The sequence below is a fragment of the Enterococcus sp. DIV0682 genome, assembly GCF_051712685.1.
GTDB lineage: Bacteria > Bacillota > Bacilli > Lactobacillales > Enterococcaceae > Enterococcus > Enterococcus faecalis.
Genome location: NZ_JBIOPK010000001.1, coordinates 1720942 through 1836284 on the forward strand (window position 1 = coordinate 1720942; position 115343 = coordinate 1836284).

Consider the following 115343-nt stretch of genomic DNA (forward strand, 5'->3'; position numbering starts at 1 on the left):
CTGGTACTGTATCAGTGCTTTCTGTCGTCGTTTCAGTAGATTGAGCAACGCCAGTCGTGCTGGTCGTCGTCTGTGTTTCAGCGTTCTTTGCTGCTTCTTTTTCAGCTTCTTGGGCTGCCTTTTGTTGGTCTTTCAAAACGCCAGCCATCGGTAATCGATTTAATTCTGGTATTAATTGTGTTTTTAAATCCATAGATTTTTCGACAACCGTCCGTGTCTTTTCTTTGCCATTTTCAAAGAAAACAAGCGTAATCTCATCGCCGCTAACATTGTATTGCTCTTGTGCTTTGCCAGCATTATAAATTAACGGATAGATATACAGCGAACGATGAAATTCATTCATTTTATCTGAATTAAACAGCTTCACCATTTGATCGTATTGCTTGCCAGATGGTTTAGCAAACATGACTGACATGGCTCCTGTTTCTTGGATTTTCTTATCTGCTGTTTTGTAATCTAAGACACTGACTTTCTCTGATTTGATGGGTCCTGCGACTAACGATTCAACTTGAGCAGCTCGAATATTTTTCTGCATCGTTGGAATAAAAATGATTGAGCCAATTATTAATACTAATGCTACAATAGCGGTAATCATTAACAGTTTTCTTTGTCTTAATTCATAAAATGCCTCTTTTAGTTCTTCCATAAAATTATTCAACTTCTAATCGCTCCTCGCTTTTAGTTCTTATCTATTATACTAATCATTTTCTTTCTTGCCTACCCTTGCGCTTTAATTACTAAAAAAACCAGCAAACTTCCCCAGCTTTCTAAGGAAAACCCAACTCCTTTTTAACAAGCTTCTTTCTTAAATTCAAAAACTCCGCTATAATAAAGCTATTAGTCGGAAAGAAACGAGGGATTTATTATGTCATTTGATGGCGTATTTACTCATAGCATGGTTCATGAGTTGACAGAAACACTCGTAAGTGGCCGGATTTCAAAAATCCATCAACCTTATGAAAACGAAGTCGTTTTAGTCATTCGTGCGAAAGGTAAAAACCATAAATTATTATTATCAGCACATCCTAGTTATGCGCGCATACAACTATCTACAATTACCTATAGCAATCCAGAAACACCTCCTAATTTTGTGATGATGTTACGAAAATTTCTGGACGGTGCCATTTTAGAAACGATTCAACAAATAGAAAATGATCGCGTGATTCACTTCACCTTTTCAAAAAGAGATGAACTAGGTGACTTACAAAATATTGTTTTGATTGTTGAATTAATGGGACGTCACAGTACAATCGTTTTAGTTAACCAATCTTCTGGAAAAATCTTAGATGCGATAAAACACATTGGAATGAGCCAAAATAGTTATCGTTCGTTGCTTCCTGGAGCAACTTATATTGAACCGCCAAAACCAATGGGACTTAATCCGCTCACGGCCTCAAAAGAAGAAGTCTTTGCGCTTCTTTCTACAGCTCCTGAATTAAACGGACGCTATTTACAACAACATTTCCAAGGTCTAGGCAAAGATACAGCAGACGAATTAAGTGCCCGTTTACTTGCACAACCAAATGAAAAAATGGCCATCTGGACGGAATTTTGGTCCTCAGTCACTGAAGCTGTTGTACCGACATTAACCGTCACTGAAAAAAAAGAATATTTTACGCCCATTCCTTATCAATCATTAGTTGGTGAACAAACAACGTATCCGACACTCAGTGAATTACTAGATGCCTTTTATTCTGGTAAAGCAGAGAAAGACCGTGTCAAACAACAAGGCGGCGAACTAATTCGCAAAATTGAAAATGAACTAAAAAGAAATCAAAAGAAACTTAAAAAATTACAACAAACCTTAGCCGATACAGAAAACGCTGAAAATTACCGTCGCGACGGAGAACTATTAACAACCTTCATGGCACAAGTCCCAAAAGGAGCCACCGAGGTGGAATTACCAAATTATTATGAAGAAAATGCACCGTTGCGTATCTCGCTAAATCCTGCACTTTCACCTAATCAAAATGCACAAAAATATTTTCAAAAATATCAAAAATTGAAAAATGCTGTCCGAGTTGTTAAGACACAAATTCAGCAAACGCAACAAGAAATTTCTTATTTAGAGTCAGTTGTGGCACAACTTGAAATTGCGACACCAATGGACATTGAAGTGATTCGTGAAGAACTGATTGAGCAAGGCTATTTAAAACGTAAAAAAAATAAAAAACAAAAACAGCCGAAAAAAAGCCAACCCGATCTTTTTTATGCCACAGATAGCACACCTATTCTCGTTGGAAAAAACAATTTGCAAAATGATCAATTGACTTTACGAACCGCTAAAAAAACTGATTATTGGCTCCATGCCAAAGATATTCCTGGATCTCATGTAATTATTCGTGACGCACATCCTAGCGAAGAAACCCTTACTGAAGCCGCACTTCTAGCAGCTTATTTTTCAAAATATCGACTTTCTTCACAAGTGCCTGTTGACTATGTCCAAGTAAAACATGTGCATAAACCCAATGGAGCAAAACCAGGTTATGTGATTTATGAAAACCAACGAACGTTATATGTGACGCCAACAGAAGAATCAATCAAAAAAATCCAGCAAAATAAGGCTTCTGCTTCCTAATTATATTAAACTAAAAAACAACGTACTGCTGATTGATCGTGCGTTGTTTTTTTTGCATTGGCAAAAACATTTATCAAGTGATAAATAACACAAGTAAGCTCAATTAGTTTACAAACTAGCTATTTCTCTCTATACTGACTGTTGGAGGTGAAATTCATGGTCTTTTTACACATTATTTTTGGGATGTTTGCCTTTATTGGCGCTTTAGGTTTAGGTGTCGCCTTCCGCGATAGCTTTACAGAACTTTCAACACCAAAGAAAGCAGCGATTATTTTATCTTACGTAGGTGCGATTGGTTCAACAGTCCTAGGGTTCACATCAGCAACAAAAAATCCATTTGTTTTAGCTGCAACAGTTGTCTTAGTTGTCGCCTTTTCTATTGCTCTTTTCAAAAAAAGCAGTAAAGAAACAAGCAAATAACAAAACCTTTGAAGAGCGGCATAGCGACAAGCTACCCTCTTCCTTTTACATACTATTTAAAGGAGTGAGGCAAATGTCTCTGACTATTTCTGAAGAAGTAAAACAACGTTTAGCCCCTTTCTTAACTGAAACGAACACCTTCTTGTTGGTAGCAAATGACGGCTCTAATCCTTATTCTTCCGCAGAAGGTTGTTGTATGATTGGCGATCGTTTCATTATCGTTCCTGTTGATCAAGCAGAAGCGCCTTATACCGAAACAATTGCTAATGATTCTTTTCACGTCTATACTTCAACGTATGACCAAATGTTTTTAACAGGGCATTTACAGCTAGTGATTCATCCGAATGCGGGAACCATTACTTTAAAAAATGAAAGTGGCATATTAGATAGTAATGTGGACATTTATCAACACTAAAAAAGCAAACAAAACGTTTACGCGTTTTGTTTGCTTTTTTAGTGTTGAAAGGCTTGAAAGGTAGTAATGATTACGTACATCATGCCCGATGCAATAATCGGACCAGCTGCAATTCCTTTTAAAAAAACGACGCCAAGAATCGTTCCAAAAACTAAGGCCACCGTAATCTCAGGCGATTGATTAATTAAACCTACTCCTTTTGAGGATAAAACAGCCACCAGAATTCCACAAAGTATCCCCAGCCATCCCATCGGTGTTTTGAATGATTGAATTAAATCCTTTAAGCCAATTTGTCCTGTAGCAATCGGGACTAAAATGGTAATTGAAATAATTGTGACGCCTAAATTAATGCCTTTATCTGACAACCACGACATGATTTTCGCACTATTTGGTAAAGCTTTTAAAGCAAGCACAACAACTGACGCAATTAATAAACTTTGATTTTTTGCAACAAACGCAATCAAGGCAATCAGTAGTAAAAAAAGCCAACTTTCCACTGGTTGTCCTCCTTTCTGATTTGGTTCTTTCGTTAACCAAACTTTCTTGTCTTTCCTATTTTAGCAAAGAACCTCTTTAATTACCATTCAGCTTCAGTAATTATTGTCTTTTTCACCCGAATCTTGCTTAGAAAAAACGAGTTAAAAATTAATTTTTTCTCATAACAAGCCTTTTTCTCTTTGAAAAATTATTTTATGAAGTATACTAATATTAACTATAAAGTAGTTTACTTGCATTTATACTGGATATTCGATATCCTATTTAAGGCTCTTCAATTGAGCGAGCATCACAAAAGACATTTTAGTAGCAATTCTTGGGGAAGTAGTGCTACTAAGATGTCTTTCCTTTTTTTATTTTTACTAACAATATACGTTTCTTATATTAAAATTCACAACTCTTTATAAATAAAAGCGCCTGTCCCACAGTTGTCTGGACTGTGGGGCAGGCGCTTTTCAAGTCATTTAAACACGCTTTAGTTTTCTTTCAAACGATAAACACTTGGACTTGGGTTAAGAAAACCTGCTTCTAAAATTTCGATGTTAGTTAATGCTTGCTCTTTAGTTACTAGTTGAGGTGCACCATTTTTCAACGTTTCATAGACGGCATCATAATAACGACCGTAATCACCTACAGGCGTTTTAATTTGTTTTTTAATCCAGTCGCCATTGCCATTACGGTAGGTCACTTCTCCATAATACATTGGTGAATCTTCTCCAAAGCCTGGTGCATCTGGCATGATTCCGGCTTTTAAATCATTTTCTTGTTGATCTTCGCCATATTTGATGAACGAGCCATTGCTGCCATGAACAATAAAACGTGGATACGGACTAGCGACAGAATGATTCGTTTTAACTTTTACTTTTAATTTTGAACCATAATGTAAATCAACGTCAAAATAATTATCAACTGCCTCGCTCACTTCATTATTACGAATATCATAAGTGACTTGATCTGGACGCCCGAAAAGAGCAATCATGCGATCCATTAAATGAATGCCTAGTCCGTAAAACGAACCATTTTCTTTAGGTCCTTGTTCCGTGATACTTCCTGGTCGATAATAATCAATATGTGTTTCCACTTCATTGATTTCTCCTAAAAAGCCTTGCTCCACTACTTGCTTCATCGCTAGGTAATCGCCGTCGAAACGTCGATTTTGATAAGGCATCACTACTACCCCTTTTTCTTGCCCTAAAGCAAATAATTCCTCTGCATGTTCTAACGTATCACAAAATGGTTTTTCCACAATCACTGATTTACCAGCTAAAATGGCTTGTTTGGCTAAATCATAATGTGTATGCGCAGGCGTACAGATTGTGATCAATTCAATTTCTGGATCCGTCAATAATTCATTAAGGTCAGTGGTAAAATTTACGCCTTTTTCTTTAAAGGGCGCTGCTGCTTTTTCATTAACATGTAAATCGAAAATTGTTTTCACTTCTAGTGTTTCTCGAATCATTACGTAAGGTAAATGGTAACGATTGGCACTTTTACCAAATCCAATAAACCCCATTTTTACTGTCATATTTTCCACACTCTTTTCTTATAATTAGATAAGTCCATTTGTTTCAATGACTTTTTGATACCAATAATAACTGTCTTTCGGGATTCTTTCTAAGGAACCTTTTTGTGTTTCATCTTGATCCACATAGACAAAACCATAACGCTTTTGATAGCCGTTAAGCCACGACAGTAAATCGGTGTAACTCCATGTACAATAACCAATAACTGAAACGCCATCCGTAATCGCCTCTTGAATCGCTTGGATATGGCTTCGCAAATAATCAATGCGATACGTATCGTGAATTTGTTTATCTTCTGTTAAGGTATCATATTCGCCTAACCCATTTTCAGTAATTAAAATAGGCACTTGATAGCGACTAGCTAATCGTCGTAAGGCAATTCTCAAACCTTGCGGGTCAATGGCCCAATCCCAGTTCGTCCGTTCAACATATGGATTATTTACTTTTTTAAATAAACCCGGTACCCCAGATTCCGTTTCAGAACCCTTTTCACCCGTTGTATTCATCTTCCCTATTCCGACGCCATCTAATGGATTAGCAGCAACCGTATCCGTCCGATAATAATTAATACCTAGAAAATCAGGTTTGGCTGAACGTAGTAACGCTAAATCGCCCTCTTTTATCGTTGGGGCCACACCTTGCTCCTTTAAGTAATTTAATGCGGCAATTGGGTATTCTCCCCAAAGATAGACATCCAACCAAAAATGCGACAACAAATCTTCTGCATTTTCTGCCGCCAAAACATTGGCAGGATGCGCATCAACGGCATAAACAGGCGTATAAGCAAAGCTAGGGCCAATTTTGCCAGGCATTTCTAATTCATGAAACGCATTAATCACTGCTGCATTGGCTAAATTAGCAATATGATTGGCCTCATACATCCGTTTATTATCTGTTACGCCGGGAGGATGCACGGCTAATTGATAACCTAACGAAGTAAACACATTTTGTTCATTTAAACTAATCCAATAGCGAACTTTGCCACGGAAAGCGTCAAATAAAATCTTCGCATAGGCCACAAAATCATCAATAATTTTTCTTGATTCCCAGCCACCATATTCTTTTTGCAAAACAGCTGGCAAATCCCAATGATACAAAGTTACCATTGGTTCAATTCCTGCCGCTAATAACTCATCAATTAAATCTGAATAAAATTTCAGTCCCGCTTGATTTACTTGACCACGTCCTTCAGGTAAAATTCGTGTCCATGCAATCGAGAAACGATATGCTTTTAAACCTTGTTGTTTCATTAAAGCCACATCTTCTTTGAAACGATGATAATGATCGACGGCTAAATCACCAGTTGTCTCTTTGAACGTTTTTCCTGGTAGCCGAACAAATTCATCCCAAACAGAGGCGCCTTTGCCGTCTTCATTCCAAGCACCTTCTACTTGATAAGCTGCCGAAGCAGAGCCCCATAAAAAATCTTGCGGAAATGCTTTTAGTTGGTGATGTTCCATTGTCATACCTCCCTCTTTTCTGTGCTGCCCTTTTATTGTAAAAGGTTTTCACAAAAAGTACCAATCAGATCAATAAGTTCTTCTGTTTACTTTTAAAACTATATAGTTTTAAAAAGAATAAGTCAACTACTTTTATTTAAGTACTTGATTATTAAGTGGTTACGTTAAAAATAAATATATAGTTTTAACATGTTAAATTCATGGTATAATGAGAGAAATACTGGTGATAAAGGAGGACTCTGATGCGGACAAATACACGTTATAAAGAAATTTATGCAGCTATAAAACAGGATATTGAAGCAGGTGTTTATCCCATTAATCAAAAGTTACCCCAAGGTCGTCTTCTTGCAGAAAAATATCAGGTCAGCGAACTAACCATTACAAAAGCCTTACATTTGCTTGTGCAAGAAGGTTATGTTGTCAGACGACGTGGCTCGGGCAGCTTTGTTCAAGACTTTCAAAATCGAACCATTACTAAATTTTCTCCGTTAACCGGCACTTACTCAACCTACGATGGAAAAGTTGAATCCGTGGTTTTAGGCTTTGCAACAGAAGTACCTGAGCCTTGGGTGACTGAAAAATTAAGTATTACAGAAGAAGAGTTAGTCTACAAAATTATTCGTTTACGGATTATCGAAGATGTGCCCTCAATTATTGAATACACTTGGATGCCCGTTGCTTTAATTCCGAACTTGACAATGAAAGAATTGAAAGTCTCCATTTATCAATATATTTCGGAACAATTGCATCAAAAAATTCAAAGTGCGCGGGTCAGCATTTCTGGGATCCGTCCTTCTGCGTTGGAAAAAAAATATTTAAACTTAACCGATAATGATTTCCTGATGCGTGCAGAACAAATTGCTTACCTAGGCAATGGACATATTTTTGAATACTCAATTGCGAATCATATTCCTAGTGAATTCACTTTTGAAACTGTCTTAATTGCAGAAAAATAGAAAACTTTTATGTTGCCATTTCTCATTTCTAACAAAACGATCTCTTTACTTTGAGCCAATACTTTTTGTTAGAAATGTTTTTCTGTTAGTTAAAAATATTTTTCAAATTATATTTCCAAACATGAATTTTGATAAAAGTATTGCTATTTACTAGAACTACGATTAAAATATTGCTTGTAGCACTCTTTTTTATATAGATACAAGCAATTTGTTTTTTACATAGTCAATCAACCAAAGTGAGGACTTTATATGAGGAAACCCTACATTTTAATGAGCTTACTCGTTCTAAGTACCTTATTAAGTGCTTGTTCAACTGTAAGTGGCAGCCCAGCAAGTCAAAGTGCGCCCGCACCTGATGAAGTGTTGGCGACAAGTATTGGGACGTATGAAAATCGAACATTGTTGGTTCCAGATGGTCGTTTAGCCTTAACTGCCTTGCATAAAGGAAAAGATTATCAAGGCAAACCAATGTTTTATGTCCTGTTTGAATTAACCAATACAACCGAAAAAACACAAAATATTCAGCTAATGATTCAAAGTTTTATGGAAGTTAGTCAAACTGTCCACGGAAAAGCCCAAAATTTACAATATGCAGTCTTAACAGATTCACCTTTCCAAGACAAATTAGATCGTTTAGCAGATGAAATCAATCCTGGTGAAACAATCCAAGGTGCTTACCCGTATGAATTTATTAATGAGAACAAGCCGGTCCATTTTAAATTTAGAGATCGCCTTCTCAGTCTGGATGAACCCATTGCATCAGAAGAAATTACCATTACAGAAAAAAGTTTGGTCCGCTAGCTTAGCTAGCATTGGACCAAACTTTTTATTTATTATTCAGACGGAAAAGATTCTCCTTCTATAAAACGTGTGTAAATGTGTTCGCTCTCAGCAGCTTCTCCCCGCATTAAATGAATAATTTTCTCTGCAGCCACCATGCCCCATCGATGTTTAGAATAGGCAATTGTTGCTAATCGCGGTTGCACAAACGCACCTAGTTCAGAATTATCAAAACCAATAATCCGAATGTCTTTCCCCATTTGGTAATTTGTTTCTGCAACATATTTATAGACACCGATCGCCATTTCATCATTAAAAGCAAAAACATCGACTGGTTCTGTCTGTGGTTGACTCAAAATTTTTTTAGCAGCCGCATAGCCAGAAGGTTCGGTAAAATCGCCTTGGATAATTTCATAAGGTATCCCAAAACGAGTTAATTCTCGTGTACTAACAGCCAATCTTTCTTGGCTATCATAACCTTTTTCTGGTCCAGAAAGCAGAAGAACTTTTTTTGAACCCACATTGACAAATTGCTCAATTGCCTGCGTGGCACCGCCACGATTATCCAAGAGAACTTGCCGAATATTCCTATGCTCAGTGGTTCGATCAAGGACAACGATTGAATGGCCTCGTTCAGCAAACTTTTCAATTTCTTTTGTTGGAAATGTCCAATCTAAAATAATTGCCCCATCCACCATTTTTTCAGGAATGAAAAGATGTGACTTTTTACCGCTGCAGACAATCATCTCATAATCAAACAGTGCTAAGCCTTTCTTAATTCCCTCCAACAATTCACCATAAAAACTACCGCCATAATCGGCCAAATAGACACCAATAATATTGGTTTGACGACGTTTTAATGTGCGAGCGGCCATGTTAGGAACATAGTTTAGCTCTTCAGCAATTGCTTGGATGCGCGTTCGTGTTTCTTCAGTTACCTTTGAACTCCCATTCAATGCGTAAGAAACGGTCGAGATTGATACGCCTGCTTTTTTTGCAATATCTTTAATTCCTACCATGGACTACTCTCCTTTCTAATGGTAAATTTCAATAACACTTGCTTCATTTAATAATGAAAGCACCTCGTCTTTTTGAACTTCCATTCCCCCTTCTCGATAAGGGTTTTCTTCAAACTTAAACGGAACCTCTTGACCATCAATAACTATTTTCGCTGACTGATTTGGATAAAATTTATATGTGACAGGTTTATCAAACAATTGGTAAGTTAGTGCTAAACCAGACAATTTTTCTGGTAACACGGGATCGAAAACCACACTTTGGGCCTTTTGCCGAATCCCTAAAACAGCTGTAATTAATTGATTTAAATAAATTCCCGGCCCGCTTGAATAAATTCGCCAGCCACCTTTTACCCCAATACTTCCATCTTTTAGTTTACCAAAATTTTCTTGTGATTCATACCTTGTTTTAAAATCGCCATCGGAACTACTAAAATAGGCATTGGCTTGGCGTAACTCTGCATTGTGAACCACTTCTTTTAATTGAACTGGATTGATTTGCATTAATGCTTGCCAGGTTTTGTCTCGCTGACCAATTTTCGCCATCGCTTCTGTATAGCGAATGTGCGCATGAACATACTGTAAACCAATTTCGCGACCAAAATTAGCCGCCTGTTCTGCTCGTTTAAAATTAGTGCTCACACCGCCTCGATAGTTCGCTGGTTTGTTCATTAAACGCACGCCATCAGGAAACGTTAATTCTTTTTCAATAATTTCTAAATGATGACTTACTTGTTCCGGTGTTAATAATTCAGCTAACATACTACGAGTCATTGGCAATAATCGATATTGAATCCCTGTTTTTTGGTCATTTGGGTGAATCATTTGTTCAAAAGTTTCTGGCGTTTCCATATAAATAAACCCTGGAATCGTTTCATCCGCCAACATATATTTTTGAAAATCGTTCTTTATTCCTGCGACTAAAATTGTTAAGTACTGACTATAAGTAGCATCGATTTCCGTAATTAAAGCCGCAAATTTTTTCAACACTTGATACGTTAAGGCAACGGTCCAACTACTAGCCATTTGCTCTTTAAGACGATTATCATAAGGTTGTAACGTGTCATCCCAATCGCCGTCACCGTAACAGGATAGAAAAGTTTCTGGTAAAAAATGTTGTTCAATATAATTTATTTCTTTTTTCAAATGTTCAAATAAAGATGCTGTTTCTTTTGTTTTGTGATTATCTTTGCGACTTGTATAAGGGATTTCCGTAGCTAAGATTGAATAATCTGCGGTTTGTTCCAAATAATCAGTCACTACTTTCAATGGCCAGACGATAATATCGCCATGGCTTTCACTGGCTTTTTGTTCTTCGTATCGGTCAAACATAAACCATTGCGGCCAGTTGCCATCGTCCTCAAATTGATTTTCAAATAGATGCTGAATAATGGAGGCCACGATCTTAGGCTGTTGCGTCGCAAAGAAAAATTCTGTCGGTCCTTGCGACACATCTCGTGTGCCCCAAGCTGCTCCACCATACTGTTCTAAGCCATGTGGCGACAAATAATGAACGAGCATATTATGAGTATACCAACGAGTTAATTGATTCATTTGCTGCACACTTGAGTCTGTGTGTGTTAACTCAAAATGATGTAACAAGCCATTAATGAATGCTAAATATTGACTTTCTGCTTTTTCAAAATCTAATGGTGTATTGACTAATGCTTGGTCCTCTATACTGCCCGTAATAAGTAGTGAAAATTTTTGGGTCTTTTCGATTGCCAAGACTAATAAGTCTGCTTCAGCTCCACCAAATAATGTGCTATCGGTTACTTGAAATGATTTATCAACTGTCAATGCATAGGTTAGTTCTGGGTAATAATTTTCTGTAGCAGAATGATTTCCCGTCACTCGAAGTGTTTTGCCAGTTTGTTCTAATTGATAGGTTGGGACTTCTTCAGGTCCTAATAACAAATGGTTAGAAACAGCCCACATATATGCATCCTTTTGACTGGTCACTTCCAATTGAATCACTCTTGAATCAGGCGAAGTGAAGGTGCGTACTCGAATTGTATCCTTTGGCAACTTATAATACCACGTAGCAGAGTTCAACCCCATTTCAAAAGCAGAAGGCATTGTTAGTAAGCGCCATAAGCCATTCTCTAAAATGTAGATTCGTTGACCAGAGCGTTTCATAACGTTTAAAGCGTTTCGGCTATTACTCATTAATTTGTTCATGGTCGTATTTCCTAAAACTACTTGTGAATTGAAAATGCCATACATATACACTGTCGTACTAAGCAAAGGTTCGTCAACCGTTAAGCCTTTACCACTTAATAAAATGTGGCCATGCGCTCTTTCCATGGCAATTTCTTTTTCTTGAAGAACAACGTGATGGTAATTTTCCGTGAAAAAGGAATACGTCTGACCTGCTACTTTTTCAATTTGTGTCTGAATGGGATAAAGTGCAGCCAACTCTTCTTCTGTTAATGGATTTCCTGTGATAGGTTCTCCTAAAAGTTTCGGAGGAAAGTCCTGTGTTTCTTCTAATGAATCGAATGTCACAGTTTCATAAATAGCTTGTAAGTCTTCTTTCGATAAAAAAGGTTCAGCTAATGCTTGCGGATGTGTTTCTGTTACCGCACCATAAAAAACAAATTCCTTACTTTCATTCGTTAATTGGACGGCTTCCGTTTGTAAAGCGGTGTAAGCAAATTCATATTGATAGACTTCATTTGCTAAATATCTTTTTCCCAATGCTTCTGGTGTGTTTGTTTGTTTAAATGAACGTCCGAAAAATTGATAGCCGTCCGTTGAGTAGCCTGCTAATTTTTGAAAACTCCCTTGAATAAGGGCTGGAAACTTCTCATTTTGCGGTTGATTTTGTCTTGATAAAACAACAAGCTCTTCGCCCTCTTGCCAAATGTGATGATCAAGATACTGCGACACATACGCTTCATTTGACTGAACAGCTCCTTTTGTCGCTAAGCCAATATCTTGACCATAAACAATATCTACTAAACCAGTTCCAGTGACATTAACCCGCCAGAACCATTGATTGCTTGGTCCCAAACGAAAGTCAACTTGGTAACGAACCGCTTCAAATTCGCCCCGCCACGTCAATTGGTTATCTGAAAGATAAAAATCACTTTGACTGTTGGAACCAATCATTGGTCGATAATTAATTGTGTCCCCTGTAATTATCCGCAAATAGAGTTGGTTCATACTGCCGTCTAAAGGATTACCTTCTAATTGATTAATCATCATGCCACAGCTACTCAATTCTTTTAAATCACCTGTCTCTAGAAATGTAGCGACTGTGTCTGCTTGCTTAAGCTTCTTTATCTGCATAACTTATCCTTCCCATCTTATTCATTTAACGTGACTGTTGCGGTTTGTACATCGCGACTATTTCCACCAATCATTACGATAAATTCACCTGCATCACTGGTTACCTGATTGTCTGAATGAACATAGCGCACCATATCCTCTGAAAGAAGAAACTGAACTTCTTTTTCTTCCTTTGGTTCCAGCCAAACTTTTTGGAAATCTTTTAACTCTTTAATTGGGCGAACCACTTGTCCCACCAAATCACGTACATAAAATTGCACGGTTTCCTCTCCAGCGATTGGACTGTCATTTCTTACTAAAACAGAGACCGTGACTGGTTCTTCTTTGGTAAATGTTAATGCACTTAGTTGAATTGGTTGATAAGAGAAATGACTATAACTTAAGCCAAATCCAAAGGGATATTTAGCGTAATTAGAGACATCTAAATATTTAGAAACATATTTTTCTTCTGGTGCTGACTCATAAGGGCGCCCAGTATTGTCGACATTGTAAAAAATTGGCACTTGACCAACCGTTTCTGGAAACGACATACTTAAACGACCACTTGGATTGTACTGTCCCCACAAAATTTCTGCTAGCGCATTGCCCCCTTCTGTTCCAGGTTGCCAAGCTTGCACAATTCCTTTTGCAACATCTATCCCTTGTAAATCTAAGGGCCGGCCACTGTAGACCGTGACAACAACATTGGGATTTTTCTCAATAATTTGTGCCACTACTGCTAATTGTTTTTCGGGTAGACGAATATCACTGCGACTGGCAGCTTCCCCACTCATCCAATCTGTTTCGCCTAGTGCCACTACTACTTTATCTGCTTGACTAGCTAACGTTAGAGCCTCTTCAATGGCCGCCGCGGTCGGTTCAAAGTAATCAAAGGGTTCTTGGGCAACTAGAAGATTTGTGGTTAATTTTTTGGCCCCAGCCATGAGGGAAATGGCTTCTTCTTTCTTTCCTTGCCATGACCAAGCCCCTAAAATATCTTGTGATTGGGCCCCTGGGCCGACAAGAGCGATTTTTTCTTGCGGTGTAAAAGGCAAAATATTTTCATTTTTTAAAAGAACCATTGATTTTTGAGCAATCTTTTTAGCTATTTCTCGATGTTCTTTGCTTAAAATCACTTCTGCTTCCGCTTGTTCATCCGCACCACGATAGGGATTTTCAAATAGGCCTAGCTCATTTTTTAGTTTTAAAATTCGCATAACTGCTTCATCAATAAGTGTTTCAGCAATCCGGCCTTCTTCAAGTAATTCTTTTAAATAATCTGGATAACACGTGGTCATCATTTCAATATCTACACCAGCTTTGATAGCCAATTCTGCTGCCTGTTTTTCATCTTTGGCAACGCCATGAGGAATTAATTCTTTAATCGCTCCCCAGTCTGAAATCACAACTCCTTCAAAGCCAAATTCATTTCGTAATACGTCTCTAAACAGCCATTGGTTGCCTGTAGCAGGAATCCCATCCACTGTATTGAAGGACGTCATGACAAGTTTTGCACCCGCATCTAATCCAGCTTTATAGCCAGGTAAATACATTTCTCTTAGCTGCCGTTCAGACATATCTACCGTATTATAATCCCGACCAGCTAAGGCACCACCATATGCCGCAAAGTGCTTCACGCACGCGGCTACTCGCCAATTGTCCTCTTTTAAATTTTCTCCTTGGTAACCTCTAACCATTGCAGCAGCTAAGCGGCTGTTGAGTAATGGATCTTCACCTGTTGACTCCATGACACGTCCCCAACGTGGATCGCGCACTAAATCAACCATTGGCGAAAAGGTTACATGTAATCCTGAAACAGCAGCTTCTTTTGCTGAAATCTCCGCCATTTTTTCAACCGCTGCTTCATCCCAAGTGCTTCCTAAAGCCAAAGGAATCGGAAAGATGGTTCTGAAACCATGAATAATATCCGCCATTAAAAGTGTTGGAATATTTAATCGATGATTTTGCATATATTCTTTTTGAACACGTTTTGCTTCATTTGCACCGGAAACACCCAATGTTGTCCCCGCCGTATCAATCGTTTCTTGACTTAGTCCTAGCTCTGACATAGGGCCGGTCTTTTCTTCTGCTTTATCTGAATAAAACGCTGCTGCTAATTGTAATAATTGATTAATTTTCTCATCAATTGTCATTTCTTCGACTAATTGAATCAGTTGATTTTCTTTCATACTCTCACCTTTCTTCAATACATACTTCTGCTTCTAAAGGAAAATGGTCGGAGGGAAAACGTCCATCGATACTATCTGTTAAACTTGCGGTTTGCTGTACTTGCCAACCTTTTACATAAATATAATCAATTTCTTCTAATTCCGCCCAAGGTTTTGTGTAAGTAAAATTTTGAAATGTTCCTCTTGGGCCATAATGAGTAGCTAAATTTTTGCTATCTTGAAATTTTTTTTGAACAAGTTGATGCACCGCTTCCCCCGACTCTGCATTAAAATCGCCCATTAATAAAGTTGGATACTGTGCAATTTTGTCATGTAACTCCTCTAAGATAACGGTCATTCCTGCTAAACGAGCATGATCTGAAATATGATCCAAATGAATATTGATGACTAAAAAAGGCGTATTTTGAGTCGTTTCCTTAAATAGTCCCCACAAAGCAATTCTTGGACAGCCAGCTTCAGGATGGATACTTGGCTGCTGAGGTGTTTCAGATAACCAAAAATACCCTGTATCAATAGCCTGAACTTTTTGTTCGTTATAGAGAATCGCTAGTCCTTCTCCTTGACCATCCCCTTCTCTTTCCGCAGAAAGACAGGTGAATGTTGTATACGCCTTTAAATCCCTGACTTGATTCGGTCGTACTTCTTGAATACAACAAAGGCTCCAATCATGAAAATTGATTAACTGACAAACAGCCTCTTTACGAAAAGACCATTGCCAATCTTGGTCATACTCTGTATCTACCCGGACATTATACGTAGCTATTTTCATTTTTAACCTCCTGCAATAGTTGTTGAATTTGACGCATCTCACGACGGATCTGGGTTGTTTCACCGCCACCATGGCCTTTTTTCCAATACACTCTGACTGCTTTTCTTGCCTTTATCTGATGATAAGAAGGGAAAAAATCTTTCATTGGACATATCGGATCGTGACTCCCAACAGAAGCAAAGACTGGATTTTTAATTTGCGAAACAAAGTGGCGACTATCAAAATAAGGAAGAACCGCGGCAATTTTTTCATGCGCTTGAGGATGCTCTTGTAAGTACTGATGAATAATTTGATACGAACCCGTTCCTTCTGCTACTCGATTTTCTAAACAAGAATGACTTGGAACATCTGCAAAAGTAGCTAAAATCGGGAAGTCGACTAAACTATTCACCATTAACACTACGCCACCCCCTTGGGAACCACCACGAAGAATGATTTGGTCCTGATTAATTTCAGTAAAGGTCCGCACCACTTCTACGCTACGTAAATGGTCGGCAAACAAGCGGCGTTGGTACCAATCTTCTTTGTCTAGAAATCCTCGTCCCATTGGTGCTTCATGCCAAATTGTTTGATATGGCACGCGATCTTTGGTTAATCCCCCTTGACCTCGATTATCAATGACAAAACAAGCACAACCAATTTGTGTCCAATGAGCAAATTGCCAAGGTTCTTGAATATGATTCATATAGCCTAAACAGTCAATCACTATTGGCTGTTTCCCCGCCGTTTTAGGAAGTAACAAATAGCCAAAGATGCGCTCACCTAGGAAACTTAAAAAGTCGACCTGTTCCACTTGAACATTTTCCAATGGATAGTCAATGACCCGCCGATGGATATCTAGCGGTATTTTTTGAAGTTCTTCCTTGGTCTTTTGCCAAAACTCAAAATACTCATTCATGTTCCACACCTAACACTTTCTGAAAAAACGCAACTTGAAGAAAAGCCGTTGTCCCGAATCCTAACGCAATATATAAAAACAAATTAAGCTTATAGAAAAAAACAAACGTTAAAAGAGGTAAAATAAACAAAATAATCGCATTGGCACTATTACTTAAGACCACATAAACCGTCTCACTTAGTGTCTTTTTAACGGACCAATTAAAAACGGAAAAGAGAAAAAGAAAACTCGTCAAAAATAATGCAACAAAACTTAATAGAAAAATAGCTAAGAAACCTAAACTAGTGGCTATTTTAAATAAACTTGTTACGACAATACCGCCCAGTAAAAAAGCAACGAACAAGACACCTGTTAAAATAAAACCTCGCATGATGTTATTTTTTAATGCTGTCCAAAACGTTCGCAAAACAGGAATATCTTTTTCACGATACAAACGATAGATCGTTCGATACAACGCAATTAAGCCGACACCGCTAAAGATGCCTGTTATACAGGTAATTAAAAAGAGAAAATTAATAATGATCAAGTTGGCAATAAAAGAAAAAATCCGATAATACCAACCTTCATATGCAAATAGCTTATTCATATTAAAAGAGAAAAGCGGATTTCTCGTTGCTTTATCCGCTTTTCTCTCCTCCTCTCTTACTTAAGTTTGTCTCTGTTTTCCGCCATTTTCTCAGATTTTATTTTTTCAATTGCATCCCATTTATTTGATTTTAAGAATGCTTTGTAGTCTTCTAAAGATTTGTCAAAGGCTTTATCATCTTTCGCACGAATCATTGAAATAACGGTTGTATTTAGTTTGGTTTCAATCGCTTCATTCGCCCGAGCTTCCGGCGTTCCTGCATCTGGATTAATATTTTCAATTACGAAATGTGGGACTAATTTTCCTTTGCCCCATTCTTGCATTTGCGTTAAAGCACTTTCCATTGGCACTTTTAGTTTATTAACACGGTCATTGTTAAAGTATAGGAAACGACTAATGCCATATTTTTTGTTGTAGGCATCATTGTCTGTTTGTTCTAATTTTTTCACTTCTGGTAAATAATCAATTTTTCCTTGATCATTGTACGCATAAGTAACTCCTTCAACGCCATATTTTGTTAAAATTTGTCCCGGTTCATCAATTAAATATGTGAACAGTTGAGTGACTTTCGCTGGATCTTTCGCATCTTTCGTAATGTAATTACTTAACCAACCTGAAATGCCGGTTTGATTTAATGTTGGTTTTCGGCCAGAAGTGCTACTTGGTCCATCAATGGCTATATAACGTGTGCCAGATTTTTTCATAAATTCTGTGAAGTTCCCACCTTGACCACTGGTTCCAGCAACGAGCATGGTTGCATAATTTCCTTGTTTCACTTTTTCATCAAACGTCGCTCCATCATCTGTGAAGCTATCATCACTAATATTTCCTGCTCGGTAAACATCATTAAATGTTTTTAACCATTCTAAGTATTCTTTATCTAAATTTCGATCATAGTATTTACCATTTTTATCCTCTAAAGGAACACCTAAGAAGTCTTGTAATTTGTCTAAAAATGGTCCTGCACCATCGCCCACTGTGGTGAAGCCCATTGGGGTCATCTCAGGATATTTTTCTTTAATCTGTTGCATGACTTTTTCAAAATTTTCTGGTGTTGAAACGTCTGGCTTGCCTAATGCATTATAGACATCTTCACGAATAACAAAATTATCATTTACTGGGATATTTCCACTTTCATAATCCGCTTTTGTATTAGAGTAATTAGGGTAACCATATGTTTTTCCATCCTCTAAGGCATACCATTTAAACGTATCTTGGTTAACAACTTTCATTAAATAGGGGTCATATTTTTTAGCTAAATCGTTTAAAGAATAGGCCCAAGAATCTGCTTTCAATGCTGCTTGTCCAGTTTTTTCAGTTAATGTCACAATATCAGGCATATCTCCACTTGAAATCATGGCATTTAATTTTGAATCATCGCCGGAAATAAATTCAATATCCACATTTAAATCTTTTTTAATCTGCGCAGTGGTCACATCTTTTCCAAAAGGCAATGCCGTCCAATCTGAGTTAATATACCATTTAATCTTGGTCGGTTCTTTCTTCTTATCTAACTTCCAAGCAGGCGTCTTTTCATCTAATTCATACCGATCCTTAATTGAGACATCTGAGCTAGCTTTCTTTTCCCCTCCGCTACAGGCCGCTAAACTAACGACCGCCGTTGCCACCAATAAACCGCCTAAAACTTTTTTCATATTGTTCCCTACTTTCTTTATTCTTTTACTGCACCGGCCATCATACCGCCGATAAAGTGTTTTTGTAGTAATGGATAAATGATTAAAATTGGTATCGTTGTAATGACAATTGTTGCCAGCTGAACACCACGTGTCGTTGCCTGCACCACCATATCTGTACTGCCGCTCTCTGTCATGGTACTCAAGTTTGATTGAACAATAATTTCATAAATTTTCATCTGCAATGGATACAAATATTCTTTGGTAATGTATAATTTCGTGGTCATAAAGTCATTCCATTGACCAACCCCATTAAATAAAATAATGGTGGCTAATGCCGGTTTTGTTAAAGGTAAAAAGATTTTATAAAAAATTTGAAACTCACTGGCGCCGTCTATTTTGGCGGATTCTTCTAAAGATGGTGGAATTTCTCGGAAAAAGTTCATTAAGATAACTACATCATAATAGCTAAATAAAGCTGGAATGATATATACCCAGAAGGTATCTAAGAGTCCTAATGACTTAATCAAAAGATACGTGGGAATCATGCCCCCACCAAAGTACATTGTAATGACACCCATCGTTGTATAAATATTACGCCCGACTAGTCTAGATTTACTAAGTCCATAGGCGACAATCGCACAGAACAGTGTATGCGTCGACGCACCAATAACTGTTTTTAAAACAGAAATCAAAAACGCTCGCGGAATGCTACTATCCGAAAAAACTTTCCGATAATTTTCTAGCGTAAATCCTTTCGGCCATAAAACCAAGCCTTTACCGGCTAAACCCGAACTTGACGAAACTGAGGAAACTAAAATATTCCAAATTGGCACGATAATTAATAAAGAAAACAACACAAGAATTAACGTATTGAAAAAGTAAAACCATTTGTTTTCTTTTGATTTTCTTTTAATCACAGCTGTTGCCTCCTTTATAAAATAACCGACCGACCATTGTTCATTTTTCTAGTAATGCGATCTGTAATGACTAATAAAACAACTGAAATAACGGAAATCCCTAAACCAACTGCCGTCGCATAAGAAAAGTCCCCTTGCGTTAGCCCCATACGATAAACAAATGAATTAATTACTTCTGATTTGTTTTGGTTTTGAGCATTCATTAAAACCAACGTTTGATCTAAGTTCGATCCCAATAAACCACTAACATTTAGAATTAAGTTCAACGAAATAATCGGCGCTAATAAGGGCAAAGTAATCGTTCGGATTTGTGTTAATTTGGAAGCACCATCAATTCTCGCCGCTTCATAAAACGTTGGATCAATGCGAGACATGCCAGCAAGATAGAGAATCGTGCCCCAACCTACTTCTTTCCACAAATCAGAAAGAACAGCAATCCACCAATACTTATCAGGATCTAACAAATGATTGACGCCCTGATTCATTAAGCCTAACGACATCATGACTTGGTTGATAAAGCCATTTGTTGAAAGCCACGAAATCAACATCCCGCCTAAAACGATCCAAGAAAAAAAGTGCGGAATATAAGAAATTGTCTGAATCACTTTTTTTAAATGTCCATCTCTCATTTCAAAAATCATTACCGCTAAGATAATCGGAATAGCGAATCCTAAAAAAAGTTTCATTAAACTAATCGCTAAGGTATTACGAACTGCTTCCCAAAAAAAACTATCTTCCATAATGATTCGAAAATTTTCAAGTCCAACCCATGGTGCAGAAGAAACCGTATCAACAATCGTATAATTTTTAAAAGCAATGATAATTCCATAAATTGGAATGTAGTTAAAGACAATCATGAATGCTACACCCGGAAGTACCATCCAATGCAATTGCCGCTGATCATAAAACTTTTTTAGTTTTTTCATAAGCAGGGTTCCTTTCTTTTTAGTGAAACGTTTCTACAAACAGATTATACATTCACTTCAAACGGTTGTAAACCCTTACATTATGGTTTTATTTAAAAATAACAGCATTAAAAAGCGCTATAGACCATTTACAAAGAAATTATTTCCCCTACTCCTTTTTCCATAAAAATACTCTTTTCTAGATATTTTAAAGCATTTCATAGAAACGTTTCACCAAAATATGAACATCTTTTTCTTAAAAATAATTCTGTTAAATAACAGAAAAAAGTCTGGTCGGATTGACCAGACTTTTTAAATATAGATAGTAAAATGTGTAATTTCAGGGATCACCCCAAAACGGGCATGAATGGCGGTCGTTCCTAGGCCTGTATTAACATATAGTTGCGTTTCTTGGTCCAACTGATACAATCCTCTGGTATACTTTTCTGCTAAAACATTTGTGATTGGATAAAAAGGAATCCAAATTTGTCCGCCATGGCTATGTCCTGCTAAAACTAACTGTGTACCCGTACCAACAAATGCATCCGCGACATCTGGTTCATGGGTCATTAATAACGCATAGTCATACGTTTCTCGATAGGATAATGTTTCTGAAACGGAAGGATTTCCTAATAACGAGTCATCTAAACCACCAATAAAAAGACGGCGTCCATCTGCTAAGGTTACTGTTTCTCCTTGGTTTTTCATAACGGTAAAGCCACTGGCCTCCATGACTTCATCATACACCGCAGAAGCACCGCCACCGTAATCATGATTTCCCCAAACTGCATATTTTCCAATTGTCGCTTGCAACTGTTTTAATTTTTCAATCATCGGTTCTTTTTGTTGCGGATTTTTGGCATAATTGTCAAATAAATCACCTGTAAAAACGATAATATCTGGTTTTTCACGATTGACTTTTTTTATGACTTTATCTAACCGCTTCGTCTCATAAAATTCTGAAACTTGTATATCCGAAAGTTGCACAACATTTAATGGTTCTCGTTGATTTTTCTTTCCCAAAGTCACCTGATTAACGTGAACTAAATTCGGCTCAATCTTCCACGCATAGATTGGGAGTGCGATAATTAAGAAAAAAAATAAGAGCATTATACTTAAACCAATTTTTTTAACCACATCACTCGCTCCTTTCTTTTCTTTGATTTCCGAAGACTTAGTATAGAGAAAAATCTTCTTAACCACAATCTAAAACAAAGGAAATTAAGGCTTTGTTAAACAACCTAAAGAATTTCCACAATCTCTTATCCTTTTCTTAGCTTTTTTATAAAAAAAGCTAGATAATTTCATCTGTCGATGAAATTATCTAGCTAGAACATTCTTCTCTTAATGATGATGTTTTCGAAACGTTTGATAACCAATTAAGCAAAATAAAATCCCCAATAAAATCATTCCAGTTACTGAAAATAAGCCTGCTAACATCTTTCGCATCCTCTCTGTCGCTAAACTTCCTTATTTATAGTCACTATTTCTTGTTGTAAAATTGGTTGAAATAGACGACGTTCTGCTAATTTTCTTGCTAAAATTGCTTCACTTTTTTTCGTAAAGATACCTAAGTTATGGCGCTTGCCTTTCAAAGAGATATAAGCCAGCCATTTCCCAGAAGCGGTCTGGCTCACCCCTTTGTGTCCACTGCTATTATTTTTGGGGCGTTTACTTTGTAACTTCCCTGGAATTACGCCAGCAACTCTTTGTCGGTAATCCTTCTTTTTACGATGACCGCAACTTTTGGTATGGCCATTCAACAAATTTTCACAGCGAACCCAGCAAGATTGTCCGCACGAACACAGACAATACGCTTTCATTGTCTGTTGAATACTTTCGATCCGTACCACGACTAATTCATGATAGTTTTTTTTCAACATTGTTTGATAGCGATGGTGCGCACATTTCGTTCGATACCCACGAATTAGTTGTCTTCTTGAAGCTTCTGCATAGCTCCCACAAGAACAGCGACAGGCCCAAACAATCAGCCCTTCTTTTCTTTTTGCCGTTGGTGCTACTACTGTCAACTCACCAAACTTTTGACCAGTTAAGTCTTTATAGTTAACTGCTTGTCTCAATTGACTATCCTTCGTATTCTTGTTCTCGCCACATCTCGATTGGGTCTCTCTCATAGTGCTCATTTTTCTGAGTCTCTCCCTTTCTTAGTTCTCTGACTACCTCAGCAAATACTTGCCAATCTTTTGTTTCCGGCAAATGACGCCATGTCAATTGACGACACCGTACTTTCGAACTATAAAAATCGGACAAATACAAATCGGTTTCTAAGGTTAATTTGTGATCAATCATAACATCCATATAATTGAAAGAAGCAATAATTTTTGCAATAAAGCGGTTATAATCCTCCCCACCAGAAAAATCAACAAATACATGAATCGTTTTTTCAATTGCGCAAAAAGAACGATCATTTAACAAACAAAACATAAAATCATAGTATAGATGCACGCGTTCATACATTAAAAATCGTTTTTGATGCAGCGACTCTGTCTTTTGTATAAAACCATCTAAGGCGCGATGAATTTGAGGAAACCGCTCTTCAAAGAAACTGCTCTGCTTGGCGGGAATAAATGCAGCCACTGAAAAGTATAGGCGGTCCCAGCGATAACAAATCAACTTTAATTTTTCTTTTGTTTCCACCGTAATTCGCTTTTCAAAGAAAGGAATAACACTATTCATATGATCAATAAATTCGTCTAACATGGTTAACTTATCTGGAAAAACAATCGGACTATCAATGTATTCATTTAAACTTAAAAAAAGAAAAATATATGAAGTCTCTTTGCCAAAATCCTCTTTAAAAAGAGGGGTTTCGCTTGTATAAATTTTTTCAAACGCATGCTGTAAACAGCTAGGCACATGAACTTCCGTAAAAGAGTCCACTACATGATCAGAAAATACACGAAAACGTTGGATCGTTAAAAGAATAAATAGTTGTGCGCTTTGATTAAGACTAAACGTTCTTTGATACATCAATTGTAGATCGTTTATAAATCGTTTAATGCCAGGACTATTTTCCAGCAAAATGTTAGGCAGCCTTTCTTGATTACTTCCATAAAAATAATACAAGCATTGAAAACAAAAACTTCGGATATTTTTCTCTTCTCCAACCAAGCCTGTTGACTTTAATTTAATACGCCAATTAGCTAAAATCAGATTTAGTTTATACGAGAAGGCATAAATTTTGCTTTTGCTCATAAAATGAATTTGAGAAAATTCTTGAATCGTATGCTTTTGATAGAGGCCCACATCAAGAAGCAACTTGGCCATTAGTGATTGATCAAAATAATATTTTCTTAAGGCTTGATAATCAATTTGCGATAATTTTTGCGCACTAATCAGTCCTTTAGCTGGAAAAAGAATTTGACTCCTTGAAGAAATCTGTGTACATTCATAATTTATTTGACGGCACAACGATTCTAACTTTTGAGTGGATAAATCAAAATATCCATAAAATTCTTCTTTTAATAATGGACCTTCACTATTCATAAAAGTTTGATAAATAAGTAATTTATCTCGGAATTCTTGGTCTAATAATTCATCTAACAAAGTAGTCACATTTTCAACTCCAAACTATCACGCCTTAAGTATCTATTTTTTTAACAAGACGTGAGTGTCAATCTTGCTTATTTTTTCCACAAATTTAAAAATGATTCTTTCGATATTTAGGAATCTTCATAGAAAAGTATTATTTTAACCAAAAAAAGCCCCCTTGCGTCACCAAGGAGGCTTTTTTTGTTATTTTTTTACTTTAAATTTAAAGAAAAGCTGATTTGTTTGACTAATTTTCTGTTTCTTTTCTAGCCTATTCGTCAAAAATGATTGAAACTTTTGGTTCGTCTTCTATACTATCTTCCTATAAAGTTCTTACTCTTTTAAGTATCAGCTTCTGTCAATAAAAGTCCTCATTTGGCATTGCTAATCTGAATACAGTATGACTACTTGTTGCCGCTATTTTTTGCTGTTATTTTACTCTTTAATTGAAGCGCTAGAAACGCTGTCAACTGTTGGCTTTTCGGTCGCTGACTCTTCTTCATGGACTGATGCACTTGATACACTATCTGCCGTTTCTGGCGCTTCTTTTTTGGAGGCACCACTGACGGCATCGACGTTTTTTCCACCGACTAATTCTTGCCCAGTTTGTTTTAAATACCAATCAACAATTGGTTTAAAGTCTAAAATATACTCATTAATTCCCGCGTAATTTCCATTATCATCATACATCGCTTGATAGTTATGCACTACATAGGTATCTGGTCCGTGCATTGGAACATGAACGCGAATAGCATCTGTTTTTCCTGACCGTAATTGTTGAATCACCCATTCTACATTTTTCAATGCTTTTGGTGGATGGCAATTCGCTAATGGATTACCAACTTGTCCTGGTTGCCGTTTAGCAAACATTTCTTCAGCAGCCATTTTTTTATTGTAATATAAAAATTGATTATTACTGTCTGCGTAAGTCAATTCCATTGGCATTGATTTTAAGAAATAATTTAGCTGATCTACGGTTAAAATGCCTCGATCTAATTTTACGTATGTGTCGCCTTCCACAGCCTGAACCGCTTCTGCTGCTTGTTCTACCCAATCATCTGCTGCCATATCAACCCCTTCGATCGTTGTTTCAATGGTTCCTTTTGCATGTAAATCTTCAGGTAAGTCTTTTGGCTTAGCCCCTTCTAATTTTGAAATCACATCAATGAATTCCACGAATTTTTGTAATGTGCTTTCTAAAAATTGACGTGTTCCCTCCGCAATTAAGTTGCCGTTTTCATCAAATGCTTCTTTCGCTTTTCCTAATAAAAACTCGTTTCCAGGCATCACGATTGCATTGACACCAGGTGCATCAAGAATTTGACGGAGATGTAATTGCGCACGCGAGGTTCCTTGATCATAATAAGAGCAACCAACAATCATTACTGGTTTATTTTCCAGCGGATGAATTTTGAAAGATAACCATTCTAACACACTTTTCAAACCGGCAGGAATGGTATGGTTATGTTCGGGCGTCGCAATAATTACGCCGTCTGCTTGTAAAATTTTGCGATTCATATTCTGAATCAAAACACTGTTCGTTTGATCCTTACTTTGATTAAACATTGGAATATCTTTAATTTCTAAAATTTCCAAGTCGAACATTTTATAAAACTCTTTGCCAATATATTGCAGTAGTAACCGATTATAAGAAGAATCAGCGTTTGATCCGACGATCCCAATTAATTTCATTTTATTCACTCCATTTCGTTAAATCGTTTCCCATGAGAAATTTTCTGCTTCTTTTTTATTTTGCGCATGCGCATGTTTCAGCTGTTCTGTAATTTCAATAAATACACAAAAATCTGCAAACAAACCAGCTAGTTTATCTATTTGTTCTGAATCTTTTAACGCATTGTTTTCATCAAAAGCTTGTAAGGAATGCGCTAATAGAAATTCAGAGCTTGGCATAATTCGTGCTTTCAATTCAGGAGCATCTAAAATTTGACGCAGATGCGCTTGTGCTCTAGAGGAACCTAACGTGCCATAGGATGCACCAGTAATCATAACTGGTTTATCAACAAACGGAAAAATCCCGTAAGATAACCAACTTAGGGCATTCATCAAAGAAGCCGGCACCGCATGGTCATATTCAGGCGTACTGATAATGACGCCATCTGCTGCTTCAATTTTTTCAGCAACCGTTTTAACTATTTCTGGCAAAACTTTGTCTTCTGGCTTGTTAAACATAGGAAAGTCAACAATTTCAACTAGTTCAATGTCAGCCTCCTGCGCAAAATAGTGTTGCATAAATTGCAAAAGTTGACGATTGGTTGATTGCTCTGAGTTCGTTCCTACTAAGCCGATAATTTTTTTCATAATGAGCTGTCCTTTCTTTTTCGGTTCTATGAATGGATAATGTGAAGAGTATCTGCTAACCCACTGCTATATAAAATTTGCTGGTCTTGTGTAATGATGACTCCTTCAATCCCATCTAGTTGATTGAGGATTTCAAGCGCTTCTGGAATTGGATAACCAAATAAACGCGTTGTCCAAATCTCACCATCCACTGAAGCATCCGAGATAATTGTGATGCTGGCCATTTCAGTTTCCAATGGGTAACCGGTTGTCGGATCCAACAGATGGTGATAGACTCGCCCAGCTTCGGTTAAACTTCTTTCATAAATGCCCGACGTCACAACCGATTGATTAGCCACTTCGACAAGTAAGCTGATTGTTTCTCTGGATTCTTGCGGATTGCGAATACCAATTCGCCATTTTTTGTTTTGATGCGTAGAGGGCCCCAACGTCACAATATTGCCGCCCAGATTAATCAAAGCAGACGTAACATGGACTTCTTTCAAATAGGCAATTAGTAAATCAGCGATATAGCCTTTTGCTAAAGCCCCCAGATCTAATTTCATTCCTTCTTCTTCCAAAAAAACCGTTTGTTTTAAGGGATTTAAGTGAATCTTTTCTGGATTAATTTTTTTCAAACAGGCTTTAATTTCCTCTTCTGACGGGACACGGGCATCTTTAAAACCGATTCGCCATGTTTGAACTAACAGGCCAATGGTAACATTCAAATGACTAGCTGGATCACAACTATGTTTTTTCCCTAATGCAATTAATTGATACAACTCTGGATGAACGCTGACTGGTTTTTGCCCAGCTTGTTGATTGACAGCCATCAGTTCCGAAGTTGAATCATTTGCACCAAAACGTTGTTCATAAGTGATCAATCGTTGATGCACTTCTTCTAGAATTTTTTCAGGTTCTTCATGGTCTACAAATACATCTATTACTGTGCCCATCAAATAAATAGTTTGACTTTGTTGCACCTCAAGACTTCCTCCCCACGAAAGATTGTGTTTTATTTCACATTTATTCACAAATGAATCATACGCCTTTATTTGATGCCAGTCAAGTCGTTTATATATTTTTTTATATAAAATAACGACCTTAAAATTTTCATTTAAGGTCGTAACGTGTCTTTAACTCTTTTAAAAAACGCTTTTTTTATTATATTTTTAAAATAAATATATAATTTTCTATATAAACTAATTCTCCTTAGATAAAATTGTTTCTTTCAATGTTTGAATTGCTTCCAACAAGATGCGATTTTTATTGATTTTTGCATATGCGCGGGCATCTTGTAGTAGTTCTAAAATTTGCTCTTGCGGCTTTTCTTCAGCTAAGGCATTTTTCGCAAGTTGGAAAGCTGCTCTTGCCAAGTAATACGTGACGTGATTATCAGAACAGATGGAAATCGCATACTCTAACAAAGCATCACTTGTTTCTAAATCGCCTTTTTCTGCATAAAAAACACCACAGTGAAAGACAACATTTAATACTCGCCAAGTATCTTCCATTGATTGAATAGTATAAAGATATATTTCCTTGAAGACCTTATTGAAATAAAATTCTGCTTTCTCAATTTCGCCTTCTTTGGCATAGGCCATGCCAATTCCAGTAAAAGCTAACAAACGGTAAATATCGCTCGTGTATTTTTGCTCTTCAAACAGAAGTTTTTCAAAGGTAAATAAGCAATCCATCAACGAAGCATTTTGAAAAATCATGACAAAGCCTTGTAAATAATAATATTCTAATAACAGTTGGGAATCTTTGATTTCATCAAAAGGAATATTTTTTAAAATTGTTTGCAATTGGTCATGTTCGCTGGTAATCAAGAAGAATTCTGCTTCTTCCATTTTTTCAAGAATTTCAGGTTGTTTAATCCCTACGCGCGGGAAGAGTTCCCCCAAAGGTAGCTCTAAACGATTACATAGTTGGATCAATATTTTTAAAGTTGGGACTTGACCATTCTTTTCAAAGCGACTAACCGTAACTTGCGTACAAATCCCTTTAGCCAATTCACTTTGCGACAAACCACGTGCTTTGCGTTTTTCTATAAACCGTTGTATATTCATTGCTTTTCCTCTCATTCTCATCTTCTCAAACTTACTATAATACAACTTACCTTAAAAATATATATAGAAAAAGAAAAATGTTTATAACAAAAAAGAACACAGACAACTCTTTCATTAAAAGTTTGTCTGCGCTCTATAGAACCTGAATCACTAAACGTCAATCCAGCGTTATTTAATCAATCCGATACGTCCTACTTGCTTTGTTTAGAGAGCAGCTCTTTTTTTAGCTTCTTTCACAAACGTATTCATGGCCTGATATAATTTTTCCTTGATTTCTTTGAGATTAGCTTGTTGTAATTCTTTATTGGCAACTAACTGTTGACCGTTCACCCAAACGGCTTCAACATTGCTAGCATTTGCTGAATAAACCAACGCTGAATAGGCATCAAAAATCGGAAACATATTAACTGATTGCGTTTCAATTAATGTTATATCCGCTTTTTTGCCCACTTCCAATGAGCCGACTTGCTCCGCCAAGCCTAACGTTTTAGCGCCCCCCATCGTTGCCAGATAAACAATTTCTTTCGCAGGAAACAAGGAGCGATCTTGGTGTGCTGTCTTATGAAAATTCGCAACCATACGCATTTGGGTGAATAAATCTAATGTATTCCCACTACTAGGTCCATCCGTGCCTAAACCGACAATAATCCCTTGATCAAGCATTTGCTTAATCGGCGCTACGCCTTTGGCTGATTTAGTATTCGCACCGATACAATGAGCGACACGCGCTTTTCCATTAGTAGCAGCTAAACTCGCAAGATCTTCATCTGTTGCCAAAATACAATGAGCTAAAATAAACGGCTCGCTCAAATAACCCAGTTCTTCTAAGAAAGCAATTGGTGTTTTTTGATAGGCTTTTTCAAACTCAGCCATTTCATAAGTCATTTCAGCAACGTGCATGGTCACAGGAACTTGGTATTGCCGACTAAGTTCAATAATTTTTGCCAACACTTCTGGTGAATTGGTATTCGGTGCATGTGGCGCAAGTATAGGCGTAATCAACGGATGGCCTTGCCACTTGCGAATAAAGGTTTCCGCGTAAAAAAGACCGCCTGAAGGTTCCGGACTATCACAAGTGGGCATGTCAATAATCGTTTCTCCGAGCAAAGCGCGAACACTCATTTTTTCGCAACTTTTAGCAATTTCATCTTCAAAATAATACATATCACAAAAGCTCGTAATACCACTCAGTAACATTTCAGCAATTGCATAATCACTACTGCATCCTACTAATTCTTTTGTCATGAATTGTTCTAATGGAAAAAGAAAACGCCGGAGTCGATCTGGCACATCGTCCCCTAACGAACGAAATGGAATCATGCCTACATGGGTATGGGTGTTAATCATCCCAGGCATTAAAATTCCATTTTGACCATCGATTACTTGATTTGCAGCCATTCGCTTTTCATCAAGTGTGGTCATTGGTGCTAATTCCACAATTGTGTCTTCTTCAATCACTAAATAGCCGGCTTTGATTTCTGAAAATTGCTCATCCATTGTTAGTATATGCACATTTTTAATAAGTGTTTTCATGCAAAAGAACTCCATCCTCTGGAAAAACTAATGGATAGAAACGTTGTGACTTCGTATCCATCATCCCAAAATCTGTCACTTTAATGGCTGGCGAGACAGGCAATGATAGTGTGGAAAAGGACATGATTTCATTCATATTTTGATAGCCTAAAGCTTGCATAGCTTGTCGAACTTTTTGTAAAGAAGCGCCTAATTGTTCAATCGGTGCTTGCGATAAAATCCCACCAATTGGTAAAGGACAAGTTGCCATCACTTGCTGATCCGAAGCAACCAAATAGCCGCCTTGCATCGCTAATAATTCATTCTGCGCTAACAGAATATCCTCAATCGTATTACCCATCACCATTAAATTATGATGATCATGGGCCCAGGTTGTCGCAATGGCTCCTTTCTCGGAAAGGGGTTGATCCATTAAAGAAAAAGAAATATTACCATTTTTTCCGTAACGTTCCATCACAATTAATAAGGCACAGTTGGCTTTTTGCCATTGCAACAACCCATTTTCAACAGGAATTTCTTTTGTAATTCGCTCTGTAAATGTGCCAATCTCTTGTTTTTGAATCACATTACAACGAACTGTTTCTTTTGTTGTAGCCACCTTTAAAAGTAAATCTTCTTCTGTTAACTTTTTACATTGGATGGTTTGTTGGTAAGCGGCTGGAAACTCTTCGATTTTTTCTGGATAATGGAAGGGCTCGCCTTTTTCAAAAACGACCTTTCCAGATTTATAAACCGTAGTAATATCAAAACTTTCTAAGTCATTTAATAACAAAAAGTCAGCTTTTTTACCAGGTGCAATTTCGCCGCGATCATGGAGACCCATTCGTTTGGCCGGCGTATAAGTTGCCATATAAATGGCTTTTTCGATAGGCAATCCTGCATGAACGGCTTTTTTGACATTTTCATTTAGATGACCTTTTAGCAAATCATCGGCCATCACGTCATCCGTGATAATACTTGCATAATTGTAGAAGTCATTGTCTACTATCACCTGAATGTTTTCAGGAGTGATTGATTTATTTTGAAATTGAATAAAGACGCCCGCTTCAATTTTTTCTTTTAACGTTTTAGGAAATTGATGGGTATGATCTGAAGTGATACCACTATATAGAAAATCTGCTAACTCTTGATCTTCGATTTTAGGACAGTGGCCTTCTAAAGGCATGGTTGGTCGTTGTTTTTGACACAAATCGATAATTTGACGAATTAAAGAATCTGGCTCATAGGAAATCCCTTTAAAATTCATGGCTTCCCCTAAACAAATCACTTTTGGCTCTTTGAGTAATTCTGCTACTTCTGCTAAGCCGATAATCCCACCAGTTGTTTCTAATTCGGGAGTGGTCGAAGGAACCGAAGAAGGAATTGCGTGAAAGATATCTAGTTCTGTTTCAGCGGCCATAAAAGCTTTTAAGCCTTCTAAGCCAAATACATTAGCCATTTCATGGGCATCGGCAATCACCGTTGTCACACCGTAACGCACTACTGCTTTGGAAAAAATAGTAGGTGTCGTCATGGAACTTTCAATATGCATGTGTGCATCAATTAAGCCGGGAATCATCCATTGATTCTCGGCATTAATTGTTTTTTGGGGCTGCAAATTGACGTTCTCTTCTTCATAAATGTAATAAAATTTATCATTTTTAATCGCAACATTTCGTTGAACGAATGTTTGAGTGACTGTTTGATACAGCCACACATTTTTTAGTAATACATCGACGTTCATTTTGTCCCTCTTTTCTAAAACTATTGATTCATCGTCCGGTTCCATTGATCAATCCAATCCGCTAGTTGACTATTAATAAAATTAAAATCGACTGTTTTGGCACGTTCGGCAATGGCACCATATGTTTTATTTTTCGCTTCTTTTTCGCTTAGCGTTACTTGTTGATTTGTAGGTCCTTCATTTAATGAAATCGCTTTGGCCTTTTGTGATTCTTCACTAATCCGTGCGTTAACAAATTTAAAGGCGGTTTCTTTGTTTTGTGCTTTTTTAGGAATATTGACTGTATTATAGTTGGCATACGTGCCGCTTTCTGGGACGACATACGTCACGTTTTCTGCTGCGCCTTGAATAATATCAACCGCAAAATCAGCAACCACAGCTGCTTCAATTTCACCAGATTGGAACATATTAGCTAAGTCTGACGATTTTGAATACGTTTTAACAACGTTTGGTTTTAATTCTTTCATCGCTTCAAAAGCGGCCTTCCCGTTATCTTTTGTAATATCTTGACCAGCATGTTCACTGGCAACGTATAACATTAAAGGACCTGCCGTCGTGGCAACGTCTGGAACAGAAATTTTACCTTTCAAATCAGCTGACCATAAGTCATCCCAGTTCTTAATTTCTTTGCCTAATTTTTCTTTGTTGTAAACAATCCCGATACTGTTTACAGCGATTGGTACGCCAGCACCACTTTCAAAAACCTCTTTTGCTCCCGGCGTTAACTGACTTAAATTAGGTACTTCTTTTTCTGTAATTTTTTCAAATAACCCTTCTTTTCCACCTTGTGCTGCATTTGCTTGTGCTAATTCAATGACATCAATTCCCGCATTGGGATTATTTTTTAATTTCGTAAAGCGGTCTGCACTATTGCCTACTTCTAAGGTAACTTTCGCTTCATTCTCTTTTTCAAATGGAGCGATGATGTCTTTTTTGACAATATCTTCACTTAATCCGAAAGTTGAAACGACTAAAGCATTACTTCCACCTTTGCTCTCGCTTTTCGTAGTTGCTTCGCTGTTTCCACAAGCAGTCATTAATAACGTTGCAGCGACTAATGTCCCTAAAATTACGCGTTTTTTCATTTTTAAATCTTCCTCCAAAATGGTTTTTATTTTTCTAAAATAACTAATTTCTCAGCTGGAAAAGCCAAGTGAATGGTTTCATTTGTTTCATATAACTGTTCACTTGTTCCATTAACCAGCAATGTACCTAACGCTGTTTCCACTTCATATTGATAGCTTTTCCCTAAAAATGTTCGGACAGCGACAGTACCTGCGACAGTATTAGTAGCAGCTTCTGAAACAATCTCAATGTCCTCTGGACGAATCGTTGCCACCGTCGTTGTAACATTTGGTTCAGGATTAGTCGTTTTCATTATTTGATTTGTTTGTGTCCGATAATGACCAGCTTCCATTTTTTCGACAGAGAAAAAGTTTTCAAAACCGATAAATTCAGCGACAAACTTAGTACGAGGCAAACGATAAATCGTTTCTGGTGAATCATATTGTTCAATCACGCCATTATTCATAATGGCCACTTTATCTGAAATAGAAAAACATTCTTCTTGGTCATGTGTGACAAAAACTGTCGTAATGCCTAATTGTTGTTGAATCCGTTTGATTTCAATCCGCATTGCCACTCGCAATTTTGCATCTAAATTACTCAACGGTTCATCTAGTAGTAATAGTTTAGGTTCAATAATCAGAGCACGTGCTAGCGCAACCCGCTGTCTTTGACCACCAGATAATTGTTTTGGATAACGGTCGCCCAAGCTTTCTAAACCACATACTTTTAGCATTTCCGCGACTTTTTGGTCCATGGTTTGTTTGCTTTCTTTGCGTAATTTCAACCCAAAAGCGACATTTTCTGCAATCGTTAAATGGGGAAATAACGCATAGCTTTGAAAAACCATCCCGAAGTTTCTTTTATGGACAGGAACCTTTGTTAGTTCTTCTTGGTCAACGAAAAACTGTCCGTCGTTTGGCTTAATTAATCCAGCAATCACTCTTAGCGTAGTCGTTTTACCACAACCACTCGGTCCTAATAAAGAAACTAATTCTCCTTTTTCCATTGAAATATTTAAATCTTTTAAAATATCTTGTTTTCCGTCATAGCTGACGCGAATATCTTTTAAATCCACAAAAGTCAAAATTTTCTCCTCTTTCTATCTCGTGCTTCTTCCATGTTTTAGGCAATGGAAGCTAGTCCCAACGTTTTTTCAATTAAAAACATTAAGCCCATTGTTAGTAGCATCAACAATACAGAAATTGCTGAAACAGTTGGATCATAATTGTATTCCATATAACTTAATAAAGAAGTAGGCAGCATCGTCACACCGGGACCTGATAAAAACATCGATACAGGAACATTGTTAAACGAATTGACAAATGCTAACATAAAGGCTGCAAAAATTCCTGAAGACACATTGGGTAAAACAATTTGAATGAACGCTCGCAATCTTGTACAACCTAATGTCCAAGCTACTTCTTCCATTGAATAATCTAGTTGTTCCATACTTGATCCAACCACTCGAATAATATAAGGCAAACTAATTAAAAAATGCCCCATTAACAATCCTTGAAAGACAGGCAAACCTAATTTAATAACAATATATTGAAATAACGTATACCCGACCACAATTCCTGGAATCACAGTTGGGGATAAGAAAAAGCTTTTAATAAAGTTGCGCCCACGAACGGAATAACGTGCCAGCGCATAGGAAGCCGGAATCCCTACTATTAATGCTAAAACAGTCGCTAATACCCCAATCAACAAACTTAACTTAAAACTGTCCATAAACGTTTCCGATTGTAAGGCTTTGGCGTACCAATCTAAAGTAAATCCTTTAATCGGAAATTGAATCGCTGCGGCTGTTCCAAAAGAAGTCACCACAATCAAACATAATGGTAAAAATAAAAACAGAAAAACTAGAATTGCAATAACAGATAGTCTTTTTTGCTTACGCATGATTTGCTTCTCTCCGATCTACTTTCTTAGCGACCATGTCTAGGCCTTTCATCACAATTAATGTTGTTAAAATCATAATAAATGCAAGAACACTCGCCGATTGCCAATCACCTAAAGTATTAGCCTTTTGATATAAGAAGGTCGACATCATCATTTTTTGGTTACCACCTAACAGCTGTGGCGTCGTATAAGCCGTTAAAGTTCCTGTAAACACTAATATACTTCCTACAATGGTGCCTGGAATTGATAAAGGTAAAACAATTTTCCGAAAAGCCGTCATTGGATTGGCGCCTAGCGTCTCAGCCGCTTCTAGCATTTCTCCTTCAATGTTTTCCATAACCCCAACTAAGGTCATAATCATTGTTGGTAAAAATAAATACACTGAACCGATAATAATTGCAAATTCTGTATACAATAAATTCAGCGGTTGCTCAATTAAGCCTGTTTTTAATAACAACGTATTCACTACACCGTTTTTTCCTAAAATGTTAATCCAAGCAAAACTTCGAATAACTGAATTGGTTAACAGTGGAAACAAGGTCATAGCCATTAAAAAGCCACGCCATTTTTTGGAAACCCCAGCAATAAAGTATGCCGTTGGAATGCCCAACACGATTGAAATACCCGTCACAATTAACGAAACTCTTATCGTTCGCCAGAAAATTGAAACATTATAGTCATCTTTAAAAAAAGTAACATACTGATTTAGTGTCAAGCCATGATCAGTAAAAATGGTTGGCAAAATGCTAGTAATTAATGGAATCATTAAGAAAAATAATAATAGTACTAGCCCCGGTGCCACAATTAAATAAGGAACTTTCTTGTTCATTCGTACACTCCTCGTTCGTTTTTTCACTTCATCAGTATACGCAAGGAAAACGTATATTTCAACACATTTTCATCTTTTTGTTCGTTTTTAAACCCGAACGTTCGTATATTTTTTCGAAAAAGGTTATTAAAAAATAAAACACGAACATTAAACAAAAAAACACAAACAAGGCTGTTTGTGTTTTTTGTCAACTTTTTTATTTATCACTTAATTTTCTTGGAACGTTTGATCCTTTTCCATCATTTTCACTATAATACCATCTTGATACACCTGATAATATCCGAACAATTCATTCTCTTTTGAGACACTATTCTTTTCAGATATAATTTGAACAACATAACTTCCTTTATTTGACTGCTTAAACGTATAATGAAACGCCGAGTCATTCGTTGGTATCCCTAAACCATTTTGTAAAAATTCAATCGCTTCCTGTTTAGTATAAGATTCTGCTTCTAATTGCGTTCCTAAATGCGGATTTTTTTGATCGACAAATTGTCTTACTTTGTCATTATTAGCAGACTTTTCTATAACGACTTCCTGTTGCGAATTCCTACTTCCTGAACAGCCAGTTAATACAAATAAAATCACCAACAACCCCAAACACTTACTCAAAGTTTTCTCCTCCTCTCCCTTTTCATTAGTGATACCTGATGATTTCTTTTATATTTTAGCATGCTTGATATAACGAATGGTGCTCAAAAAAGACAGAATCAACAAGTAAAAATTGTCGACTCACCTTTCTCAACTAATATTAAAAACTATCTGTCTCAATATTTTCGAATTTCCTGTAAATTACTGATAAATAAAAACAGCTCCTTTTGCGTATACTTATATTATCAGCACCTAAAGGAGGAACTTTCTTGAAGCAAAAAAATCTACTCACTTATCAATCACTTGCAGCCTTGTTGCTAGTATTCAGTCTCTTTAGTTTTAACCCATCGGTTTCTTTTGCCACCCGTTCTGGAAAAACGCCTGTTTCAGTTAAACTAGAAATTGGAGGGCTGCCTGGTGATGAATCGATGAATCGGTTGACGATGCCATTGATCCTGATTTAGAAAATCCTAACACTAGTTTTGACTTGCTCTTTATTCCGAAAGAATTTACTTTTGAAACCCAAGCGATTTCTGGTGATTTAACGGCAGTTCCTATACGACCTTCTGAAGGCAATACTCATACAATGAGACACTTCGGGATGGGGGATGTTCGCGGAGCCTTAACTGGTTGGCATGTCACTGCTGAAATCCCACACATGCGAAACGAAGCTCATTCTTTACTAGGCATCATTACGTTTCAATTAACAGGGGGCTATGCTCGCTATGACAAAACGTTAAGGCGTTTCTTTATGACAAATACAATGTATGGACTGGATTTTTCAGAAGATCCTGCTGCACCCGACTTCCCGACCAACCCAATTATTATCGGTAACGGTGCGACTTTAATGAGTAACGCTGGTGATAGAAAAGGACAAGGAATGTGGAGCGGCCGCATGACCGATATTTCTCTTGCAATCCAAACCCCTGTTTCACAATTATTTTCTGGCGCATATACAGGTTCGACTATCTGGAATTTAATCTCTGGACCTGCATAAAATAAAAAAAACGCTTAGAAAACTAGCGGAATCACTACTCTTCTAAGCGTTTTTTTATATCATAAGGACTATTTGCTCCTTCTATTTGTCTAAGCATGCTTTACCACTTTTCGTTTAACGAATCACTTGGCCCCAACGGTAATCAAACTGATACTCTTGATTACCATTATTCAGGTTAATTTTGTATAAATAACGCGGGACTTTAATGAACAACGCATCCTCTACTTGAAAAGCTTCAATAGGTACATTTTCTTTAGTTAAAAGCAACGGTGTTTGCCACTCGTATGTTTTTTTCTGCCAATTGTATAAGCCAACTATCGCTTGAATACTTTGTCTTTTCTTGTATGACAGAACATAATAATTTGCTTCATCTTTCTTGCCTAGTAAAACTGGTGCTATTAGTTGCTCTTCTAGTTTTCCTTGCACTGTTGTACGCTCTTCCGATGACAGCTCTTGACCAATTTGACTCTCATTTGAATCTACCGTCCATTTAGGCGCTTCTTGTGTTTGAAAGACTTCTTTGAAGGTTGGGTCTTGTTTTAACTGCCAATTTTTCAAATCTAATTGATAATATCGATTGTTTAATCCATAAATATAGAGATAGCGATTATCCATAAAACGATAATCAACGAAATCAGAGCTTAAATAGTCTTTTAATTCAGGGAATTTCTTCACTAAATCCGCTTCAGAAAACTGTTTTTTCCCTGTTTTTGTATCGAGTAAGTAAATGGCCTCGTTATCAGCATTATTCAAAACCACATATTGATCTGTTTGACCAATTAAATAATCACGCCAACCTAAACGTTTACTCCACATTCGTTCGCCCGTCTGACTATTAACAGAAATCACTTGGAACAATGAGTTACTGGTGCTAATGCCATTCGTTCGTCCATTTGGAATAATCATTCGCTCGATTGAAGTTAAGCCTTTTGTTTTTTCAGAATAAAACGTCGCACTTTTCTCTTCAATCGTTACTGAACGAAACATTCCGAAAAAGATTAAACCAGCAAAATGTACCACTGCAAGATAAACCAACAAAATTAACGCATAGGGAACCAGTCTCCTTGTACTCCGCCTTCTTATTAAGGAAATAACCAAAATACCACTAATTACTATAAAAATAATTGCTACAATGATAACAAAAATATCATGATAGAGCCAACCAGATAATTGCCAACTTCTATAAAGTGTGTCCATTACGCCATCCTTTCCAATTGTTATTTGCTTATTATAAAAAGGATACTATTTTTTTTTTGAAAAATAACAACAAAAAGCGACGAACAGCGATAAGCCCATTCAAGTTGACTAACTATAACTAGGTCAACTTGAATGGGCGTGGAGAAATGTGCCTTGTTATTCCGCTTCTTCAATTGCGGACAAAGCTTTTGCAATATCAATTTCTTTATTCCGATAATCAGCATCATGAACTGGAAAATGCTGCCGCAATTCTGCTGCTTCCATCCACGAAACAGTCCCTTGTTTAATGCCAAAATCAAGAATGTGCCCACCAAATTGGTGATCCTCACTGATAAAGTGCAAATGAAACCCTGCGGCAGAGGCACCATGAAATAATTTAGGTGTAAAGAACCCTACAACTGTTCCCTGAATATTCTCCGCTGTAAATTCAGGTTGATTGCGTGCGGCTTCTACAAATGGTGGATACGGTTTTTCTTGTTTAGGTGCCACACGGACATGCATCTTCGCAAAAAGACCGCTAATTTTAATTGCCGCAAAAAAATTAGGACTAATTTTTTCTAAAATTTGTGCTTTAATATTTTCATCGGTTTCTGTTGATACAGGGAATGCGCCATCTTCTTGAAAACGAGTAACTGCGGCATATGGCGTTAATTCTTCGCCTTCTAGAATAGCAATTTCGCCAGTTTGATTCGCATGATACAATATACCGTCCAATAAAATAATTTCGCCATTTGAGCCTTCTAATGTCCCAATTCCAAAATCACCTTGCGTGAGTAACGTACCAATTTCTGCCGTTCCTGCCATCAAACTTTCCATTAAACCGCCTAGCGTACCATGTTGATAAACATATTGTTCGCTCATTTTTCCATCTCCTAATAAAGTTGATCTGGTAACAATGTTTTACCTAATTCTTGATTATCTGAATAATCCACAGGAACGTCAATAATCACTGGGCCTTCTGTTTGCATTCCTTCTTCTAAAGCTGCGGCAAATTCTGCTTGTGAATGTACTCGAAGCCCTTTGGCTCCAAAAGCTTCAGCATATTTCACAAAATCAACTGGACCAAAATCTACGCCAGAGGATCGATTATATTTCATTTCTTCTTGGAATTTAACCATATCATAACTACCATCATTCCAAATAATATGCACGATATTTTGCTTTAAACGAACCGCTGTTTCTAATTCTTGCGCCGAAAATAGGAAACCGCCGTCCCCAGAAACAGAGATAATTTGTGTATTCGGACGAACCAGCGCAGCCGAGATTGCCCAAGGCAAAGCGACACCTAATGTTTGCATACCGTTACTAAATAATAAATGACGCGGTTCATAACTTCTAAAGTGGCGAGCCATCCAAATGTAGTGACTCCCTACGTCAACAGTAACTGTCATTTCATTCGTGGTTTTTTCTTGAAGCGTTTGAACAATTTCTAATGGATGTAATCGATTTTCAATTGTACTTGTTTTTACTTCTTTAATCGTTAATTTTTCTTGAAGCGTTTCTAAATAATCTTGCGCATCTTCTGTTAATATTGGTTCACTAAATGCTTCTGATAATTTCAAAATATTTTTAGACATATCACCAATTAGCTCTTCTTCCGGTTGCATATATTGATCAATTTCCATTTGAACTTCATCAATAACAATAACGCGCGCATCTTTTTCTGCGTTCCAATTACGTGCCTCATATTCAATTGGGTCATAACCAATCGCAATCACTAAATCACTTCTTTTTAACAAACGGTCCCCAGGTTGGTTTCGAAATAAACCAACACGCCCAAAGAAATGTTCTTCTAATTCTTTTGAAATAATGCCTGCTCCTTGGAACGTTTCCACGACCGGCAAACCAGTTATAGCAACCAATTCACGAATGGCTGCGGTAACTTTTCGTGCAGAGGCCCGCATTCCTAAAAGTAAAACAGGTAATTTCGCTTGCTTGATTCGTTCAGCTAAAGCTGCGATTGTTTCTGCTGATGCATGGCCCAGTTTCGGAGCCGACAAAGGCTTAATTGCTTCGCCTGTCACCGGACTATCTGTGACATCTTGTGGGATCGATAAGAATGTTGCGCCTTTTTTCGCTGTTTTGGCGATACGGTAAGCATTGGCAATATTTTCAGATAATGTTTCTGGATCTTGAATTTCTGTACTGAATTTTGTTATTGGACTAAATAATGCAGCATTATTCATGCTTTGGTGAGTTAATTTTGACAAATCGGACCGTTTCACCTGTCCAGCCAATGCTAAAACAGGGTCCCCTTCTGCAGTCGCAGTTACTAACCCAGTTGCTAAATTGCTGGCACCAGGTCCACTAGTTGCAATAACTAAGCCAGGCTCTCCCGTCAAACGACCAATCCCTTGTGCCATAAAGGCTGCATTTTGTTCATGTCGAGCTAAAATTAATTCTGGACCTTTGTCAACTAATGCATCAAAAACCCCATCAATTTTTGCACCGGGAATCCCAAAAATATAGGGCACTTCGTGATTGATTAAACTTTCTACTATGATATCTGATCCTTTTTTACTCACTGTTATACCTCCAATTAAAATCTGTACTAATTACAAATACAAAAATACCACTAAAATTCTAATTAATCAACAATGAAACACATTGAAAACGTGTAATATACTAATTCGCATATTTTAATAGAATTGAGATATTTCAAAAGATTAAGCAAAAATAATGCAAAATACCTTAAAGTTTTATAGTCTTTCAACAATTATTATATACTTCTTCACTAAAAATTAGTAAGATTAACCTATAAGAAAAAAATCACAACCTGTGATAAATTATTGGAGGAAAAATATGTCAAAAGGGAAGAAAATTTTTGCCATTATCTTTGGAATTATCTTGGTTCTATTTCTTGCAGTTGTTGGAATGGGAGCAAAACTTTATTGGGATGTTTCTAAATCAATGGATAAAACCTATGAAACAGTAGAACGATCTAAAAAAAGTCAGGTCAATTTAAACAATAAGGAGCCTTTTTCTGTTTTATTATTAGGGATTGATACAGGCGATGATGGGCGTGTCGAGCAAGGTCGTTCGGATACAACAATTGTTGCAACAGTTAATCCTCGTGACAAGCAAACAACCTTAGTCAGTCTTGCTCGCGATACCTATGTTGATATTCCAGGTCAAGGAAAACAAGATAAATTGAATCACGCCTATGCTTTTGGTGGCGCATCTTTAGCAATGGACACAGTTGAAAACTATTTAAATATACCTATTAATCATTATGTTTCAATTAATATGGCTGGTTTAAAAGAATTAGTCAACGCGGTTGGCGGAATCGAAGTGAACAATAATCTGACTTTTTCTCAAGACGGATATGATTTTACGATTGGTAAAATTTCATTGGATGGTGAACAAGCACTCTCCTATTCAAGAATGCGTTACGAAGACCCTAATGGTGACTACGGCCGCCAAGAACGTCAAAGAAAAGTGATTGAAGGCATCGTCCAAAAAGTCTTAAGTCTTAACAGCGTAAGCAACTATCAAGAAATTTTAACAGCTGTTTCTGATAATATGAAGACAGATTTAAGTTTTGATGACATGAAAAAAATTGCCTTAGATTATCGCAGTGCCTTTGGTAAAGTGAAACAAGACCAACTTCAAGGTACTGGTTTTATGCAAGATGGTGTTTCCTATCAACGTGTGGATGAACAAGAATTAAATCGTGTCCAACAAGAGTTGAAAAATCAATTGAATACAAAATAAAAATAAAACCCACGAGTAATATAAATACTCATGGGTTTTATTTTCTCTTCTATTAACGTTCTTGTTTTACCGCTTCTAAAGCCGCTGTATTAATAATGTTCCAAGGTTTGTCAAACGCTGGTTGGAAGAAGAAGTCCGCATAGGCTAAGTCTTCAATCGTCATTTTGGCTTGAATCGCTAATGAAATAGCATTAATGTTTGCAGTTAAATCTGCTTTCGACATTAATTGAGCGCCTAAAATTTGTGTTGTTTCAGGATCATACACTAATTTAAACCAAGCTTTTTGTTTGTCTGGATTAAAGTCCATCAAGTAGTCTTCTACTACTGTCACCGCTTTTGTTTCTTTTCCTAATTTTTGAGCCATGACTTCGTTAATCCCTGTTGAAGCAAATTTATAATCAAAGACGGCCAAGCCAGAAGATCCTTGAACACCAGGGAAAGGTTTAACTGGTTCCTCTAGGTTTTTCACAGCAAAGCGACCTTGTTTACGAGCATTCGTTGCTAAAGCAATATTTACTTCTGTGTCTGCAGGATTGTATTTAATTAACGTAGCATCCCCTACTGCAAATACATCTGGCTCACTTGTCCGCATGTATTCATCCGTCTTGATTAGGCCATTCGGATGTAATTCTAAGGTACCTTTTAACCAAGCAGTGTTTGGACGGACGCCAACCGCTACAACGACCAAATCAGCATCGTACGCATTTTTATCTGTAACGACTTTTTGCACACGACCGTCGCCTTCGTAACGTTCAACTGTTTCACCAGTTGCAATGGTAATATTATTAGCTTCCATCTCTTCTGTTAAAACATCTGTAAATTCTTTATCTAGATATACCCCTAATGGACGATCTAAAATGTCAATAACAGTAACCTTTTTACCGGCTTTTGCAAATGCTTCGGCAGCTTCAATCCCAATATAACCACTACCAATCACAACCACATTATTGACTTCTGGATCTACTGTTTTTTGTTTTAATTTAATGGCCCATTGACGACCACGCATCAAGTAAATATTATCCAAATCTTTACCTGGAATATCTAATTCAAATGGGACAGCTCCGGGACTGATGATTAATTTATCATAATTTTCAACACGTTCTTCACCTGACACTAAATCTTTCACTGTCACTTGATGTTCTTTTGGTTGAATCGCTGTAATTTCAGTATTAGAAAAGACATTCACACCACGACTCTCCATTTTTTCGCCAGTCATATAGCGAACAGAATTAACATCTTTCACTTTTCCTTCTAGGTACAACTGCATGCCACAAGACAAGAATGAGATAAAATCACCTTTCTCATACCATTGAATTTCTGCATCAGGATGAAGATTTAGTAATTCCTCTACCGCTTCATAACCTCCATGTGATGATCCTAAAACAATAACTTTCATCGCTCGTTCCTCCCATATAATATTATTTCTTACATAATAAAGAATATCATATATTCTCAAAAAATAACAAACAATATCCTCTTTTCCATTCTCAATTAAGTGCTTTAAATGAGAATAAAAAGGAGTATCCTCTGTATTTCGCCACTTTTCAATTACTTTTTTTTATTTACTAAAAAATAAAAAATACTAAATTCTCCGATACGATTGATAGGGACGCCCCACTTTTAAATAGCTATTTTTACTTTCTAAAAGGTTATTTTTTTCTAGAAACAACACATATTTGCGAACAGAAACATGTGAAAGCTGACTCGCTTCTGATAATTCTTGAATCGTAAAATAGTCGGTAAATTCGTCTATTTTTTTTAACAATAGTTGTAATGTTGCTTGTGTTAGTCCTTTTTCTAAGGACATGTTTTGAAGATCTTGTTCATTTTTACGTGCGTTTGTCTGTGAAGAATGAAACAATTGGTCCACTTTTGTTTGCGAAAGCTCCTTCGTTTCCAGCGTGAATTGAGCAGCTTTTTTCTGATAGTTTTCGATACTTTGTTGAAATCGCTCAAAAGAAAAGGGTTTAACTAAATAGTCTAAAACGCCTAAATGTAAGCTTCGTTTAACATTTTCTAACTCGTTGGCAGCCGTAATCAGGATAACTTCTGTGTCAATTTTTTCATCTCTAATTGTTGCCAGATAGGTCAAGCCATTGCCATCTTTTAAATGAACGTCTAATAAAACAAGTGCTGGTTGTTTTTCTTTCGTTAGTTGTAGACCTTCAGCAATTGTTGCCGCCGTAAAAATAGTCGGTTGGTGAATTAATTTTTCAAGATATTTTTGATGTATATATGCAACCATAGGATCGTCTTCAATAATCAATAGGTTCATTTTCCTCTGCTCCTTCGTAATGAACATTTATGCGAAGGACAAGCCAATTGTTTTGTTGGTTTTCCCAAGTCAATGTCGCTTCCGCATTCTCTAATAATCTTGCCAAATAAGAAGTGAAAAACTCTTGTTCAAAGCGTTCCAGTTGTTCTTTTGGATAAGCAAACGAATAAGTCGTCGTCAAACTTCCTGGCTGATAATCAATGGTTTCAATGATCTCTTCTGGTAACGGTTGTTCCATCAGGAAACGATGAATATAACGGTAGATAGCAATCAAATTTTGCGTATCTTCATCTCGTTTATTTGGTGGAATTTCTGGATAAATTTCAATAGCTAATTGTGTTTTAATTTCTGCAAACTTGATTCTTTCCCCACTTAAAAAACCTGCTAAAATAGGATTCCTAACCAAAATAGCTAAGCGCTGTGCAAATTCCTTTTCTGGTTTCAATAAATCGGCTAGATAATGTTTTAGCGCCTCATAATCTTCTAAATCGACTAAGCCATAAATAACATGCATCTTATTCATAAATTCATGTGATTGACTTTGTAATGCCGAAGCATATGTCGTTGTGCTGACAAGCTGTTCTGCGACAATAAACGTTTCCGTCGCATTTTTCAGAAAGATAACATGCCCAATTGTTTTTTTACGGACATTAATCGGGGCGATTGAGACGAAATAATCCTGACCATTTTGGCGATAGAATTGCTCTGTTTTTGAATGTACGATTAATTTTTCAGGAGATAAAACCAATGCTGAAAGTTTCTTTCCTAGTAAATTTTCTTCACTATTTGTTATATTATGATACATTTTAGTTGCTTCAATATTTGCTAATAAAATATTTTGATCGGTATCAATCACAAGGATTGCGTCTTTCGTTTCCTCAAGCATGGCGTTTCGCTCTTCTAATAGACGAGCAATTTCTCTTGGCTCTAAATCGTGAAGTTGTTTTTTTAAATAATAAGAAACCACGATGGCTAATATAAAGCCAAAACCAACACTTAAAAGGACACTCACTGTGTAATCATTTTTTGTTCGTTCAATCAATTGTGAAAGCGAGGTCATTTTAATGCCCATTGCCACAACCCCAATTTGTTTTCCTTGATCATAGACTGGGACAAAACCTCGTAATGATTCTCCTAAACTCCCTTGACTAACAGACAAATGTTCCTCCCCTTTTAATGCTCGCACTTCATCGCCACCTTCAAAATGCTTACCTATTTTTTGGCGATCAGGATGTGTTAAACGAATCCCCTGCATATTCATAATCACGATAAAATCCAACTGATGGATTTCACCTAAACGAACCGTATACGCTTCCAATTCATCTGAATAGTGATCATTCTTTAAGGCTTCAATAACATTCGGTTCAATAGCCAACTGTTCTCCGACGGCTAAAAGTGCTTGCTCTTGGTTTTTACGAACTTCTTTAATTGTTTGGACCGTCGTTACTCCGTAAAAGAAAGTAATCATAATAATTAATGTTGCAATAAAAATCACTGATAAGAAGCACCATAATTTCCCGCCACGCTTCATGCCATCCCTCTTTTCTCTTCAAATAAAGTATAGCATAGGAAGATTTGGTTAAAAAACTTTTCTTTAGTTAAATTAATTAAATAATCTACTCTACAGAAAACGTTTACATTATGATGAATATAGATTAAAGTTATAGGAGGAAATAGCATGGAAAAGAAATTGCACGCAACAGCTGCTAATGAAACAGATTGGCGCAACAAATTAACCAAAACGAGGATTGGTTCGGTTACGTTACCTGTTTATCTTGTAACAGCTAGCATTATTCTTATTACGGCTCTATTAGAACAACTACCAGTCAATATGTTAGGTGGTTTTGCCGTAATTTTAACAATGGGTTGGTTACTTGGAACAATTGGTGGAAATATTCCTATTTTGAAACATTTTGGCGGTCCCGCAATTTTATCTTTATTAGTACCATCAATTATGGTCTTTTTCAATTTACTCAACCAAAATGTCTTAGACTCAACAGATATTTTAATGAAACAAGCAAACTTTCTCTATTTCTATATTGCATGTTTGGTCTGTGGAAGTATCCTTGGAATGAACCGCAAAATTTTAGTCCAAGGTTTAATGCGCATGATTGTCCCGATGGCATTAGGAATGATTTTAGCAATGGGTGTTGGGACCCTAGTTGGAACGCTGTTAGGTCTCGGTTGGAAACATAGCCTTTTCTATATTGTCACTCCTGTTTTAGCTGGTGGAATCGGTGAAGGCATTCTTCCTTTATCCCTTGGTTATAGTGCCATTACTGGATTGCCAAGTGAACAATTAGTGGGGCAATTAATTCCCGCAACCATTATTGGTAATTTTTTGCTATCATGTGTTCAGGTTTACTTAGTCGTTTAGGAGAAAAACGCCCTGAACTTTCTGGACAAGGTCAGTTGATCAAAATTACTAATTCAGATGATTTAAGTGATGCTTTAGAAGAAGACAAAGCACCAATTGATGTAAAATTAATGGGCGCTGGTGTTTTAATTGCGTGTACCTTATTTATTACAGGCGGTTTATTGCAACACTTAACAGGCTTTCCTGGTCCTGTTTTGATGATTGTTGTCGCAGCCTTTTTAAAATACTTAAACGTAGTACCGAAAGAAACCCAACGCGGATCAAAACAGCTTTATAAATTTATCTCTGGCAATTTTACGTTCCCGTTAATGGTCGGCTTAGGTATGTTATATATTCCTTTAAAAGATGTCGTAGGAATGCTTAGCTGGCAATATTTTGTTGTGGTAATTAGTGTCGTTTTCACTGTTATTGCTACAGGCTTTTTCGTTTCACGCTTCATGAATATGAATCCCGTCGAGGCTGCCATTGTCTCCGCTTGTCAGAGTGGTATGGGTGGGACTGGCGATGTGGCTATTTTAAGTACAGCCAATCGAATGAACTTAATGCCGTTTGCACAAGTTGCGACACGTTTAGGCGGTGCCATTACAGTAATAACAATGACTGCTATTTTTAGAATGCTTTTTTAACCATAAGTGAATTATTTAGGAGGAAAATGATATGTCAACAAAAGATGTAAAAGAATTAGCGATTGAGCAAGCAAAAAAATTTGGGGGAAAATTAGAAGTCTGTCCTAAAGTTCCGATTGAAACAAAAGCAGATTTAGGAATTGCCTACACACCAGGTGTTGCAGATGTTTCTTCTGCCATACATGAAAAAAAAGAACGCGCCTACGAATTAACAACAAAGAAAAACACCGTCGCCGTTATCAGTGATGGTTCAGCAGTTTTAGGTTTAGGTAACATTGGTCCTGAAGCAGCGATGCCTGTCATGGAAGGAAAAGCTGCATTGTTTAAACGCTTTGCTGGTGTGGATTCGATTCCCCTTGTTTTAGATACACAAGATACTGAAGAAATTATTCAAACGGTGAAATTTTTGGCTCCAACCTTTGGGGGAATTAACTTGGAAGATATCAGCGCTCCTCGTTGTTTTGAAATTGAACAGCGTTTAATCGATGAACTAGATATTCCCGTTTTCCATGATGATCAACACGGGACAGCGATTGTTGTTCTAGCGGCTTTGTACAACAGCTTAAAATTAATCAACAAGAAAATAGAGGACATTCATGTGGTAATCAACGGCGGTGGCTCCGCTGGTCTTTCGATCACAAGAAAATTTTTAGCTGCTGGCGTAAAACATATTATCATTGTTGACCGTGCAGGGATTCTGAGCGAAACAGATACAGCTCTGCCACCACACCACGCAGAAATTGCGAAGCTAACCAATCGGGAACACCGTACCGGTGATTTAGCTACTGCTCTTGAAGGCGCTGATGTCTTTGTTGGTGTTTCGGCACCAGGTGTTTTAAAACCTGAGTGGATTCAACAGATGAATGAGCAGCCAGTTATTTTTGCAATGGCTAACCCAGTTCCTGAAATTTTTCCTGATGAAGCTTTAGCGGCAGGCGCTTATATTGTCGGAACTGGTCGTAGTGACTTTCCGAATCAAATTAATAATGTGTTGGCCTTCCCTGGTATCTTCCGCGGTGCCTTAGATGCTCGGGCGAAAAAGATTACGATTGAAATGCAAATTGCCGCTGCCAAAGGTATTGCAAAATTAATTCCCGATAACGAACTCACGCCGACCAATATTATTCCCGATCCATTCCAAGAAGGAGTCGCAAAAGTCGTCGCCGAAAGCGTCCGTAACGCTGTCAAAGAAACAAATTAAAAAGAGCAAAAAAGAACAACCTAACTCCTCTTGAGTTAGGTTGTTCTTTTTAAAATCTGAAACAATAATTTATTATTTAAAACTGATGTTAAACTCTTGCATATCTTTTTCAATATAAGTAAGTAATTTTTTATTTTCAAAGAAACGTGTAAAGTAGTATGCAATACGATAATCTTCAACAGCATCTAGTCCTAGCATTTGTTTATTAAACGCTTTTTCGTATAATAAGCAATCTAAAGAGTAAATAGAACTGTGCGTCCGATTAATTTCGATTCCTTTATCACTTAATTCAATACTCTTTGCATAGTCTTTAATTAATGAATAGAATTTTGCGGTATTATAATAAATACGGCATTGCTCTAATGGATAATCTAATTTGAATTCGCTTAGCAATTGTAAAGATTTATCGTAATAAACTTTTGCTTTTTCAATATCATCTTCTAATTCATATAAAATACCGATCGCATTCATACTCAAAATATTATAAATATTAATATCACGACTAATTTCAGAACCACGATGTAAATAGAACAATGCTTCGCTATTATTTTTCTTACCTAATAAACTCGTAATTCCTTTATAATAGAAAAATTTTGTTTCTAAAATTCTGTTTGAACTTTCGATATCATCTGGATAGTCTTTCAACAAATCATAGGCTTCATCGTGCTTAAAGTAAAAGCATAATTCTTCTACTTTATTTAATAAGCTTTCGAGTTTTTTCTCACTAGAACCTTCGATACATTCTTCTACTTGTAAGTCTAAACGTAGACATACAGATGAGAAAATGTCTAAACTGTCACACACATTTTTGTTTTCAATGTTACTAATTGTTGCTTGTGTACAAATTCCTTTTGCCAATTCAGCTTGCGATAATTTTTTCTTTTTACGCGCTGTTTTGATTTTTTCTCCCGCTACTCTCACAGTCAAAACTCCAATCTTTCTATTTTTTTGTATTAAACATACCATCATTTTACAGATAATGTTATAATGAAGCTATCATAATAAAGGAGGTGAAATATATGTTTGATTTACTTGCTTTATTAACTGGAATTTCAGTTCGTGGCAATGCACCACACCAATAATTACGTGTTTGTTTAACTGAATTTCTGACGGCTCTACCTATGCCAGTAGGTGGAGCCATTTTTTTATTTAATATTATAAAATTAACAGTATTTCCAAAACCTCATTCTTAGTATAACACAAATTATAAATTATGCTAGATAGTTGCCAAATTAACGTCATTACAAGGATGTTACGTTTTTACAACATCTTGTAAAACTAGACAATGCTGTCCTTATTTATCCACCACACTCAATGATAGTGATAGTATCTTATGATAGAAACAACATGTACATTATAACAATTATTATTAAGAAAGCTACTTCTCAATAGGAGAAGTAGCGCTTCTCTCGTTACAGTTTTACTCTTCTTCTTCAGCCATGAATGTATTGAAAACTTCTTCAATCATATCCCATTCAGCGTCTGTTTCGATTTGCTGTAAATCGCCTTCTGTACCTTCTGCGTTTTCCACATATGAGTAAGCTTGCAATTCAACATCTTCATCCTCAGGAATTCCTGCTGGATATAATAAAACATAATTTTTACCGAATTCTTCTTGACCGTCAACAGTTAGTAAGATCTCGTATAATGTTTCATTTCCTTGTTCGTCTACTAAAGTAATGTGTTCATGTCCTTCGTGATCATGATCGTGGTTGTGTTCTGTCATTCTTCTTCTCTCCCTTGATGTATTCAAAGCTCGATAATTATCGGCTATGTGCATCTAAATAATTTTGTAGAATCATTACTGCCGCTAGTTTATCAATGACTTTCTTTCTTTTGGCTCTTGAAGCATCTGCTTGCTCCACCAAGAAACGCTCTGCTTGGACAGTTGTTAATCGTTCATCTTGATAGTCAACAGGTAATTGAAATAATTCTTGAATCTTATCACCATATGCCATGGATGCTTCAGCTCTAGGACCGATGGAATTATTCATGTTTTTCGGTAAACCTACGACAAATTTCGTGACTTCGTATTCTTTCACCAATTCACCTAATCGCTCAAAGCCGAAGTTCTCTTCCTCTTCATTGATGCGAATAATTTCGATGCCTTGCGCTGTCCAACCTAATAAATCACTAACAGCCACACCGACTGTCCGTGAACCTACATCTAGCCCCATGATCCTCATTTGATATCGATTCCGTGGTTCGCTAAGTAATATTTGGTTAATTCTTCCATGATTTCATCACGTTCATGACGACGAATTAAGTTTCGAGCATCTTGATAACGAGGAATGTAAGCCGGGTCCCCAGAAAGTAAATACCCTACTATTTGGTTAATAGGATTGTATCCCTTTTCTTCTAATGCCCGATATACGGTTTCTAACGTTTCACTGATTGCTTTTTTTCGATTATCATCAAAATCAAAGCGTACTGTTTCGTCTGTAAAACCCATTTTACTACACCTCACTTCTACTTTTATACAATTTCATTTTACTAGAAAAGAACCGAAACTACAAACAAAATTTCTTCTCCTTCTCTCTTTTTTGTTATTTCTTAGTCTTTTATTAATAAAGGCTTCGTAAAAAAATGACAGCCATCGATAATTTTAAAATTATAAAAACAAATACACAACTTTATAAAACAAGAATAAAGCTCTGCTAAATCGCCAGAATATCACCTTTCCCTCCAATTCATTTTGCGAAAAAATCGACGTTTTTCTTTTGAAAACTTTTAAATATCTATGATTAAATAATATCAGCCTTTTAATGTTACAATTCGCTAACAATCTGTTTACGATGTAAATTTTTGATTGCAGCTGTTATTTATTTCCTCTTTTTGGTTCGTTTGTAGTACACTAGAAGAAAATACATAAAGTGAGGCTTGCTCAATGACTCCTGCTCATTTGGATTTACTTTTAGAAACCTGTTTGTTAGCTGGTAAAATTATGATAGAAAGCGATGCAGAAATGTACCGTGTTGAAGATACAATGAGCCGAATTGCGCTTGCTTCTGGCAACTATCGAATGGTTAGCTATGTGACACAAACCGGGTTATTTGTTGGCATAGATGGAACCTCCACGATTCGTATGGTTCAAGTAATGAAACGTGGCATTGATTTAGAAAAAATCTCTCGTGTGAATCAGCTGTCTCGTGCTTATGTGGCTGGTGATTTTTCTTTAGAGGAATTACTGAATAAACTAAAAGTGATAGATAGTGAACACCGCCATTTTCCAATTAGCGCACGCATTGTTAGTGCGGCCGTTGTCAGCGCTACAATTATGATTCTTTTTGGTGGCGTCTGGTCCGATTTATTCTTGACTTTTCTGATTGGTGGTTGCGGCTATAGTCTTTATTATTTTAGTTTAAAGTTTCTCAAGATTAAATTTTTATCTGAATTTTTAGCTTCGCTGTTTATTGGTGCAGCCGCTATTCTTTCAGTCAAATTGGGACTCGGACAATCACAAGATTTAATCATCATTGGTTGTGTCATGCCTTTAGTGCCTGGTGTGCAAATTACCAATGCTCTTCGCGATTTGCTAGCTGGACACTACTTATCGGGTGTTTCTCGTGGGACTGAAGCATTAATGACTTCAGGAATGATTGGTTTTGGCATTGCTTTTGTCTTTCAACTTTTCTATTAAAAGGAGTGACTTACTTGCTAGGAATCGTTTTGGTACAATTTATCTTTAGTTTTTTAGCTTCTGCGGCGTTTGCAATTATTATTAATGTTCCCCGACGATCACTGGTGGCTTGTGGTCTAACTGGTAGTGTAAGCTGGATGCTTTATTGGGTAATCGTTGAAGTTTTTAGTGGAAATGCAGCATTAGGTTCCCTTATCGGTGCTGTCGGTGTTGCGGCAGTAAGCTACCTATTCTCAAAAATATTGAAAATGCCTGTCACGATTTTTAATATTCCTGGTATTGTTCCATTGGTACCTGGTGGCTTAGCTTATCAAGCTGTTCGGAATATCGTAATTGGCAATTATGAAAAAGGCGCCTATTTTACCGTGCAAGCTGTAATGATTGCTGGGGCAATTGCGTTAGGCTTAGTCGCTTCTGAGGTTTTCAATCAGAATATCCGCAGCTTTCGGGAAAAAAGAGAATCTTTGGGTTTTATTCGTCGTAAGCGCAACAAAATTAAAAAATAGACAGCAAAAAAGTTGGTTGCTTCCATTTGATAAGGAAGCAACCAACTTTTTTTAAAAGGAACGATAGACATATTGATTTTTTGGTGCTTGATCTGCTTTGACTTTCTCCACTTGCACAGTTGGTATTTGCCGTTTAAACGGTGGATAATAGGATAACTCAACCGTTCCGGTAATCGTTACCCAATCATTGTTTTGAAATTGCGTATGTTCAGGAAAATGAACCAACAAGCCAAAAACGCCAGAATCAGCGACACAATGAATAATCCCAAAACGGAAGACAAATTGGTCAACACTTTCTTCTCGTTTTGAATTATAGACAAAGCCTTTATAAGAAATCCTTTTCCCTGCAAATTGACTTGGATAATTATAGATTAATTCCATAATTTCCAAATAGTTTTCATCCGTAATTGAAATCACAGATTGTCCATCATATTGTTTCATGGCTTTTGCCATCTGCTTGTCATAATCCGTCTTATTGAAATACATACTTGTATCAGGTTTCAAATATTGCGTTTGCATATCAGGATCCCCTACTGATTCTTTACTTACTGGAAAGTTAAATCCTTTTGCTTCAACAATTGTTGTGTCTAAACTAACTGTCGGAAATAATAAGCCAACAATCAACGGTAAAGAAAGTAGTAAATAGGCAAGCCCTCTTTGGCTGGGTTTTTCCAAATTATGCTGATGGCCATGATGTTCATGTCCCCCATGTTGGTGCATGTCTTCATGTTTTTTTTGCATTGATGGATCTGCTTGGTTCCACAAAATCAATTGGACAATCGCCATAATAAAAGCTAAAACCATTGATAAAACAGCTAAGTAATTATAATGAATATTGATATATTGGTTCAGTTCACCTGAAATTTGAAGATACATCATCAACCCCATATATCCAATTAAAATAATAAATCGTATCATCGATTGTAGGCCTCCTTTCTAAACTACTGCCGCATAAATAGTTACGACAAGCGCCACTATCAAAACAAATTGTACAATGAATGACATCTTAAAATAACGTTTCATCATCAATAAATTTTTAATATCTACCATTGGACCAAAAACTAGGAAGGCGACAATTGGTCCTGTTCCAAACAAACTCAAAAGAGAAGAACCAATAAATGCATCTGCTTCTGAACAAAGTGATAAAGTAGCAGCGATGACTAGCATGACTAGAATCGCTAAAATCTTTGAATGGCCCAGTTGCATAAGTGCACCAGTTGGAATATAGGTTTGCATGATTGCTGCCAACAAGGAACCAAAAATTAAATAACGACCCGTATCAAAAAATTCATCAATACTATGGGTTAACGCTGACCAGCCGTTTTTCCAAAATGAACGAGCTTCATCAACGTGTTCATGCGTATGAGCAACCTGCTCTTCTTTAATCTGCGCCAACTCTTTTTCTGTTAAAATTGATTCTTTTCGAAAATAAGCTAACCAAATGCCGATAACCCACGCGACAATCATACTACCTAAAACTCGCCAAATCACAAATTTTGTTGCGCCACTAAAGGCTACGTATGTTGAGAATAGCACAATTGGATTAATGATTGGTGCCGTTAACATAAAAGCAAAAGCGGTATGTGTTGGTACATCTTTTTTAACAAATTGATGCACAATTGGTACAATCCCACATTCACAAGAAGGGAAGAAAAACCCTAGGAAACTCCCTACACAAATTGATAAAAATTTATTTTTAGGTAACACTTTTTTTACTCGTTCTGGTGTTAAAAAAACATGTAAAGCGCCTGAAATCAAGCAACCTAACATGACAAAAGGCAATGCTTCGATAATAATCGAAAGAAAAATAGTGCTCATCTGTAAAACAGAGTTTGGTAAAAATTGAAACATCATAGACCTCCCACTAGTAAAAATCTAGTTAACTATACTCCTAACACCAGACAAACACAAGTATTTGTCAAAAAATTAACTAAGAGTTTAAAAGTATTATCACCGATGTCTCTGTCAAACCAGCTGGATAAAAGAACAAAAAATGAGCATGGGACAAAAATCACTTTGGATTTTTGCTCCACGCTCAAAAACTGATAAACCACCATTATTCTAAATTTGAAATAACTCTGAGGCTGAATCGGGGTCTGTATCATATACCTTAAATGCTTCACCGACGCCTAAATCCTTTTGCTTCAAAGTAGACTCCATTGCCATTCGCGCATGAAGTTTCGTATTATTTTCTTTGCTAAGATGACCTAAATAAATGCGTTTTGTTTTATCACCTAACACATCCGCCATCACAAGAGCACCATCATCATTGGATAAATGGCCTTTATCTCCTAAAATCCGTTGTTTAAGACTCCATGGATAAGGTCCTGCTCGCAAAATTTCAATTTCATGATTGCTTTCGACTAAATAAGCATCTGCATTTTCAATCGTACCACGAATATGATCGCTACAATAACCTGTATCCGTTAGAACAACAAAAGAACGATTATTGCGATGAAAACGATAAAATTGAGGCGCAATCGCATCATGTGAGACACCAAAACTTTCAATGTCCATATCTCCCAAGGTCAAAACTTTGCCCATTTCAAAAATATGTTTTTGAGCGACATCGACTTTGCCAATCATGGGATCCATCGCTTGCCACGTTTTTTCATTGGCATAGACATCTAACTTATATTTTCGCGCTAACACGCCAACGCCATGAATGTGATCCCGATGTTCATGTGTAACTAAAATCGCATCTAAATCTTCTGGTTTACGATTGACTTCTGCTAACAGTGAAGTGATTTTTTTGCCACTTAAACCCGCATCTACTAATACTTTCTTTTGGTTGGTTTCAATAAAAAGGGAATTGCCTGTACTGCCACTGGCAAGAACACTGATATTAAAAGCAAACTCTGAATCCATTTAAAACTCTTCCCTTCTACATTACAACATTAACGTGTTTCATTATACAACGGACCTTAATGTTTTTCCACCTTTGGCACAGTATTATTTGTGATGATGGTATTACTTACGGCATTCACCTGTTCAATTTCAACTGAATCTTCACCAGTAGAAATTCCTACAAACCAGACTGGAACGTATACATTTTTCTCACGAATTTTATAAATTCTTGAATAGGCCAATTTAATGAATGTTATTTTGGAATTACTAGGAATCCGGTTATTCATATAGAGCGTGTCTATCGCATCACGATTGGAATATAAATCCGTTTTGTCTCGTAACTCTTCAATATTTTCAATGTGCGTTTGCGAATATTTACTAATTTTCCATAATTCACCTGACGTATCTGCTAAAATACTTAATTTTGCCGTGTCGTCTCTAAAGGGAATTCCTTTATACGATTGTGCAGCCACAATTTCTGCCGTCGGCTCTTTTAAATGAGAAAATTCTGGTAAGTATTGATATTCGTCTCCGAATAATAAAGCATTTTTTTCATTTAAGAAGGTACTTAAATCTTTATCAATTTTCTTAGGATCAATAAAATAGTTTTTACTAGGTACACTCGTTAAAGTATTATCCGCAATTTGCAGCCCATTTCTCAAAAAGTTTTTATTCTTTTCACGTTGGATTTTTAAAGCAGCAGAAAAATTGGTTTGTTCGCCACTTAAATAATAGCCTTCCAATCGTTCTGAAGAAAGTGTCCCTTTATACGAGATGTTATCTTTTTCCAACCGACTTTCAATCGATTCTGTTTGGCTGGAAGAAGAGACGTTGCTCTCCTCTTGTTGACCTTCCCGATAAATTCCAAATAAAAAGATATTTAATCCTAAAAATGCTAAGAAGAAAATCCACTCAATTCGTTTAAAATCCATTAGCCCACCTCCAAGCTTGGTAATTGTTTTACCAAGTCCGTTGCGGTGTACCAATTGTTGTTATAAAGGACATACCATTCCGGACTTAAATCAACGACTTGTTTGACTTCTTCAATTGTCTGCCACGTATAACCGATAACAGCTGATTGGATTTTTTCCTTTTTAGCACCAGCCGTTTCTAAACGCTTAATCAATTTTTCCGTGCTTTCCAGTGTCACTTCTTCTTCTGAAGGAATCGGTACTTGGATTGTATTCACACTTGTGTTAATGGTTACGCTTGGCGCAGCACCATCGTTGTTCGTGATGCGAATATCCACTTGGCCTTTTAAATCATTACTGAACACTGGGAAACCTTCCACAAAAGTCCGATAATTGACACTATCTTTCGTTCGATCAAAGTAACGTAAATTCCCCATATTGGTCCCTAAACGTTTTACATAAGAAAAGCTTTGATTATAGATTGAATCCCGTTTATTCTCTTCTGGCAAGGTCCCTTTAAAATCAATTTTTCCCAGTTTTTCTTCTGCAAACAATCGTTCTTCTTTACTCGTATAGGTTAAGTCTTGACTGTCTTCATTGGTTTGGATATCTTCCGTTTCATTGAAAAAAGCATTCCTAAAACGAGTAACTGGTTGCGAAGCTAAGATATAACTGTACTTTTTCAACTTCATATCATTGGTTAAATAACATTGCCCTTGTTTGGTTAGCGTATTTTCGGAAACGTCTTGATATTGTAATCCCTCTTTATTGATAATTCCCATTAAGCGCGCCTTATTGACAGTCATGGGCGCTTCATAGACGTTGGCTTGGTCATAATCTAAAAAACGTATCTTATTTTCGTTAAAATCCAATTGAATTTTCGTAAAATACTGGTCCGTCAACTCATTAAAGTTAGTAAAATTAATGGATAGATTATAAATCGAAGCATAGTCCGAGATTAAAAAGGGACCTTGATAAAGAAGTTCAATGCCTTGTTCCATTTGGTTGTAGCGCTTAAGTTGCTCTGCATTTTTTGTCACAACTTGTGTCAATTTACCAAACGTAGCCATTTTAATATCATTTTGAACATTACTAATTAATGTTTCACGATTACTTTGCATCGCTTTTCCATCAGTTATTCGAATCAATTGCAAAGGTAAATAGACATCGCCAATGGCTTTTTCATTGACAGCTGTTGTGACTTGGCTTCCCGACTTCATTTCTGGTATTTTTTTGGCAGAATTCAGCCAGATATTGACTGAAAAATATATACTTAAAATGACCATCAAAATCAAGCCAATTCTTGTAATCCATTCTGATAATTTCATCATTCCCACCAATCCTCTTCATAAGGTTCATATGGTAGTGAAATATAGAAAGTCGATCCTTCACCTTCTGTACTTTCCACCCAAATACTCCCGTTATGGGCCCGAATTACTTCTTTAGAAATTGCTAAACCTAAACCAGTCCCACCTTGTGCTCGCGCACGTGCTTTATCCACACGATAAAAACGCTCGAAGACTTTCCCGAGATCTTTTTTAGGGATGCCCAAACCTTGGTCCGAGATACTAAAGACGACATTATTATGTGTTTCAACTAGTCGGCAGGTAATGACGCCGCCATCTGGCGAATACTTAATCGCATTGTTCAAAATGTTGTCTAAAACCTGAATTACTTTGTCTGTATCTAATTCTACCCATAAATCGCGTTTAGTAAATTCACGGCGAATTTTGTAATTTTTTTGCTCATTTTCAATCATCATATCAAAGCGATCCAAGACAAAATTAATCAATTCGTTAAAATTCACATATTCTAATTGAAGATGTGTATTCCCAGAGTCCATCCGAGATAAATTTAACAAATCATTAATCATACGAATCATCCGGTCGGTTTCTTCTAACGTGACTTTTAAGAAATTCGGCGCAATCTCAGGGTTTTCCCAAGCTCCTTCACTTAAAGCCTCTATATAACTACGCATACTTGTCAAAGGCGTTCGCAACTCATGAGAAACGTTGGAAACAAATTCCCGTCTTTCCCGTTCGTTTTTTTCCTGTTCTGTGACGTCATGAAGTACGCAAACTAAGCCAGTAATAAATCCTGATTCCCGACGAATCATCGTAAAGTCTACCCGGATAATCATTTGGTCTTCTTCACGATCAGACGTTGAGCGATCAATCAGCAGTTCATCTGGCTCTTCTAACAGCTTCCGCAATGTGTAATCTTCTTCAATATCTAACAACTCTAATAACGAGGTCCCAATCACATTTTCATTTTTTACATTTAATAATGAAAGGGCCATCTCATTAATCGTAATCACCTTTCCGCGGCGATCCGTCGCAATGACACCATCTGTCATATGCGTTAAGACACTATCTAAACGATTTCTTTCTGCTTCCATTGTTTCTTGTGCTTCTTCAATCCGTTCTGATAATTGATTAAATGTTTCTGCTAATTGGCCTAATTCATCTTTTCCATGGACTTCTACTTTTCCAGCGTAATCACCACGAGCGATTCGAATGGCTTGCTCACGCATTTCACCAATCGGCTTCGTGATTGATCGTGCAATCAGTAAAGTCACAATAATCGAAATTGCTGCGGCAATAATAGAAGCAGTGAAAAAGATACTTGCTGTGTTGGTAATTTCTTGGTATTTATTTTCTAAATTACTTTTCACATAAAGGACACCAATCACTGTTTCTCCAGTAGGCGATTGAATCGGCTGGACATTCACATACACGCGTTTATCATTATCTAAAGCTTGATATTTTTTACTCGTAAAGTCATTTAAATCACGATAATCATTCTTTTTCCCAATAATATTTTGTTGATTTAAATCATTGGTTGCCCGAATAATCCCTTTATCATCGACAATTCTCGCTTCAGAAATATCTGCATTTGAAAAATCAGATAACGCTTTTTTTAAATTTGCATCAACATCACTACGTTCGAGATCTTTATTGCTCATCTGCGTGCTTAACGTATTTGACAATTGGACAACTTGGGAATCCATATTTTTCTTAAAATCGGAAATTGTAGTGGCTTCCAGTTCACGAATGAAATAGCCACCAATGATTTGAATCGCAATCAGTAACAGCAGAATAAATGATAAAGCAATCTTAAAATTAACAGATTGAAAAAAGTGAACTTTTTTCTTCATACCTGATTACTCCTGTTCAGGATTTCTTAGATAATAACCAACCCCACGACGAGTAACTAAATACGTTGGATGACTTGGACTATCTTCAATTTTTTCTCTTAAACGACGCACGGTTACGTCCACTGTCCGCACATCCCCAAAATAATCATAACCCCAAACGGTTTGTAACAAATGTTCACGAGTCATCACTTGTCCGATATGTTTTGCTAAGTAATAAAGTAACTCAAATTCACGGTGGGTTAATTCAATTTTTTCACCCCGTTTTGAGACCATGTATGCATCAGGATGAATGGTTAAATCACCAATCGTTAATTCAGATTGTGTTGTCACCTCGGCTTCTTTCGCATTGGTTGCACCTCGCCGTAAATTGGCTTTTACACGAGCGACTAGTTCACGATTTGAAAATGGTTTCGTTACATAGTCATCGGCTCCTAATTCCAATCCTAAAACCTTATCAATTTCAGAATCTTTGGCAGTCACCATAATGATTGGCATATCATGTGTTTTGCGCACTTCTCGCGCGACTTCTAAGCCATCCATTTTAGGGAGCATTAAGTCTAAAATAATTAAGTCTGGTTCCACTTCTTCCACTTTTTCAAGTGCTTCTTCTCCATCATAAGCAGTAAATACTTCATATCCTTCTTTAACCAAATTATATTTAACGATCTCTGAAATTGGCTTCTCGTCATCAACTACTAAAATTTTCTTCACAAAGAGACACCTCTTTTTCCTTCTAATCTTATTTGATACTTTCCTATTATACCTTATTTTGATGATGTTTTCATCTTTGGTTAAAAATGCGCCTTTAGGTTCTCCTAGTATAACAAAAAAAGAATCTCTGACAACAATTGACGCTTGTTATCAAAGATTCTTCTTCCGCTAATCTATTCTTCCGTATCTAAGACGAATTTTGCTACAAGAGCGGCTAATAATCCACCAATTAATGGCGCAACGATAAAAATCCACAACTCAGATAACGCTGAACCACCCGCAAAAACAGCTGGCGCGATGCTACGAGCTGGGTTGACAGAAGTTCCTGTCAAAGGAATACCGACTAAGTGAATCATTGTTAGTGTTAACCCAATTACGATTCCTGCTAATGAAGCATTGCCTTTCTTAGCACTTGTAACTGTCATGACAACTAAAACAAAAATAAATGTTAAAATAATTTCGACTGTCAATGCACCAGCAACACTTAATTCCCCTACGCCATTTTGACCTAAGTTCTCAATACTTTTACCAGCACCTTTTAGAATGCTTAATAATGCAAATGAGGCAATCAAGCCACCAACAATTTGTCCCACTACATAGTAGATTAATTCCATTGTTGTTATTCGTTTATTAAGCCACATTCCTATAGAAACAGCTGGATTTAGATGTGCACCTGAAATTGTGCCAATACTATAGGCAGCAGCAACGATTGTTAACCCAAATGCTAAGGCAATCCCCGTTGTTCCAATCCCTTCCATACCATTTCCTAGAACGGCTGTTCCTGTCCCAAAAAAGACAAGAATAAATGTTCCTAAACATTCTGCTATTGCTTTTTTCACAAAAAATTCCCCCTTTGTAGACAAATTGTAACACATTCGTGAAATTTTCAATATAATTTTCGTTGTTTTTTCAGCAAAATGATATTTCTATGAAAAAGAGAAATCTTAAATGAAAAATCCCCTCAAAAAAATTTGAGGGGATTTTTCATTTAATTAATCATTTAATAACTGTATACCAACACCTAAAAGTCCTGTTCCTGTATGAACAACTAATGCCGGACTAATCGTTCCAAAGTAAATTTCTTCTGCTTGTGGAAAAGCCGCTTTCAAGCGTTCCATCATTGCTTTTGCTTCTTCCTCTGCCGCACCGTGAGCGACTGCCAAACGAAAACGGGGTGCCTCACCTATAAAGTTCGTCACCAACTCAAACGTTTTATCAAGACTTTTTTTACGGCCGCGAGACTTAGCCACCGTATAGTAAATGCCTTCTTTATTACAAGAAATAATGGGGTTTAATTTTAGCGCATTCCCTAAAATAGAAGTGACTAAACCAATTCGTCCACCTTTTTGTAGATATTCTAAAGTGGCTACATTAAAAAAAACTTTTGCGTTGGCTACTTCTTCTGTTAATTTTTGTTGTAATTCTTGCCATCCTAATCCTGTTTCAATTAATTCTGCTGCTCGAATCGCTTGAATGCCAGCCCCGATACCAATGTTCTTTGTATCTAAAACAAATACATCTAGTCCTTCGGTTTGTTCTCCAAGCAAGCGAACCACATTATACGTTCCACTTAAACCACTAGAAATGGTCACCGCTAAGACTTTTTCGTAACCCGCTTCTTTAATTTTGTCAAAAATAGCTTGGATTGTTGCGCCATCTGGTAATGAAGTACTAGGGATTTCTTTCTCTAAACGTTGATACACTTCTTCTGGTGTAATATCTACCTTATCTGTATAGGTTTTTTCAGGATAAATAATCTGTAAAGGCAAGACATACATGCCGTATTGTTTGACTAATGCCTCTGGAACATCTGTCCCAGAATCAACCAGTAGTGCGATCTTTTCTTTATTCATGTGTCATCTCATCCATTTCTTTTAAGTATTCTTGTTCCAATTCAATCACTTTTTCACTAAACATTTTAGTAGCAAAAGACATTGTCGCTGCTTTTACAGCCAAATATTCAATCCCCATAGGTTCTTGTGATTTGGCCTGAACTTCTTTTTCTTGCGCTTGAGCAGCAATCACATAAATCGCTCGTTCCTGTTCTTGACAAAATAAATTGTACGCTTCACGAATACCAACCGTAGCTCCTTGGAATAAAATGCCTTGCTTAATTTCTGGCAATGTTAACACTTGTTTCAACAACGTAATCGCAATTAAAAACGCTAAATGCTTTTGATTGTAGCGCTTTTTCACTGGGGCCGGGATTAACCCGTGTTTGACATAATTATTAACCATCGAGGACGTTAACAAAGTATGTTTTTCCAGTGTAATCAATGGGGATAAGTATTTTTCTATCAGAGTAATCACTTGATCCATATATAATTCAATATCTGGTAACTCATGCCATCTTGGCAAATGAACATTTTCCAATTGTTGGCCCCAATCTTGTAGTGATTTTTCTATCTCGTCCATAAAAACCCTCCTAACCATTTCTAAAAAAGAATATCATACTTTTGACAATTATTCAATCTAGTTTTTAAAACTAGATTGAATAAAAAAGAAAAGCGAGCAATTTTGGAATTGTTCACTTTTCTCTCTTTATTTTTTTAAAGAACGTTTTCCGATTAAAACACCTATCAAAAACAGGCCTTCTAATAAAACAAAAAACAAGATAAAACAATGCATAAAGTAGGCTTCAGGTAAGGCATTGATAATCGGATCAGTCAGCGGATTAAATAACCAAGCATCGTTGTTAAAAAATAATCCATGAAACGCAATAAAAAATTGATCAAAGCCAATCAGCATGAAAAAGCCAAAAAGCACAGGCAAAAACATTCCCCACTGAAATGGCCGTATCAATGTCCATAAACGCTGATTTTTCACCAAATATTTTAAATAAAGGAAACTAGGCAACAACGTAACTAGTAATACGCCATAGCACAATAAAAACAATTTTTTCACTTCATAAAAATGAAAAGCCGCGCTATCAGACATTGGAAAATCAGGAAATACTAATGTTTTTTCAAAAGGATTGTTTAAGTACATCATTAAATGATCGTAATTTTTAATCAAGGTCACACGATCAACCTCTACGTCTTTTAAAATATTTAAGTGTTGGATATCAAAAAGATACAATGGACGAAAATTAATCGTGATCGTGATACTTAAAGCCACAATCGTTAAAAACAAACAAATGAGTCCAAGTGTTTCCCTTAAACGCAATTTCGACCTTATCATACTCAAAAAGTCCATTCATCTAAGGAATCAACAACATAGGTTGGTGGCGTTGGCAAAGTTGGAACAGCTGACTTAGGGGTAAAACCTGATGTAACTAACAAGCTATCAATACCATTTTGAATCCCTGATTGAATATCGGTTTCATAATTATCTCCAACCATAATTACTTGCTCTTTTTCCACACCTAAATGCGCAATCGCTCGTTCCATGATAATCGCTTTTGGTTTGCCAATATAAACTGGTTTTGTTTGAGTAGCTGTCTCCACAAACGTCACAACTGAACCTGCACCAGGTAATAAGCCTCTTTCTGTCGGAATGTTCTTATCTGGATTGGTCCCAATAAACAACGCCCCTTTTTGAATGGCTAAGGTAGCTAAAACCACTTTTTCGTAAGATAATTCTGTATCAAGTCCCACGACAACATAATCAGGATTTGTTTCATCCCATTCAAAACCTGCTTCTAAAATTAAGTCAATTAAACCAGCCTCGCCGATGACAAAGACTTTCTTGCCTCGATTGGTTTCTTTCATGTAATCAATCGTCGCTAAAGTCGCTGTATAAACAAGGGATGCTGGGACATGAATATCAAATTCATTTGCTAAACGTTGTGCCACTGTTTCAGGAGATTTAGTGGTATTATTCGTTACAAATAAAAAAGGCAAATCTTTTTCCTGTAACTGCTCGACAAAACGTTTTCCGGCTGGAATTGGTTCTTTTCCTAAATAAATCGTTCCATCTAAATCAATTAAATATCCTTGATAGTCTTTTTTCACTCTGTTTACTCCTCACGTTGACGAATCGTAAAGCCTTTGCCAGATTTTTTGGGACTAGGCTGTTTGGGTGTAGTCGTTTTTTTATTTTCTTCTTTTCGCGTACGAATCACTGGCTTGCTATTTTTATTAGCGGGCGCACTCTTTTCCTCGACAAACGCGTTAGAACGATTATTCTTTTTATGGCGACGACGACGATGCGTTGTTTTTTCTTTACGTTCCCCTGTTCGTTCAATTACAAAATAGGCACAGCCAAAATTACAATATTCATACAAATAGTCTTCTAGTGTATCAATGCGTTGATCCGGCGCTGCCCGACGATTAGAAGTATCAAAAAAGCCACGCAAGCGTAACTGTTCATAGCCCCAGTCTCCTACGATATAATCATAACGCGCTAATACTTCACTAAACCGTTCACCTAAGCGTTCAGGATCAAAGGCATCACGATGATTTTTAACAATTCGGTACTCTCTTTCACCAATTTGAATATCTGTTTCATTCACAATGGTGACAATTTCCCCTTTTTTCTTTTCTTTTACAGGTTCTTCTTTTATTTCTTCAAGAACTGCTGTTAGTTCTTCTGTAAAGGTTGCAGCAGTTTCTGTTTCTTTTTCTTTTTTTTCGGTTGTCTTTTTGTCTGTCATTTTTTCACCACCTAGTTTTTATTATACCTTGTTTTTATTTGATTGGATAGTGGGCATGCAGATAGTTCGCCACGACAGTTCTTAAAACGTCTGGAAATAAAAATTCGACTTCTCCAACTAACTCAATCGTTGGGAAAAACGGAACAAATTGAAAGTGATCCACTGTTGTCAGCGTATACTTCTGCTCTGGCTGAATAGGTTTCCCTTGCCAAAAAACGGTCTGGCTATTTCGCTCAAAACGAATCCCATCATAACATAATTCGCCAAAAATTTTCCCGCGGAAGCCCATCCCGCGAATCGGAAATTTCCGCAGAAATTGACGACTTTTTTCCATTTCACGAATCAAACGGCTCATGTCTGACCCTTTCAAGGTAACCTTGATTAAATGCATTGGATGAGGCAAGGCCTCATGTAATTGGTCTGCATTGATTATTCCTTCTGGTAAATCTGCTAAAAATAACCCGTTGTTTAACACAGCCGCTTCGGTCTGCCCCGCTTCTTTTAACGCCTTCAAGGCAACAGTTATAAAGGCATGCGGTTGCCGTAAGTCCGTTGACAAGGTTTCAGGGATTTGTGCAATTTGCTGCGCTTGCAATAGTCGATGACCTTCCGTTAAGTAACCCGCAATTTCCTTGGCATCAGTTGCTTGCTCTTCTAAACTTGCTGTTTCAATCGTTTTTGCATAACTTGTGACTTGCTTCGTGTCGGTATCCACAAACAGATGCACTTCACCAATATACTGTCCATATTTGCCAGCAGCTGCTAGTTGTACATGATTAATTTTTTCACCATCTTTAAATAAATGATGTGTATGGGAACCTAAGATCACTTGAATTTCAGGATAATTCGCCGCAATCATAAAATCAGTATCTATCCCCAAGTGACTAAGCAAAATGAGAACATCACATTGAGGCGCAACTTCTGTAATGAGTTGAGGAAGGGCTGCTTCCACTTGTTTGATTGTCCAGCCATTGGGATTATACGTTAAAGGAAATGGTGCGGTTAAGCCAATAAACCCTAACTTTGTGCCTTCTTTAGTTGTCATAATTTTATATGCTTGACAAAAATCTGGTAACGTTTGGGTTTTTGGGTCTTCTAAATTAGCTAAGACCACTTCAAATGTTGCCTGATCATATAAATGCTCTAATTGTTTCTTTGAATTGCCGATTCCTTCATTATTTCCAATTGTAACCAGATCATACGCTAATGTATTCATTATAGCTACATTTGCTCGACCATCTGTTGCTTCGGTCAAAGGATGACCCCGATCTGAAAAGTCACCTAAATCAATGGTTACGACTGTTTTGCCCTCTTTTTGGTACAGCGAACGTTCGGCTTTAACCAGACGCCGTATTTTGGGCCAATTTTCAAAGTGAGAATGAAGATCATTGGTATGAAACAACACAATCTCTTCCACTAAAATCGCCTCCTTTATTCAGCGCTCTGATTAATAGTACCATATTTATAGAAGAAAGTTACAAAAAAGAACAGATGACTTTAGAAGAATTTCTCCTAAAATCACCTGCTTTTATCAGGACGAACTATGCGTTATTTTTGGGACGCTTGCGTTGCGTCGCTTCCATGATAACTGGTAAGATCACAGGACGACGTTTGGTTTGTTCAAATAAATAACGGCTTAAGTTTTCGCGGATTTCTTGTTTCAGTTTGCTCCATTCAAAATCGTCACTTTCTAAATGTTTTTCAACAATTTCTGTAACAATATTGCTACTTTCTTTCATTAGGTCTTTACTTGTTTTAACGTAAACAAAACCTCTAGAAGTAATTTTAGCTGGTGAAACAATTCGTTTTTCTCGGCGATTAATTGTCACAACAGCCACAAAAATACCATCTTCGGAAAGAATACGACGATCTCGTAAAACGATATTACCAATATCGCCGACACCAATCCCGTCAATCATAATATTTTCGGCCGTTGTGCTGCCAGCTACCGACATTCTACCTTTTGTATACTCTAAAATGTCCCCACGACCTGTAATAAAGATATCTTTATAAGGCATGCCAATTTCGTGTGCTAAGTCCGCATGCGCAGCTAACTGACGGTATTCACCTTGGACAGGAATGAAATATTTTGGTTTCATTAAGTTCAGCATCAATTGCAAGTCATTCGGATTAGCGTGACCAGACACACGTAAATTGTCGGAAATTTGCTTCACCGTAGCACCGGCCCGATAGACAATATCCTCTGTTTTGGCAACCGTTGTTTCCATGGCCGTTGTCGGCGTTGTCGTAATATAAACTAAATCGCCTTCTTCAATTCGAACGACACCATGTGTATTATTAGCCATTTTTTGAAGTGACTTAATCGGTTCTCCCATCCGGCCTGTTTCTAAAATTAATAACTGTTCGGGTGCATATTTTTTCATTTCTTTTGGTTTCACTAATAGATCTTCGCTTGGCAATTGTAATTTTTCCAATTTCATCGCCGTCCGAATAATCCGTTCAAAATCTTGGCCTGTCAAAAAGACTTTACGACCAGAACGATCCGCTGCATTCAATACTTGTTGGACCCGTTGCAAATTACTTGCCACACATGCCACGATGATTCGTCCTTCCCAATAGCGAATCGTGTCGAACACTTCATCAGCGATTTGGGCTTCCGATGCAACTTGGGCTGGGTTTTCAGCATTTGATGAATCACTAAGTAACGCCAAGACGCCTTCTTTCCCAATTTCAGCTAAGCGGCCGTAATCGGTTTGATACATCTCAATCGCACTTTGATCAAATTTAAAATCACCAGTATAAACAATGTTGCCTTCTTTTGTTTTGATGCTAACGCCAATCGAATCTGGAATGGTGTGCGTTGTTTTAAAGAAGCTCACCGTTGCTTGACCAAAATCAATTTCTGTATGCGGGTCAATCACATGGAAATCTTTAAATTTCTTCGTTTCCGCATGACTGTTGACACTTAGTTTTGCTAGTTCAATCGTTAATTCTGTCCCAAAAACAGGCACTTGAATTTTTGAAAGCAAATACGGTAAGGCCCCAATTGCATCTGCATGGCCATGTGTTAAAAAGACCCCTGCAATTCGTTCACTATTTTCTTCTAAATACGTAAAATCCGGAATGACAACGTCAATTCCTAAAAGTTCGTTCTCTGGATATTGTAATCCACAATCCAGTACAAAAATTTCATCTTCCACTTCAGCAACGTACATATTTTTTCCATTTTCACGAACGCCGCCTAATGGAACGATTTTTATTGTACTCACTCTTTTCACCTCTCTATGATTACACGTTCTTTAAATCTCTAACGTGCGAATAATTCTTTGCTCTTCTTCTGGTGTACAAGCAACTAGAGGTAAACGTAAATTTCCAACAGGAATACCTAAATGATTTAAGGCCGCTTTCACGGGTGCCGGCGAAGGCACTGAAAACAAGGCGTTCATTTTTGGTAATAACTGTCGTTGAATTTTAGCCGCTTCCGGCAAGTTCCCCTGCTCCAGCGCTTGATACATCTCATACATTGACGAACCGAAGACATGACTGGCTACCGAAATAACCCCTTGTCCGCCAAGTGCCTTGGTGGCAAAAGCCAACCCGTCTTCTCCAGTATACACTAGAAAGTCTTTTGGCGCTCTTTCAATCAACTCAGTAATTGCATCTAACCCTGCACATTCTTTAATCGCCACAATTTTTTCCAATTGTGCTAAGCGCAAAGTAGTTTCCACTTCTAGACATGCAGCCGTTCTACCAGGAACATTGTACAAAATAATTGGTAGTTCACTTGCTTCTGCGATGGTTTTAAAATGTTGATACATACCTTCTTGATTTGGTTTATTATAATAAGGAACAACCGCCAAAACAGCATCGATACCAGCGATTGTCGCTAACTCTTTCACAAAAGCGACTGAGTCACGTGTATCATTCGTACCTACACCACAAATAATCGGAATACGTCCATCGATCAGTTCAATCATTCGCTGGAATAATTGTAATTCTTCTTCATGAGTTAACGTGGGTGATTCACCAGTTGTTCCTGCTAAAATAACGCCTTCTGTATGATTGGCCAATAAATAGTCTACCAATTGCGGTAGTTTATCAAAATCTATTTCTCCCGATTCTTGAAACGGCGTAACCATTGCCGTAATAATTGTTGCATTCGTTAAATCCATCCTATTCCCTCCCGAGTATACAATACAAACCTTCTAGTCGTTTTCAGGTACACGAAGCAAATTCATTTCGTGTAGCGTTTCAGCAATTTGGACCGAGTTCCAAGCAGCTCCTTTTAATAGGTTGTCTGACACAATCCATAAATGGAAACCGTTCTTCACGTCAACGTCTTGACGAATACGGCCGACAAATGTTTCTTTCTGGTTGACGCTATTTAGCGCTTGTGGATATAGTTGTTCACTTGGCTCATCTTGCAAAATTACACCTGGAGCTTGCGCCATTAATTCTTGGATGGCTGAGACCGATGCATCTGCTTGTTTCACTTCTATATAAACAGACTCAGAATGTCCTGAAATTACCGGAATACGGACACAGGTGGCAACGACTTTTAGCTTGTTGTCTCCCATGATTTTTTTTGTTTCATTCATCATTTTCCATTCTTCGTAGGTATACCCTGCTTCTGAAAAAACATCAATTTGAGGCAACGCATTAAAAGCAATTGGATAATGTTTTTCGTCACTGCCAGCTGGTAAAATTTCAGCTGACCATTCGCTGACAGGTTTTCCCTCTAAAAAATCTTCAGCTTGTTCTTTTAGCTCATTAATCGCACCGATACCTGCGCCACTCACAGCTTGATACGTTGAAACGATGATTCGTTCTAAGCCAAACGCTTGCCGAATTGGTTCTAAGGCCACCATCATTTGAATCGTAGAACAATTGGGATTTGCGATGATTCCCTGATGATTTTTCAAGGCTTCCGGGTTCACTTCTGGAACAACTAAAGGAACATCTTTTGCCATTCTAAAATGGCTAGTGTTGTCAACAACAACAGCTCCGCGCTTAACTGCTTCTGGTGCAAACTTTTCGGAAATACTCCCACCAGCACTAAATAATGCTAAATCGATTCCTTCAAATGATTCCGGGACTAATTCTTCCACGATAAGAGGTTGCCCTTTAAACTGAATCTCTTGTCCAGCAGAACGCTTAGACGCCAATAACCTCACACTGGCAATTGGCAAACTTGTTTCTGCTAACAATTCAATCATTCTTGTCCCGACAGCACCTGTTGCTCCTACCACGGCAACATGATATTCTTTTCCCATATTTTCATACTCCCCTCTTACCTTCTTGTAAAAGCTACTTGTCCTATTTTACCATAGTATTGAAAAAACCTACATAGTCAAAAAAATGATTTTTTTATTTTCCCATGATATTTTAAAACTATTACCCATCAAAGGACTATCCATTGACTTTTGACTTAAATTTGTTATAGTTAAAACGAATTTAATTATAAAGGGAGCGAAATTTCATGGCACGCGTAGAAAGTTTTGAATTAGATCACAACACAGTAAAAGCACCATATGTTCGCCTTGCTGGCACAGAACAAAATGGTGATGCGTTAGTCGAAAAATATGACTTACGTTTCTTACAACCAAACAAAGATGCCCTACCAACAGGCGCATTACACACGTTGGAACATTTATTAGCAGTTAACATGCGTGATGAATTAAAAGGAATCATTGACATTTCGCCAATGGGTTGCCGCACTGGTTTTTATATGATTATGTGGGATCAACATTCACCACAAGAAATCCGTGATGCATTAGTCAACGTTTTAAACAAAGTAATCAATACAGAAGTTGTTCCAGCAGTCTCTGCAAAAGAGTGTGGAAACTACAAAGATCATTCTTTATTTGCAGCGAAAGAATATGCAAAAATTGTCTTAGACCAAGGAATTAGTTTAGATCCATTTGAACGTATTCTGTAATCTTTAGCAATTAACGACAGAGAAACCCACTATTAAGCTGTGGGTTTTTCTGTTCTCTTTCTTAATTTAAACGGAGGTTTTTTATGAATCAAACAATCGAACAATTACTAAGTCACCGTTCCGTTCGTCATTTTAAAAAGCAAGCGTTAACGGACAAGCAGAAACAACAGTTAATTACTGCAGCTCAAGCAGGATCAAGCTCCAATTTTTTACAAGCTTATACAATTATAGAAATCAAAGATCCTGAGCTACGCAGAGAATTGGGACGTTTAGCGAATTGCGAAGACTATGTCGTTAACACTGGTGTGTTCTATGTTTTTGTTGCTGATTTGTATCGTCATGCAACGATTTTGTCAAAAGAGGGGCAATCATTGGAACCCTTAAAGACACCAGAATCATTATTAGTAGCTACCGTTGATACAACGATTGCTGCGCAAAACATGGCCATTGCGGCTGAATCTATGGATTTAGGGATTTGTTATATTGGCGGCATTCGAAATGACTTAGACACAGTAGCCAAACGCTTATCTTTGCCTGAATTAACTGTACCACTTTTCGGATTAACAATCGGTGTACCAGAAACGTTAAATGGTGTAAAACCACGGATGCCTTTTGAAAATATTTTAAGCGAAAATCACTACCAATCAGACAAATTGACAGATATGCACACATATGATGAATTATTAAAAGATTATTATGCCAGCCGCTCAAGTAACGCCCAAACAGCGGATTGGTCACAGAAATCTTTGTCCTATTTTTCTTATAATCGTCGCCCAGAAGTAAAAATTTTCTTGCAAAAACAAGGATTTGATGTCTAAACAAAAGAGCGTGGGCTTACGTTGAAATAACGTAAGCCCACGCTCTTTTGTTAATTTTTATTTATCTTTACTAAATTTGTCTTTTAAGTCTTCAAAGCCTTCTTTAACTTTATCAGTTAATTTTTCAGCGCCTTCTTTAAGGTCGTCGCCGGCATCACGTGCTTTGTCTTTTACGTCAGCAAAGGTTGATTGAGCTTTTCCTTCAAGTTCTTTGCCTTTATCATCCGTAACTTTGCCTTGCGCTTCTTTTGCAGTACCTTCTACTTTATCTTTTGCATCGTCAAAACGTCCTTTTAAATCTGCCATGCTAATCCCTCCTAAATAATTAATTACATAATAAGAGTATCATTCTTAGCCATTTCCTTCAAATATAATGCATGAACTGCGAATAAATGGTTATTTTTGAGCTATTAAAGCTTTTTTTGCCAAGGCAAAGCAACCAATTGTTCCTGGATTATCTTCTAAAAGAGGCGTCACCAAGTATTTTTCTAAAGGCGGTGTTTCCACGTATCCATTGACTAATTCAGCAAATTTTTCACGAACTTTCGGCATCAAATGACGTTGTTTCATGACGCCGCCACCTAAAATAATCACTTCTGGCGCTAATAATAAAGTCGTATTGTACGCCGCTTGCGCTAAATAATAAGCTTCTAGTTCCCAAGTTTGGTGATCCTCTTCCAATAAATGACCTTTTTTACCAGAACGACCTTCAACTGCTGGTCCTGCTGCAATCCCTTCTAAACAATCTCCATGATAAGGACAATTTCCTGCATACGTATCTTCAGGATGACGACGGACTAACGCATGCCCCATTTCTGGGTGGCTAAAGCCTTCAATAAACTCACCGTTTTGAATCGCTCCAGCGCCAACACCAGTTCCAATTGTATAATATACACAACTAGATGTATGTTGCCCATTTCCAGCAACATACTCACCATATGCCGCAGCATTCACATCCGTTGTCCAAGCCATTGGCACATCAAAATGTTGTTTCATAGTTCCTAACAAGTCAAAGTTACGCCAAGCTAATTTTGGTGTAGAAGTGATATAACCATACGTAGGAGAATCAACGTGAATATCAATCGGACCAAACGAACCAATCCCAATCGCTTTTAAAGGATATTGTTGGAAAAATTCTATTACTTTTTTCATTGTTTCTTCTGGGGTTGTTGTGGGAAAACTGACACGTTCCACAATGGTCAAATCATCTGTCCCAACGCCACATACAAATTTTGTGCCACCGGCTTCGATACTTCCTAAAAGTTTTTCTGTCATTGCAATATGCTCCTTCGTTTCCATTTTATAAGTAAGCGGATACATTACTTTTGATTAAATAACTAACATACACGTTTAGTTTACCACTTTTTTTTCGTTTCGACAGAACAATTTAACAATTTCAGTCAGGTTGCCCAATGAAATCTGGCAAGTTGCTAAAGAGCATTTTCCTAAAACAAAAAACGAGCATTCACGGTTATCTAACAATGAATGCTCGTTTTTTGTTTATTGATTCTTTAGCGAAAAATATAACAATAGTCCGATTGTAATCCACCCACCACTAAGTAAAAGCATTAACCAACTTAAAAGCGTTTCTTTTAGAATACTTCTGGGTTCTTTTGCATGCTGAATAAAACTCATACTAGTCAGCAAAGAAAAGAGGAAAAACATAAAACAAATGACCGCTAAACCGCCAGACAACCAAAACCAACTAGCCATTATTCTCACTCTCCTTTTCGCTTGTTTTTTGATAATTATTGCGCCAAATGACACTATAAATTGCCCCAATTGTGATTACTAACAACGTGTAGAAAGTCGGTAACCACCATGTAGGTAGGACCCATTTGACCGTAGCTTCTTGATTCAATTTTTTTGCTTCACGAGTGTTAATCGTAAATTCTTGTTGAAAAGGCCAAGACTGTTGTTCATCTTGTTGTAAAATAGCACGTCCTGTAAATATATAAGTCCCAGCATCTAGCGGTTGTTTACCCAAATCAAGATGAAAATTCATGGAACTATTTGGGGCAAAGCGAACATTTTTTAGTATCCGTTGTGCAATTTTTTTAGAGGATCCTTTTTTTATCACTTGACCTTCTAAACGAACTTCTGGAAAAATAGCAGCATATGGATTTTGAATGACCGCCTTTAGCGATTTGGCCCCTAAAGCAATTGTAGGTGTTACTTTCGCTAATTTCAGTTGGTTCACCTCTGTTAAAGGAGCATTCTCAGCACTCCTCATGGCAATCGCAACATTAAACCCGTAGCGACTGGTTAATCCCATTGTTTGGTTCTCTTCCTCTGTTTTTTCATCTTTGAGATGCGCATAAACCCCGCCTAAAACAACTCCTTTGATAGGCTGATCAAGTCCCTTCACCTTCATCTTTGCTGATACTGTTTGATGAGGCGGCACACTCACTTCCTCATTTTCTAAAGTAACCAAGTCTGTCAGCGGAACCTTTAACGATGAATCAAGTGGTTTATCAAAATCATTGTACACAATCAACCCATTATCATTTGTTGATGCATTTGCTAGAGTCAATACGATGGACAATTTTTCGTCTGTCTTATTTTTTATGTCTAAGACAATAGTGGAAGATTGCTTTGGTGCCAGAATTAAATCATAATAACTAGATGTTCCTGACACTTGATTTTCTGGTAAAACAGGCGTTACTGTAAATTTAGTCTTCATTTCTTCTGTAGCTTCTACTTTTGGAACAATAATAAAAAATGTAAAAAACAGAAATAGACAGAAAACACCGACTTTTTTTCTACTCATTTCTTCAAGATCTCCTTTATAAAGCTGAATGTACCTACTAGTCTAACAAACCAGCGAAACAACGCTGATCAATCTTTGTCCTTTGGGAAGGATAATCTTGAAAAGAAAGAAGAAAAGATTGTTAAGTTACTTTATTTCTTTTCTCTGAATTAAAACTACATATTTAACGCAAAAATAGAGGTTTCCCACCACAGTGGAAAACCTCTATAAACCTTGTCATAACAATGTTTTGAAAGACTATGCGTCTGGATTTGCGTTTTCGTCTTTGAGACCGTATTTTTTGTTGAAACGGTCCACACGTCCGTCGGCTTGTGTGAATTTTTGACGACCAGTGTAGAATGGGTGTGAGTCTGAAGTAACCTCAACACGTAATAATGGATAAGTGTTGCCATCTTCCCATTCAACAGTTTCTGAAGATCCTTTAGTTGAACCTGAAAGGAATTTGAAACCTGTTGTTGAATCCATGAATACTACTGGTTGGTAATTTGGATGGATATCTTGTTTCATACGTTTTTTTCGCTCCTTTGCCCTGATCCATTTGCTGTATCAGAGTTATTTTGTCGGTATACAACAATGCTATCTTACCATGTTTTCAGTTGGTATGCAATTATCTTTTTGGATTTCTTTTAATTTGTTTGCCAAATGAAACATCATGGAAAACTTCAAATAATTGTTGATTATTTTGGGTCCGTTTTAACATTTTTATGAATTGATCCGTATATTCCAGCGAGTCTCCTGACATATTATTTCTCAATTTCCACGTTTCTTCTAGTTGTTCTGGTGTCATCAGCAACTCTTCTTTTCGCGTACTTGATTTTTTAATATCAATTGCTGGGAAAATACGGCGCTCTGCTAATTCACGAGATAAATGGAGCTCCATGTTGCCTGTGCCTTTGAATTCTTCATAGATGACATCATCCATTCGGCTACCTGTATCCACCAATGCCGTGGCTAAAATAGTCAGACTGCCCCCTTCTTCGATATTTCTGGCAGCACCAAAAAATCGTTTAGGTTTGAAAAACGCAGCTGGATCTATTCCGCCACTTAAGGTTCGACCACTAGGCGGGACCACTAAATTATAGGCCCTTGCTAAACGAGTGATGCTGTCCATTAAAATAACTACGTCCCGTTTGTCTTCAACTAAGCGCATTGCTCGATCCAGAACCAATTCAGCAACTCGCGTATGATTTTGTGGTTGTTGATCAAAAGTTGAAGAAACCACATCGCCTTTAACGCTTCGCTCTAAATCAGTCACTTCTTCAGGACGCTCGTCAATTAACAACAGAATCAATTCCACATCAGGATGATTTTCTGTAATCCCATTAGCAATTTCCTTTAAAACACTTGTTTTTCCCGCTTTTGGCGGCGCTACAATTAAACCACGTTGCCCAAAACCAATTGGGGCAAATACATCAATCATTCGTGTTGATAATCTGCCAGCCGTTGTTTCTAACGTTAATTGTTTTTCAGGATACAACGGTGTTAGCGCTGGAAAATGTGGCCGCTCTTTCGCTTCTTCAGGATCTTTCCCATTGACACTTTCAACATGCATGAGTCCATAGTAACGTTCTGATTCCTTTGGCGGACGCGCCTTGCCAGCTACTTTGTCCCCATTTCTCAATCCGAAACGACGAATTTGAGAAGAAGAAATATAAATGTCTTCTGCACTTGGTCCATAATTAATTGGCCGCAAAAAGCCATAACCATCCTGAGAAACAATATCTAAAATTCCTTCCATGAAGAAAAACCCTTGCTTCTCAGCTTGTGCACGAATCACAGCTAAAGACAATTCTTTTTTGTTCATTTGGCTATAATAAGGAATTTTAAACTCTTTCGCGTACGCATAAATATCTTTTAACGTACTGTTTTCCAATTCAGCCATTGTTAAATAGTCGCTCATTGATCCACCTCAAACGGACCTTCTTGTTCTTCGGTTTCTAGCATTTGAATATCAGCACCCAAAGCAGTTAACTTTTCGATAATGTGGTCGTACCCACGTAAAATATATTCTACATTATAAATCGTGGTCGTACCTTCAGCCATCAAGCCGGCAGTGACTAGGCAAGCGCCTGCCCGTAAATCAGAGGCGACTACTTCTGCACCGTGCAATTGATTTGGGCCATTTAAGATAATCATATTGCCTTCAACCGAAGCATCAGCCCCCATCCGCACTAACTCAGGGATATGCTTATTTCGTTGAGCATAAATCGTATCAATAATTTCACCAGTTCCTTGCGCTTTTAAAAGTAATGGCGTTAACGGTTGTTGCAAGTCTGTGGCAAAACCAGGATACGGATAGGTTTTCACCGTCGTCATTTTCAGATCATGTGACGGATGAACTTCAATCATGTCTTCTTCAATTGTCATCTTAACGCCCATTTCTTGCAATTTCGCAATGAAGCTTTCTAAATGCTCATAAATAACATTTCGAACCTTGATTCCTTCACCCATAGCTGCTGCCATAGCTAAATAAGTCCCAGCTTCAATTCGATCTGGAATAATCGAGTGACGACAGCCATGTAATTCTTCGACACCTTCAATCCGAATAACGTCCGTTCCAGCTCCTCGGACTTTTGCACCCATGTTATTTAATAATGTAGCAATATCAATAATTTCTGGCTCACGCGCAGCATTTTCAATAATCGTTTTGCCTTTGGCTTTAACTGCGGCTAACATGACATTGATTGTAGCGCCAATAGATACCATATCCATAAAAATTCGTGTTCCTTGTAAGCCAGCTTCGTCTGTTCTCAAGTACATCGCCCCATGTTCGTTGGTTACATGAGCGCCTAATGCTTCAAATCCTTTGATATGTAAATCAATTGGACGAGGTCCTAAGTAACAACCGCCAGGTAAGCCGACAACGCCTTCCCCAAATCGACCAAGAAGTGAGCCCATAAAATAATAGGACGCACGTAAGCTATTGATTTTTCCTTTTGGCATAGGTACAGAAACAACTTCTGTTGGGTCAATAATTAATGTATTATTTTCAAAAGTAATTTTAGCACCCATAATTTCTAAAATTTCAATTAATGAGTGAACATCCTGAATGTCAGGAACGCCATCTAAAGTCACGGGCGAATCTGCTAAAATAGCAGCTGGAATTAAAGCGACCACACTATTTTTGGCGCCGCTAATGGTTACTTCGCCTTTTAATGGACGATTCCCATTGATTACGATTTTTTTCATTTATATTCTCACCTATCTGTAATATACGTTTTCTAAATAAACTACCCAATCATTCTATCATAATCAAGCTTAAGAAAAAAGAAAACTTCTCAGGTATTTTAATAGAATGAAAAAATAACAAAAAATAAAAAAGACAGCCACGTGCTGTGGCTGTCTTTAACGTAACTAGTTGATTAAGCTTTGTTAGCTGAACCGAACCAATCAATGTGTTCTTCTGCATCTTTGATGATTGCAGCTTTACCTGGTGCTAATAATTTACGAGGGTCAAATCCTTTACCTTCTAAATCTTTACCAGCTTCAATATATTCGCGCGTTGCTTTAGCGAATGATAATTGGAATTCTGTATTTACGTTAACTTTTGAGATACCCATTGAAATTGCTTTTTCAATTTGTTCTTGAGGAATACCAGAACCTCCGTGTAATACTAGAGGTACATCAGAACCGACAGCTTCAGCAATTGCTTGTAAGTGATCAAATGCTAAACCTTTCCAGTTTTCTGGATATTGACCATGGATGTTACCGATACCACATGCTAAGTAGTCAATACCTGTAGCAACCATTTGTTTACATTCTTCGATATCAGCTAATTCGCCAGTACCGATGATTCCGTCTTCTTCACCACCGATTGAACCAACTTCACATTCAACAGAAATACCTTTAGCGTGAGCTTTTTCAACTACATCTTTCGCTAATTTTAAGTTTTCTTCGAATGGTAAGTGAGAACCATCAAACATGATTGAAGTATAGCCAACTTCGATACATTCTAAAGCAGCTTCGTAGTCACCGTGGTCTAAGTGAATTGCTACTGGAACTGTGATATTCATTGAGTCTACTAAATTAGTAATCATGTCTTTAGCTACTTTGTAGCCACCCATGTATTTAGCAGCGCCCATTGATGTTTGGATTAGAACTGGTGCTTTTTTAGCTTCTGCTGCTTCTAAAATCGCTTGTGTCCATTCTAAGTTATTTGTGTTATAGCCACCTACTGCATAGCCGCCTTTACGTGCTGCTTTTAAGAATTCTGCTCCTGATACTACTGGCATAAAAAATTCCTCCTAAGTTTTTAAAAACTTTATTTGTTAGGTGTTCCCTAACCAACGGTTCTATTTTAGCAGAATTCCTGACACTTTTCTAGTAAAATTCCCTTTTTCAGAAAATTTTTGTCTATTCTTTCACATAACCTTCATTTTTATAAAAAAACCTCCAGTTTTCCCGTTAAGACTTTGGGACCTGAAGGCCGACTTGCTATTTTAATTTTTTCTTTGGTGGATAACGTTTCACCTTGTAGGATTGAAGCTCAGGAAATGTTCCTGTACTATGAAAAATCCGTTGTTCATCTTCATTGGCAAAACGCCCTAAAACCGATTGTGTTGGTAAAATATTTACAAAGGCATTCTCATCGATACTGTAAACTGCTTGTTCTAAATCATAGAGCTCGTAGCGAGTAATGACCATCATAATCATCCGACCTTCTGCACCTGAATAGCCGCCGATTGAAGGCAACAAGGTCATGCCACGAGCGATTTGTTGAGAAACTTCTAAGGCAACGGCTTCTGGTCTCGTGGTGACAATCATTGCTGTGACTTTTTGGTGACTGGTATGAATCATGTCGACCACCTGACTCAAACAGTAAATAGAAATAATAGTATACAACGCACTTTCCCAGTTAAATACAAAACCAGCCAACAGCACAATAATACCATTTAATAAGAACATAAAATTACCAACGGTTTTCCCTGTTGTTTTTGAAAGAATCAGTGAAATAATGTCCATGCCGCCAGTGTTAAAGCCCATTTTCAATGAAAGCCCTGCGCCAACGCCGACTAAGACACCACCCATAATTGCGTTCATCAAAGGATTCGTTGTGACTGTTACGATTGGCACAAACATAGTGACAACGGAAATGCCAATAACATTGATGAAACTAAGAATCGTTGATTGTTTCCCTAATTTTACAAACCCTAGAATGAAGACGGGAATGTTTAAAAATAAAATGAAGATCCCTGTGTTAATATGGATTCCTAAATTTGTATATAATAATGTAGCAATGATTTGCGCAATTCCGTTCATCCCTGCCGAAAAAACTTTTGCCGGAATCAAAAAGAAATTCAAACCGACCGCAGAAGTCAAAGCGGTTATCGCCATCACTGCTATTTTTTTTATCGATTCATTCCTTTGGTAAGTACTAACCAATCGACTCATTTTTCTTCGCTCCTTCGCTATTCTTCTGACTTAGAATAACAGGTTCTATCCTAAAAGAAAAGGGGCTAAAAGCGAACATTGAAAAAAATTTTTTTGCAACGTTTCCATGAAAGAATGCGAGAAGATATCCCTAAAAATTGATCTTCTTATTTCTCTATTCAAAATGATTCTAGCCTAACCTTTTTTACTATTTCATGATATGATGAAGCAAAGAATATTTTAGGAGGTTTTTACATGGCTGCAAAAGAAGCAAGTTTTGATGTAGTTTCAGAGGTCAATATGGAGGAAGTCAAAAACGCGATTCAAATTGCCTTGAAAGAATTGAAAAATCGCTTTGACTTTAAAGGGTCAATTGCTGATATTAAATTGGAAAACGATAAACTAGTAGTCGTAGCTGAAGATGATTATAAAGTCGAGCAAGTGAAGGATATTTTATTTGGAAAATTAGTCAAACGCAATGTTCCGATTAAAAATATTCATTTCTCAGAAAGTGAAAAAGCCTTAGGCGGTACTGCTCGCCAATATGGTGATTTAATCAGTGGTATTGATAAAGAAAATGCAAAAAAAATCAACACAGCTATCAAAAACTCTGGGATTAAAGTTAAGTCACAAATCCAAGAAGAAAAAATTCGGGTAACTGGAAAAAGTCGGGATGATTTACAAAAAGTCATGGCTCTTTTACGAGAATTAGATTTACCAATGGCTCTTGAGTTTAATAATTATCGCTAAAAAAATCCTTCAACTGTTAATGAACAGTTGAAGGATTTTTTTGTTTTGGTACCGGCCATTCTTGATTATTCAATAAAACGATTGGTCGGCGTTGGATTTTCCCTGAAAAAGCGGCAATTGCTTTGAAAACCTTTGGCATAAAATAAAACGCATTTAATTCTTCTAAATCCAGTTCTTCTTCTGCCGTAAACGAGACACAAACCTCTTGTTCTGAAAGCATAATTTCAATTTTCTTTAAAAATTGAAGTTGCCGCATTCCCGGCACGAAATAACCAGCCTTTGCAACACGAGAGTTTGTAATATCTAATTTATCACTAATGATTAGCGCTAGCGTCATTAACTCTTCCGAATCAAAGCCGTTACTATGATTTTCTATAGAAGATAAAATTTCTTCTTGATAAGGCAAACAAATCTTTTGCTTACGAAAATATGCTTCTGCAAATTGTTTCCCACGAAGTGCATGTCCTGCTTTTCCTTGTAGCGCACCCACATCATGGAGCAGTGCCGCAATTTTTGCCGCCTCTAAATACTCCTCTGAAACAGCAAGTTGTTTCAAAATCATTTCCGTCATGGCTACGACATTGTTTACATGAAACCAATTATGGTATGCCCACCCAGCTTCTTCATCTTCCATTTGACCAATTGCATCATAAATTTGTCGAATTTCAGTATCTTGATGAATGCGTTCAAACAGCTTCATTTATTTTCTCCTTAAAATTAGTTACTGTTCCAAAAATTCTTTTAACTCTGCAGGATTTTTTTCGCTGTTTAAACCAACAATTAAACGAATCCGCGCTTTCGGTCCGTTTAAACCACGGGCAAAAACGACCCCCATTTTTTTCAAGCCAACGCCACCACCAGCATAATCATAGATATCTTCAGCGATGCCATTGGAACAACGAGAAACTAAAACGACTGGAATCCCGTTATCTAGCATTTTTTGTAATGCTGGGAGCGTTTCTGGCGGTAAATTACCCGCACCTAACGCTTCAATTACTAACCCATCCGTTTCTGGGGTGTTTAATAATTCAAACATTCGTTCACCCATCCCCGCATAGGCCTTCACTACGTGAACATTTCCTTTCACAGAAGAAACATCGCAAACTTCTTGCGGTAAGACCTCTTTCGCAAAAAAAGCACGTTCTTTCGCAATGGTTCCAATTGGTCCAAAAGTTGGCGTCCGAAACGTTGCTACGTTCGTTGTATGTGTTTTTGTCACATAACGCGCCGTATGAATTTCATCATTCATCACGACTAAAACACCTTTATCGTACGATTCGTCTGAACAAGCAGTCCAAATAGCACTGATGAAATTATACAAGCCATCACTACCGATTTCGTTACTTGACCGCATTGCTCCTGTTAAAACAATGGGGATTTTTTTCTCTAAGGTTATATCTAAAAAATAAGCTGTTTCTTCTAATGTATCTGTTCCATGCGTAATAACCACGCCATCAATTGGTTCAGAATAAGCTTTTTGAATCCGTTCTTTTAATTGAAACATCCGTTCTAAGGTCATGTGTGGTGAGGGGATATTAAAAATATCTTCGACAACTAAATGAACCTTGCCAGAAAATAATGCTTCTTGTTCCATCAACGGATTTTTTTCATTCGGGGCAACACTTCCTCCTGCTACTTTCGACATGGAAATGGTCCCACCTGTATGAAGGACTAAAATGGTCTTCATTTGTTTCCTCCTTTATTTTCTTTATTTTTTAACCAAAATTGTTTCACTTGTTGAATGAGTTGTTCATTGGTGTTTGCCTTTCGATGCGCCAACCAATGCGGCGGAAAGAAACGCTGGACACTTGGTAATTCAAATCGTTCGTCTAATAACAACACAAAGCCTTTATCTTGCGCATCTCGAATGACACGTCCAGCCGCTTGCAAGACTTTATTCATACCAGGAATTTGATACGCAAATTGAAACCCTTGCCCTCGCTCTTCTTGATAAAAAGTGCGAATCAGTTCTTGCTCTGGGTTCATTTGTGGTAGCCCGACACTAACAATTATCGTACCAATCAATCGGGTACCTTTCAAGTCAATTCCTTCTGAAAATATACCACCTAAAACACAAAAACCGATGAAAGTTTCTTGAGGATTCTCTTTAAATTCAGCTAAAAATGCTTCTCGCTCTTTTTCGTTTAAGTCCGTTCCCTGAATTTGAGTTTTTACTTGCGGGTAACGTTGGCTAAATACTTGATAGACATCATCCATATAGGCATAAGAAGGGAAGAAAATTAAATAATTACCTGTTTTTGTTTCACTTAACTTCCCTAAAAGTTCACTAATCTGTGGATAACTTTTTTCACGGTTTTTATAGGTTGTTTGAAGATGACTACCAATCATCAACAATTGATTTTCTTCTGGAAAAGGATACGGAATCCGATAACGTAGGCTTTCTTCACCTCCACCAAGCACTTCTTGATAATAATTCAGAGGTGTTAAACTTGCCGAAAATAAGATACTCGCTTTCCCTTTATCTAATCGTTGTGACAATAAATAAGCCGGATCGACACAAAATTGTTTCACAACGCAGTCATAGTTTCGCAAAGAAATAGACGTATAAAAGCCGTTGTCGTAATACTCGCTGATTCGAAGATAACTTAAACAATCAAAATAAAAACTGAGAATCGACGCCAATTCCTCAATGTGTTGATTTTCTGGCAACCATTCTGCAATTACTTCTGTTAATCGATGTATCTGTTTAACTAATGAATCAATTGGCGCACGTTGGGCAAAAAAATCCGTGTCTTTTTCTTCACAGATTGCTTCAATATCATCAAACGTAGTTAAGACTTTTTGACAAGCACTTTTCAATTGAACAGATTCTTTTTGCAATCTTTTTTGAATTTGCAAAACCGCATTCCTAGAAATAGCGGCCGAATACATCTCCCGTGAACGATTAACCAAATTATGGGTTTCATCCACTAAAAAAATATTCTCTTCTGCACTTTGGGGTTCTTCAAAGAAGCGCCGTAAATAAACCGTTGGATCAAATAGATAATTGTAATCGCCAATAATTAAATCACACCAAAGACTTGCATCTAGCGACAACTCGAATGGACACAATTGGTGCTTTTGTGCATACCGTTCAATAACCTCTCTCGTTAAATGATTTTCATGTTGCAATAAATCCCACAGTCCCTCATTTAAACGATCATAATAGCCGTCAGCAAACGGGCAATGTTCTGGTGTACAATTTCGTTCAGTTAAAAAACAAATTTTATCTTTTGCTGTTAACGTAATACTCTTAGTTTGCGCTTGTTTTTCGGACAGCGCTTTGACGGCATCTTCAGCCACTTGCCGCGTAATGGTCTTAGCTGTTAAATAAAAAATCCGTTCACCTTCTTCTTCACCAATTGCTTTCATCGCTGGAAAAAGAGTGGACATTGTCTTGCCTGTTCCAGTTGGTGCTTCCACGAAGAGCCGCTGTTTACTAAGAATTGTTTTATAGACGGCTACCGCCAATTCTCGTTGCCCTTTGCGATACTCCCCGTAAGGAAAACTAAGATTTTTTAATGATTTATTTCTCAAAATACGCCACTCTTCTTTAAAAATTACCCACTGTTCATAGCGCCTCATCAAATCAGTAAAAAACTCCGCTAATGCAGCTTCTGTAAAATGGCGTTCTTGTCGTGTGATTTGTTTTGTGGTGGTCTGATAATAAGTGAGTTGAAGCGTTATTTCAGAAAGTTGTTCTTGTTGGCAATACATGTGACCATAACACATCACTTGATACCAAAACAATTCGACCTTTTCTGGCGGCAATTCTTCAAACGCTGGCTCGGATGTTTTAATTTCATCAATGACCACTTGCCCAGTTTCTTTCACAAAAATGCCGTCTGCACGACCTTCTACACAATAATTATGGCCATTTAAAGGCACCTCAATTTTTAAAGATACTTCCTTTTGATAAAGGCTCCCCGCTTCCTTTTGCAACATTCGATGAAGGCGACTACCTTCTTGTGGTGTATGTTCACTCACATGGCGAGAATCGATACTTCCCCGCCTTAAAATAAATTCGACCACTTGACGCACCGCAATTTTTCTCGTTGATTTCACGTAATCCCACCTATCTGCCTCCCTATTATAGAACATACATTCGCTAAACAAAAGCAAAAAATCCAAAACGAACACAATCATGCGTTCATTCTGGATTTCTCTTTAGATTATCATCAATTAAAAACAACTTGTTTCTTCTAACTGTTTGGTTTCTTTTCCATTTGCTTTTGCCACGACCAATTGCGCCATTTGTTTAAACGAATTATTTAAACCAATGCCGCCCTTTTTGGGCATCTTCACAATCGGTACTTGCTGATAATAGTGACTAACTGCTGGATTTTCTTCTGCCATCGCTGCAATTGCAGGAATGCCTACAGCATTAAACTTACAAGCTAGACGAGCAGCCATTTCTCCAAAATTAGGATAATGCATGGCAGGTCCGCAAAGAACCGCATCGGCATGAAACTTTTTTGCAAAGCCAATAAATTTCTTTGCTACCTCTTCCTCGTTTTCCAAATAATATTGGTCACCACAATAAAGTGTCGCAACAATTTCCGCTCCTTGCTTCTGTAAAAATGGTAGCAATGTTACCCCTGGACCTAAGGGAGCTTTTTTACCACTTGGTTTCAGCTGAGCTTGTTCATCACTGCCAAATCCTGCTAAACTGTGGTTTAAGACTAAAAGGATTTTTTTCACGCCTATTTCCTCCTTTTTTATAAATCATCGAAGTCAAAGGAATCAAAATCAATTTCTTCACTCTCTTCTTCTTGTGCTTTCCATTCTTCACGTAAATATTGGTCATCCATAACTCGAATAAAAGGATAATAAATGAACATTCCTAGTACCAATAAGAGAGCTTGCAGAATTGATCCTTGCCAACCGCTGACTAAAAATCCTGAGATAATTGGCGGAGTCGTCCACGGCAATTGAATACCGTTCGTCAATGGAACTAAGCCCCAATCCATAGCAAAATAGGCAATAATAATATTAATTGCGGGTACTAAGACAAATGGAATTAAAAGGATTGGATTTAAAACAATTGGCAACCCAAAAATGATTGGTTCGTTAATCCCAAAAACACCAGGAATTAGTGAAAGTTGCGAAAGCTTTTTAATCCGTTGACTTTTACAGAATAAGACCATCACAATGATTAATGAGAGTGTGGAACCGGCGCCACCAAATGTTGCAAACATATCTTGAAATTGTCCAGTGATGATGTTGGGAATTTCATGACCGTCTTTAAATGCTTGTAAATTTTCAACAGACAATGCCCGCAAAACAGGATTAAAGACTGCGCCAACCACGCTACCTCCGTTAATGCCAAAGAACCAAAAGAAGTGTAAAAATAAATAAGCAATGCTCATCGCACCTAAGGTATTACCAAGACTCAATAAGGGCGTTTGTAGAAATTCAAAAATAACATCTTGTAAATTACCATAAGGAGTTAAAGCAGCCAGCCAATTGACTAAAAACATGAGAGTAACAACTAAAAAACTCGGAATCAGGGCCTCAAAAGACTTAACCACTGTTGGTGGCACTCCTTCTGGCATTTTTATTGTCCACCCTTTACGAACAATGGCCACAAATAAACGAGTCGCAATTAATGCGACAATCATTCCTAAAAACAAGCCACTGGAACCCATCCATTTTAAAGGTAAACTAGTAACTTCATAAACCTTTGAACTATTTTCCGGTGTAAATAATGTTTGATAAGGCGTTACAATAAAAAATGAAACCAATGCGATAATTCCTGCTTGCATTGCATCCACATTGAATTGTTTCCCTAAACTATAGGCAATACCGACAACGGCCAGAATGGTCATTACATCAAAACTAGCACTAGCTGGAACAGACATCATTGTCGCCCAGTCTTTACCAAGAAAATGAGACATCCAAGTATCCCATTGTGGCAAAGGAAAATTAGCAATTAATAAGAAGACCGAACCAACAATCAACAAGGGTGTTGATAAAAGGAAGCCATCACGAATCGCTACTAAATACTTATTTTCTCCTATCACTTTTGCCAAAGGGGTCAATACGCGCTCTAACCAATCCAAAAATTTTTGCACGGTCGTCACTCCTATCTATTATTTTTTATTTTGCTTAATTAACCGCAGCGCTTCTTTCAATGCTTTTTCGCCATCCATCATGCCATAAATTTCTGGCGCAATTGCAGCGACAGGAATCCCTTGAGGAGCAAATTGTTCTTTTGTTTTTTCTAATAAAAAACGGACTTGTGGTCCTAATAAAATAGCAACAGGCTTCTCTGCTTCAACCACTTCTTGTGCTCTTGCAATAGGAAAAGCAGTAATCATTAAAGGCATTTGATGTTTTTCCACCACTTCCATCATTTTATTCACCATAATACTTGTAGACATCCCTGCATCACAAAAAAGATAAATTTGTTTTTTACTCATGTTCCTTCACTCTCCTCATTTATTCAATTGGTGCTTTGATTCTTTTTTCATAGGCCGCTAACCATTCTTGTGAAATCGGCTGAATCTCTGTGGTATGATTCTTGCCTGGATTTGCAATATAGATTTCTGGTTGCTGCATATCAGTACCAACCGTAAAAGTAAATTCCACATTCGTAGCTACGCCCCAGTCTCCCTGTTTGTTCATGGCCACTAATGAAAAAGCTCCTGCTTTCCCATAACGTTGAGTCAATTTTTCGTGAAAAGCATAGACGGCTTGATCACATGCTTGTTGTGGCGAGCGCCCTTCCCCCATTAAACGAACGATTTCATAAGAAAGACAGCCTTTCATTAAATCTTCACCTAATCCTGTAGCCGCAGCACCACCAATTTCACTATCAACATAAAAACCAGAACCTGACAGTGGTGAATCACCAACACGTCCTGCTTTTTTCATGAAGAGTCCCGAACTGGAAGTGCCAGCTGCCATTGATCCTGTTTGGTCTAACGTAATAGCGCCGACAGTATCATGCCCATCATAGGGGTTCAACTGATTTTCCTGAATTTCTTTTAAACGCTTTTGCCACCATTGATTAGCGCGTTCTGTCAACATATTCTTTCTTTCAAAACCGTGCAACATTGAATATTTCGTTGCACCTGCGCCAACACGAAAACTATTAAACTTCTCTTTACTTAATGCTTTAGCCACTGAAATCGGATTTTTAACATCTGTAATTCCTGCCACAGCACCAATTGCAAATGTATCTCCATCCATATAGGCAGCATCCATTTCTAAAATCCCTTCCTCATTAGGTAAACCGCCGTAGCCCACTGACTTATAAAAAGGATAGTCTTCTACTTCTTTAATTAATTGTTCCACAGCTGTGCCTGCAGCACCTCCTTGTTGTAATTCTTCTGTAGCTTTTAGTAACCCATCATGTGCCATCCGCCATGTCGCAATTGCACCCCAAGTCATTTTCCATCCGCCCTTTCGTTAACGCTTACATTTCTCCACCATTATAAACTAGTATATACTGTTTTGTATATACTGAAAATGAAATTTTATACAGAAAAATAAAAGATACACGTATGCGACCTCTACGAAACACATTGGCTTCTTCTCATACGTGTATCTTCTATTGGTTTTACGCTTCTGTTAATGCAATCATCGCTTGCATATAGATTTCCAGATTAAGCAGTAAATCTTTTTCATCCATATATTCATCTTGGTTATGCGCAATGCCTTTTTGACCAGGAAATGACGGCCCAAAAGCAACGATATTCGGCATAAAGCGAGCATACGTAGCACCTGTAGTTGTAACTGGCGTCCCATCTAAGCCAGTAATTTGTTCATAAACCTTGGTTAATTTTTGAACATTGCGCTCATCTTTTGGAAACAACGTACTAGGGAGACGGCGGATGACAGTCACTTCACTTTCTGGAAATAGTGCCTTTGTTAGCTGCGTGGTTACTTCATTTTCTGTAATAGAAACAGGATAACGCACGGCCAATGATAACACCAATTGCTGTCCTCGTTTTTCCAACGCATAGGGCGTTAAAATCAATTGCCCACTATCCTGATCCTTAAAGTCCAGAGCTACTCCTTCGCCATAGTGCTTTTCGTGAAAACTAGCGGTTAACCAGTCGAAATACTGTAATAAATTTCCTTTGACTAACTGTTCCTCGCTAATTTTCTGTGCCAATAAAGTAATCGCGTTCTTGCCTAGTTCTGGCGCATTGGAAGGGGCGCGTTTTCCCGTGATTGCTGTTGTTTTTCCTGCAATCACCACACTTAATTGATCAGGTACGTGGTCTTTTGCTTGATCACCCATAATCTGACCAATTTGTTCACTTGAATCATCTGGGATGGTCGTTGTGATTTCATAATTAACAATCCCTCGCTCCCCATAAACTACTGGATATTTACAATCTGGAGTAAATCCAAAAACGGGTGCGTTTTCCTTCTCTAAATATAAGGGGATATCTCCACTCCCACTTTCTTCATCCGTGCCAAACATTAAGCGAATGGTTTTCTTTGGTTGGTAACCAAGTTCTTTCAGTAATTTCATTCCATACAGGCAAGCCAATATAGGACCTTTATTATCTAGAATTCCTCTACCATACAAACGTTGATTTTTTTTCGTTAATTGAAAGGGCGGCACTGACCAGCCAGAACCTTCTGGTACTACGTCTAAATGACCAATAATCCCCAGATATTCTTCCGCTGTTCCCCATTGCGCATAGCCAACTACGTCATTGACAATCTCAGTTTGAAAGCCATAACGCTCTGCAAGTTTCAGCGTTTCTTCCAAGGCTCTTTTCGGTCCTTCGCCAAAAGGGGCCTCTTTTTTAGGCGACCCTTTCACACTTCGAATCGCCATAATTTTGTTTAAGTCTTCATAAAATAAATCTTTTTGAGCGGCTATTTCTTCTTTGATCTTCATTCGTTCCAAGAACCTCCTAGCTCCACTTGGTTGTTTTCAGACGGGCTATAGCGGGTCAGTGTGTTTTTAAATGTGTACCGATCTGCTCGATATAAAGAGACATCATATAAAATGGGGGTTGCATCAAGCGCATAGGTGATAGAGTGGACTTGTAAAAGTGGCTGGCCCACAGGAACATTCAATAATTCTGAAATTTCCGCTTCAACTAAGATTGCTTCAATTTCTTGATGCGAATAAGCAATCTCGACGTTCTTCTCGATTAAGCAGAAAAGAGAGCCCTCGAAGTCTTGCTTCGTATGGCCTTGTACGTATGCCTGTGGCAAATAAATTTTTTCAACTGTCATTGGCTCGCCGTCTAACATTCGGCGGCGAATCAGTTCATAAATTGCCTCATTTTTGCCCACTTGGAGCGCCTCCCGAATTTTCTCAGCGGGATGTACTACTTCTTCAAAGGAAATGACTTCTGTCTGGCTTTTTTTCCCGTAAGCTTTGGCTGCCTCAGTAAAACCTTGTAAGCCAGCACGACCACTTTGAATTTTCGCTTGCGACATCACATAACTACCTTTACCATGTCGTTTTACCAAAATATTTTTGCGGATCAAATCATCAATCGCTTTACGGATGGTCAAGCGACTGCAGTTATATTCTTTAGCTAAATCATATTCTGAAGGTAATTTTTGTGCACTTACATACAGACCGTCTCGAATTTTCTTTTCAATTTCTGCAGAAATTTGCTTAAATTTGGGTGCATTTTCTGTCATTTCATCGCCTATCTTTCTTCAAAAAAATAAATTTCCTAGTATATACCACACTGTCTATACTAAATCAATTTTTAAGAAACCGCAATCATTTGTTGCGTTTCTTAAACATCAAAAAAGAAAGCGAGCCACAAGTCGGTTGGACTTGTGGCTCGCTTTCTTAGGAAAAATATGTTATTTCCCTTTCATCCGTTCTTTGCCTTCTTGACACATATAGAGTAGCGGACAGGCTTCACATTTAGGCGCTCTTGCTAGGCAGTGATAACGCCCAAAGAAAATCATGGTATGGTGCGTTTTCACCCAGAGTTCTTTCGGAACTTTACGCATTAAGGTTTGCTCAACTTCAGTAACATTCGCATTTAGCTTACAAATTCTAAGGCGCTTGGACACTCGTTCCACATGTGTATCTACTGCAAAAGCCGGTTCGCCGAAAGCATCTCCCATTACTACATTGGCTGTTTTTCTCCCCACGCCAGGTAAACTGACCAGTTCATCTCTGGTTTGCGGAACTTCTCCATTGAAACGTTCTAAAAGTTGTTGTGCGCACGCTTTAATATTTTTTGCTTTATTGCGATATAAGCCAATGGTTTTTATTTTAGCAATAATCTCCTCCACCGGCGCAGCTGCTAAAGCTTCTGGTGTTGGAAAAGCTGCGAATAAACCAGGAGTCGCTTTATTTACCGATACATCGGTTGCTTGCGCACTTAAAATCACAGCAATTAATAATTCAAAAGGATTCTTATGTTTTAATTCACATTCTGCATTTGGAAACATCTCATACATAATTTCAATAGCTTCCATCGTTTTCTCTTTTGATAGCATGGCCCACCTCCTTTTTATTCACTGTCTTCTGGATTTAACCAATTGTGTAATGTAACCTTTGGTAACGCTTCTTGTGTCTGACCTTGTTGTTCAATCTCATTTTGAATCATAGAATCTTTTCGTTTTTTCTGATCAGCAGCCACTTGTTCTTTGGTGGTAATATTTTTACGCTCCCACGCAAGTAAAATACGATCAATATATTTCAAACTATACGCCTGATTTAAAACAGCTTCTCGCAACGCTAACCGGATTAATTCAGGGGAATAATGGTCCGTGTTCAACCACTGACCAATCATTTCTAATTCAATGGGTGAAAGTGGACGTCCGAATTCTTTTTCAAAGCCTTGGTAAAGCTGTTTAATTTCATCTTCGTGGTTTGCGACAACTTGTTTTTCTTTGCTCGTTTGTAAAAATAATTGAATCTTTTGAAAAACAGGCAGTAAATCATACGTATCCATCATTTGACCTTTTTGGTTTTGTTGTGTTTCAATTCGAATAAATCCGCGAGAAACCAATTGATTTAACAACTTATAAATCGTATCTGGCGTTTTGCCCATCGTCTCTGCAATCGCCATTAAGTCTGGAAATAAATCGCCTGCATTTTGCGAACGAAAAAGTTGCAGTAAAAAGAGAAATTCATCATCTTTCAAACCAATTTTTTGGTAATGATCAAATAGTAAGTTTGAGATTGTTGTTTCACCAGCTTCTAAATATTCACGAATTGATAACATTGTTGTTGTCCACTTCCCCTTGCTTGTTTCACTTATTGCACTTGATAAACATCAAAATAAATAGCTTTCATATAATCAATTAAATAACTAGGATTCAATTCTTCTCCCGTTGCATCATAAATTAATTGATTTGGTTTACGTGAAGCGCCGTACTGATGAATATGTTGTGTTAACCATTTACGGATATCAGAATAATCCTCCGAAGCTAAAATTTCATCAACAGATAATTCTTGTTTCATTGCGTGAAATAGTTGTGCGGCGTACATATAACCCAAGGCATAAGATGGGAAATAACCAAAGCTACCTCCAGACCAATGAACATCTTGAAGGACACCTTCTAAGTCATTTTCAGGTGATACGCCTAAGTACTCTTGGTATTTTTCGTTCCACACTTTTGGCAAATCAGCGACTTCCAAAGAACCATTAAACAACATTTTCTCAATTTCATAACGAATAATGATATGCAAAGGATAGGTGAGACTATCGGAATCAATCCGAATCAAACTTGCTTTCGTTTCTTTTAAAGAAGCATAGAAATCTTCAAAAGAAATATCATCAAAAGTACCTTCTGCGCATTCTTGGAAAAACGGGTATTGTTTTTGCCAAAAAGCCCGGTTGCTACCAATGATAATTTCATTAAAGAGCGATTGTGATTCGTGAATCCCCATAGAGGCACCTTCGCTTAGCGGCGTAAAGTCAAATTTAGGATCAAAATTTTGTTCGTACATCCCATGACCCGCTTCATGAATCACACCAAATGTTGCCATTGAGAAATTATTTTCTTCCCAGCGCGTAGTAATCCGCGCATCATTTCGATTTAGAGCTGTCATAAATGGATGAACTGTATCATCTAATCGGCCTTTTGAAAAATCATAGCCTAATTGCTCAACCACACCAATCACAAAACGGCGTTGTTGTTCTTTGGTCATTTTTCTAGATAAAAAGTCAGTTCTAGGCGGCGTACCTTTTTCTGCTAAAACGGTCCGAATCTCTTGAATCCCTTGTTTTACTTGGTCGAATACTTGGTCTAGTTTCTCAACCGTCATCCCTGGTTCAAATTGATTTAATAACACATCATACGGAGTTTTTTCTTCTTTTTGCCAATAAGGAATGAACTCTTTTTGGAACGCAACGACCTTCGTTAAGGTTTCTTCTAACAAGCCGAAATCTTGTGCAGCGCGTGCTTTTAGCCAATCTGTATGTGCTTGGTTTAATACTTTAACATATTCTTGCATACGTTCAGCTGGAACATTTTTATTCAAAGCATATTCTTCTTTTACTTTTTCAAAAACCAGTTTCCCTAATTCAGATAATTCTTCAGGGCGTGTCTCAAAATAGGCCAATGCTTCTTGAATAACTGGGCCAATACTTCGTTCAAAATATAATCCGGTTAAATACCCTTCTACTTCTCCTCGAAAAGGACTACTTTTTTCTGGCATCCCAGTTGATGAATCCCAGTCTAATAATGTCAAGGCATTTTTTAGTAATTGAATTTCTTTCACTTCTTGTAAAAATACAGCTTCCTTCATTTTTTTACACCAGCTTTCTTAGTCTTCCCGTGGTTTTCTTGGTGGACGTGTTCCCCAGTATTGGAATAAATCTGTTCGTAAGGCTCCATTGTAAAGCTTCCGTTTTTTAGTAGCTTTGGCACCATAATATTCTTCAAAAGCAAGATCACTCGTCAGTATATACTTGCTCCAAGTAGTTAACGGACGGAAAACATGGCCCATTTCTTTATACAAACGACGAACACTTTCCTCTTCTCCTAAACGCTCACCATAAGGCGGGTTAGCTACCATTACACCATATTCCTTCTCGGTTGTAAAATCTTTTAAGGCCAATTGTTTAAAGGTAATTGAATCACCTAAACCAACTTCCTCAGCATTCGCTCGTGCGACTTCAATCATTCGCCCATCAACATCTGAACCACAGATATCTAACTCAACATCGTAGTCTGCCTTTGCCTCGGCTTCGTTACGTACTTTTTCAAAAATTGCTGGATCAACCCAATCCCATGTTTCACAAGCGAAACTACGATTAAAGCCAGGGGCAATGTTATGGCCAATTAATGCTGCTTCAATACAAATTGTTCCAGAACCACAAACTGGATCATAAAAAGGACGATCTTTGCGCCAATTGGTCAACATCACTAAAGCAGCTGCCATGTTTTCCTTAAGAGGTGCGCCCCCCTTTTCAATGCGATAGCCTCGTTTAAATAAACTTGGTCCAGTCGTGTCCAACGTCAACGTCACTTTATCTTTTAGCAGAGCCACTTCTAATTTAAACAAAGCTCCTGTTTCGGTTAAAGGCACCGTCGCTGGACGATGGTAAACTTCTCTTAAACGGTTAACAATGGCTTTTTTGGTGATGGCTTGGCAATCAGGAACACTATACAATTTTGACTTAATTGATTTACCTGCAACTGGAAATTCTGCATCTAAAGGCAAATAATCTTCCCAAGGAAGTGCTTTAACTTTTTCAAATAATTCATCAAAACTATAGGCGTTAAATTCGCCAACGACGATTTTAATCCGATCTGCTGTTCGTAGCCATAAATTGGCAGTAGCAATTGTTTCAACTGTGCCTTCAAAGACGGCCCGACCATTTTCTACTTCACAGGGAATCCCTAAATCACGCAATTCTTTTCCAACTAATGCTTCTAAGCCACTAGCAGCCGTTGCAACAAGTTTGAATGTTTTTTCTTTCGTCATAAAAACTCCTTCTTGACTCTTTTTTATTGTCTGGAGCTAACAGTCCTGCCGACTACTGCTCCGCTTGTTTTTTGTAATTGTCCGCTTTCTCTGAACTAAACGGTCCTGTCCCGGCCTCTTTAGAACAGACAGCTTACTACTTTTATCTCAGTTTCTTTATTTTAACATTTTTTTATTCTTTTCGTAAAAAAAGCCTTCACAACTACGTTGGAAGGTCTTCCTGAATTACTTGTAATTTTCTATAAGCCATGTTCTGTATCACCAATTCTTCAGGAAAAATTGGTGACGGTCATCATCTATCTGCAGAGTAAACTCTGCCTCTTCTACTCGTTCATTTCCTTTAGAAGAGCGCCCCTACCATTGTTTGGGTTGCTCGCTCGAGGGGTTTACCGCGTTCCACCGATGGAGTTTCCCACATCGCTTCGTCACTGTGGCACTTTCAAGGATACTTTGACATAGTCGAAACCTTAGTCATTTTTCCTGCCGTTACTCTAAAAGAGTACCTTAGCTTATGATTTCGCTAAGCACGAACACTACAAGCATCTCAGCTTGTGCGAGCATGGACTTTCCTCAGCTTGCAAAAGCAAACCGCGATCACCCGAAAATTACAAATCTGTTTAAACGAACAGCAAAAATTTATACACTAAAACAAGTGTCCGCTATTCTAACAAATGCTTTCTGTTCCTCGTGAAAACTTGACTTAAATTGTCTTGTTAAAATTGACGTGTTTGTGCATTATCAACATCATGGTTCGCTGGTTCTGCAGTCATTGACGGTGCGGAAGGCGTTACAGGTGTTGAAGGTGTTTCATCTAACTTTTTACCAAAAACTTCACGCTCTAAGTTTGATAAACGTTTTAAAATATCAAAGTTGGTCACTGCTGCACTTTTTGGTACTTCTTGAGCAACACGAGGCGTTGGTTGGGCTTTTGATAATTGGTCTAATTTTGCCATTAAGCGGCTGTTTTCTTCTTGCAAGCTTAATAATTCTTTATTATAAGCTTCGTAGTCTTTAATAACATTGTCTAAAAATTCGTCTACTTCAATCGGGTCATACCCGTTCATCATTTTCGTTTTAAATTCTTTTTGTAAAATGTCTTTAGGACTATATACTAAATTTGCCATGTTTACACCTCATTTGTTTATTTACGATAGAAAATTTCATAGTTCCACAAATACTATTGTAACGAAAAATAGCTAGAAAATCAAACAGATTCTCTAATCAATCACCGAGTTTTGTAAATCATCCATTGTAATTAAGCGAATATCATAGGGTTCTCGTTCCGAAAAATGTTGTGCATCCTTTAAAAAATACTCCGTTTTGCCAGGGTACTCTTTGTCATAAATAAGTAAGCTGCCCCCAGAATGTTCTAAAAGAAATTTTGTATGCATTTTTAATTGTGCTGGCGATTGATAGGGCTGGTGACTTACTGAGTTGATATAATCAGCCAAACTTTCCGCTTTCGTTAACAGTTCTCGATTTTGTTCATTCCAATTATTGCCAAAGTCTTTAAATGGATAAAGCAAACCTAGCTGGACTTCTGGATATTCCGTTTTTAATTCCCCAACTACTTCAGCTGTCCAAAGTTCAACACCTAAATTGCCAGAAATCAAAATCCATTCTACTCCCGCTTCAATATAACTGGCTAACTCTTTTTTTAAGACATTTTTAATAACTGTGATTTTCGGGTCTTTTCCTTGAAATATCCCCAATTCAAAGCTGCGATAACCGGTGACATAGAGGGTTTTTATCATTTCCATAAGTCATCCCTTTTCTTTCAGGTCTTTTTTTTGGTATAATACAGGCTAGGAGTGTGATAAACGTGACGTTCCATTATCCTAACGGAATACCTTATAATCATCATGAAGCACAATCACCAAAAAAACAAGTAAAAAAGAAACGCCCCGTTGAATTTGGTAATCGTGGGATGGATTTCGAAGAAGCGATCAATCAAAGCAATCAATATTATCTATTGAATAAGCAAGCAGTCGTTCATAAGAAACCCACTCCTGTTCAAATTGTTAAAGTAGATTATCCCAAACGAAGTGCGGCTGTTATTAAGGAGGCCTACTTTAGACAAGCTTCAACGACTGATTATAACGGTGTATATCAAGGCCGTTACATAGATTTTGAAGCGAAAGAAACGAAAAATACCACGTCCTTTCCCTTTAAAAATTTTCATCAACATCAAATTGATCATATGGAACAATGTATAGCACAACAAGGGATTTGTTTTGTGCTATTATGGTTTTCAAGCTTAAAACGCTGCTTCTTTTTTAGTGGTGAAAATCTAATAACGCATTGGAAAAACCAAGCAGTTACTGGAAAAAAATCTATGCCGCTTGCACTCATCGAGAAAGAAGGAATTGAATTATCTTTTGGAATCGCACCGCGAATCCCTTATCTCGACGCAGTGGAACAATATATTCAGACACACTAGATTCATAAAGTTTTGAAAGTATAACAAAGGAGTTGCTATTTATGCCAACCGCAAATTCAGGCTCGCGAGCTGCTAGACATGCATCCAACACCTCATCGAAGTCAAGTTACAAGAAAAAGACACAACCGCCGAAAAAGAAAAAACGGCTTGTTTTAAAAATCTTTCTTGGCTTACTTATCGCTGGGATGGTCGCTTTTTTAGCAGGCGTTGGTCTTTTTTGGTTCTATGCACGACAAGCCCCAAAATTAGAAGATGACAAACTGAATGCGACAGTTTCATCGAAGCTTTACGATATTAATAATGAAATTTTTGAGGATTTAGGCGCAGAAAAGCGTGAATTAATTCAACCAAATGATGTGCCTCAATTATTAAAAGATGCCATTGTTTCTGTCGAAGACCGTCGTTTCTATAAACACATTGGTGTGGATCCGATTCGGATTATCGGTTCTGCCCTTTCAAATGTCAAAAATGGTGGATTACAAGGCGGAAGTACCTTAACCCAACAATTAATTAAATTGTCCTACTTCTCTACAAAAGAATCTGACCAAACCTTGAAACGGAAAGCACAAGAAGCATGGATGGCTGTTCGTTTAGAACGTGAAAAATCAAAAGAAGAAATTTTAACTTACTACATTAACAAAGTCTACATGGCGAATGGTTTTTATGGAATGGAAACAGCGGCTGAAAATTATTATGGTAAACATTTATCTGAACTTGATTTACCACAAACGGCCCTACTGGCAGGAATGCCGCAAGCGCCAAACTCATACGATCCCTATACAAAACCAGATACTGCTAAAGAACGTCGGGATGTTGTACTTTACACAATGTACGACAATAAAAAAATCTCGAAAGCAGAGTACGAAAAAGCTAAAGCTACCCCAATCGATGAAGGCTTAGTGCCATTAAAAGCCAGTGATGACAATCGAAAAGTCGTAGATAATTATGTCAAAGAAGTAATCAATGAAGTGAAAGCAAAAACTGGTAAAAATGTTTACACAGACGGACTAGATATCTACACAAACTTAGATATGAATGCCCAAAAACAACTTTACGATATTGTCAACAGTGATCAATACGTTGCGTTTCCAGATGATAAAATGCAAGTAGCTTCAACCGTTATTGATGTTGCATCTGGACAGGTCCGAGCACAAATTGGTGGTCGTCACATTCCTGATGATGTGCAATTAGGAAACAATTTAGCTGTTAACACCCAACGTGATGTTGGTTCAACCGTGAAACCAATCATGGATTATGGTCCCGCAATTGAGAATTTAAATTATTCGACAGGTCGCCTCATGGTGGATAAACCAACGAAATATCCTGGTACCGACATTGATGTCTTCAACTCTGATTTAACATATCAAGGCGTCATTACTATGCGCCGTGCGATTATGGGTTCTCGTAACACCACCGCGGTCCAGACGTTTGATGAAGTTGGTAAAGAAAACATCATGCCTTTCATTAAAGGGCTAGGAATTGACTATAAAAACTTAGAAGCGTCGAATGCCATTTCAAGTAACACAAGCGATGTAGATGGCGATAAATACGGGATTTCCTCATTGAAATTAGCAGCAGCTTATGCGGCTTTCGCCAATAACGGGATTTACAACAAACCGTATTACGTAAACAAAGTCGTTTTCAATGATGGAACTAGCGTTGATTATCAACCTGATGGTAAACGTGCGATGAAAGACTCTACCGCCTATATGATGACGGATATGTTAAAAGATGTTTTAAATGGCGGAACAGGATTTAACGGCGCCATTCCAGGCTTAATCCAAGCGGCCAAAACAGGGACTTCTAACTATACTGATGAAGATTTAGCGCGAATGGGCACAACAGAAAAAGGAATTGCCCCGGATAGTACCTTTGTTGGTTATACAACACACTATGCCGTTTCTGTTTGGACTGGATACAATGATCGAAATACACCAATCTATCAAGAATACTATGGAATTGCCTCGGATGTTTATCGTGAAATAATGAGTTACTTGTCTCAAAATGTTTCAAACGATGACTGGGTGCAGCCAGACAGTGTTGTGCGGGTAGGTAATGAATTATACGTGAAAGATGCCTATGAGGTACCAAATGTACAAGTTTTACCAAGTACTACCTCTTCAGCACCACAGCCGGAATCTAGCAGTACGGTGGAATCCTCTTCCACAAAAGAAGCGGAAAGTTCATCAAGTTCTAGTTCAGAAAGTGCGCCTTCTTCCTCTGAAGCGCCACCATCAACCGAACAACCGGCAAGCTCTTCCTCAGCAGAGCAACCGGCAACATCGGAACAACCACCTGAACCATCAAGTTCTAGTTCACAAGAACCGCCGCAACCACCTGAAAGTAGTTCTAAACCAGATGAAAATAAAGCAGCATAAAAAGTACGGGGCTCATGATGAGCCCCGTACTTTTTTAGATTAAAAATGGACGAAGTGAACTGAATCACTTCGTCCATTTTTGCTTATTTACTTTCTTTATTTGCCAAAGCTGCACCAACAAATCCTTTGATTAAGCGTTGTGGGCGATTTGGACGAGAAATTAATTCTGGGTGGAATTGACAAGCCACAAAGAATTGTTTTTCAGGAATTTCAACAATCTCAACTAAACGATTATCTGGTGAAACTCCAGAGAAAACTAAGCCATTTTCTTCAAATAATTGACGATATTTGTTGTTAAATTCATAACGATGACGGTGACGTTCTTGGACAACATCTTCATTTCCGTATGCTGCCGCAGTTTTCGTTCCTTTTTTCAATTTACATGGATATAAACCTAAACGTAGTGTGCCACCTAAATTCTCGATGTTTTCTTGATCTGCCATTAAATCAATAATGTTATTTGTCACGTCAGGGTTAGTTTCTGCAGAACCAGCATCTTCTAAGCCCACAACGTTACGACCAAATTCTACACAGGCCATTTGCATACCTAAGCAAATGCCAAGGAATGGTACGTCATTTTCGCGAGCAAAACGAATCGCTTCAATTTTTCCTTCAATTCCACGATCACCAAAACCACCAGGAACCAAAATACCATCTGCTGAACCAATTCTTTCAGCGACATTTTCAGCAGTTAATTCTTGTGAATCAACCCAATCAATTTCGATATCTGAATCAAAATCAAACCCAGCATGTTTTAATGCTTCTACAACAGAAATATAGGCATCTGGTAATTCAACATATTTACCAACCAGCGCAATTTTTGTTTTCTTTTTCAAGTTAAGAACTTTTTCTTCTAATGCACGCCACTCAGTCATGTCGGCAGCCGGTGCATCCAATTTTAAATGATCACAAACAATTTGATCCATGTTTTGTGCTTGAAGTGCTAATGGAATGGAGTATAACGTTTCAACATCACGAGATTCAATTACCGCTTCTGGATTAACATCACAGAATTGTGCTAATTTGTTTTTAGTGTTTTGAGAAACAGGTAATTCCGTACGGACCACTAAAATATTTGGTTGAATCCCTAAACTTCTTAATTCTTTGACACTATGTTGTGTTGGTTTAGTTTTCATTTCGCCAGCCGCTTTTAAGTAAGGAATCAAGGTTGTATGGATGTACATTACGTTGTCACTACCCATATCAGCTTTCATTTGACGCAACGCTTCTAGGAAAGGTAATGATTCGATGTCGCCGACAGTACCACCTACTTCTGTGATAATCACATCGGCATCCGTCATTTTCGCTGCACGCATGATTTTTTCTTTGATTTCATTGGTAATGTGTGGAATAACTTGCACTGTTGCACCTAAGTATTCCCCTTTACGTTCTTTACGTAAGACTTCTGAATAAATTTTTCCAGTGGTTACGTTTGAGTATTTATTTAAGTTAATATCAATAAAACGTTCATAGTGACCTAAGTCCAAATCTGTTTCGGCACCATCATCTGTGACAAAAACCTCTCCATGTTGGTAAGGACTCATTGTCCCCGGATCCACATTAATATATGGATCGAATTTTTGAATCGTTACTTTTAATCCACGATTTTTTAATAATCGTCCTAAAGATGCTGCGACAATCCCTTTTCCGATAGAAGAAACCACGCCACCTGTAACAAAGATGTATTTTGTCATAATAGTTAAAAACCCTTTCTTTGATAATATTTTGTAGAGAGAAGTAAAACAACTTTGAGACTCTTACGTTTCTCCAAATAAAAAAGAAACAAAAATAGAAAAGCTCCCTATCCATTACGAATAGGGAGCTTGTAAGTTCGTTCAAACTTCTGACCTTCTTAAAGGTGCCCAAGTAGTATAATACAAGCAAACGGACATCAGGTCAAGTACTTCTATTCAAGAAAATAATTTTTTCTATTTTCTCATTTTTCTTAAGCATTCAACTAAAAAGCTTGACTCCTTCTTAGGAATCAAGCTTTTTGGTTTCTTACTCTTCAGAATATTCGTCATCAAAATCGTCTTCATCTTCAACATCATCGTCATCAATGATCGTTAAATCTTCTTCGATTTGCGGAATGTCTTCTTCATCATCGTCTGAATCTGCACCAATCTCTTGTAAGTCAGAGTTGTATGCTTTGATTTCTTCATCTTCATCTTCTTCATCATCGTACAAGATGTCTTCTTCATCATCATTTGTTAATTCAGCATCTTCTGGATCGTCATCGTTATAGTCAATTACATCTTCATCGTTTGGATTAGTGATGAAGGCATTTACTTTTTTACGTTTTCTACGACGTGGTGCATCTTCTTCGTCTTCTTCCAAGCCATGTGTAACTTCTTCATCGATTGAATCGATTGGATACCATGAACGTAAGCCCCAACGATTGTCTCCCAATGAGATAAAGCTACCGTCGATGTTTAAATCTGTATAAAATTGTGCTAATTGGTCACGAATTTCACTATCAGACTTGCCAAGATAATTTTGGATTTGGTTAACTAAATCAGAAAAATCCATTACATCTGCATGTTGTTCTAAAATAGCGTGTGCTACTTCAATCATGGATAATTCTTTTTTATTTAACCCTTCAAATACATTAATTTCCAAGAGGTACACGTCCTTTCACAGTCTACTCCTTATCATACAAAAACATTGAAAAAAAATCAATTCTATTCTGCAATATTTATGCAGTAAATTCTAATTCTAAATGATATTCTCCGATTCGCTCTGTTTGAGAGTATAAATCATAATCAACTAAAATCTTACCAGACATTGGTTGATCTTTTAAACTAACACGCAAATTATGTGTAAACGTACTAATCTGTAGCAAGCCATAAGGGGTTCGATAACTTGTATCTAATTTTTCCTGATAGCCAAATCTTAAACGCATCCGTAATTCGCCGGCACGAATCAGCTGAACATGCCCGTCTGGTTCAATTTTAATGGTTACGGGGGTTGGTTCTGTATCCTCTAATAATTCTTCTTTGTAACGAATGTATAATGTATCACCCATTTTTACTAATTGACCTTCTAAGTCAAAGAAAAAATCTTTTTGTTCGTTGCCTTGTTGGACAATCGTTTTTAGTTGAATCGATACAGGAACGCCTGTTGATAAATCCATAATGGTCACTCCTTTTCCAAAATATAACTTTCTTATTGTTGACTTTTTCAATGTATTTGTCAACTAAAGTCAATTTTCCCTTGCTTATGTACCTTTTCTTATTGTATAAGCTCTTTTCACGGGTTGCAAGCATTTGTTTCATCTATTTAATAAGAAAACCGTTTACTATTTTAGAGAATTCCTTCAGAATTCGTTTATATAACATGCTTTTTTGCGTTTTTTGTATATAATATAAGAGAGAGTAAGAAAATAAACGTATTAAATGACGTAATTATAAATAGACAGGACGTTTTTTATGAGCACAACTTTTCCCCTTCACACCGAATCATTTATGCTCCTTGATTCAGGTTGTTTAACAAACAGTGACTATTTTTTACCTTTTGCCTTGACCGATGTTTTAACTACTTTTTCAGGAATGCAGCACCAACCAATCATTCATTTCTGGCAATTGGATCAAGCAATGATTCTTGGCATGAAAGATACCCGTGTACCACATCTAAAAGAAGGCATCACTTCTCTGCAAGAAAACGATTATTCTGTAGTCGTTCGCAATGCCGGCGGTTTAGGGGTGATTGCCGATTCGGGTATTTTAAATGTTTCACTTATTTTACCAAATAATTCTGAACACAAATTAAGTATCGATGCGGCTTATGAATTAATGTGGGCTTGGCTCCGTCAGAGTTTTCCAGAGAAAGAGATTGACGCCTTTGAAATTACTACATCCTATTGTCCTGGTACTTATGATTTAAGTATTGACGGTCAAAAGTTTGCTGGGATTGCCCAACGACGCGTCAAAGACGGTATTTCTGTCATGATTTACATCAGCGTTAACGGCAATCAACTTGCTCGTGGAGAAGTGGTTCGAGACTTTTACCTTGCTGGGTTACAAGAACAATTTGGTGAAAACGGCTATCCACCCGTTGATCCAGCAGTGATGGCAAATTTAGAAACCCTGATTGAGACTCCATTAACAATAGACGCCGTAAAAACCCGTTTAATCGAAGCATTACCTCAACAATTTGAAAAATCTATTGATCCAAACTTAACCGAACCAATTATAACCTCAGAATGGTTCCAAACAAATTTAACTGTCCAGCTGGAAAAAATGGCGCAACGAAACGCCTTAATTAAAGGAGAGATCGTATGACGATTCCGTACAAAGAGCAACGATTACCAATCGAAAAAGTTTTTCGTGATCCCGTCCATAATTATATTCATGTCCAACATCAAGTGATTTTAGACCTTATTAATTCTGCTGAAGTGCAACGATTACGTCGCATTAAGCAACTAGGTACTTCTTCTTTTACGTTTCACGGTGCCGAACATAGTCGTTTTTCCCATTCTTTGGGTGTTTACGAAATTACACGTCGGATTTGTGAGATTTTCCAACGTAACTACTCTGTGGAACGATTAGGTGAAAACGGCTGGAATGACGACGAGCGCCTGATTACGCTTTGCGCAGCTTTATTACATGATGTCGGTCATGGTCCTTATTCACATACATTCGAGCATATTTTTGATACAAACCATGAAGCAATCACGGTCCAAATCATCACCTCACCAGAAACGGAAGTCTATCAAATTTTAAACCGTGTTTCGGCAGATTTTCCTGAAAAAGTCGCCAGCGTTATTACTAAACAATACCCAAATCCTCAAGTGGTGCAAATGATTTCTAGTCAAATTGATGCCGATCGTATGGACTATCTGTTACGTGATGCTTACTTTACAGGGACTGAATACGGAACCTTCGATTTAACTAGAATTTTACGTGTGATTCGACCCTACAAAGGAGGCATTGCCTTTGCTATGAATGGGATGCATGCGGTGGAAGACTATATCGTTAGTCGTTACCAAATGTATGTCCAAGTCTATTTCCACCCTGTTTCTCGTGGGATGGAAGTGATTCTTGATCATTTATTGCATCGGGCGAAAGAATTATTTGAAAACCCTGAATTTGACTATGATTTACAAGCCTCTCTGCTTGTACCATTCTTTAAAGGGGACTTCACCTTACAAGAATATTTAAAATTGGATGATGGCGTCCTCTCTACGTACTTTACACAATGGATGGATGTGCCTGATTCAATTCTAGGTGATTTAGCCAAACGTTTCCTTATGCGTAAGCCTCTGAAGTCAGCCACCTTTACGAACGAAAAAGAGAGCGCAGCAACGATTGCTTATTTAAGGGAATTGATTGAAAAAGTTGGTTTCAACCCTAAATATTATACTGCCATTAATTCAAGCTATGATTTACCTTACGATTTTTATCGTCCAAATAAAGACCGTCATCGTACACAAATTGAATTAATGCAAAAAGATGGCTCATTAGTGGAATTGGCAACGGTCAGTCCCCTAGTTGCAGCACTTGCTGGTCAGAGTCAAGGAGATGAACGTTTCTATTTCCCTAAAGAAATGCTTGACCAAGGAAATAAAAAACATTACGATTTATTTGATGAGACGTATCGTGAGTTTTCAAGTTACATTCATAATGGTGCGTTAGTTTTAAAAAAATAGGTTTTCTAGGAGGATTCTATGTCAATTAAGTTAGTTGCTATTGATATCGACGGAACATTGCTAAATTCACAACACAAGATTACCCCACGGGTCAAAGAAGCGCTCCAAAAAGCAAATGAGCAAGGCGTTCGTATTGTTTTATGTACAGGCCGTCCTTTGCCAGGCGTGAAAGAACAATTGGATGAATTAGCCTTATATGGTGAAAATGATTTCGTGATTACCTACAACGGTTCGCTTGTCCAAGCAACCAAAGATAATACGATTATTTCACGCTATACCTTGAGTTATGAGGATTTTTTAGAAATTGAAATGTATTCTCGTAAAGTCGGCGCTCACTTGCATACAATTGATGATTCCGCTATTTACACTGCCAATCGCAATATTGGTAAATATACGATTCACGAAGCATCTTTAGTGAACATGCCTTTGAAATATCGTACGGTGGATGAAATGACACCAGAGATGAACATTATTAAAATGATGATGATTGATGAGCCGGAAGTTTTAGATCCTGCCATTGCAAAATTACCATTACATTTTACCGAAAAATATACGACTGTTAAAAGTACGCCTTTTTACTATGAAATCATGAATAAAAATGCTAGCAAAGGCAATGCTCTAGCAAAATTGGCAGACCATTTAGGCTTAAATAAAGACGAAGTGATGGCCATTGGTGACAATGAAAATGACTTATCCATGATTGATTACGCTGGGATTGGTGTTGCGATGGGCAATGCGACAGAAAATGTTAAAACAATTGCCGATGTGCATACCACTAGTAATGACGAAGATGGTGTCGCTCAAATTATTGAAAAAATGGTTTTAATTTAAACATTCTTTTCAATAACAATAACCCTCAATCTAATCAACATAGATTGAGGGTTATTCGTTATTTTATGATGCTGCCGCTAGCCATTTTTCAACGGCCCAGCGGTGGCTTCCTCTTTTTAATAAACGGACTGCTTCTTCTGGTGCAACCCAGTGTAAAGTATTGGTCCTTTCTAAGGGTTCGCTAAGTTGCCGCCAAGTATTCGCTACATAAAAATATCCAGGATTATAATAGGCCGTTTGGCGATGATTCGAATAAAAATATTCATCGGCTTCCCCTAAATAACGGCCAATTTCTACACTAATTCCTAATTCTTCTAGCACTTCTCGATGGATCGCTTCTTCTTTCGTTTCGGTGCCTTCAATTTCGCCTCCTGGTAAAAAATAAGCTCCATTTGGCGCTTGTACCAGAACCATTGTGTTATTTTCTGGCTTTGAAACAATAATGTATGCAGCATATCTTGTTTGATAGGTCAATGTCTCTTCTCTTTTTCCAAACGTTGGCGTTTTCATTGGCGCACCTCTTCTCTTTTCATCTATTTTACCTGAGAAATTCCTTTAGAACAAGTCAGAAACCAAGCGTTTTTCTCTACATTTCACGTTTATCTATGCTACTATTAACGTTGGAAATATAATTAAGTTTGAAAGGGAGTTTTTAACTATGAAAATGGCTCATACATGTGTGCGTGTAAAAGATTTAGAGGCATCATTAGATTTCTATCAAAAAGCCTTCAATTTTGAAGAAAGTCGCCGTCGTGATTTTCCAGAAAATAAATTTACTTTGGTTTATCTAACTTTACCAGGAGACGACTACGAACTAGAACTAACTTATAATTATGATCATGAAGCATACGATTTAGGAAACGGTTATGGTCATATCGCCATCAGTACAGATGATTTAGAAGGATTACACGAAAAACATCAAGCGGCTGGCTTAACTGTTACTGACTTAAAAGGCTTACCTGGAACTGCACCATCTTATTACTTTGTTGTCGACCCAGATGGTTATAAAATCGAAGTCATTCGTGAACGTTAAAAAGTTTCACTTGTTCACTTACTGAGCTTTTTGTGTTTGAGAGCTGTCCGAGACAAAACTTGTCTCGACTTCTTCTCAAACACTTTTTTCAAAAAAAGTGCTACAATAGAACGTATGAATTTATTGAGGATGTGATGTTATTATGACAAAAAAAATTATTGGAATCGCTGGCAATCAACTTTTGCAGGCAGCTGAAGTGTTTCACGGTAACCAAGTGACTTACACCCCACAAGGTTTTGTTAGCGCTGTTCAGGCCGCAGGTGGCGTTCCTCTCGTTTTGCCAATTGGCCCCAAAGAATTAGCCGCTACGTATATACAACAAATTGATAAACTACTTTTAGCAGGCGGTCAAGATGTTGCCCCTGAATTTTACGGACAAGAACCCCATATAAAATTAGAAGAAACGAATCGTGATCGTGACGAGTTTGAATTAGCCCTAATTGAAGAAGCCTTAAAACAAAACAAACCTATTTTTGCGGTTTGCCGTGGAATGCAATTAGTCAATGTTGCTTTAGGTGGCACATTATATCAAGATTTATCGATGTATCCTCAATGGTCAGTTAAGCACGGACAACAACCCACTCAACCAATCTTTGCGACGCATCGTATTGATGTTGAACCAGACAGTCAATTATCAAACATATATGGTACAACTGGTCAAGTCAACTCGTACCATCACCAAGCACTACATACTTTAGGAAAAGATTTACGCGTTACTGCTTGGTCCTCTGATGGCCTTGCAGAAGCAGTGGAATCAACAAATGAACAGCAGCCTTTATTAGCTGTTCAATGGCATCCTGAACTAATGTACGCACGTGATGCCAAATCCCAAGCACTCTTTAACTACTTTGTTCAAAAATTATAGTAAAAACGGAGGGACGTCTTTCGCCCCTCCGTTTTTACTTGCTATCATACTTAAAAATCAAAATTATCTGGATCTGCACCAAAACGATGATCCTTATTTAACTGATTAATTGCGGTTATTTCTTCTGGTGTTAATTCAAAATCAAAGACAGCAAAATTTTCCTGAATTCTTTTTTCGTGAACAGATTTAGGAATCACGATAATATCATTTTGTAAGTGCCAACGAATAATCACTTGGGCCGCTGATTTACCATATTTTTCACCAATTTTCACTAGTACTGGTTCAGATAATAAATTACCTTGTCCTAGAGGAGACCAAGCCTCCACGGCAATCTTATTTTCGGCTAAATATTTTCGTAGCGGTTCTTGTGTTAACGTAGGATGTAATTCAATTTGATCCACCATTGGCACAACATTTGCTTCTGTTAATAAATCTTCCAAATGATGTTGATGAAAATTGGAAACGCCAATTGCTTTGGCACGACCACTTGCGTAAATTTCTTCTAATGCTTTCCATGATTCTTTATATTTACCAGCAACAGGCCAGTGAATTAAATATAAATCAACATAGTCTAACCCTAATTTTTCTAAGCTTTTATCAAACGCTTTAATCGCATTTTCATAGCCTTGATCTTCATTCCATAATTTCGTCGTCACGAAAATTTCTTCGCGGGGAATACCCGATTGACGAATGCCTTCGCCCACCCCTACTTCGTTTTTATAAACGGCTGCCGTATCAATCAAGCGATAACCCGCTTCTAAAGCCCATTTTACTGAATTTGTTGCTTCTGAGCCATCTTCTACACGCCAAACGCCTAAACCTAGGCGTGGCATTTCATTGCCGTTTGCTAATTTTTTTGTTTTATCCAAAGTCATGTGTTTCTTCAGTCCCTTCATTTTCATTACTTTTAGTATACTACGCATTCTTCTTTCACGAAACAATCACGACTTGTCAGGTCATTTTCTTTATTTTTAATAAATAACGACGCCAATAAGTCAGCACTCCGATTAGTGCCACAACTACAATTGTTCGACCGCTAACGCTTCCAATCCACAGTTTAACTGCAAGTAACCAGATACAAAAGAGATAAACACAGGACCAATTAAAGGAAACTTTCAATGTACATGATTCCGCAATTTCGATTATCTGACTACTAAAAAAACGACTCCCTAATCGTAAAGCGACTGGATTATGGAAGATGAATGTTCGTCGCTTGTCAGCCGTCAAGCGAGTGACACATCGTTCATCAATAAAAATTGTTACAGGTAATTTAGAAAGTAAATCATTTTTTGCCCATTCAATTGAAACTTTCACGCAGCACTCACAACCTTTAACAAAATTATAAAATATATTATTTATTTACAAAATTATAACATTCCTAAAAAAACATGTTAAGTCTTTAAAAAAACTTTCTATTTTCTTCCCCTTTCGCCGAGAGATTTAGTATACTAAAAGAAGAAATTTTAGAGAAAGTTGGATTTTTATGTTGATACTTGGTTTAGCCAGTACTGAAACAGTCGATTCTTCTGCTCCTGATTTAGCAGAAGCGACCGTAAAAAAAGTGAGCGCGCTACAACGCTTTTGGAACAATATTAATTGGGATGCCATTGTCGCTACCTTAATTGAAAAAAGTTTATCAATTTTATTTTTAATTTTTCTATTTTTTATTATTCAGCGAATCGGGAAATATTTAATTGATCGCACCTATGCAAATTATAGTAAAAAGCAACATTTTAGTGAAAGCCGTTTAAAAACGTTACACACTTTAATTATTAATGCATTTCAATATACGCTGTTCTTTTTCTTCATCTATTCTCTTTTGACCATTGTCGGTGTGCCTGTTGGCTCATTATTAGCCGGAGCGGGAATTGCCGGTGTTGCCATTGGTTTAGGGGCTCAAGGATTCATGAATGACTTAATTACCGGATTTTTCATTATTTTAGAACAACAAATGGATGTAGGCGATTATATTCGCTTATTGGCGTTAAATATTGAAGGAACTGTTACTTCTGTCGGATTACGAACCACTCAAATTAAAGCGGTTGATGGAACTGTTCATTTTATTCCAAACCGAAACATCACCACAATCAGTAACCTGTCTCGTGCCAATATGCAAGTGTTAATTGATGTCCGCATCAATCCTGAAGAAGGTTATGAAAAAATTTGTGAAGTGATTACAGAAGTCAATGAAACGTTAAAAGAAAAGTATATCGAAAGTATTCAAACTGGGCCAGATATTTTTGGTATGGTTGATTTAGGCAATGGCAACTTTGCGGTACGAACGACCATGTATGTACTAAACGGCAAACAATTTGCGGTCAAAGAAGAATTTCTAGCTCAATATATCAAAGCATTAACAGAGGCCGGCTTTACGATTCCCAATACGCCCATTATTGCAAAATAAAAAACAGCCACCAGATACTTATTAGTTATCTGGTGGCTGTTTTTCTAATTGTCCAATGATTTTAAAAACCCACTAACTGCCTCCACTCCAAACAATAACGCCTCTTCGTTCGGTTCAAACTTGGCAGAATGAAGGCTATAAGGACTTGCCACGCCTAACCAAAACATCGTGCCTGGGACTTTAGACAATAGATAGCCAAAATCTTCACCTGTCATTGCAACCGGTGCTTGTTGAAATTGAACTGTTGCTTGTTTGCTCATGTATTCAATAAAATTCGTGGTACATGCTGGTTCATTCACTACAGGTAAATACCCTTTCTGATCAAGATGAGCAGTTACTTCACATTGAAAAGATTGCGCAATACCTTCACTAATTTCGCGAATTCTTCGCTGCGTTTGTTCATTCGTTTCTGCTGTCAATGTGCGAATTGTACCAGATAAAGTTGCTTCTTCGGCAATCACATTGCAGGCAGTCCCTGCATGAAAAGTTCCAAAGGTAACGACTGCCCCAACCACAGGATCAACATTTCGACTAACGATCGTTTGCGCTTGCTGAATTAAATTGGTGGCCGCCAAGACCATATCATTTGCTTGATGCGGAAAAGCCGCATGTCCACCTTTTCCTTTTAAGGTAATGTTCACTTCACAAGTGGCAGCAAACAATGTCCCTACTCTGGTACTAATAGTTCCGACTGGCAAATCAGGATTAACATGAAGCGCATAAAATTCATCAGGTAACCACTCACCAAACGCATGGTCTTCATACATCAACATCCCCCCTGCTTCATTTTCTTCAGCAGGTTGAAATAAAAATAAAAAGTTATTGTCTGGTTGCTGTTGACTTAATTCTTTCAAAACCCCTAAACCGATTGTCATGTGAAAATCGTGCCCACAGGCATGCATAAACCCTGGTCGTTTTGATTGAAAAGCAGAAACCACTTCCTCTTGAATAGGCAAACCATCAATATCAGCACGCCAGCCGATGGTTTTCTGAGGATTTTTGCCTTCTATGAAGACTAAAATCCCCGTTTGCCATGTTCGAACTTGCAGATAAGGTTGCTTCATTTTATCAATTTCATTAAGTAAAAAGGCTTGTGTTTCCTTTTCTTCTAAACCGATTTCAGGTATTTGATGTAGTTGCCGTCTAATCGCAATTAATTCTTCTTGCTCCACAAAAGCCACTCCTTCATTTTTTGGGTAATCGAAAGCCGCCATGAAGAAGTTTCTTCATCGCGACTGACTAATTTATTTTTAGAGTTTACGTAATTCTTCTAAAATCTCTGTTTTACTCTTGGTTTTATCATCAATTTGTTTAATTACTTTTGCTGGCACGCCTGCGACAACGGTATGCGCTGGAACGTCTTCCACAACTACTGCCCCAGCAGCCACAACGGCACCTTCACCAACACGAACCCCTTCTAGTACGACCGCATTCGCTCCAATGACAACCTCGTTTTCAATAACCACAGGTGCGGCACTTGGTGGTTCAATGACACCAGCTAAAACCGTTCCTGCGCCAATATGACAATGCTTCCCTACAGTTGCACGACCGCCTAAAACAGCGCCCATATCAATCATAGTCCCTGCACCAACGACGGCGCCAATATTTAGAATAGCCCCCATCATAATCACCGCTTGATCGCCAATTTCAACTTTTTCGCGAATCAAAGCACCTGGTTCAATCCGAGCATTAATGTCTTTCAGATCAAGAAAAGGAATTGCTGAGTTACGTGCATCGTTTTCTACAACATAATCCTCAATTTTTTCTTTGTTTGCTTCTAAAAAAGGTTTTACGTCAGCCCAATCGCCAAACAATGTCCCAGTTTTACAATTATTAAAGACCTTAATTGTTTCCGGAAACGTGACTTCTTTTAATTGCCCTTTCAGTGTTACTTTAACAGGCGTTTGCTTTTTGGCATCGCCAATATACTGAATAATCTCATATGCGTCCAATCACAGCACTCCTTTACTTCGTGTTATCATACAGAATAACGCATTTATGAGAAAAAAGTAAAGAGTTTCTTGCGTTTTATTTAAATTACTTTCATTTCTTCTTCTGATTTAGGCAAAACAAGATGATGTTTTTCTAACTCATGCGCCATATGATTGACCGCTTTTAAAATTTCTTTGCGTGTAATGATACCTTTAAAGCGTTGATTATCATCAACCACTGGTAAAAAAGAAGCATCTACTAATAAATGTAACACTTCTTCTAAATCCCACGATTCACCAATTACAGGAACATTGACTTCCATTACATCGGCCACAGTAAATTCATTCAATTTTTCAAAATCCACTGAAGTCAAATCAAACATTTTATCTACAACGTCTGTCAAGCCGATTAAGCCAACAAAGCGATCTCCCTTATCTAACACAGGAATCTTGGAATAGCGAACTTGCGATAAGACTAATGCCGCGTGACTTAACGGATTTAAACACATTACATTGGCGACATTTTCGGCAGGTACTAAAAACGTTTCTTGTTTTTCTAATAATAATTCTTTTACAGCAGTCCCTATCATGATTGGGTTGCCTCCATTTCTAATTCTTTAACACGTAACTTATTGTACCTAATTCTGCGGAAAAAGTCTTGGAATTCGCAAATTCTTCATAACTTAACAAACGAAAATTAACGTTTTGTTCTATTCTCCCCAAAAAAAGAGAACGCTTTCTTAAAAAAATAAAAACTTAGTTGTCCCATCACAGACAACTAAGTTTTTATAAAAGACCAATTAATCAGTCAATTATCCTTCTTTTTCACACGTTTCATCACAGCCATCACTGACCATAATAAGCGGAAATCCCATGTTTTCTAAGATAGTGTTTATCCAATAAAAAATGATCAATTGGTTCAACAGCTGGATTAATTATTTCCGTCAAACGTGCCATTGAACAGATTTCATCTAAAATCAAGCTGTTTTCAACTGCTTTTTCCGGAGTCATTCCCCAAGTAAATGGGCCATGTCCATAAACTAGCACTCCTGGAATTGCTAAAGGATCTAGTTCTTGTTCATGAAATGTTTCAACAATGACTTTGCCAGTCTCTTCTTCATAGTTTTCTTTAATTTCACTTTCAGAGAGCGCTCTTGTGCAAGGTACAGCGCCATAAAAAGCATCCGCATGGGTGGTACCGTAAGGAGGTAAGGCTCGCCCTGCTTGAGCCCACGTAACACTATTCAGGGAGTGCGTGTGCGCAATCGCTCCAATTTCTGGCATTTTTTGATAGAGATAAAGATGCGTGGGTAAATCAGAAGACGGCTTTAATGCATTGGGTTCCAATAGTTGTCCGTTTAAATCAGTCACTACCATCTGTTCCTTGGTCATTTCTTGATACTTGACGCCGCTTGGTTTAATTACGATAATCCCTAATGACCGATTGATTTCACTAACATTGCCCCACGTTAATTTGACTAAGCCCATTTTTGGCAAAGCCAGATTCGCTTCATAAACACGTTGTTTCATTGCTTGGATGATCGCTTTATTGTTCATAATAACCCACCTCTGCTAATTTGGGATAGAGATACTGCTGCGCGGCTTGAATTTTTTCTTGAAAATTCAAATCCGTTTCATTCCACATTTCAATTAAAAAAGGACCACTATAGTTTAACCGCTTGAGTGTTTTCAATAAGCCTGTAAAATCAACACAGCCTTCTCCAAAAGTAACTTCCCGAAACTTCCCTTCAAATGTGTCTGTTACAGCGAAGGTATCTTTTAAGTGAATAGCAGCGATTTCAGCAATTCCCTTTTCAAGCTCAACCGCCGGATTATTTTCCGGCCAAGCAGACAAATTACCTAAATCAGGATAAACATGCAAAAAAGGAGACGGAATTTGTTCCTTAATTTCTAGAAATTTTTGTATGCTATTCATAAAAGAGTCATCCATAATCTCAACAGCCAGAATGACACCGTATTGTGCAGCTTCCTCAACGCCCTTTTTCAGACCTTGAAGAAAAAATTCCCTTGTTTCGGCAGTTTTTTCTTCGTAAAAGACGTCATAGCCAGCTATTTGAATTACCCGTATGTTTAATTGATGAGCCAAACGAATCGCTTGAGATAAAATTTTCCGCCCTTTTTCACGTGTTTCTTTATTTAAAGAGCCTAAAGGAAACCGCCGATGACCACTTAAACACAAAGAATGGATAAAAAAATCTTCTTTCACCATTAATTGATAAAGTTCTTGTAACTGGCTTGGTGTCCAAGCCAATCGTGCTAAACGTTCATCGGATTCATCAATTGACATTTCTAAAAAATCAAACCCTAACTTTTTGGCCCATGTTAATCGTTCTGCCCAAGTTAAATTTTGCGGGAGTGCTTTTTCATACAGTCCAATTCGTGCCATTTTATCACTTCCAAATCTGATCGATTTTTTTTTGAAAATCTTTGGCTGCTTGTTCAGGATTTTTTGATTTGGTAATCCCACGGCCCGCAATAAATGTTGCAACTGCCATTGTTTGAAACAATTCAAGCGTTTCGACAGTTAAACCACCTGTGACGGACACTTCAAAGCCTAAGTCAATTAGTTCTTGAACTTTATTCAAATCTTTTTCTCCCCAGCTGCCGCCAGCTAAAAGAGCATCTCTACTTTGATGATAAATCACCTGATTAATCCCTAATTCTCGCCATTGTCGAGCTTGTTGCATTGTCCAATTTCCATATAGTTCTACTTGTAATTCTCGGACTTCTTTTTGAGCTGCAGCCATCGTTGGTAAGGTGGCGCAACAAATGACCGTCATGAAATCAGCGCCTGCTTGTGCGACATTACGAGCAACTGTACCACCCGCATCAGCACATTTTGTATCAGCAACAATCGTTTTATTAGGAAACATGCGTTTTAAACAACGAATTGCTTTTTGGCCTTCTTGTAAACACAAAATAGTGCCAACTTCGATAATATCGACAATTTCTCCAACTTTCATACAATCTGCTAAAGCGTCTTCTAAGCTATTATGATCTAAAGCGATTTGTAAGTTTGGTCTTTTCATCTTTCCCACCCTTTTATTCAGATTTTTGATAACGATCTGAAGCCATATATTTTTCTTGAATTTCTTTTGCAGACATTACATTTTTAATGCCAATCACTGTGACTCCACGTTTTTCTGCTTGCTGAAACATTTGT

The 115343-nt window shown here is 37.5% G+C and carries 111 protein-coding genes, 1 other RNA gene and 2 pseudogenes (2 of these 114 only partly in view); 22 read left to right on the forward strand and 92 right to left on the reverse strand.

What is annotated here, in order from left to right; genetic code table 11:
- A protein-coding gene (locus tag IGK96_RS08210) for a hypothetical protein (protein WP_002419831.1) crosses the window boundary here: on the reverse strand, nucleotides 1-646 show its 5' portion. It extends 14 nt beyond the left edge of the window; 646 of the gene's 660 nt are visible here — the first part of the coding sequence; it begins with the start codon at nucleotides 644-646; its stop codon lies beyond the left edge, outside the window.
- Between the two features lie 219 nt (nucleotides 647-865).
- On the opposite strand from IGK96_RS08210, the gene efbA reads away from it, so the two are divergent.
- The 3 genes from efbA to IGK96_RS08225 all read left to right on the forward strand — a co-directional run bounded on the left by efbA (nucleotide 866) and on the right by IGK96_RS08225 (nucleotide 3413).
- Nucleotides 866-2578 (forward strand): fibronectin-binding protein EfbA, encoded by a 1713-nt coding sequence (gene efbA, locus IGK96_RS08215; protein ID WP_002393195.1) that lies wholly within the window; start codon nucleotides 866-868, stop codon nucleotides 2576-2578.
- Between the two features lie 156 nt (nucleotides 2579-2734).
- Nucleotides 2735-2998, forward strand: coding sequence for a hypothetical protein (locus IGK96_RS08220; RefSeq protein WP_002381957.1), 264 nt, complete (start codon nucleotides 2735-2737; stop codon nucleotides 2996-2998).
- 73 nt (nucleotides 2999-3071) lie between these two features.
- Nucleotides 3072-3413 (forward strand): iron-sulfur cluster biosynthesis family protein, encoded by a 342-nt coding sequence (locus IGK96_RS08225; RefSeq protein ID WP_002391631.1) that lies wholly within the window; start codon nucleotides 3072-3074, stop codon nucleotides 3411-3413.
- Nucleotides 3414-3451: 38 nt separating this feature from the next.
- Here the strand turns inward: IGK96_RS08225 and IGK96_RS08230 are convergent, their stop codons facing one another.
- From IGK96_RS08230 to IGK96_RS08240, 3 genes are all read right to left on the reverse strand, one after another.
- Nucleotides 3452-3910, reverse strand: coding sequence for a DUF441 domain-containing protein (locus IGK96_RS08230; protein WP_002357887.1), 459 nt, complete (start codon nucleotides 3908-3910; stop codon nucleotides 3452-3454).
- 473 nt (nucleotides 3911-4383) lie between these two features.
- On the reverse strand, nucleotides 4384-5433 hold the full coding sequence (locus IGK96_RS08235; protein ID WP_010712336.1) for an oxidoreductase: 1050 nt from the start codon (nucleotides 5431-5433) through the stop codon (nucleotides 4384-4386).
- 24 nt (nucleotides 5434-5457) lie between these two features.
- Complete coding sequence (locus tag IGK96_RS08240; protein ID WP_002371279.1) at nucleotides 5458-6891, reverse strand: glycoside hydrolase family 1 protein; 1434 nt, start codon at nucleotides 6889-6891, stop codon at nucleotides 5458-5460.
- 242 nt (nucleotides 6892-7133) lie between these two features.
- On the opposite strand from IGK96_RS08240, the gene IGK96_RS08245 reads away from it, so the two are divergent.
- Both IGK96_RS08245 and IGK96_RS08250 read left to right on the forward strand, forming a co-directional pair.
- The gene (locus tag IGK96_RS08245; protein ID WP_002366529.1) at nucleotides 7134-7847 is read left to right on the forward strand and encodes a GntR family transcriptional regulator; all 714 of its coding nucleotides are present in this window, start codon (nucleotides 7134-7136) and stop codon (nucleotides 7845-7847) included.
- 270 nt (nucleotides 7848-8117) lie between these two features.
- Nucleotides 8118-8648 (forward strand): DUF5067 domain-containing protein, encoded by a 531-nt coding sequence (locus IGK96_RS08250; RefSeq protein ID WP_002384665.1) that lies wholly within the window; start codon nucleotides 8118-8120, stop codon nucleotides 8646-8648.
- A gap of 32 nt (nucleotides 8649-8680) precedes the next feature.
- On the opposite strand, the gene IGK96_RS08255 is transcribed toward IGK96_RS08250, so the two are convergent.
- From IGK96_RS08255 to IGK96_RS08365, 23 genes are all read right to left on the reverse strand, one after another.
- Nucleotides 8681-9646: a LacI family DNA-binding transcriptional regulator gene (locus tag IGK96_RS08255; protein WP_002363772.1), complete on the reverse strand. Its 966-nt coding sequence runs from the start codon at nucleotides 9644-9646 to the stop codon at nucleotides 8681-8683.
- Between the two features lie 15 nt (nucleotides 9647-9661).
- The gene (locus tag IGK96_RS08260) at nucleotides 9662-12937 is read right to left on the reverse strand and encodes a GH36-type glycosyl hydrolase domain-containing protein (RefSeq protein WP_438756043.1); all 3276 of its coding nucleotides are present in this window, start codon (nucleotides 12935-12937) and stop codon (nucleotides 9662-9664) included.
- Between the two features lie 17 nt (nucleotides 12938-12954).
- Nucleotides 12955-15105, reverse strand: coding sequence for a glycoside hydrolase family 3 N-terminal domain-containing protein (locus tag IGK96_RS08265; protein ID WP_104846644.1), 2151 nt, complete (start codon nucleotides 15103-15105; stop codon nucleotides 12955-12957).
- 4 nt (nucleotides 15106-15109) lie between these two features.
- Nucleotides 15110-15874: an endonuclease/exonuclease/phosphatase family protein gene (locus IGK96_RS08270; protein WP_085443152.1), complete on the reverse strand. Its 765-nt coding sequence runs from the start codon at nucleotides 15872-15874 to the stop codon at nucleotides 15110-15112.
- Entirely contained in the window at nucleotides 15855-16772 is a 918-nt protein-coding gene (locus IGK96_RS08275; RefSeq protein ID WP_002382200.1) for an acetylxylan esterase, read from the reverse strand. Before IGK96_RS08275 ends, IGK96_RS08270 begins: the two co-directional genes overlap by 20 nt.
- Entirely contained in the window at nucleotides 16765-17358 is a 594-nt protein-coding gene (locus tag IGK96_RS08280; RefSeq protein ID WP_010713489.1) for a DUF624 domain-containing protein, read from the reverse strand. The genes IGK96_RS08275 and IGK96_RS08280 overlap by 8 nt, the downstream gene beginning before the upstream one ends.
- Nucleotides 17359-17414: 56 nt before the next feature.
- Complete coding sequence (locus IGK96_RS08285) at nucleotides 17415-19013, reverse strand: ABC transporter substrate-binding protein (protein WP_002357899.1); 1599 nt, start codon at nucleotides 19011-19013, stop codon at nucleotides 17415-17417.
- 17 nt (nucleotides 19014-19030) lie between these two features.
- Nucleotides 19031-19912 (reverse strand): carbohydrate ABC transporter permease, encoded by an 882-nt coding sequence (locus IGK96_RS08290; RefSeq protein ID WP_002357901.1) that lies wholly within the window; start codon nucleotides 19910-19912, stop codon nucleotides 19031-19033.
- A 14-nt stretch (nucleotides 19913-19926) separates the two neighbouring features.
- Nucleotides 19927-20838 carry an ABC transporter permease gene (locus tag IGK96_RS08295; protein ID WP_104846645.1) on the reverse strand — a complete coding sequence of 304 codons (912 nt, stop codon included), beginning with the start codon at nucleotides 20836-20838 and terminating at the stop codon, nucleotides 19927-19929.
- Nucleotides 20839-21129: 291 nt separating this feature from the next.
- A complete protein-coding gene (locus IGK96_RS08300; protein WP_002384670.1) occupies nucleotides 21130-22020 on the reverse strand; it encodes a metallophosphoesterase in 891 nt (296 codons plus the stop codon).
- Nucleotides 22021-22277: 257 nt separating this feature from the next.
- Nucleotides 22278-22952, reverse strand: coding sequence for a hypothetical protein (locus tag IGK96_RS08305; protein WP_161975125.1), 675 nt, complete (start codon nucleotides 22950-22952; stop codon nucleotides 22278-22280).
- A complete protein-coding gene (locus IGK96_RS08310) occupies nucleotides 22903-24393 on the reverse strand; it encodes a helix-turn-helix domain-containing protein (RefSeq protein ID WP_002361663.1) in 1491 nt (496 codons plus the stop codon). The genes IGK96_RS08305 and IGK96_RS08310 overlap by 50 nt, the downstream gene beginning before the upstream one ends.
- A 411-nt stretch (nucleotides 24394-24804) precedes the next feature.
- Nucleotides 24805-26061 (reverse strand): NADPH-dependent oxidoreductase, encoded by a 1257-nt coding sequence (locus tag IGK96_RS08315; RefSeq protein ID WP_002360528.1) that lies wholly within the window; start codon nucleotides 26059-26061, stop codon nucleotides 24805-24807.
- An 18-nt stretch (nucleotides 26062-26079) separates the two neighbouring features.
- Complete coding sequence (locus tag IGK96_RS08320) at nucleotides 26080-26688, reverse strand: NADPH-dependent FMN reductase (protein ID WP_002357907.1); 609 nt, start codon at nucleotides 26686-26688, stop codon at nucleotides 26080-26082.
- Between the two features lie 26 nt (nucleotides 26689-26714).
- The gene (locus IGK96_RS08325; protein ID WP_085443156.1) at nucleotides 26715-27650 is read right to left on the reverse strand and encodes an FAD:protein FMN transferase; all 936 of its coding nucleotides are present in this window, start codon (nucleotides 27648-27650) and stop codon (nucleotides 26715-26717) included.
- A gap of 219 nt (nucleotides 27651-27869) precedes the next feature.
- A complete protein-coding gene (locus tag IGK96_RS08330) occupies nucleotides 27870-28760 on the reverse strand; it encodes a helix-turn-helix domain-containing protein (RefSeq protein ID WP_002385979.1) in 891 nt (296 codons plus the stop codon).
- Between the two features lie 183 nt (nucleotides 28761-28943).
- Nucleotides 28944-30272, reverse strand: a complete 1329-nt coding sequence (locus IGK96_RS08335; protein WP_002394366.1) for an amidohydrolase — start codon at nucleotides 30270-30272, stop codon at nucleotides 28944-28946.
- On the reverse strand, nucleotides 30256-32040 hold the full coding sequence (locus tag IGK96_RS08340) for an adenine deaminase (RefSeq protein ID WP_161975122.1): 1785 nt from the start codon (nucleotides 32038-32040) through the stop codon (nucleotides 30256-30258). Before IGK96_RS08340 ends, IGK96_RS08335 begins: the two co-directional genes overlap by 17 nt.
- Nucleotides 32016-33080: an ABC transporter substrate-binding protein gene (locus IGK96_RS08345; RefSeq protein ID WP_002357914.1), complete on the reverse strand. Its 1065-nt coding sequence runs from the start codon at nucleotides 33078-33080 to the stop codon at nucleotides 32016-32018. Before IGK96_RS08345 ends, IGK96_RS08340 begins: the two co-directional genes overlap by 25 nt.
- A gap of 26 nt (nucleotides 33081-33106) precedes the next feature.
- On the reverse strand, nucleotides 33107-34147 hold the full coding sequence (locus IGK96_RS08350; RefSeq protein WP_010825169.1) for an ABC transporter ATP-binding protein: 1041 nt from the start codon (nucleotides 34145-34147) through the stop codon (nucleotides 33107-33109).
- A 38-nt stretch (nucleotides 34148-34185) separates the two neighbouring features.
- On the reverse strand, nucleotides 34186-34965 hold the full coding sequence (locus IGK96_RS08355; protein WP_085443158.1) for an ABC transporter permease: 780 nt from the start codon (nucleotides 34963-34965) through the stop codon (nucleotides 34186-34188).
- Complete coding sequence (locus IGK96_RS08360; RefSeq protein ID WP_002382189.1) at nucleotides 34958-35794, reverse strand: ABC transporter permease; 837 nt, start codon at nucleotides 35792-35794, stop codon at nucleotides 34958-34960. The genes IGK96_RS08355 and IGK96_RS08360 overlap by 8 nt, the downstream gene beginning before the upstream one ends.
- A 207-nt stretch (nucleotides 35795-36001) precedes the next feature.
- Entirely contained in the window at nucleotides 36002-36406 is a 405-nt protein-coding gene (locus tag IGK96_RS08365; RefSeq protein ID WP_010824555.1) for a hypothetical protein, read from the reverse strand.
- 206 nt (nucleotides 36407-36612) lie between these two features.
- Here IGK96_RS08365 and IGK96_RS08370 point away from each other — a divergent pair.
- Nucleotides 36613-37382 (forward strand): annotated as a pseudogene (locus tag IGK96_RS08370) (WxL domain-containing protein).
- A 114-nt stretch (nucleotides 37383-37496) separates the two neighbouring features.
- Here the strand turns inward: IGK96_RS08370 and IGK96_RS08375 are convergent.
- The 3 genes from IGK96_RS08375 to alsS form a co-directional block, all read right to left on the reverse strand.
- Nucleotides 37497-38579 (reverse strand): PA2928 family protein, encoded by a 1083-nt coding sequence (locus IGK96_RS08375; RefSeq protein WP_016614177.1) that lies wholly within the window; start codon nucleotides 38577-38579, stop codon nucleotides 37497-37499.
- 156 nt (nucleotides 38580-38735) lie between these two features.
- Nucleotides 38736-39440: an acetolactate decarboxylase gene (gene budA, locus IGK96_RS08380; RefSeq protein WP_085443159.1), complete on the reverse strand. Its 705-nt coding sequence runs from the start codon at nucleotides 39438-39440 to the stop codon at nucleotides 38736-38738.
- Between the two features lie 11 nt (nucleotides 39441-39451).
- Nucleotides 39452-41104 carry an acetolactate synthase AlsS gene (alsS, locus tag IGK96_RS08385; protein ID WP_085443160.1) on the reverse strand — a complete coding sequence of 551 codons (1653 nt, stop codon included), beginning with the start codon at nucleotides 41102-41104 and terminating at the stop codon, nucleotides 39452-39454.
- A 277-nt stretch (nucleotides 41105-41381) separates the two neighbouring features.
- Between alsS and IGK96_RS08390 the strand changes: the two genes are divergently transcribed.
- Nucleotides 41382-42293: an LCP family glycopolymer transferase gene (locus tag IGK96_RS08390; RefSeq protein ID WP_002404487.1), complete on the forward strand. Its 912-nt coding sequence runs from the start codon at nucleotides 41382-41384 to the stop codon at nucleotides 42291-42293.
- A 52-nt stretch (nucleotides 42294-42345) separates the two neighbouring features.
- Here IGK96_RS08390 and IGK96_RS08395 read toward each other — a convergent pair whose 3' ends face one another.
- The 3 genes from IGK96_RS08395 to IGK96_RS08405 form a co-directional block, all read right to left on the reverse strand.
- Complete coding sequence (locus IGK96_RS08395; RefSeq protein WP_002357926.1) at nucleotides 42346-43689, reverse strand: NADH peroxidase; 1344 nt, start codon at nucleotides 43687-43689, stop codon at nucleotides 42346-42348.
- A 186-nt stretch (nucleotides 43690-43875) separates the two neighbouring features.
- On the reverse strand, nucleotides 43876-44568 hold the full coding sequence (locus IGK96_RS08400; protein ID WP_010713498.1) for a response regulator: 693 nt from the start codon (nucleotides 44566-44568) through the stop codon (nucleotides 43876-43878).
- Nucleotides 44549-46099, reverse strand: a complete 1551-nt coding sequence (locus IGK96_RS08405; RefSeq protein WP_048949595.1) for a Spo0B domain-containing protein — start codon at nucleotides 46097-46099, stop codon at nucleotides 44549-44551. The genes IGK96_RS08400 and IGK96_RS08405 overlap by 20 nt, the downstream gene beginning before the upstream one ends.
- 147 nt (nucleotides 46100-46246) lie before the next feature.
- Between IGK96_RS08405 and IGK96_RS08410 the strand changes: the two are divergent.
- Together IGK96_RS08410 and IGK96_RS08415 are read left to right on the forward strand one after the other, a co-directional pair.
- Nucleotides 46247-47571 (forward strand): annotated as a pseudogene (locus IGK96_RS08410) (2-hydroxycarboxylate transporter family protein).
- Nucleotides 47572-47602: 31 nt separating this feature from the next.
- Nucleotides 47603-48772: an NAD(P)-dependent malic enzyme gene (locus IGK96_RS08415; protein WP_113851228.1), complete on the forward strand. Its 1170-nt coding sequence runs from the start codon at nucleotides 47603-47605 to the stop codon at nucleotides 48770-48772.
- Between the two features lie 72 nt (nucleotides 48773-48844).
- Here the strand turns inward: IGK96_RS08415 and IGK96_RS08420 are convergent, their stop codons facing one another.
- The 4 genes from IGK96_RS08420 to ireB form a co-directional block, all read right to left on the reverse strand.
- Complete coding sequence (locus tag IGK96_RS08420; RefSeq protein ID WP_002385984.1) at nucleotides 48845-49693, reverse strand: helix-turn-helix domain-containing protein; 849 nt, start codon at nucleotides 49691-49693, stop codon at nucleotides 48845-48847.
- Nucleotides 49694-50192: 499 nt separating this feature from the next.
- A complete protein-coding gene (locus tag IGK96_RS08425) occupies nucleotides 50193-50498 on the reverse strand; it encodes a DUF1292 domain-containing protein (RefSeq protein WP_002357933.1) in 306 nt (101 codons plus the stop codon).
- A gap of 37 nt (nucleotides 50499-50535) precedes the next feature.
- Complete coding sequence (gene ruvX, locus IGK96_RS08430) at nucleotides 50536-50958, reverse strand: Holliday junction resolvase RuvX (RefSeq protein WP_002357936.1); 423 nt, start codon at nucleotides 50956-50958, stop codon at nucleotides 50536-50538.
- Nucleotides 50955-51224: a regulatory phosphoprotein IreB gene (gene ireB, locus IGK96_RS08435; RefSeq protein WP_002357937.1), complete on the reverse strand. Its 270-nt coding sequence runs from the start codon at nucleotides 51222-51224 to the stop codon at nucleotides 50955-50957. The genes ruvX and ireB overlap by 4 nt, the downstream gene beginning before the upstream one ends.
- Nucleotides 51225-51659: 435 nt before the next feature.
- Here ireB and IGK96_RS08440 point away from each other — a divergent pair, with 435 nt between their 5' ends.
- A complete protein-coding gene (locus tag IGK96_RS08440) occupies nucleotides 51660-52412 on the forward strand; it encodes a threonine/serine exporter family protein (RefSeq protein ID WP_002357938.1) in 753 nt (250 codons plus the stop codon).
- Nucleotides 52413-52417: 5 nt separating this feature from the next.
- On the forward strand, nucleotides 52418-52918 hold the full coding sequence (locus tag IGK96_RS08445; protein ID WP_002382172.1) for a threonine/serine exporter family protein: 501 nt from the start codon (nucleotides 52418-52420) through the stop codon (nucleotides 52916-52918).
- A gap of 51 nt (nucleotides 52919-52969) precedes the next feature.
- Here IGK96_RS08445 and IGK96_RS08450 read toward each other — a convergent pair whose 3' ends face one another.
- The 17 genes from IGK96_RS08450 to IGK96_RS08530 all read right to left on the reverse strand — a co-directional run bounded on the left by IGK96_RS08450 (nucleotide 52970) and on the right by IGK96_RS08530 (nucleotide 70372).
- The gene (locus IGK96_RS08450) at nucleotides 52970-53836 is read right to left on the reverse strand and encodes a TIGR03943 family putative permease subunit (protein WP_002357940.1); all 867 of its coding nucleotides are present in this window, start codon (nucleotides 53834-53836) and stop codon (nucleotides 52970-52972) included.
- An 18-nt stretch (nucleotides 53837-53854) separates the two neighbouring features.
- Nucleotides 53855-54769 (reverse strand): permease, encoded by a 915-nt coding sequence (locus IGK96_RS08455; protein WP_002357942.1) that lies wholly within the window; start codon nucleotides 54767-54769, stop codon nucleotides 53855-53857.
- 210 nt (nucleotides 54770-54979) lie between these two features.
- A complete protein-coding gene (locus tag IGK96_RS08460) occupies nucleotides 54980-55786 on the reverse strand; it encodes an MBL fold metallo-hydrolase (RefSeq protein WP_002357943.1) in 807 nt (268 codons plus the stop codon).
- A gap of 56 nt (nucleotides 55787-55842) precedes the next feature.
- On the reverse strand, nucleotides 55843-56697 hold the full coding sequence (locus tag IGK96_RS08465) for a two-component system regulatory protein YycI (protein WP_002365516.1): 855 nt from the start codon (nucleotides 56695-56697) through the stop codon (nucleotides 55843-55845).
- Nucleotides 56697-58007, reverse strand: a complete 1311-nt coding sequence (locus IGK96_RS08470) for a YycH family regulatory protein (RefSeq protein ID WP_002385989.1) — start codon at nucleotides 58005-58007, stop codon at nucleotides 56697-56699. Before IGK96_RS08470 ends, IGK96_RS08465 begins: the two co-directional genes overlap by 1 nt.
- Nucleotides 58004-59833 (reverse strand): cell wall metabolism sensor histidine kinase WalK, encoded by a 1830-nt coding sequence (gene walK / locus IGK96_RS08475; RefSeq protein WP_002357946.1) that lies wholly within the window; start codon nucleotides 59831-59833, stop codon nucleotides 58004-58006. Before walK ends, IGK96_RS08470 begins: the two co-directional genes overlap by 4 nt.
- Before the next feature lie 6 nt (nucleotides 59834-59839).
- Nucleotides 59840-60544, reverse strand: coding sequence for a response regulator YycF (gene yycF, locus IGK96_RS08480; protein ID WP_002357947.1), 705 nt, complete (start codon nucleotides 60542-60544; stop codon nucleotides 59840-59842).
- Nucleotides 60545-60717: 173 nt separating this feature from the next.
- On the reverse strand, nucleotides 60718-61419 hold the full coding sequence (locus IGK96_RS08485) for an MIP/aquaporin family protein (RefSeq protein ID WP_002390101.1): 702 nt from the start codon (nucleotides 61417-61419) through the stop codon (nucleotides 60718-60720).
- A 117-nt stretch (nucleotides 61420-61536) separates the two neighbouring features.
- Nucleotides 61537-62397: a DegV family protein gene (locus IGK96_RS08490; RefSeq protein WP_113851227.1), complete on the reverse strand. Its 861-nt coding sequence runs from the start codon at nucleotides 62395-62397 to the stop codon at nucleotides 61537-61539.
- Nucleotides 62390-62959: a DUF1836 domain-containing protein gene (locus tag IGK96_RS08495; protein WP_002361647.1), complete on the reverse strand. Its 570-nt coding sequence runs from the start codon at nucleotides 62957-62959 to the stop codon at nucleotides 62390-62392. The genes IGK96_RS08490 and IGK96_RS08495 overlap by 8 nt, the downstream gene beginning before the upstream one ends.
- 126 nt (nucleotides 62960-63085) lie before the next feature.
- A complete protein-coding gene (locus IGK96_RS08500) occupies nucleotides 63086-63739 on the reverse strand; it encodes a TIGR01906 family membrane protein (protein WP_080296822.1) in 654 nt (217 codons plus the stop codon).
- Nucleotides 63727-64497 (reverse strand): TIGR01457 family HAD-type hydrolase, encoded by a 771-nt coding sequence (locus IGK96_RS08505; protein ID WP_002357953.1) that lies wholly within the window; start codon nucleotides 64495-64497, stop codon nucleotides 63727-63729. Before IGK96_RS08505 ends, IGK96_RS08500 begins: the two co-directional genes overlap by 13 nt.
- 5 nt (nucleotides 64498-64502) lie before the next feature.
- Nucleotides 64503-65138 carry a YutD family protein gene (locus tag IGK96_RS08510; protein ID WP_002394356.1) on the reverse strand — a complete coding sequence of 212 codons (636 nt, stop codon included), beginning with the start codon at nucleotides 65136-65138 and terminating at the stop codon, nucleotides 64503-64505.
- A gap of 34 nt (nucleotides 65139-65172) precedes the next feature.
- Complete coding sequence (locus IGK96_RS08515; RefSeq protein ID WP_438756052.1) at nucleotides 65173-66555, reverse strand: bifunctional metallophosphatase/5'-nucleotidase; 1383 nt, start codon at nucleotides 66553-66555, stop codon at nucleotides 65173-65175.
- A 124-nt stretch (nucleotides 66556-66679) separates the two neighbouring features.
- Nucleotides 66680-68368 carry a ribonuclease J gene (locus tag IGK96_RS08520; RefSeq protein WP_438756054.1) on the reverse strand — a complete coding sequence of 563 codons (1689 nt, stop codon included), beginning with the start codon at nucleotides 68366-68368 and terminating at the stop codon, nucleotides 66680-66682.
- Nucleotides 68369-68398: 30 nt separating this feature from the next.
- Nucleotides 68399-69271: a 4-hydroxy-tetrahydrodipicolinate synthase gene (gene dapA, locus IGK96_RS08525; RefSeq protein WP_002357957.1), complete on the reverse strand. Its 873-nt coding sequence runs from the start codon at nucleotides 69269-69271 to the stop codon at nucleotides 68399-68401.
- A gap of 33 nt (nucleotides 69272-69304) precedes the next feature.
- The gene (locus tag IGK96_RS08530) at nucleotides 69305-70372 is read right to left on the reverse strand and encodes an aspartate-semialdehyde dehydrogenase (protein ID WP_085443380.1); all 1068 of its coding nucleotides are present in this window, start codon (nucleotides 70370-70372) and stop codon (nucleotides 69305-69307) included.
- A gap of 206 nt (nucleotides 70373-70578) precedes the next feature.
- On the opposite strand from IGK96_RS08530, the gene IGK96_RS08535 reads away from it, so the two are divergent.
- Together IGK96_RS08535 and nfsA are read left to right on the forward strand one after the other, a co-directional pair.
- Nucleotides 70579-71037 carry an S-ribosylhomocysteine lyase gene (locus IGK96_RS08535; RefSeq protein WP_002357960.1) on the forward strand — a complete coding sequence of 153 codons (459 nt, stop codon included), beginning with the start codon at nucleotides 70579-70581 and terminating at the stop codon, nucleotides 71035-71037.
- Between the two features lie 83 nt (nucleotides 71038-71120).
- On the forward strand, nucleotides 71121-71855 hold the full coding sequence (gene nfsA, locus IGK96_RS08540; RefSeq protein WP_104846729.1) for an oxygen-insensitive NADPH nitroreductase: 735 nt from the start codon (nucleotides 71121-71123) through the stop codon (nucleotides 71853-71855).
- Nucleotides 71856-71912: 57 nt separating this feature from the next.
- Here the strand turns inward: nfsA and IGK96_RS08545 are convergent, their stop codons facing one another.
- The 9 genes from IGK96_RS08545 to IGK96_RS08585 form a co-directional block, all read right to left on the reverse strand.
- On the reverse strand, nucleotides 71913-72161 hold the full coding sequence (locus tag IGK96_RS08545; protein ID WP_002357962.1) for a YtxH domain-containing protein: 249 nt from the start codon (nucleotides 72159-72161) through the stop codon (nucleotides 71913-71915).
- 90 nt (nucleotides 72162-72251) lie between these two features.
- Nucleotides 72252-73130 carry a fructokinase ScrK gene (scrK, locus tag IGK96_RS08550; RefSeq protein WP_010713508.1) on the reverse strand — a complete coding sequence of 293 codons (879 nt, stop codon included), beginning with the start codon at nucleotides 73128-73130 and terminating at the stop codon, nucleotides 72252-72254.
- 225 nt (nucleotides 73131-73355) lie between these two features.
- The gene (locus IGK96_RS08555) at nucleotides 73356-73568 is read right to left on the reverse strand and encodes a hypothetical protein (protein ID WP_002357965.1); all 213 of its coding nucleotides are present in this window, start codon (nucleotides 73566-73568) and stop codon (nucleotides 73356-73358) included.
- Nucleotides 73561-74625, reverse strand: coding sequence for a DUF916 and DUF3324 domain-containing protein (locus IGK96_RS08560; RefSeq protein WP_104876265.1), 1065 nt, complete (start codon nucleotides 74623-74625; stop codon nucleotides 73561-73563). Before IGK96_RS08560 ends, IGK96_RS08555 begins: the two co-directional genes overlap by 8 nt.
- A 237-nt stretch (nucleotides 74626-74862) precedes the next feature.
- Nucleotides 74863-75132 carry a type B 50S ribosomal protein L31 gene (locus IGK96_RS08565; RefSeq protein WP_002357967.1) on the reverse strand — a complete coding sequence of 90 codons (270 nt, stop codon included), beginning with the start codon at nucleotides 75130-75132 and terminating at the stop codon, nucleotides 74863-74865.
- Nucleotides 75133-75232: 100 nt separating this feature from the next.
- Nucleotides 75233-76525, reverse strand: a complete 1293-nt coding sequence (gene rho, locus IGK96_RS08570; protein ID WP_002357968.1) for a transcription termination factor Rho — start codon at nucleotides 76523-76525, stop codon at nucleotides 75233-75235.
- On the reverse strand, nucleotides 76522-77814 hold the full coding sequence (locus IGK96_RS08575) for a UDP-N-acetylglucosamine 1-carboxyvinyltransferase (RefSeq protein ID WP_002357969.1): 1293 nt from the start codon (nucleotides 77812-77814) through the stop codon (nucleotides 76522-76524). The genes rho and IGK96_RS08575 overlap by 4 nt, the downstream gene beginning before the upstream one ends.
- 173 nt (nucleotides 77815-77987) lie before the next feature.
- Nucleotides 77988-78857 carry a class II fructose-bisphosphate aldolase gene (locus IGK96_RS08580; protein WP_002357972.1) on the reverse strand — a complete coding sequence of 290 codons (870 nt, stop codon included), beginning with the start codon at nucleotides 78855-78857 and terminating at the stop codon, nucleotides 77988-77990.
- 202 nt (nucleotides 78858-79059) lie between these two features.
- The gene (locus IGK96_RS08585; protein ID WP_002381974.1) at nucleotides 79060-80016 is read right to left on the reverse strand and encodes a YitT family protein; all 957 of its coding nucleotides are present in this window, start codon (nucleotides 80014-80016) and stop codon (nucleotides 79060-79062) included.
- Nucleotides 80017-80250: 234 nt separating this feature from the next.
- Here IGK96_RS08585 and IGK96_RS08590 point away from each other — a divergent pair, with 234 nt between their 5' ends.
- Entirely contained in the window at nucleotides 80251-80745 is a 495-nt protein-coding gene (locus tag IGK96_RS08590) for a YajQ family cyclic di-GMP-binding protein (protein ID WP_010823584.1), read from the forward strand.
- A gap of 16 nt (nucleotides 80746-80761) precedes the next feature.
- On the opposite strand, the gene IGK96_RS08595 is transcribed toward IGK96_RS08590, so the two are convergent.
- The 16 genes from IGK96_RS08595 to IGK96_RS08670 all read right to left on the reverse strand — a co-directional run bounded on the left by IGK96_RS08595 (nucleotide 80762) and on the right by IGK96_RS08670 (nucleotide 96390).
- Entirely contained in the window at nucleotides 80762-81445 is a 684-nt protein-coding gene (locus IGK96_RS08595) for an HD domain-containing protein (protein ID WP_085443082.1), read from the reverse strand.
- A gap of 21 nt (nucleotides 81446-81466) precedes the next feature.
- On the reverse strand, nucleotides 81467-82432 hold the full coding sequence (locus IGK96_RS08600) for an asparaginase (RefSeq protein ID WP_002357976.1): 966 nt from the start codon (nucleotides 82430-82432) through the stop codon (nucleotides 81467-81469).
- A complete protein-coding gene (locus IGK96_RS08605) occupies nucleotides 82429-84891 on the reverse strand; it encodes an ATP-dependent DNA helicase (RefSeq protein ID WP_161975121.1) in 2463 nt (820 codons plus the stop codon). Before IGK96_RS08605 ends, IGK96_RS08600 begins: the two co-directional genes overlap by 4 nt.
- Before the next feature lie 36 nt (nucleotides 84892-84927).
- On the reverse strand, nucleotides 84928-85446 hold the full coding sequence (locus IGK96_RS08610; RefSeq protein ID WP_033624913.1) for a GrdB-related putative oxidoreductase: 519 nt from the start codon (nucleotides 85444-85446) through the stop codon (nucleotides 84928-84930).
- 17 nt (nucleotides 85447-85463) lie between these two features.
- Nucleotides 85464-86819: a PTS cellobiose transporter subunit IIC gene (gene celB / locus IGK96_RS08615; protein ID WP_033624912.1), complete on the reverse strand. Its 1356-nt coding sequence runs from the start codon at nucleotides 86817-86819 to the stop codon at nucleotides 85464-85466.
- Nucleotides 86820-86837: 18 nt separating this feature from the next.
- Nucleotides 86838-87167, reverse strand: coding sequence for a PTS sugar transporter subunit IIB (locus IGK96_RS08620; protein WP_002357981.1), 330 nt, complete (start codon nucleotides 87165-87167; stop codon nucleotides 86838-86840).
- 19 nt (nucleotides 87168-87186) lie between these two features.
- On the reverse strand, nucleotides 87187-88140 hold the full coding sequence (locus IGK96_RS08625; protein WP_002361636.1) for a N(4)-(beta-N-acetylglucosaminyl)-L-asparaginase: 954 nt from the start codon (nucleotides 88138-88140) through the stop codon (nucleotides 87187-87189).
- Nucleotides 88141-88309: 169 nt separating this feature from the next.
- Nucleotides 88310-89608 (reverse strand): Sapep family Mn(2+)-dependent dipeptidase, encoded by a 1299-nt coding sequence (locus IGK96_RS08630; RefSeq protein WP_104846713.1) that lies wholly within the window; start codon nucleotides 89606-89608, stop codon nucleotides 88310-88312.
- The gene (locus tag IGK96_RS08635) at nucleotides 89605-90369 is read right to left on the reverse strand and encodes a GntR family transcriptional regulator, LSA1692 subfamily (RefSeq protein ID WP_002357984.1); all 765 of its coding nucleotides are present in this window, start codon (nucleotides 90367-90369) and stop codon (nucleotides 89605-89607) included. The genes IGK96_RS08630 and IGK96_RS08635 overlap by 4 nt, the downstream gene beginning before the upstream one ends.
- A gap of 171 nt (nucleotides 90370-90540) precedes the next feature.
- The gene (gene nth / locus IGK96_RS08640) at nucleotides 90541-91188 is read right to left on the reverse strand and encodes an endonuclease III (protein ID WP_002357985.1); all 648 of its coding nucleotides are present in this window, start codon (nucleotides 91186-91188) and stop codon (nucleotides 90541-90543) included.
- A gap of 14 nt (nucleotides 91189-91202) precedes the next feature.
- The gene (locus tag IGK96_RS08645; protein ID WP_002361632.1) at nucleotides 91203-91919 is read right to left on the reverse strand and encodes a DnaD domain protein; all 717 of its coding nucleotides are present in this window, start codon (nucleotides 91917-91919) and stop codon (nucleotides 91203-91205) included.
- Between the two features lie 32 nt (nucleotides 91920-91951).
- Complete coding sequence (locus IGK96_RS08650) at nucleotides 91952-93448, reverse strand: carboxypeptidase M32 (protein WP_010707698.1); 1497 nt, start codon at nucleotides 93446-93448, stop codon at nucleotides 91952-91954.
- 18 nt (nucleotides 93449-93466) lie between these two features.
- Nucleotides 93467-94630 (reverse strand): THUMP domain-containing class I SAM-dependent RNA methyltransferase, encoded by a 1164-nt coding sequence (locus tag IGK96_RS08655; protein ID WP_085443081.1) that lies wholly within the window; start codon nucleotides 94628-94630, stop codon nucleotides 93467-93469.
- A gap of 237 nt (nucleotides 94631-94867) precedes the next feature.
- Nucleotides 94868-95236: RNase P RNA component class B (gene rnpB / locus IGK96_RS08660), an RNA gene on the reverse strand.
- Between the two features lie 107 nt (nucleotides 95237-95343).
- Nucleotides 95344-95754, reverse strand: a complete 411-nt coding sequence (gpsB, locus tag IGK96_RS08665; protein ID WP_002357990.1) for a cell division regulator GpsB — start codon at nucleotides 95752-95754, stop codon at nucleotides 95344-95346.
- 93 nt (nucleotides 95755-95847) lie between these two features.
- Nucleotides 95848-96390, reverse strand: coding sequence for a DUF1273 domain-containing protein (locus IGK96_RS08670; RefSeq protein WP_002360568.1), 543 nt, complete (start codon nucleotides 96388-96390; stop codon nucleotides 95848-95850).
- Nucleotides 96391-96452: 62 nt separating this feature from the next.
- Here IGK96_RS08670 and recU point away from each other — a divergent pair, with 62 nt between their 5' ends.
- Together recU and IGK96_RS08680 are read left to right on the forward strand one after the other, a co-directional pair.
- Nucleotides 96453-97070 (forward strand): Holliday junction resolvase RecU, encoded by a 618-nt coding sequence (gene recU, locus IGK96_RS08675; RefSeq protein ID WP_002388848.1) that lies wholly within the window; start codon nucleotides 96453-96455, stop codon nucleotides 97068-97070.
- 41 nt (nucleotides 97071-97111) lie between these two features.
- Entirely contained in the window at nucleotides 97112-99448 is a 2337-nt protein-coding gene (locus tag IGK96_RS08680) for a PBP1A family penicillin-binding protein (protein ID WP_002360569.1), read from the forward strand.
- 83 nt (nucleotides 99449-99531) lie between these two features.
- Here the strand turns inward: IGK96_RS08680 and IGK96_RS08685 are convergent, their stop codons facing one another.
- From IGK96_RS08685 to IGK96_RS08695, 3 genes are all read right to left on the reverse strand, one after another.
- On the reverse strand, nucleotides 99532-101142 hold the full coding sequence (locus tag IGK96_RS08685) for a CTP synthase (protein WP_002357995.1): 1611 nt from the start codon (nucleotides 101140-101142) through the stop codon (nucleotides 99532-99534).
- 307 nt (nucleotides 101143-101449) lie between these two features.
- Nucleotides 101450-102067, reverse strand: a complete 618-nt coding sequence (rpoE, locus tag IGK96_RS08690) for a DNA-directed RNA polymerase subunit delta (RefSeq protein WP_002357996.1) — start codon at nucleotides 102065-102067, stop codon at nucleotides 101450-101452.
- Nucleotides 102068-102143: 76 nt separating this feature from the next.
- On the reverse strand, nucleotides 102144-102581 hold the full coding sequence (locus IGK96_RS08695) for a DUF1934 domain-containing protein (protein ID WP_002382132.1): 438 nt from the start codon (nucleotides 102579-102581) through the stop codon (nucleotides 102144-102146).
- Between the two features lie 331 nt (nucleotides 102582-102912).
- Between IGK96_RS08695 and IGK96_RS08700 the strand changes: the two genes are divergently transcribed.
- Genes IGK96_RS08700 through yidA form a run of 3 tightly spaced genes read left to right on the forward strand, consistent with a single transcriptional unit; the run spans nucleotide 102913 to nucleotide 105926 of the window.
- A complete protein-coding gene (locus tag IGK96_RS08700) occupies nucleotides 102913-103728 on the forward strand; it encodes a lipoate--protein ligase family protein (protein WP_002397799.1) in 816 nt (271 codons plus the stop codon).
- Entirely contained in the window at nucleotides 103725-105095 is a 1371-nt protein-coding gene (locus IGK96_RS08705) for a dNTPase (RefSeq protein ID WP_002357999.1), read from the forward strand. Before IGK96_RS08700 ends, IGK96_RS08705 begins: the two co-directional genes overlap by 4 nt.
- 18 nt (nucleotides 105096-105113) lie before the next feature.
- Nucleotides 105114-105926 (forward strand): sugar-phosphatase, encoded by an 813-nt coding sequence (yidA, locus tag IGK96_RS08710; RefSeq protein ID WP_002377829.1) that lies wholly within the window; start codon nucleotides 105114-105116, stop codon nucleotides 105924-105926.
- A 63-nt stretch (nucleotides 105927-105989) separates the two neighbouring features.
- On the opposite strand, the gene IGK96_RS08715 is transcribed toward yidA, so the two are convergent.
- Nucleotides 105990-106436: an NUDIX hydrolase gene (locus IGK96_RS08715; protein ID WP_002363716.1), complete on the reverse strand. Its 447-nt coding sequence runs from the start codon at nucleotides 106434-106436 to the stop codon at nucleotides 105990-105992.
- A 148-nt stretch (nucleotides 106437-106584) separates the two neighbouring features.
- Here IGK96_RS08715 and gloA point away from each other — a divergent pair, with 148 nt between their 5' ends.
- Nucleotides 106585-106959 carry a lactoylglutathione lyase gene (gene gloA, locus IGK96_RS08720; RefSeq protein ID WP_002358003.1) on the forward strand — a complete coding sequence of 125 codons (375 nt, stop codon included), beginning with the start codon at nucleotides 106585-106587 and terminating at the stop codon, nucleotides 106957-106959.
- Between the two features lie 142 nt (nucleotides 106960-107101).
- Entirely contained in the window at nucleotides 107102-107824 is a 723-nt protein-coding gene (locus IGK96_RS08725; protein WP_002358005.1) for a gamma-glutamyl-gamma-aminobutyrate hydrolase family protein, read from the forward strand.
- A 50-nt stretch (nucleotides 107825-107874) separates the two neighbouring features.
- On the opposite strand, the gene IGK96_RS08730 is transcribed toward IGK96_RS08725, so the two are convergent.
- Together IGK96_RS08730 and IGK96_RS08735 are read right to left on the reverse strand one after the other, a co-directional pair.
- On the reverse strand, nucleotides 107875-108747 hold the full coding sequence (locus IGK96_RS08730) for an aldo/keto reductase (protein WP_002393437.1): 873 nt from the start codon (nucleotides 108745-108747) through the stop codon (nucleotides 107875-107877).
- Between the two features lie 28 nt (nucleotides 108748-108775).
- A complete protein-coding gene (locus tag IGK96_RS08735) occupies nucleotides 108776-109138 on the reverse strand; it encodes a hypothetical protein (RefSeq protein WP_202496777.1) in 363 nt (120 codons plus the stop codon).
- Nucleotides 109139-109307: 169 nt separating this feature from the next.
- Between IGK96_RS08735 and IGK96_RS08740 the strand changes: the two genes are divergently transcribed.
- Nucleotides 109308-110228: a mechanosensitive ion channel family protein gene (locus IGK96_RS08740; RefSeq protein WP_002382128.1), complete on the forward strand. Its 921-nt coding sequence runs from the start codon at nucleotides 109308-109310 to the stop codon at nucleotides 110226-110228.
- Between the two features lie 44 nt (nucleotides 110229-110272).
- Here IGK96_RS08740 and IGK96_RS08745 read toward each other — a convergent pair whose 3' ends face one another.
- From IGK96_RS08745 to IGK96_RS08775, 7 genes are all read right to left on the reverse strand, one after another.
- Entirely contained in the window at nucleotides 110273-111442 is a 1170-nt protein-coding gene (locus IGK96_RS08745; RefSeq protein WP_085443080.1) for an N-acetyldiaminopimelate deacetylase, read from the reverse strand.
- 36 nt (nucleotides 111443-111478) lie between these two features.
- Nucleotides 111479-112180: a 2,3,4,5-tetrahydropyridine-2,6-dicarboxylate N-acetyltransferase gene (dapD, locus tag IGK96_RS08750; RefSeq protein WP_002358012.1), complete on the reverse strand. Its 702-nt coding sequence runs from the start codon at nucleotides 112178-112180 to the stop codon at nucleotides 111479-111481.
- 80 nt (nucleotides 112181-112260) lie between these two features.
- Complete coding sequence (gene cbpB, locus IGK96_RS08755; RefSeq protein ID WP_002358013.1) at nucleotides 112261-112749, reverse strand: cyclic-di-AMP-binding protein CbpB; 489 nt, start codon at nucleotides 112747-112749, stop codon at nucleotides 112261-112263.
- Nucleotides 112750-113005: 256 nt separating this feature from the next.
- A complete protein-coding gene (locus tag IGK96_RS08760; RefSeq protein ID WP_085443079.1) occupies nucleotides 113006-113716 on the reverse strand; it encodes an L-ribulose-5-phosphate 4-epimerase in 711 nt (236 codons plus the stop codon).
- On the reverse strand, nucleotides 113706-114566 hold the full coding sequence (locus IGK96_RS08765) for an L-ribulose-5-phosphate 3-epimerase (RefSeq protein WP_010819323.1): 861 nt from the start codon (nucleotides 114564-114566) through the stop codon (nucleotides 113706-113708). Before IGK96_RS08765 ends, IGK96_RS08760 begins: the two co-directional genes overlap by 11 nt.
- Before the next feature lie 4 nt (nucleotides 114567-114570).
- A complete protein-coding gene (locus tag IGK96_RS08770) occupies nucleotides 114571-115209 on the reverse strand; it encodes a 3-keto-L-gulonate-6-phosphate decarboxylase UlaD (protein ID WP_085443078.1) in 639 nt (212 codons plus the stop codon).
- 13 nt (nucleotides 115210-115222) lie between these two features.
- On the reverse strand, nucleotides 115223-115343 hold the 3' end of the coding sequence (locus IGK96_RS08775; RefSeq protein ID WP_002358018.1) for a PTS sugar transporter subunit IIB. It continues 179 nt past the right edge of the window; 121 of the gene's 300 nt are visible here — the last part of the coding sequence; its start codon lies off the right edge, out of view; the stop codon is at nucleotides 115223-115225.

Excerpts from the sequence above, each read along its gene's own strand:
- efbA (WP_002393195.1), top strand. The coding sequence starts at position 866 with ATGTCATTTGATGGCGTATTTACTCATAGCATGGTTCATGAGTTGACA.
- IGK96_RS08220 (WP_002381957.1), top strand. The coding sequence starts at position 2,735 with ATGGTCTTTTTACACATTATTTTTGGGATGTTTGCCTTTATTGGCGCT.
- IGK96_RS08225 (WP_002391631.1), top strand. The coding sequence starts at position 3,072 with ATGTCTCTGACTATTTCTGAAGAAGTAAAACAACGTTTAGCCCCTTTC.
- IGK96_RS08235 (WP_010712336.1), bottom strand. The coding sequence starts at position 5,433 with ATGACAGTAAAAATGGGGTTTATTGGATTTGGTAAAAGTGCCAATCGT.
- IGK96_RS08240 (WP_002371279.1), bottom strand. The coding sequence starts at position 6,891 with ATGGAACATCACCAACTAAAAGCATTTCCGCAAGATTTTTTATGGGGC.
- IGK96_RS08245 (WP_002366529.1), top strand. The coding sequence starts at position 7,134 with ATGCGGACAAATACACGTTATAAAGAAATTTATGCAGCTATAAAACAG.
- IGK96_RS08250 (WP_002384665.1), top strand. The coding sequence starts at position 8,118 with ATGAGCTTACTCGTTCTAAGTACCTTATTAAGTGCTTGTTCAACTGTA.
- IGK96_RS08255 (WP_002363772.1), bottom strand. The coding sequence starts at position 9,646 with ATGGTAGGAATTAAAGATATTGCAAAAAAAGCAGGCGTATCAATCTCG.
- IGK96_RS08260 (WP_438756043.1), bottom strand. The coding sequence starts at position 12,937 with ATGCAGATAAAGAAGCTTAAGCAAGCAGACACAGTCGCTACATTTCTA.
- IGK96_RS08265 (WP_104846644.1), bottom strand. The coding sequence starts at position 15,105 with ATGAAAGAAAATCAACTGATTCAATTAGTCGAAGAAATGACAATTGAT.
- IGK96_RS08270 (WP_085443152.1), bottom strand. The coding sequence starts at position 15,874 with ATGAAAATAGCTACGTATAATGTCCGGGTAGATACAGAGTATGACCAA.
- IGK96_RS08275 (WP_002382200.1), bottom strand. The coding sequence starts at position 16,772 with ATGAATGAGTATTTTGAGTTTTGGCAAAAGACCAAGGAAGAACTTCAA.
- IGK96_RS08280 (WP_010713489.1), bottom strand. The coding sequence starts at position 17,358 with ATGAATAAGCTATTTGCATATGAAGGTTGGTATTATCGGATTTTTTCT.
- IGK96_RS08285 (WP_002357899.1), bottom strand. The coding sequence starts at position 19,013 with ATGAAAAAAGTTTTAGGCGGTTTATTGGTGGCAACGGCGGTCGTTAGT.
- IGK96_RS08295 (WP_104846645.1), bottom strand. The coding sequence starts at position 20,838 with ATGAAAAAACTAAAAAAGTTTTATGATCAGCGGCAATTGCATTGGATG.
- IGK96_RS08305 (WP_161975125.1), bottom strand. The coding sequence starts at position 22,952 with ATGAGAGAGACCCAATCGAGATGTGGCGAGAACAAGAATACGAAGGAT.
- IGK96_RS08315 (WP_002360528.1), bottom strand. The coding sequence starts at position 26,061 with ATGAAATTAATTGGGATCGTCGGATCAAACGCTGATTCTTCTTATAAT.
- IGK96_RS08320 (WP_002357907.1), bottom strand. The coding sequence starts at position 26,688 with ATGAAAAAAATTATCGGCTTAGTAGGAACGAACTCAGAGCAATCAACC.
- IGK96_RS08330 (WP_002385979.1), bottom strand. The coding sequence starts at position 28,760 with ATGAGAATGAGAGGAAAAGCAATGAATATACAACGGTTTATAGAAAAA.
- IGK96_RS08335 (WP_002394366.1), bottom strand. The coding sequence starts at position 30,272 with ATGAAAACACTTATTAAAAATGTGCATATACTAACAATGGATGAGCAA.
- IGK96_RS08340 (WP_161975122.1), bottom strand. The coding sequence starts at position 32,040 with ATGGAACCGGACGATGAATCAATAGTTTTAGAAAAGAGGGACAAAATG.
- IGK96_RS08345 (WP_002357914.1), bottom strand. The coding sequence starts at position 33,080 with ATGAAAAAACGCGTAATTTTAGGGACATTAGTCGCTGCAACGTTATTA.
- IGK96_RS08355 (WP_085443158.1), bottom strand. The coding sequence starts at position 34,965 with ATGCGTAAGCAAAAAAGACTATCTGTTATTGCAATTCTAGTTTTTCTG.
- IGK96_RS08360 (WP_002382189.1), bottom strand. The coding sequence starts at position 35,794 with ATGAACAAGAAAGTTCCTTATTTAATTGTGGCACCGGGGCTAGTACTA.
- IGK96_RS08375 (WP_016614177.1), bottom strand. The coding sequence starts at position 38,579 with ATGGACACACTTTATAGAAGTTGGCAATTATCTGGTTGGCTCTATCAT.
- budA (WP_085443159.1), bottom strand. The coding sequence starts at position 39,440 with ATGAGCGAACAATATGTTTATCAACATGGTACGCTAGGCGGTTTAATG.
- IGK96_RS08390 (WP_002404487.1), top strand. The coding sequence starts at position 41,382 with ATGTCAAAAGGGAAGAAAATTTTTGCCATTATCTTTGGAATTATCTTG.
- IGK96_RS08395 (WP_002357926.1), bottom strand. The coding sequence starts at position 43,689 with ATGAAAGTTATTGTTTTAGGATCATCACATGGAGGTTATGAAGCGGTA.
- IGK96_RS08400 (WP_010713498.1), bottom strand. The coding sequence starts at position 44,568 with ATGAACCTATTGATTATTGAAGACGATCCTATGGTTGCATATATACAT.
- IGK96_RS08405 (WP_048949595.1), bottom strand. The coding sequence starts at position 46,099 with ATGAAGCGTGGCGGGAAATTATGGTGCTTCTTATCAGTGATTTTTATT.
- IGK96_RS08415 (WP_113851228.1), top strand. The coding sequence starts at position 47,603 with ATGTCAACAAAAGATGTAAAAGAATTAGCGATTGAGCAAGCAAAAAAA.
- IGK96_RS08425 (WP_002357933.1), bottom strand. The coding sequence starts at position 50,498 with ATGACAGAACACAACCACGATCATGATCACGAAGGACATGAACACATT.
- ruvX (WP_002357936.1), bottom strand. The coding sequence starts at position 50,958 with ATGAGGATCATGGGGCTAGATGTAGGTTCACGGACAGTCGGTGTGGCT.
- ireB (WP_002357937.1), bottom strand. The coding sequence starts at position 51,224 with ATGGGTTTTACAGACGAAACAGTACGCTTTGATTTTGATGATAATCGA.
- IGK96_RS08440 (WP_002357938.1), top strand. The coding sequence starts at position 51,660 with ATGACTCCTGCTCATTTGGATTTACTTTTAGAAACCTGTTTGTTAGCT.
- IGK96_RS08450 (WP_002357940.1), bottom strand. The coding sequence starts at position 53,836 with ATGATACGATTTATTATTTTAATTGGATATATGGGGTTGATGATGTAT.
- IGK96_RS08455 (WP_002357942.1), bottom strand. The coding sequence starts at position 54,769 with ATGTTTCAATTTTTACCAAACTCTGTTTTACAGATGAGCACTATTTTT.
- IGK96_RS08460 (WP_002357943.1), bottom strand. The coding sequence starts at position 55,786 with ATGGATTCAGAGTTTGCTTTTAATATCAGTGTTCTTGCCAGTGGCAGT.
- IGK96_RS08465 (WP_002365516.1), bottom strand. The coding sequence starts at position 56,697 with ATGGATTTTAAACGAATTGAGTGGATTTTCTTCTTAGCATTTTTAGGA.
- IGK96_RS08470 (WP_002385989.1), bottom strand. The coding sequence starts at position 58,007 with ATGATGAAATTATCAGAATGGATTACAAGAATTGGCTTGATTTTGATG.
- walK (WP_002357946.1), bottom strand. The coding sequence starts at position 59,833 with ATGAAGAAAAAAGTTCACTTTTTTCAATCTGTTAATTTTAAGATTGCT.
- IGK96_RS08485 (WP_002390101.1), bottom strand. The coding sequence starts at position 61,419 with ATGTGTTACAATTTGTCTACAAAGGGGGAATTTTTTGTGAAAAAAGCA.
- IGK96_RS08490 (WP_113851227.1), bottom strand. The coding sequence starts at position 62,397 with ATGAATAAAGAAAAGATCGCACTACTGGTTGATTCTGGGACAGATGTT.
- IGK96_RS08495 (WP_002361647.1), bottom strand. The coding sequence starts at position 62,959 with ATGGACGAGATAGAAAAATCACTACAAGATTGGGGCCAACAATTGGAA.
- IGK96_RS08500 (WP_080296822.1), bottom strand. The coding sequence starts at position 63,739 with ATGGACTTTTTGAGTATGATAAGGTCGAAATTGCGTTTAAGGGAAACA.
- IGK96_RS08510 (WP_002394356.1), bottom strand. The coding sequence starts at position 65,138 with ATGACAGACAAAAAGACAACCGAAAAAAAAGAAAAAGAAACAGAAACT.
- dapA (WP_002357957.1), bottom strand. The coding sequence starts at position 69,271 with ATGGATTTAACGAATGCAACAATTATTACGGCAATGGTTACGCCGTTT.
- IGK96_RS08530 (WP_085443380.1), bottom strand. The coding sequence starts at position 70,372 with ATGGGAAAAGAATATCATGTTGCCGTGGTAGGAGCAACAGGTGCTGTC.
- IGK96_RS08535 (WP_002357960.1), top strand. The coding sequence starts at position 70,579 with ATGGCACGCGTAGAAAGTTTTGAATTAGATCACAACACAGTAAAAGCA.
- nfsA (WP_104846729.1), top strand. The coding sequence starts at position 71,121 with ATGAATCAAACAATCGAACAATTACTAAGTCACCGTTCCGTTCGTCAT.
- IGK96_RS08545 (WP_002357962.1), bottom strand. The coding sequence starts at position 72,161 with ATGGCAGATTTAAAAGGACGTTTTGACGATGCAAAAGATAAAGTAGAA.
- scrK (WP_010713508.1), bottom strand. The coding sequence starts at position 73,130 with ATGACAGAAAAACTTTTAGGAAGTATCGAAGCCGGTGGCACAAAATTT.
- IGK96_RS08555 (WP_002357965.1), bottom strand. The coding sequence starts at position 73,568 with ATGGCTAGTTGGTTTTGGTTGTCTGGCGGTTTAGCGGTCATTTGTTTT.
- IGK96_RS08560 (WP_104876265.1), bottom strand. The coding sequence starts at position 74,625 with ATGAGTAGAAAAAAAGTCGGTGTTTTCTGTCTATTTCTGTTTTTTACA.
- IGK96_RS08565 (WP_002357967.1), bottom strand. The coding sequence starts at position 75,132 with ATGAAACAAGATATCCATCCAAATTACCAACCAGTAGTATTCATGGAT.
- rho (WP_002357968.1), bottom strand. The coding sequence starts at position 76,525 with ATGAGCGACTATTTAACAATGGCTGAATTGGAAAACAGTACGTTAAAA.
- IGK96_RS08575 (WP_002357969.1), bottom strand. The coding sequence starts at position 77,814 with ATGAAAAAAATCGTAATCAATGGGAATCGTCCATTAAAAGGCGAAGTA.
- IGK96_RS08580 (WP_002357972.1), bottom strand. The coding sequence starts at position 78,857 with ATGCCAGTAGTATCAGGAGCAGAATTCTTAAAAGCAGCACGTAAAGGC.
- IGK96_RS08585 (WP_002381974.1), bottom strand. The coding sequence starts at position 80,016 with ATGAGTCGATTGGTTAGTACTTACCAAAGGAATGAATCGATAAAAAAA.
- IGK96_RS08590 (WP_010823584.1), top strand. The coding sequence starts at position 80,251 with ATGGCTGCAAAAGAAGCAAGTTTTGATGTAGTTTCAGAGGTCAATATG.
- IGK96_RS08595 (WP_085443082.1), bottom strand. The coding sequence starts at position 81,445 with ATGAAGCTGTTTGAACGCATTCATCAAGATACTGAAATTCGACAAATT.
- IGK96_RS08600 (WP_002357976.1), bottom strand. The coding sequence starts at position 82,432 with ATGAAGACCATTTTAGTCCTTCATACAGGTGGGACCATTTCCATGTCG.
- IGK96_RS08605 (WP_161975121.1), bottom strand. The coding sequence starts at position 84,891 with ATGATTGTGTTCGTTTTGGATTTTTTGCTTTTGTTTAGCGAATGTATG.
- IGK96_RS08620 (WP_002357981.1), bottom strand. The coding sequence starts at position 87,167 with ATGAGTAAAAAACAAATTTATCTTTTTTGTGATGCAGGGATGTCTACA.
- IGK96_RS08625 (WP_002361636.1), bottom strand. The coding sequence starts at position 88,140 with ATGACTTGGGGTGCAATTGCGACATGGCGGATGGCACATGATGGGTTA.
- IGK96_RS08630 (WP_104846713.1), bottom strand. The coding sequence starts at position 89,608 with ATGAAGATCAAAGAAGAAATAGCCGCTCAAAAAGATTTATTTTATGAA.
- IGK96_RS08635 (WP_002357984.1), bottom strand. The coding sequence starts at position 90,369 with ATGACAGAAAATGCACCCAAATTTAAGCAAATTTCTGCAGAAATTGAA.
- nth (WP_002357985.1), bottom strand. The coding sequence starts at position 91,188 with ATGCTATCAAAAGAGAAAACGATGGAAGCTATTGAAATTATGTATGAG.
- IGK96_RS08645 (WP_002361632.1), bottom strand. The coding sequence starts at position 91,919 with ATGTTATCAATTCGTGAATATTTAGAAGCTGGTGAAACAACAATCTCA.
- IGK96_RS08650 (WP_010707698.1), bottom strand. The coding sequence starts at position 93,448 with ATGAAGGAAGCTGTATTTTTACAAGAAGTGAAAGAAATTCAATTACTA.
- IGK96_RS08655 (WP_085443081.1), bottom strand. The coding sequence starts at position 94,630 with ATGACGAAAGAAAAAACATTCAAACTTGTTGCAACGGCTGCTAGTGGC.
- gpsB (WP_002357990.1), bottom strand. The coding sequence starts at position 95,754 with ATGGCAAATTTAGTATATAGTCCTAAAGACATTTTACAAAAAGAATTT.
- IGK96_RS08670 (WP_002360568.1), bottom strand. The coding sequence starts at position 96,390 with ATGGAAATGATAAAAACCCTCTATGTCACCGGTTATCGCAGCTTTGAA.
- IGK96_RS08680 (WP_002360569.1), top strand. The coding sequence starts at position 97,112 with ATGCCAACCGCAAATTCAGGCTCGCGAGCTGCTAGACATGCATCCAAC.
- IGK96_RS08685 (WP_002357995.1), bottom strand. The coding sequence starts at position 101,142 with ATGACAAAATACATCTTTGTTACAGGTGGCGTGGTTTCTTCTATCGGA.
- IGK96_RS08695 (WP_002382132.1), bottom strand. The coding sequence starts at position 102,581 with ATGGATTTATCAACAGGCGTTCCTGTATCGATTCAACTAAAAACGATT.
- IGK96_RS08700 (WP_002397799.1), top strand. The coding sequence starts at position 102,913 with ATGCTCCTTGATTCAGGTTGTTTAACAAACAGTGACTATTTTTTACCT.
- IGK96_RS08705 (WP_002357999.1), top strand. The coding sequence starts at position 103,725 with ATGACGATTCCGTACAAAGAGCAACGATTACCAATCGAAAAAGTTTTT.
- yidA (WP_002377829.1), top strand. The coding sequence starts at position 105,114 with ATGTCAATTAAGTTAGTTGCTATTGATATCGACGGAACATTGCTAAAT.
- IGK96_RS08715 (WP_002363716.1), bottom strand. The coding sequence starts at position 106,436 with ATGAAAACGCCAACGTTTGGAAAAAGAGAAGAGACATTGACCTATCAA.
- gloA (WP_002358003.1), top strand. The coding sequence starts at position 106,585 with ATGAAAATGGCTCATACATGTGTGCGTGTAAAAGATTTAGAGGCATCA.
- IGK96_RS08725 (WP_002358005.1), top strand. The coding sequence starts at position 107,102 with ATGACAAAAAAAATTATTGGAATCGCTGGCAATCAACTTTTGCAGGCA.
- IGK96_RS08730 (WP_002393437.1), bottom strand. The coding sequence starts at position 108,747 with ATGCGTAGTATACTAAAAGTAATGAAAATGAAGGGACTGAAGAAACAC.
- IGK96_RS08740 (WP_002382128.1), top strand. The coding sequence starts at position 109,308 with ATGTTGATACTTGGTTTAGCCAGTACTGAAACAGTCGATTCTTCTGCT.
- IGK96_RS08745 (WP_085443080.1), bottom strand. The coding sequence starts at position 111,442 with ATGGCGGCTTTCGATTACCCAAAAAATGAAGGAGTGGCTTTTGTGGAG.
- cbpB (WP_002358013.1), bottom strand. The coding sequence starts at position 112,749 with ATGATAGGGACTGCTGTAAAAGAATTATTATTAGAAAAACAAGAAACG.
- IGK96_RS08760 (WP_085443079.1), bottom strand. The coding sequence starts at position 113,716 with ATGAACAATAAAGCGATCATCCAAGCAATGAAACAACGTGTTTATGAA.
- IGK96_RS08765 (WP_010819323.1), bottom strand. The coding sequence starts at position 114,566 with ATGGCACGAATTGGACTGTATGAAAAAGCACTCCCGCAAAATTTAACT.
- IGK96_RS08770 (WP_085443078.1), bottom strand. The coding sequence starts at position 115,209 with ATGAAAAGACCAAACTTACAAATCGCTTTAGATCATAATAGCTTAGAA.